Annotated in this window: 95 protein-coding genes and 1 pseudogene; 17 read left to right on the top strand and 79 right to left on the bottom strand. The window is 42.6% G+C overall.

Going from position 1 to position 95,578, the window contains the following annotated elements; all coding sequences use genetic code 11:
• The 9 genes from ABHC48_RS14975 to infC form a co-directional block, all read right to left on the bottom strand.
• Nucleotides 1-512 (bottom strand): IS110 family transposase (locus tag ABHC48_RS14975; RefSeq protein WP_272067062.1); only part of this gene is annotated, 512 nt, incomplete at its 3' end.
• Between the two features lie 323 nt (nucleotides 513-835).
• Entirely contained in the window at nucleotides 836-1,546 is a 711-nt protein-coding gene (locus ABHC48_RS14970; protein WP_118578210.1) for an ABC transporter ATP-binding protein, read from the bottom strand.
• 13 nt (nucleotides 1,547-1,559) lie between these two features.
• Nucleotides 1,560-2,318, bottom strand: coding sequence for an ABC transporter ATP-binding protein (locus tag ABHC48_RS14965; RefSeq protein ID WP_148461141.1), 759 nt, complete (start codon nucleotides 2,316-2,318; stop codon nucleotides 1,560-1,562).
• Between the two features lie 2 nt (nucleotides 2,319-2,320).
• Nucleotides 2,321-3,394 (bottom strand): branched-chain amino acid ABC transporter permease, encoded by a 1,074-nt coding sequence (locus tag ABHC48_RS14960; protein WP_195700073.1) that lies wholly within the window; start codon nucleotides 3,392-3,394, stop codon nucleotides 2,321-2,323.
• A 10-nt stretch (nucleotides 3,395-3,404) separates the two neighbouring features.
• Nucleotides 3,405-4,289: a branched-chain amino acid ABC transporter permease gene (locus tag ABHC48_RS14955; RefSeq protein WP_118578208.1), complete on the bottom strand. Its 885-nt coding sequence runs from the start codon at nucleotides 4,287-4,289 to the stop codon at nucleotides 3,405-3,407.
• Nucleotides 4,290-4,680: 391 nt separating this feature from the next.
• Nucleotides 4,681-5,841, bottom strand: coding sequence for an ABC transporter substrate-binding protein (locus tag ABHC48_RS14950; RefSeq protein WP_187565055.1), 1,161 nt, complete (start codon nucleotides 5,839-5,841; stop codon nucleotides 4,681-4,683).
• Between the two features lie 528 nt (nucleotides 5,842-6,369).
• Entirely contained in the window at nucleotides 6,370-6,726 is a 357-nt protein-coding gene (gene rplT / locus ABHC48_RS14945; RefSeq protein ID WP_117850812.1) for a 50S ribosomal protein L20, read from the bottom strand.
• Between the two features lie 40 nt (nucleotides 6,727-6,766).
• Entirely contained in the window at nucleotides 6,767-6,964 is a 198-nt protein-coding gene (rpmI, locus tag ABHC48_RS14940; protein ID WP_117850817.1) for a 50S ribosomal protein L35, read from the bottom strand.
• Nucleotides 6,965-7,052: 88 nt separating this feature from the next.
• Nucleotides 7,053-7,547, bottom strand: coding sequence for a translation initiation factor IF-3 (infC, locus tag ABHC48_RS14935; protein WP_118578206.1), 495 nt, complete (start codon nucleotides 7,545-7,547; stop codon nucleotides 7,053-7,055).
• 474 nt (nucleotides 7,548-8,021) lie between these two features.
• Here infC and ABHC48_RS14930 point away from each other — a divergent pair, with 474 nt between their 5' ends.
• Nucleotides 8,022-8,342 carry a DUF1540 domain-containing protein gene (locus ABHC48_RS14930; protein ID WP_148461140.1) on the top strand — a complete coding sequence of 107 codons (321 nt, stop codon included), beginning with the start codon at nucleotides 8,022-8,024 and terminating at the stop codon, nucleotides 8,340-8,342.
• 114 nt (nucleotides 8,343-8,456) lie between these two features.
• Here the strand turns inward: ABHC48_RS14930 and ftsZ are convergent, their stop codons facing one another.
• From ftsZ to ABHC48_RS14910, 4 genes are all read right to left on the bottom strand, one after another.
• Nucleotides 8,457-9,620 carry a cell division protein FtsZ gene (gene ftsZ, locus ABHC48_RS14925; RefSeq protein ID WP_330382736.1) on the bottom strand — a complete coding sequence of 388 codons (1,164 nt, stop codon included), beginning with the start codon at nucleotides 9,618-9,620 and terminating at the stop codon, nucleotides 8,457-8,459.
• A gap of 229 nt (nucleotides 9,621-9,849) precedes the next feature.
• Complete coding sequence (locus ABHC48_RS14920; RefSeq protein ID WP_226854683.1) at nucleotides 9,850-10,956, bottom strand: cell division protein FtsQ/DivIB; 1,107 nt, start codon at nucleotides 10,954-10,956, stop codon at nucleotides 9,850-9,852.
• 6 nt (nucleotides 10,957-10,962) lie between these two features.
• Complete coding sequence (gene murA, locus ABHC48_RS14915; RefSeq protein WP_118578203.1) at nucleotides 10,963-12,231, bottom strand: UDP-N-acetylglucosamine 1-carboxyvinyltransferase; 1,269 nt, start codon at nucleotides 12,229-12,231, stop codon at nucleotides 10,963-10,965.
• A gap of 58 nt (nucleotides 12,232-12,289) precedes the next feature.
• A complete protein-coding gene (locus ABHC48_RS14910) occupies nucleotides 12,290-13,372 on the bottom strand; it encodes a putative peptidoglycan glycosyltransferase FtsW (RefSeq protein WP_187565056.1) in 1,083 nt (360 codons plus the stop codon).
• Between the two features lie 38 nt (nucleotides 13,373-13,410).
• Between ABHC48_RS14910 and ABHC48_RS14905 the strand changes: the two genes are divergently transcribed.
• A complete protein-coding gene (locus tag ABHC48_RS14905) occupies nucleotides 13,411-13,701 on the top strand; it encodes a DUF6783 domain-containing protein (RefSeq protein ID WP_308768462.1) in 291 nt (96 codons plus the stop codon).
• On the opposite strand, the gene murD is transcribed toward ABHC48_RS14905, so the two are convergent.
• From murD to ABHC48_RS14890, 3 genes and pseudogenes are all read right to left on the bottom strand, one after another.
• Nucleotides 13,615-14,970, bottom strand: coding sequence for a UDP-N-acetylmuramoyl-L-alanine--D-glutamate ligase (gene murD, locus ABHC48_RS14900; protein WP_148461138.1), 1,356 nt, complete (start codon nucleotides 14,968-14,970; stop codon nucleotides 13,615-13,617). The two genes, ABHC48_RS14905 and murD, sit on opposite strands and share 87 nt — an antisense overlap.
• A gap of 63 nt (nucleotides 14,971-15,033) precedes the next feature.
• A complete protein-coding gene (mraY, locus tag ABHC48_RS14895) occupies nucleotides 15,034-15,990 on the bottom strand; it encodes a phospho-N-acetylmuramoyl-pentapeptide-transferase (protein ID WP_148461137.1) in 957 nt (318 codons plus the stop codon).
• Between the two features lie 208 nt (nucleotides 15,991-16,198).
• Nucleotides 16,199-16,378, bottom strand: a pseudogene (locus tag ABHC48_RS14890) (DUF6783 domain-containing protein); the annotation flags it as partial.
• On the opposite strand from ABHC48_RS14890, the gene ABHC48_RS14885 reads away from it, so the two are divergent.
• Nucleotides 16,316-16,501 carry a DUF6783 domain-containing protein gene (locus ABHC48_RS14885; RefSeq protein WP_313719214.1) on the top strand — a complete coding sequence of 62 codons (186 nt, stop codon included), beginning with the start codon at nucleotides 16,316-16,318 and terminating at the stop codon, nucleotides 16,499-16,501. The pseudogene ABHC48_RS14890 and the gene ABHC48_RS14885 sit on opposite strands and share 63 nt — an antisense overlap.
• Here the strand turns inward: ABHC48_RS14885 and ABHC48_RS14880 are convergent.
• The 20 genes from ABHC48_RS14880 to ABHC48_RS14785 form a co-directional block, all read right to left on the bottom strand.
• Nucleotides 16,435-18,147: a penicillin-binding transpeptidase domain-containing protein gene (locus ABHC48_RS14880; RefSeq protein WP_195700074.1), complete on the bottom strand. Its 1,713-nt coding sequence runs from the start codon at nucleotides 18,145-18,147 to the stop codon at nucleotides 16,435-16,437. The genes ABHC48_RS14885 and ABHC48_RS14880 overlap by 67 nt on opposite strands.
• Nucleotides 18,148-18,275: 128 nt before the next feature.
• Nucleotides 18,276-20,318, bottom strand: a complete 2,043-nt coding sequence (locus ABHC48_RS14875; RefSeq protein ID WP_334285724.1) for a penicillin-binding transpeptidase domain-containing protein — start codon at nucleotides 20,316-20,318, stop codon at nucleotides 18,276-18,278.
• A 230-nt stretch (nucleotides 20,319-20,548) separates the two neighbouring features.
• Nucleotides 20,549-21,109 (bottom strand): septum formation initiator family protein, encoded by a 561-nt coding sequence (locus tag ABHC48_RS14870; RefSeq protein WP_173718147.1) that lies wholly within the window; start codon nucleotides 21,107-21,109, stop codon nucleotides 20,549-20,551.
• Nucleotides 21,110-21,123: 14 nt separating this feature from the next.
• Nucleotides 21,124-22,059 (bottom strand): 16S rRNA (cytosine(1402)-N(4))-methyltransferase RsmH, encoded by a 936-nt coding sequence (gene rsmH / locus ABHC48_RS14865; RefSeq protein WP_148461134.1) that lies wholly within the window; start codon nucleotides 22,057-22,059, stop codon nucleotides 21,124-21,126.
• Nucleotides 22,060-22,095: 36 nt separating this feature from the next.
• The gene (gene mraZ / locus ABHC48_RS14860) at nucleotides 22,096-22,527 is read right to left on the bottom strand and encodes a division/cell wall cluster transcriptional repressor MraZ (RefSeq protein WP_118578197.1); all 432 of its coding nucleotides are present in this window, start codon (nucleotides 22,525-22,527) and stop codon (nucleotides 22,096-22,098) included.
• A gap of 392 nt (nucleotides 22,528-22,919) precedes the next feature.
• The gene (lgt, locus tag ABHC48_RS14855) at nucleotides 22,920-24,278 is read right to left on the bottom strand and encodes a prolipoprotein diacylglyceryl transferase (protein ID WP_195700076.1); all 1,359 of its coding nucleotides are present in this window, start codon (nucleotides 24,276-24,278) and stop codon (nucleotides 22,920-22,922) included.
• A gap of 29 nt (nucleotides 24,279-24,307) precedes the next feature.
• Nucleotides 24,308-25,405, bottom strand: coding sequence for a redox-regulated ATPase YchF (gene ychF / locus ABHC48_RS14850; protein ID WP_021926448.1), 1,098 nt, complete (start codon nucleotides 25,403-25,405; stop codon nucleotides 24,308-24,310).
• Nucleotides 25,406-25,652: 247 nt separating this feature from the next.
• Nucleotides 25,653-26,330, bottom strand: coding sequence for a thiamine diphosphokinase (locus ABHC48_RS14845; protein WP_148461132.1), 678 nt, complete (start codon nucleotides 26,328-26,330; stop codon nucleotides 25,653-25,655).
• Between the two features lie 8 nt (nucleotides 26,331-26,338).
• Nucleotides 26,339-27,010, bottom strand: coding sequence for a ribulose-phosphate 3-epimerase (gene rpe, locus ABHC48_RS14840; protein ID WP_118578194.1), 672 nt, complete (start codon nucleotides 27,008-27,010; stop codon nucleotides 26,339-26,341).
• Nucleotides 27,011-27,014: 4 nt separating this feature from the next.
• Entirely contained in the window at nucleotides 27,015-27,893 is an 879-nt protein-coding gene (rsgA, locus tag ABHC48_RS14835) for a ribosome small subunit-dependent GTPase A (protein ID WP_195700077.1), read from the bottom strand.
• 3 nt (nucleotides 27,894-27,896) lie between these two features.
• The gene (gene pknB, locus ABHC48_RS14830) at nucleotides 27,897-30,140 is read right to left on the bottom strand and encodes a Stk1 family PASTA domain-containing Ser/Thr kinase (RefSeq protein WP_173770972.1); all 2,244 of its coding nucleotides are present in this window, start codon (nucleotides 30,138-30,140) and stop codon (nucleotides 27,897-27,899) included.
• On the bottom strand, nucleotides 30,134-30,880 hold the full coding sequence (locus ABHC48_RS14825; RefSeq protein WP_118578191.1) for a Stp1/IreP family PP2C-type Ser/Thr phosphatase: 747 nt from the start codon (nucleotides 30,878-30,880) through the stop codon (nucleotides 30,134-30,136). The genes pknB and ABHC48_RS14825 overlap by 7 nt, the downstream gene beginning before the upstream one ends.
• Before the next feature lie 61 nt (nucleotides 30,881-30,941).
• Complete coding sequence (rlmN, locus tag ABHC48_RS14820) at nucleotides 30,942-31,982, bottom strand: 23S rRNA (adenine(2503)-C(2))-methyltransferase RlmN (protein ID WP_187565060.1); 1,041 nt, start codon at nucleotides 31,980-31,982, stop codon at nucleotides 30,942-30,944.
• Nucleotides 31,983-31,992: 10 nt separating this feature from the next.
• A complete protein-coding gene (gene rsmB / locus ABHC48_RS14815; protein ID WP_173770974.1) occupies nucleotides 31,993-33,342 on the bottom strand; it encodes a 16S rRNA (cytosine(967)-C(5))-methyltransferase RsmB in 1,350 nt (449 codons plus the stop codon).
• Nucleotides 33,335-34,048, bottom strand: a complete 714-nt coding sequence (locus ABHC48_RS14810) for a zinc metallopeptidase (RefSeq protein WP_195700078.1) — start codon at nucleotides 34,046-34,048, stop codon at nucleotides 33,335-33,337. Before ABHC48_RS14810 ends, rsmB begins: the two co-directional genes overlap by 8 nt.
• Nucleotides 34,049-34,052: 4 nt before the next feature.
• On the bottom strand, nucleotides 34,053-35,009 hold the full coding sequence (gene fmt, locus ABHC48_RS14805) for a methionyl-tRNA formyltransferase (protein WP_195700079.1): 957 nt from the start codon (nucleotides 35,007-35,009) through the stop codon (nucleotides 34,053-34,055).
• Nucleotides 35,010-35,492 (bottom strand): peptide deformylase, encoded by a 483-nt coding sequence (def, locus tag ABHC48_RS14800; RefSeq protein WP_118578240.1) that lies wholly within the window; start codon nucleotides 35,490-35,492, stop codon nucleotides 35,010-35,012.
• A 93-nt stretch (nucleotides 35,493-35,585) separates the two neighbouring features.
• Nucleotides 35,586-37,814: a primosomal protein N' gene (gene priA / locus ABHC48_RS14795; protein WP_195700080.1), complete on the bottom strand. Its 2,229-nt coding sequence runs from the start codon at nucleotides 37,812-37,814 to the stop codon at nucleotides 35,586-35,588.
• 3 nt (nucleotides 37,815-37,817) lie between these two features.
• A complete protein-coding gene (locus ABHC48_RS14790) occupies nucleotides 37,818-39,275 on the bottom strand; it encodes a UDP-N-acetylmuramoyl-L-alanyl-D-glutamate--2,6-diaminopimelate ligase (RefSeq protein WP_187565063.1) in 1,458 nt (485 codons plus the stop codon).
• 240 nt (nucleotides 39,276-39,515) lie between these two features.
• A complete protein-coding gene (locus ABHC48_RS14785; RefSeq protein ID WP_195700081.1) occupies nucleotides 39,516-41,183 on the bottom strand; it encodes a DUF11 domain-containing protein in 1,668 nt (555 codons plus the stop codon).
• A gap of 691 nt (nucleotides 41,184-41,874) precedes the next feature.
• Here ABHC48_RS14785 and arcC point away from each other — a divergent pair.
• Nucleotides 41,875-42,807, top strand: coding sequence for a carbamate kinase (gene arcC / locus ABHC48_RS14780; protein ID WP_148461122.1), 933 nt, complete (start codon nucleotides 41,875-41,877; stop codon nucleotides 42,805-42,807).
• A gap of 160 nt (nucleotides 42,808-42,967) precedes the next feature.
• On the opposite strand, the gene ABHC48_RS14775 is transcribed toward arcC, so the two are convergent.
• A complete protein-coding gene (locus tag ABHC48_RS14775; RefSeq protein ID WP_195700082.1) occupies nucleotides 42,968-43,864 on the bottom strand; it encodes a hypothetical protein in 897 nt (298 codons plus the stop codon).
• A 256-nt stretch (nucleotides 43,865-44,120) separates the two neighbouring features.
• Here ABHC48_RS14775 and asnA point away from each other — a divergent pair, with 256 nt between their 5' ends.
• Nucleotides 44,121-45,128 carry an aspartate--ammonia ligase gene (asnA, locus tag ABHC48_RS14770; protein ID WP_195700083.1) on the top strand — a complete coding sequence of 336 codons (1,008 nt, stop codon included), beginning with the start codon at nucleotides 44,121-44,123 and terminating at the stop codon, nucleotides 45,126-45,128.
• 20 nt (nucleotides 45,129-45,148) lie between these two features.
• On the top strand, nucleotides 45,149-45,559 hold the full coding sequence (locus ABHC48_RS14765; RefSeq protein ID WP_118578180.1) for a CBS domain-containing protein: 411 nt from the start codon (nucleotides 45,149-45,151) through the stop codon (nucleotides 45,557-45,559).
• An 86-nt stretch (nucleotides 45,560-45,645) separates the two neighbouring features.
• On the opposite strand, the gene ABHC48_RS14760 is transcribed toward ABHC48_RS14765, so the two are convergent.
• From ABHC48_RS14760 to ABHC48_RS14750, 3 genes are all read right to left on the bottom strand, one after another.
• The gene (locus tag ABHC48_RS14760; RefSeq protein WP_270413264.1) at nucleotides 45,646-46,392 is read right to left on the bottom strand and encodes an amino acid ABC transporter ATP-binding protein; all 747 of its coding nucleotides are present in this window, start codon (nucleotides 46,390-46,392) and stop codon (nucleotides 45,646-45,648) included.
• The gene (locus tag ABHC48_RS14755) at nucleotides 46,382-47,074 is read right to left on the bottom strand and encodes an amino acid ABC transporter permease (protein ID WP_118578179.1); all 693 of its coding nucleotides are present in this window, start codon (nucleotides 47,072-47,074) and stop codon (nucleotides 46,382-46,384) included. Before ABHC48_RS14755 ends, ABHC48_RS14760 begins: the two co-directional genes overlap by 11 nt.
• A 241-nt stretch (nucleotides 47,075-47,315) precedes the next feature.
• On the bottom strand, nucleotides 47,316-48,095 hold the full coding sequence (locus ABHC48_RS14750) for a transporter substrate-binding domain-containing protein (RefSeq protein WP_173718157.1): 780 nt from the start codon (nucleotides 48,093-48,095) through the stop codon (nucleotides 47,316-47,318).
• A 336-nt stretch (nucleotides 48,096-48,431) separates the two neighbouring features.
• On the opposite strand from ABHC48_RS14750, the gene dapF reads away from it, so the two are divergent.
• Nucleotides 48,432-49,286 carry a diaminopimelate epimerase gene (gene dapF, locus ABHC48_RS14745; protein ID WP_187565067.1) on the top strand — a complete coding sequence of 285 codons (855 nt, stop codon included), beginning with the start codon at nucleotides 48,432-48,434 and terminating at the stop codon, nucleotides 49,284-49,286.
• 43 nt (nucleotides 49,287-49,329) lie between these two features.
• Here dapF and ABHC48_RS14740 read toward each other — a convergent pair whose 3' ends face one another.
• The 8 genes from ABHC48_RS14740 to yedE form a co-directional block, all read right to left on the bottom strand.
• Complete coding sequence (locus ABHC48_RS14740; protein WP_118578176.1) at nucleotides 49,330-49,647, bottom strand: AzlD domain-containing protein; 318 nt, start codon at nucleotides 49,645-49,647, stop codon at nucleotides 49,330-49,332.
• Nucleotides 49,637-50,362, bottom strand: coding sequence for an AzlC family ABC transporter permease (locus tag ABHC48_RS14735; protein WP_118578175.1), 726 nt, complete (start codon nucleotides 50,360-50,362; stop codon nucleotides 49,637-49,639). Before ABHC48_RS14735 ends, ABHC48_RS14740 begins: the two co-directional genes overlap by 11 nt.
• Nucleotides 50,363-50,483: 121 nt before the next feature.
• Entirely contained in the window at nucleotides 50,484-52,505 is a 2,022-nt protein-coding gene (locus ABHC48_RS14730) for an ABC transporter permease (protein WP_195700084.1), read from the bottom strand.
• The gene (locus tag ABHC48_RS14725; protein WP_173716048.1) at nucleotides 52,498-53,265 is read right to left on the bottom strand and encodes an ABC transporter ATP-binding protein; all 768 of its coding nucleotides are present in this window, start codon (nucleotides 53,263-53,265) and stop codon (nucleotides 52,498-52,500) included. Before ABHC48_RS14725 ends, ABHC48_RS14730 begins: the two co-directional genes overlap by 8 nt.
• A 261-nt stretch (nucleotides 53,266-53,526) precedes the next feature.
• Nucleotides 53,527-54,165: a DUF3786 domain-containing protein gene (locus ABHC48_RS14720; protein ID WP_173718159.1), complete on the bottom strand. Its 639-nt coding sequence runs from the start codon at nucleotides 54,163-54,165 to the stop codon at nucleotides 53,527-53,529.
• Nucleotides 54,166-54,196: 31 nt separating this feature from the next.
• Nucleotides 54,197-54,439 carry a DUF3343 domain-containing protein gene (locus ABHC48_RS14715; protein ID WP_148461113.1) on the bottom strand — a complete coding sequence of 81 codons (243 nt, stop codon included), beginning with the start codon at nucleotides 54,437-54,439 and terminating at the stop codon, nucleotides 54,197-54,199.
• Nucleotides 54,439-54,645 carry a sulfurtransferase TusA family protein gene (locus ABHC48_RS14710; RefSeq protein ID WP_148461112.1) on the bottom strand — a complete coding sequence of 69 codons (207 nt, stop codon included), beginning with the start codon at nucleotides 54,643-54,645 and terminating at the stop codon, nucleotides 54,439-54,441. Before ABHC48_RS14710 ends, ABHC48_RS14715 begins: the two co-directional genes overlap by 1 nt.
• A 91-nt stretch (nucleotides 54,646-54,736) precedes the next feature.
• A complete protein-coding gene (yedE, locus tag ABHC48_RS14705; RefSeq protein WP_195700085.1) occupies nucleotides 54,737-55,816 on the bottom strand; it encodes a YedE family putative selenium transporter in 1,080 nt (359 codons plus the stop codon).
• Nucleotides 55,817-55,985: 169 nt separating this feature from the next.
• Here yedE and ABHC48_RS14700 point away from each other — a divergent pair, with 169 nt between their 5' ends.
• Together ABHC48_RS14700 and ABHC48_RS14695 are read left to right on the top strand one after the other, a co-directional pair.
• Nucleotides 55,986-57,149, top strand: coding sequence for an aminotransferase class V-fold PLP-dependent enzyme (locus ABHC48_RS14700; protein ID WP_195379197.1), 1,164 nt, complete (start codon nucleotides 55,986-55,988; stop codon nucleotides 57,147-57,149).
• 57 nt (nucleotides 57,150-57,206) lie between these two features.
• Complete coding sequence (locus ABHC48_RS14695) at nucleotides 57,207-58,109, top strand: selenium metabolism-associated LysR family transcriptional regulator (protein ID WP_347505751.1); 903 nt, start codon at nucleotides 57,207-57,209, stop codon at nucleotides 58,107-58,109.
• Nucleotides 58,110-58,280: 171 nt separating this feature from the next.
• Here the strand turns inward: ABHC48_RS14695 and ABHC48_RS14690 are convergent, their stop codons facing one another.
• From ABHC48_RS14690 to ABHC48_RS14640, 11 genes are all read right to left on the bottom strand, one after another.
• A complete protein-coding gene (locus ABHC48_RS14690; RefSeq protein ID WP_195700086.1) occupies nucleotides 58,281-58,874 on the bottom strand; it encodes a 50S ribosomal protein L25 in 594 nt (197 codons plus the stop codon).
• Nucleotides 58,855-59,046 (bottom strand): hypothetical protein, encoded by a 192-nt coding sequence (locus ABHC48_RS14685; RefSeq protein ID WP_195700087.1) that lies wholly within the window; start codon nucleotides 59,044-59,046, stop codon nucleotides 58,855-58,857. Before ABHC48_RS14685 ends, ABHC48_RS14690 begins: the two co-directional genes overlap by 20 nt.
• Nucleotides 59,043-59,942 carry an ABC transporter permease gene (locus tag ABHC48_RS14680; RefSeq protein ID WP_195700088.1) on the bottom strand — a complete coding sequence of 300 codons (900 nt, stop codon included), beginning with the start codon at nucleotides 59,940-59,942 and terminating at the stop codon, nucleotides 59,043-59,045. Before ABHC48_RS14680 ends, ABHC48_RS14685 begins: the two co-directional genes overlap by 4 nt.
• On the bottom strand, nucleotides 59,939-60,946 hold the full coding sequence (locus ABHC48_RS14675) for an ABC transporter permease (RefSeq protein ID WP_195700089.1): 1,008 nt from the start codon (nucleotides 60,944-60,946) through the stop codon (nucleotides 59,939-59,941). Before ABHC48_RS14675 ends, ABHC48_RS14680 begins: the two co-directional genes overlap by 4 nt.
• Before the next feature lie 2 nt (nucleotides 60,947-60,948).
• Nucleotides 60,949-61,839 (bottom strand): ABC transporter ATP-binding protein, encoded by an 891-nt coding sequence (locus ABHC48_RS14670; RefSeq protein ID WP_195700090.1) that lies wholly within the window; start codon nucleotides 61,837-61,839, stop codon nucleotides 60,949-60,951.
• Nucleotides 61,832-62,845 (bottom strand): ABC transporter ATP-binding protein, encoded by a 1,014-nt coding sequence (locus tag ABHC48_RS14665; RefSeq protein ID WP_195700091.1) that lies wholly within the window; start codon nucleotides 62,843-62,845, stop codon nucleotides 61,832-61,834. The genes ABHC48_RS14670 and ABHC48_RS14665 overlap by 8 nt, the downstream gene beginning before the upstream one ends.
• A 96-nt stretch (nucleotides 62,846-62,941) precedes the next feature.
• Nucleotides 62,942-64,480 (bottom strand): ABC transporter substrate-binding protein, encoded by a 1,539-nt coding sequence (locus ABHC48_RS14660; RefSeq protein ID WP_195700092.1) that lies wholly within the window; start codon nucleotides 64,478-64,480, stop codon nucleotides 62,942-62,944.
• A 454-nt stretch (nucleotides 64,481-64,934) separates the two neighbouring features.
• Nucleotides 64,935-65,693, bottom strand: coding sequence for an ABC transporter ATP-binding protein (locus tag ABHC48_RS14655; RefSeq protein ID WP_195700093.1), 759 nt, complete (start codon nucleotides 65,691-65,693; stop codon nucleotides 64,935-64,937).
• Nucleotides 65,690-66,487 carry an ABC transporter ATP-binding protein gene (locus ABHC48_RS14650; RefSeq protein WP_272067063.1) on the bottom strand — a complete coding sequence of 266 codons (798 nt, stop codon included), beginning with the start codon at nucleotides 66,485-66,487 and terminating at the stop codon, nucleotides 65,690-65,692. The genes ABHC48_RS14655 and ABHC48_RS14650 overlap by 4 nt, the downstream gene beginning before the upstream one ends.
• A 100-nt stretch (nucleotides 66,488-66,587) precedes the next feature.
• The gene (locus ABHC48_RS14645; protein ID WP_195700095.1) at nucleotides 66,588-68,126 is read right to left on the bottom strand and encodes an ABC transporter substrate-binding protein; all 1,539 of its coding nucleotides are present in this window, start codon (nucleotides 68,124-68,126) and stop codon (nucleotides 66,588-66,590) included.
• Nucleotides 68,127-68,155: 29 nt separating this feature from the next.
• Entirely contained in the window at nucleotides 68,156-68,287 is a 132-nt protein-coding gene (locus tag ABHC48_RS14640) for a DUF6783 domain-containing protein (protein ID WP_334285742.1), read from the bottom strand.
• On the opposite strand from ABHC48_RS14640, the gene ABHC48_RS14635 reads away from it, so the two are divergent.
• Nucleotides 68,240-68,341, top strand: a complete 102-nt coding sequence (locus tag ABHC48_RS14635) for a DUF6783 domain-containing protein (protein WP_334285741.1) — start codon at nucleotides 68,240-68,242, stop codon at nucleotides 68,339-68,341. The two genes, ABHC48_RS14640 and ABHC48_RS14635, sit on opposite strands and share 48 nt — an antisense overlap.
• On the opposite strand, the gene nikC is transcribed toward ABHC48_RS14635, so the two are convergent.
• The 5 genes from nikC to ABHC48_RS14610 form a co-directional block, all read right to left on the bottom strand.
• Nucleotides 68,338-69,288 (bottom strand): nickel transporter permease, encoded by a 951-nt coding sequence (nikC, locus tag ABHC48_RS14630; protein ID WP_243284611.1) that lies wholly within the window; start codon nucleotides 69,286-69,288, stop codon nucleotides 68,338-68,340. The genes ABHC48_RS14635 and nikC overlap by 4 nt on opposite strands.
• A gap of 5 nt (nucleotides 69,289-69,293) precedes the next feature.
• A complete protein-coding gene (gene nikB / locus ABHC48_RS14625; protein ID WP_334285740.1) occupies nucleotides 69,294-70,283 on the bottom strand; it encodes a nickel ABC transporter permease in 990 nt (329 codons plus the stop codon).
• Nucleotides 70,284-70,604: 321 nt separating this feature from the next.
• Nucleotides 70,605-71,549, bottom strand: coding sequence for a LysR family transcriptional regulator (locus tag ABHC48_RS14620; RefSeq protein ID WP_195700403.1), 945 nt, complete (start codon nucleotides 71,547-71,549; stop codon nucleotides 70,605-70,607).
• Nucleotides 71,550-71,815: 266 nt separating this feature from the next.
• Nucleotides 71,816-72,208 (bottom strand): HI0074 family nucleotidyltransferase substrate-binding subunit, encoded by a 393-nt coding sequence (locus ABHC48_RS14615; RefSeq protein WP_195700402.1) that lies wholly within the window; start codon nucleotides 72,206-72,208, stop codon nucleotides 71,816-71,818.
• Nucleotides 72,195-72,488: a nucleotidyltransferase domain-containing protein gene (locus ABHC48_RS14610; protein ID WP_195700401.1), complete on the bottom strand. Its 294-nt coding sequence runs from the start codon at nucleotides 72,486-72,488 to the stop codon at nucleotides 72,195-72,197. The genes ABHC48_RS14615 and ABHC48_RS14610 overlap by 14 nt, the downstream gene beginning before the upstream one ends.
• A 211-nt stretch (nucleotides 72,489-72,699) precedes the next feature.
• Here ABHC48_RS14610 and ABHC48_RS14605 point away from each other — a divergent pair, with 211 nt between their 5' ends.
• The 4 genes from ABHC48_RS14605 (at nucleotide 72,700) to ABHC48_RS14590 (ending at nucleotide 75,702) form a co-directional block, all read left to right on the top strand.
• On the top strand, nucleotides 72,700-73,560 hold the full coding sequence (locus tag ABHC48_RS14605; protein ID WP_195700400.1) for a transporter substrate-binding domain-containing protein: 861 nt from the start codon (nucleotides 72,700-72,702) through the stop codon (nucleotides 73,558-73,560).
• A gap of 70 nt (nucleotides 73,561-73,630) precedes the next feature.
• Nucleotides 73,631-74,314 (top strand): amino acid ABC transporter permease, encoded by a 684-nt coding sequence (locus tag ABHC48_RS14600; protein WP_148461103.1) that lies wholly within the window; start codon nucleotides 73,631-73,633, stop codon nucleotides 74,312-74,314.
• 2 nt (nucleotides 74,315-74,316) lie between these two features.
• On the top strand, nucleotides 74,317-74,814 hold the full coding sequence (locus ABHC48_RS14595) for a hypothetical protein (protein ID WP_118578155.1): 498 nt from the start codon (nucleotides 74,317-74,319) through the stop codon (nucleotides 74,812-74,814).
• A 141-nt stretch (nucleotides 74,815-74,955) separates the two neighbouring features.
• A complete protein-coding gene (locus ABHC48_RS14590) occupies nucleotides 74,956-75,702 on the top strand; it encodes an amino acid ABC transporter ATP-binding protein (RefSeq protein WP_118578154.1) in 747 nt (248 codons plus the stop codon).
• A 99-nt stretch (nucleotides 75,703-75,801) separates the two neighbouring features.
• Here ABHC48_RS14590 and ABHC48_RS14585 read toward each other — a convergent pair whose 3' ends face one another.
• From ABHC48_RS14585 to ABHC48_RS14520, 14 genes are all read right to left on the bottom strand, one after another.
• The gene (locus ABHC48_RS14585) at nucleotides 75,802-76,182 is read right to left on the bottom strand and encodes a hypothetical protein (RefSeq protein ID WP_195700399.1); all 381 of its coding nucleotides are present in this window, start codon (nucleotides 76,180-76,182) and stop codon (nucleotides 75,802-75,804) included.
• Nucleotides 76,163-76,870 (bottom strand): metallophosphoesterase, encoded by a 708-nt coding sequence (locus tag ABHC48_RS14580; protein ID WP_195700398.1) that lies wholly within the window; start codon nucleotides 76,868-76,870, stop codon nucleotides 76,163-76,165. The genes ABHC48_RS14585 and ABHC48_RS14580 overlap by 20 nt, the downstream gene beginning before the upstream one ends.
• Nucleotides 76,871-76,897: 27 nt before the next feature.
• On the bottom strand, nucleotides 76,898-77,824 hold the full coding sequence (locus tag ABHC48_RS14575; protein WP_195700397.1) for a hypothetical protein: 927 nt from the start codon (nucleotides 77,822-77,824) through the stop codon (nucleotides 76,898-76,900).
• A gap of 44 nt (nucleotides 77,825-77,868) precedes the next feature.
• Nucleotides 77,869-78,930: a hypothetical protein gene (locus tag ABHC48_RS14570; RefSeq protein ID WP_195700396.1), complete on the bottom strand. Its 1,062-nt coding sequence runs from the start codon at nucleotides 78,928-78,930 to the stop codon at nucleotides 77,869-77,871.
• Nucleotides 78,930-80,024 carry a WYL domain-containing protein gene (locus tag ABHC48_RS14565; protein WP_195700395.1) on the bottom strand — a complete coding sequence of 365 codons (1,095 nt, stop codon included), beginning with the start codon at nucleotides 80,022-80,024 and terminating at the stop codon, nucleotides 78,930-78,932. Before ABHC48_RS14565 ends, ABHC48_RS14570 begins: the two co-directional genes overlap by 1 nt.
• A 96-nt stretch (nucleotides 80,025-80,120) precedes the next feature.
• Nucleotides 80,121-82,133, bottom strand: a complete 2,013-nt coding sequence (locus ABHC48_RS14560; protein ID WP_195700394.1) for an AAA family ATPase — start codon at nucleotides 82,131-82,133, stop codon at nucleotides 80,121-80,123.
• Nucleotides 82,134-82,339: 206 nt separating this feature from the next.
• Nucleotides 82,340-84,124 (bottom strand): succinylglutamate desuccinylase/aspartoacylase family protein, encoded by a 1,785-nt coding sequence (locus ABHC48_RS14555; RefSeq protein WP_195700393.1) that lies wholly within the window; start codon nucleotides 84,122-84,124, stop codon nucleotides 82,340-82,342.
• A 167-nt stretch (nucleotides 84,125-84,291) separates the two neighbouring features.
• Nucleotides 84,292-85,152, bottom strand: a complete 861-nt coding sequence (locus ABHC48_RS14550) for a class I SAM-dependent methyltransferase (protein ID WP_272067075.1) — start codon at nucleotides 85,150-85,152, stop codon at nucleotides 84,292-84,294.
• A gap of 166 nt (nucleotides 85,153-85,318) precedes the next feature.
• Entirely contained in the window at nucleotides 85,319-85,567 is a 249-nt protein-coding gene (locus ABHC48_RS14545; RefSeq protein WP_243284609.1) for a GNAT family N-acetyltransferase, read from the bottom strand.
• Entirely contained in the window at nucleotides 85,546-85,839 is a 294-nt protein-coding gene (locus ABHC48_RS14540) for a hypothetical protein (RefSeq protein ID WP_243284608.1), read from the bottom strand. Before ABHC48_RS14540 ends, ABHC48_RS14545 begins: the two co-directional genes overlap by 22 nt.
• A gap of 89 nt (nucleotides 85,840-85,928) precedes the next feature.
• Entirely contained in the window at nucleotides 85,929-86,966 is a 1,038-nt protein-coding gene (locus ABHC48_RS14535; protein WP_207749373.1) for an aldo/keto reductase, read from the bottom strand.
• Between the two features lie 154 nt (nucleotides 86,967-87,120).
• Nucleotides 87,121-88,059: a hypothetical protein gene (locus ABHC48_RS14530; RefSeq protein ID WP_195700392.1), complete on the bottom strand. Its 939-nt coding sequence runs from the start codon at nucleotides 88,057-88,059 to the stop codon at nucleotides 87,121-87,123.
• A 3-nt stretch (nucleotides 88,060-88,062) separates the two neighbouring features.
• Nucleotides 88,063-88,866, bottom strand: coding sequence for an ImmA/IrrE family metallo-endopeptidase (locus tag ABHC48_RS14525; protein WP_195700391.1), 804 nt, complete (start codon nucleotides 88,864-88,866; stop codon nucleotides 88,063-88,065).
• A 3-nt stretch (nucleotides 88,867-88,869) separates the two neighbouring features.
• A complete protein-coding gene (locus ABHC48_RS14520; RefSeq protein ID WP_173718179.1) occupies nucleotides 88,870-89,235 on the bottom strand; it encodes a helix-turn-helix transcriptional regulator in 366 nt (121 codons plus the stop codon).
• A gap of 350 nt (nucleotides 89,236-89,585) precedes the next feature.
• Between ABHC48_RS14520 and ABHC48_RS14515 the strand changes: the two genes are divergently transcribed.
• Nucleotides 89,586-89,954: a metal-dependent transcriptional regulator gene (locus ABHC48_RS14515; protein ID WP_118578152.1), complete on the top strand. Its 369-nt coding sequence runs from the start codon at nucleotides 89,586-89,588 to the stop codon at nucleotides 89,952-89,954.
• 168 nt (nucleotides 89,955-90,122) lie between these two features.
• Here the strand turns inward: ABHC48_RS14515 and glgB are convergent, their stop codons facing one another.
• The gene (gene glgB / locus ABHC48_RS14510) at nucleotides 90,123-91,904 is read right to left on the bottom strand and encodes a 1,4-alpha-glucan branching protein GlgB (protein ID WP_195700390.1); all 1,782 of its coding nucleotides are present in this window, start codon (nucleotides 91,902-91,904) and stop codon (nucleotides 90,123-90,125) included.
• A gap of 956 nt (nucleotides 91,905-92,860) precedes the next feature.
• On the opposite strand from glgB, the gene ABHC48_RS14505 reads away from it, so the two are divergent.
• A complete protein-coding gene (locus ABHC48_RS14505) occupies nucleotides 92,861-93,409 on the top strand; it encodes a TetR/AcrR family transcriptional regulator (RefSeq protein ID WP_118578150.1) in 549 nt (182 codons plus the stop codon).
• 114 nt (nucleotides 93,410-93,523) lie between these two features.
• Nucleotides 93,524-95,461 carry a DNA helicase RecQ gene (gene recQ / locus ABHC48_RS14500; protein WP_207749372.1) on the top strand — a complete coding sequence of 646 codons (1,938 nt, stop codon included), beginning with the start codon at nucleotides 93,524-93,526 and terminating at the stop codon, nucleotides 95,459-95,461.
• Nucleotides 95,462-95,578: the final 117 nt, after the last annotated feature.

The raw sequence follows: 95,578 nt of genomic DNA, 5'->3' as shown, positions 1-95,578 counted from the left end.
CTGTTTTGAATTCTTGTAAGTTCCGCCTGTAACTGGAATCTTATGTTTGATGCTGTTCTAAGATCAGCGTAAACACCATCCGGCAGGTATGGGATCATGTAACGTCCCTCTCTAACTAATCCTGCTATAACTTTCGGATCCTTACGGTCATTTTTAGTCGGATTATTGTCGTCGAGTTCTTTTGATTTTTTCACATGGTGAGGATTTACAAGAACCGGTTTCATTTCATTATCATGTAGAAACTTTCCAAGATTGAACCAGTAGTGCCCGGTCGGTTCCATACCTGGAACCACCTTATCCTTCTCATGTCTTTCTTTGAGGTCCAGGATCCATTCCTTAAATGTCACAAATCCAGCCTCTGTGTTGCTAAACTTAAATGGCTTCTTCGAATACTCGATTCCTCTGTAATCAAAAGCTCTGGCATAGTGCGTTTCACTTCCGACATCAATTCCGAGTACCAAAGTTTTTTCTGTAATAGCTTCAATTTTTGCGTTCTGTGTGTTAGACTTCATTGTAAATACCTCTCTGTATAATAAGATTTTTACTAACCTGCCAGTCAGTAGTCTTATTGTACTCTGAGGTATTTTTAATTTTCAACATCCACGTTTTTTATTATACAGGAAGCTCCTTATTACACTGGCCAGCTTCCTGAAGCGTTGTTTTTTCCATTCTTTCCGACAACAATAAAAATCACCTGACCAGATTATTTTCCCAAAGACCTTACTGTTCACGACCTGTCCAGTAACCGCTTCGTGATGCACCAGATTCCCGAAAGTTCTGTGAACTTTGTTCACAAAACGGACATGTCGCCTATCAGCTGTCAGATCTACAAATTTTATTCACCCAGGTAAGCCTTCTGTACCGCTTCATCGTTCAGCAGGTCGCTTGCATTTCCACTCATTGTGATCTTACCAGTCTCAAGAACGTATGCACGATCTGCGATAGAGAGGGCTTTCTTCGCATTCTGCTCTACAAGAAGTACCGTGGTACCACTTTCACTTACCACACGGATAATATCGAAGATCTCATTTACAAAGATTGGGGAAAGTCCCATGGATGGCTCATCCATTACGATCAGTCTGGGTTTACTCATAAGGGCACGCCCCATGGCAAGCATCTGCTGCTCACCACCAGAAAGTGTGCCGGCACGCTGTCCTTTACGCTCTTCCAGTCGCGGAAACCTTTTATAGACTCCTGCAAGGCTTTCCTGGATCTCAGCTTTATCTTTTCTCGTATAAGCACCCATGATCAGGTTCTCATATACACTTAAATCTGAAAAAACACGACGTCCCTCCGGAACATGTGCAATTCCCATTTCAACAATCTTATGGGCCGGAACCCTGGTAATATCTTTTCCTTCAAAAACAACGGAACCTTCTTTTGCTGAAAGAAGACCTGTAAGTGTCTGCAGTGTAGTGGTTTTTCCTGCACCATTGGCACCGATCAAAGCAATGACCTCGCCCTGGTTTACCTCAAAGGAGATTCCTTTTAATGCCTGGATTACACCATAATATACGTGTAAATCTTTTACTTCCAACATTGCCATTTCTTTTTCCTCCTTATTCGCCCAGATATGCAGTAACAACAGCAGGATCTTTCAGAACCTTTGCTGTCTCACCCTGACAAAGAACCTGTCCGAAGTTTAATACAGTCAGTTCCTCACAGATACCGCCAACCAGCTTCATATCGTGCTCAATCAGAAGGATCGTCATATTAAAATGATCTCTTACAAACCGAATGGTATCCATCAGCTCCTGTGTCTCATTTGGGTTCATACCGGCGGCCGGCTCATCCAGAAGGAGAAGCTTGGGATCTGTGGCAAGCGCTCTGGCAATTTCCAGCTTACGCTGTTTACCATAAGGAAGGTTTCCCGCAAGAAGACCAGCCTCCTGATCCAGATTAAACACCTTCAGGATCTCCATAGCACGCTCGTTCATCTCTTTTTCTACTTTAAAATACTTGGGAAGTCTTAAGATTCCGGTTAAAGTAGAATATTTATAATGATTATGCAGACCAGCCTTTACATTGTCCAGTACGGTCATATCTTTAAAGAGTCGAATATTCTGGAATGTTCGTGCGATTCCTGCTTTATTAATATCGATAATACTTTTTCCGGTGATATCCTGACCATCCAGCTTGATAATTCCCTCTGTTGGCTTATAAACACCTGTAAGAAGATTAAATACGGTTGTTTTTCCGGCACCGTTTGGTCCGATCAGGCCGTAAAGCTCGCCTTTTTCGATTTTCAGTTGAAAATTATCTACAGCATGAAGGCCGCCAAACTGTATGGAAAGATTATTTACCTCTAACATTGCCATAATTAAGCTGCCTCCTTTTCTTTCACGTGACCTTTGATTTTTTCAATAATACGGCTTCTGAAATCTCTAGCTGCAGGAGCCCAGTTGAAAAGCATCATTGTGATCATTACGATTGCATAAATCAGCATACGGTAGGTGGAGAATCCACGAAGCAGCTCGGGAAGTGCATAAAGCACAATCGTTGCCAGAATACTTCCGCGAAGATTTCCCATACCACCAAGAATTACATATACCAGAATGGTGATGGACATGTTGTAGTCAAAAATAGAAACCTTCAGCATGGAAAGGTTGTGGGCATAAAGTACACCTGCTACACCGGCAATTGCAGCGGAAATAGTAAATGCAAGCAGCTTATTCTTTGTTACATTGATACCGATGGACTCAGCTGCAATACGGTTATCACGGGTAGATGTAATGGCACGTCCGCTTCTGGAGTTTACCAGATTCTGGATAATAAACAGAACGACCAGAACCAGAATCACACCGATCAGGAAGAAATAATCCTTAATATCTTTATATAAGGTTGCAGTACCGGAAACACCGAGAGCACCCTTGATGATCTGTTTTCCGCCTGGATCCAGCTTCAGGTTGGCTGCGCTTGTTGCAACGTGAAGCCCTTTATCATCCACACCAACATACAGAATATTGATCAGGTTCTTAATAATCTCACCAAATGCCAGGGTTACGATTGCCAGATAGTCTCCCCGAAGTCTCAGTACCGGGATACCGATCAGCACACCGAAAACAGCAGCCACAGCAGCACCTACCAGCAATGCAAGAATCAATCTTGGAACAGATGGAAGCACATCACTGGTAACATGGGAAAACAGAGCACTGGAATAAGCTCCAACGCACATAAATCCTGCGTGTCCAAGGCTCAGCTCTCCGGAATAACCGACTACCAGATTCAGGGAAAGAGATGCGATGGTGTACACACAGATGGGTACCAGAAGGCCGGTAAGCAGTCTGGACAGATTTCCTGTGGAGGAAAGGATCTGTACCACAACAAAGATTGCAATTACCATGCCATATGTAATAAAGTTGTTTTTTGTCGTTTTGTTCATATTTTTTTTCATATCGGCCACCTCATACTTTCTCCTGGATGTTCTTGCCGAACAGACCAGATGGTTTTACAAGCAGCACGATGATCAGAACTGCAAATACAATTGCATCTGCAACCTGAGAGGAAATATAGGCCTTACTGAAAATCTCAATAACACCAAGGAGAATTCCTCCAACCATTGCTCCTGGGATAGAACCGATTCCACCGAATACTGCCGCTACGAAAGCCTTGATACCAGGCATTGCGCCTGTATAAGGAGTCAGTGTAGGATATGCGGAGCAAAGGAGAAGTCCTGCAATTGCAGCAAGTCCGGAACCGATTGCGAAGGTAAGGGAAATGGTTGCATTTACGTTGACACCCATCAGCTGTGCGGCGTCACGGTCCTCGGAAACAGCCTGCATGGCACGCCCCGGTTTTGTTTTCTTTACAAAAAGCTGAAGACCGACCATGATCACAATACAGGCAAGGATTGTTACGATCGTAACACCTTTAATCGTAAGCTGTCCGCCAAACAGCTCCAGAGACGGAACATTGATAACCGGAACGAAGCTCTTTGCATCTGCACCAAAAATTAAAAGTGCCAGGTTCTGAAGCAGATAGCTGACACCGATTGCCGTGATCAGAACTGCCAGATTCGATGAAGCCTTACGAAGAGGTCTGTATGCAACTGCCTCAATAACAACACCGGCAACAGTACAGATCACAACAGAAAGAATGATTGCCAGGATTGGTGACATACTGGCTTTGGTAACTGCGGTAAGAATTACAAATGCTCCAACCATGATAACATCACCATGTGCAAAGTTCAGCATTTTTGCAATACCATATACCATTGTATAGCCGAGAGCGATGATCGCATAGATACTGCCCAGGCTGATACCATCTTTTAAATAGGATATAAAACTCATAATGCACCTCTTAACTGGATTTATTACTGTAGATAGTAACCGATTTTTCTTTTTCACGAGCGTGTTTGAAAATTCATTCCCGGCTTTTTCCACTGTTAAGCTTCCTGTCACTTTCTGACATAAAAAAGCGGAAGTAAATTTTCAGACACGCTCCAGCTATTTACTATGAATGTCCCGGACGGCAGCTGACTTTCCTATATCATGATGTCGCCGACAGGCCACCTGTCCGTTTGTTGTCTCAGACTGAAACAACAATCATTTCTGTAATTGCAAAGAAGGAGACGGACCCACAGGTAACCGTCTCCCCTTTGCTAACGGCCATCCCCTGCGCAATCAGGGAAATGGTTAAAGCCTCTGCCGTATGCCCGGCACAATGGCCCTATTCTTATAATTACTCCATAGAAGCGTAAACGCCATCTTTAATCACATAAGCCTTAGGTGCTTTATCACACTCACCGTCTTCTGTCCATTTAGCTTCTCCTGTAAGACCATCAAGAGTAATATTCAGCATGGAAGCAGACATTGCTGCACTGATGTCTTCATTTGACATATCTGGTGTGATGCCAGCATCATTTGCTGCTGCCTGCATAGCGTAAAGTACATCATATGCATCTGCTGCAAACTGGTTTGGTGTCTCACCATTGTTTGCATCGCCATATGCTTTAACAAATTTTACAGTTGCCTCATCCTCGCCTGTAGCAGAGAATGGTGTCAGAAGCATAACGCCTTCTGCAAGAGATTTATCAAAGTTCTCAACATTCAGGATTCCATCCATACCGTCAACACCAAAGATCTTCATGTCAAGACCAAGGTCATGAGCCTGCTGAAGGATCAGAGCGTTGTCAGAATAGTAGTTCGGAAGGAACAGAAGCTCAGCGCCACTGTCTTTGATCTTTCCAAGCTGTACGGAAAAGTCTGTGTTGTTATCTGTTGTGTATGCTTCATCAGCTACAACCTCAAGGCCGTAATCAGCGCAGGCTGCAACGAATGCATCATGTACACCTGAGTTGTAATCAGCCATGGAATCGTAGAGGGTAGCTACCTTCGTAGCAAGACCTTTCTCAGAAATATACTCAGCAGATTTCGTTCCCTGCATTGGGTCTGTAAAGCACATACGGAACTCATTGTCACCAGCGGTAATGCTGTCTACTGCTGTTGCAGACGGCGTGAAGAGGAATGTACTATCAGCTGCCTCTGCACCTACTGCGATACAAGCACCGGAGGTAACAGTACCGCAAAGCATCTGCATTCCTTTGTCAAGAAGGTCATTGTAAGCGTTAACTGCTTTCTCCGGATCTCCCTGATCGTCACCAGCGTCAAGGATTTCTACCTGATATCCATTGAATCCGCCGTTTGCATTGATCTCATCTGCTGCGATCTTAGCTGCATTATATACACCATTACCATACTGTGCATAATCTCCTGTCATAGGTCCGATGACACCAATCTTGAAGGTTTCCTCGCTCTCTGCAAATACAGATACAGGTGTTACTGTGGATACTGCCATTGCTGCGGCTGCAGTAATGCTGAGTACTTTTTTCAGATTTCTCATAATAAATCTCCTCCTTAATTTATGTAAGAGCGTCTGTCATCTCGCCTCTCATGGTGCCCAAGGCATATCCGAAAAACATGGCATGCAGATTGCAGGAATGATTTTGGGAACAGGTTCTGCAACACTGAGATAGTATAAAAGCCCACTGGTGGTTTCCCAGCCGGCTTTGGCTTCCATAACTTCTTCTCTTTACTACTTTAATGTTATGATTATAGCATTCTGTTTTTTTGATTGCAATAGAAAATTTTATAGTTTTTTTAGAATTGCAAAAGAAATTTCCGTTACAATGACCAATTTTTTCTGTTTATGTTGTTTCTGTGACGTACAAACGTACGTTGTAGGACATACTTTCATGCTGATTTCATATTTTGTATTATGCTCGTATTGGAATGTGTTTAAAAAATCAATTCGGACAAAATTAACCACAAGGTGAGACCTTCAGATTGCAGGAATGATTTTTTTGCAGACTCCGGGATAAAAAAAGGAGATGGTCACCCATCTCCCATTCAAATATCCTATTTATTTCAATTAAGCAATTGCTTTCTTAGCAATCTCAGCAAGTGCTGCGAATCCCTGAGCATCATTTACAGCCATCTCAGCAAGCATCTTTCTGTTAATGTCGATGTTTGCAACTTTAAGGCCGTGCATCATTTTGCTGTAGGATAATCCGTTCATTCTTGCAGCAGCGTTGATACGTGCGATCCAGAGCTGTCTGAACTGACGTTTCTTCTGCTTTCTTCCAGCGTAGGAGCTGGTAAGTGCACGCATAACAGACTGTTTTGCTACTCTATACTGTTTGGAACGAGCTCCTCTGTAGCCCTTTGCCAGTTTTAATACACGATTATGTTTCTTCTTTGCGTTTAATCCGCCTTTAATTCTTGCCATTTCTTATTTTCCTCCTGTTCGTCTTCTTCTATGCTATATCTTATAAATACGGTAATGCTTTCTTCATGCTCTTAACATTAGTAGAATCAACAACAGTAGCTTTTCTGAGATTTCTCTTTCTCTTCTGAGATTTCTTTGTTAAGATATGGCTCTTGTAAGCTTTATTTCTTACTAATTTTCCTGTTCCTGTTTTTTTGAAGCGCTTTGCTGCTGCTCTACAAGTTTTAATTTTTGGCATTGTAATTTCCTCCTTAATATCGTATCTATTTAATGTCCCTCATCCAGCCTGACACCCTCAGGGTGTCTCTCCAAATGAATGCAACATCCTAGTGTTTCTGTGCTAAAAACATTGTCATGCTTCTGCCTTCTACCTTAGGTGCCTTCTCAACTACAGCAATGTCCTTCAGCATATCGGCAAAATCATCCAGAACGTGCTTGCTGCTTGACATGTGTGCCATCTCTCTTCCACGGAAACGAAGAGTAACCTTCACTCTGTCGCCCTTGGTGAGGAATTTGCGTGCTGCCCCAGCCTTTGTGTTCAGGTCATTGGTATCAATATTTGGTGAAAGACGCACTTCTTTGACATCGATGGTCTTCTGCTTTTTCTTGGCTTCTTTCTCTTTTCTGGCAAGTTCGTAGCGATATTTACCATAATCAATGATCTTACATACCGGCGGCTTTGCCTGTGGGGCAATCTTTACTAAATCAAGCTCTGCCTCCTGAGCTTTGGCCATTGCTTCTCTTGCGGACATAATTCCAAGCTGCTCTCCGTCCGGTCCGATTAAGCGTACCTCTTTGTCTCTGATTTGTTCGTTAATCATTAAATTGCTAATTGTCGTGCACCTCCATACCTGATAGATGATCTGTTCTGATCCAGTTTTTAACTTCTGGACTCTCATTCCCCTTCGCAGGAAGAAATTCCTGCCTGATACCTGACGCCGCAAATATAAAAAAAGTGCGGACAGAATCCACACTTCTCCTATTACACTCGCGAACTAAGTCACGCGCTGCTGTGCAATATGAACCCGAGCCGCATCTAAGTATGCGCTGAGGTGAGAGTGAACTCTGCTTTCTTTTCATCACGTACTGTCTTATGATATCATGCCTTATTGTGAAAGTCAAGATGTTTTTTTATTTTTTCTAATAATTTTTTTCTTATAAATTTGTGCATATTTTTTGCAGGCACAGGAAAAACTAAGACTGCTGCAGCGGTTTAGTGCCCTCATGAAATACGGTCTGCTGAACAACTGCAAATGTTTGCAAAATCAAGCATACAAAATCAGGAGGTAAAAAACATGACAATTTTAAAATGTTCCGCAACAACCTGTGCTTACAATGAAGATATGCTTTGTTCCAGAGGGGAAATCAACGTCATGGGTGACAGTGCAAAAAGTTCTGAAGAAACATCCTGCGGAAGCTTCCGGGAAAAGAGCCAGGGTGCCATGAACAGTGCCAAAAACGGCTGTGGATGTGAGACCATCCAGATTGACTGCAAAGCCCACAACTGTACCTATAACGAAAACTGTAAATGTACTGCAGCTGCTATTGATGTAGCCGGAAGCGGTGCAAAAGTATGTTCCGAAACAAAATGCGATACCTTTGAATGCCAGTGCTAGAGCGTGTTTGAAAAAGGCTTTCTGCAAAAATTTTTCAAACAGGTTCCAGAAAATAGCCGCAAATTCAAAAACAGCCCCCGCACAAATGTGCGAGGGCCTTTTAATTTCCATTCATTATCTGTTTCTTAAGAAATCCGGGATCTGGATATCTTTCTTCTGAACCGTGCTGGATGGTGTCTTCGCTGTGAATGGTGTAGCATTCATAGTCGGCATGCTGAAAGACGGCATGTTCAGATTCACACCAGCAGACGCTGTAGTGGAAGCAGGTCTCTTATTGGCAAATACAGAGTTGCTTGCCTTATTTCCAAATGGATTGGATGCCTGTGCATTATCAGAAAGGCCTGTAGCAATAACAGTGATTCTCGCATAATCAGCAACAGAGTCATCATACATAGCACCAAAGATGATATTTGCATCTTCACCTGTAAGCTCCTGTACATAGCTTGCAGCATCATTTGCGTCCATAAGGGAAATATCACCGGAAATGTTGATGATAACGTGTGTAGCACCCTTGATGGTAGTCTCAAGAAGCGGAGAGGATACAGCCTGCTGTACAGCCTCCATAGCCTTGTCATCGCCTCTTGCCTCACCGATACCAATGTGTGCAATACCTTTATCTGTCATAACAGTCTGAACATCAGCAAAGTCAAGGTTGATAAGAGCCGGCAGATTGATCAGATCTGTGATACCCTGAACTGCCTGCTGCAGAACCTCATCTGCTTTACGAAGTGCTTCTGGCATAGTTGTACGGCGATCTACAATCTCCAGTAATTTGTCATTCGGAATTACAATTAATGTATCAACAGCCTTCTTCAGGTTCTCAATACCTGCAAGTGCGTTGTTCATACGTGTCTTAGCTTCAAAACGGAAAGGTTTGGTCACAACACCTACAGTGAGGATCCCCATTTCCTTAGCTGCTGCTGCGATAACTGGTGCAGCACCTGTACCAGTTCCACCGCCCATACCGCAGGTAACGAATACCATGTCAGCACCTTCGATGATCTGTTTTACTTCCTCAATGCTCTCTTCTGCTGCTTTCTGTCCAACCTCAGGCTGTGCTCCTGCACCAAGACCTTTGGTAATTTTCTCACCGATCTGAAGTACAGTTGGAGCTTTACACAGAGTCAGAGCCTGCTTATCTGTATTCACTCCTACAAACTCTACCCCGCCGATGGCTTCTTCAACCATTCTGTTAACTGCGTTATTTCCGGCGCCGCCTACTCCGATTACAATAATCTTAGCAGAGGATTCCGCCTCATTTGACATTATCTCTAACAATGTACTTCCTCCTTTATTTCTACCTTATATCCTTTATCTTTAATTTCAGCAAATATATATACCAAGCTGCATATAGCTATATCATATATTTTTTTTGTGAATTTATCAACCACTAATTTTGTTTTTTTATACTTTTTTCGCGAAATACGCGATATTTTCCTCAGAGTGTGTTTGAAAAAGGCTTTCTGCAAAATGTGCATCACATTTACAGGAGATTTTCAGACACTCTCTAATATTCCTCATCGTACCCGTCATAACCGCTGTTATTATAGTCTTCGCTGTAGTCCTCACTGTAATCTTCAAGCTCCTCTTCGCTTCCATCTTCACTGGTTTCATTGGGATTGGGACCTACATAATTTCCATCTTTATCCAGCTGCCCATAACCGGTATAGCTTCCATCTTCCATATATCCGCCAAGCCAGCTGCCATTTGCAGCAATACTCTCCTCAGTAGGTCTGGAGCCTACATAGTTTCCGTTCTGGTCATATTCCCCTTCACCGGTATAGTCACCCTCCAGGTCATACCCTCCATGCCAGTTAGCCACTGCATTCTCGTAAGCAGCCGCAGTATCCACATCCTCAATCACGCCATCCTCGCCCAGATCCTGCTCGAAGGTAATCGTCTTGGAATTGTCATTTACATTTTCCAGATGAAGGATTCCCTTTTTGCCAGAAAGCTTGGGCAAAATTGCGTTGACACGTGTCATCTTGTCCTCAAGATACTCGTCCTTTCCCAGCATCACCCGGATATCTCCATAAGTCAAGGTAATCTGATAACTGGTGTCAAATTCAATATGATCCGGTATGGCATCGTTCTTCTGGAAAATAGTTGACAGCGCCACCGCAGTGGTAAGCACCGAGTTTCCTTTAATTGGAAGCTTCTCCCCTTCGATCACATGGCTTACTTCAATGCCGTCAAAAAAAGGCACCAGTTCATCCCTTGTATGGGAACTTTCAATAAAAATACCGTTTCTGTCAAAATAAATATAGCTGTCCAGATAAGGAATGCAGCCTACCGCCTTCTTTTCCCGGACACTGATGCAGATACTGTTATGAGAAAGCCTGGTAATATAAAAGCCTTCCACAAAAGGCACACCCTCTACGTCCACCCTGGAATGGAGCAAAACTGCAAGAACGGAATTATCCGTAAAAACCCCCTGCAAAGCCATCTCCTTCACCTGTTCATCCGTGTAACGAGAGGTTCCCATTACCTCCACCTTTGTCACATGAAAATAGGAAAAGAAAAAGACAAGTCCTGCCAGCAGAACTGCCCCCAGGGTACCCAGAATCGCTTTCTTATGTTTTCTATAGATCAACTTCATTTTCAGTGATTTCATATATTGTTATTCCTGTATCCTTTTTACTGCTGCTCCCAGCGCATTAAGATCCTGGCAAATATGCTCATACCCCCGCTGTACAAAAGAATATCCTTCCAGTACGGTAACTCCCTTAGCCCCAAGTGCTGCCAGGATCAGGGACGCACCGCCTCTTAATTCCTGCGCCTGCACAGCTGCTCCATGTAAAGTCTTTACACCGCAGATTACAGCCTCATTTCCCTGTACGCGGATCCTGGCTCCCATTTTCCGCAACTGGTCAGCTGCTTTATAACGGTCTTCAAAAACCATTTCACGAATGCAACTTTCCCCCTCTATGGTGGAAAGAACTGCCATTACGGGAGACTGCAGATCTGTTGGAAATCCTGGATAAACACCCGTTTCCAGCAGTTTAACAGGGCTTTGAACATTTTTTCCATTGACTAATAGTTTACCACTGTTACCTTTATATTGTCCACCCATTTTCCTATATACTTCCAGAAAGGCCTTCAGTTCTCCTTCCGGAGGGTTTTCAAGAACGATCTGGCTTCTGGTTATAGCTGCCGCACAGATATAGGTTCCTGACACAATGCGGTCTGGCGGCACCTGAATGCACCCGGCACTCAGGCTTTTAACTCCCTGGATTCTTATTTCAGAAGTTCCATCCCCCTGTATTTTTGCTCCCATGGAACGCATATACCTGCAAAGCCACTGTATTTCCGGCTCACAGGCACAATTTTCCAATACAGTCTCTCCCTCTGCAAGCACGGCTCCTAAAATGCCCTGCTGGGTAGCTCCCACACTTCTTTTTGAAAAAGAAACCAATGCCCCTTGCAGATGAGGTGCTTCTGCCATCAAAACTCCCTGTTCCTCTGTGACCACTGCGCCAAGCTTCCGAAGCACAAAAAGATGCATATCAATAGGTCTTTTCCCGATCACGCACCCACCTGGATAGCCAAGGCTTCCTTTCCCATTTCTTGCGAGAAGCGCTCCAAGAAGAATCACGGAAGACCTCATCCTCCCTGTAAATTCAAAAGGAACTGACCATTTACCGGCATTTTCGCAGTCCATATACAGATCATGGTCTTCCCACCAGGTCACTGCCCCAAGCTTCTGAAGAATTTCCTCCATACAAAAAACATCCGCGATCCGCGGACAGCCTTTGAGCACACTGACTCCCCGATGTAAAAGAGACGCCGCCATCATAGGAAGCGCTGCATTTTTTGAGCCCTGTATCCGAATACTTCCCTTCAGCTGGTGTCCTCCCTCAATGTAAATCCGGTCATTCAAGCCATTCACTCCTAAAGGGCCTCTTACCTTTTATTGTATGCGAATATTTCTGACTGGTGATAAAATTTCATTTTCTGCTTACGCTCAAAGCCAGCCCCATCTCGCCCAGAAGAAACACCACTGAGGTTCCGCCATAGCTGATAAAGGGAAGCGTGATTCCTGTATTTGGAATGGTGTTTGTCACCACCGCAATATTCAGGATCACCTGAATGGCCATATGGCTCATAATGCCAACGCATAAAAGTGTTCCCTGCAGTTCCCGGCAGTGAAGGGCAATCACCATCAGTCTCCACATAAGAAGCCCAAATATGCCAATGAGAAAAAAAGCTCCGGTCAGTCCCAGTTCTTCGCAGATAATGGAAAAGATCATATCATTCTGGGCTTCCGGCACAAATCCCAGTTTCTGCAGGCTGCTGCCAAATCCTCTTCCGAAAAGCCCGCCGCTTCCAATAGCATAAAGTCCCTGAATGGTCTGAAAACCCTTTTCATACTTCTCCGGATTCCGCCATATGGCAAGCCTTTCCAGACGGTAGCTCTCTGCTGCCAGAAACACTGCGATCACTGCTGCACCAGTCACTCCCATTCCAATAAATCTGGCATATCCCGGATCTGATATAAAAATCAGGATTACACCGATTCCAAGGATTATGATTGCCGTACTTAGGTTATTGGAGCCTACCAGTCCTACAATTGGAAGAAGTGTCAGCATTGTCCTGCACATAAACCAGAAGCCAGCTGTAGTCTTTTTGCTTCCCTGGATCTGCCAGGTGAGAAAAAGGATCACTGCTGCTTTTGCAAATTCCGAAGGCTGAAAAGACAACGGTCCAAAATTCAGCCACCTTCTGGAGCCATTGATTTCCTGTCCTACAAATAAAACTGCTGTAGAAAGTCCCATAGATAAGAGATAAGCAGCCGGTGCCAGCCGAACAAAGAATCTGTAATCTGTCTCTGCTACTATGTACATGGTCATAAGGCCCAGAGCTGTTGCAAAAAGCTGCTTTTTAAAATAATAGGCAGAGTCGCCGAAACGTACTCTGCCATTATATTCACTGATGGAAAACAGCATGACCAGTCCGAATACTGCCAGAAGCAGCACAAGGATCAGTAAGACCGTGTCTGTTTTCGTTTCTTTCTTTCGCTCCCGGATCATAGAGATCTGCTCCTGACGTCCCATGCCTTGGTTAAAGCATATGCCAGATCCGGGTATTCTATGAAATAAATCATAAGTTTCTGTACCTGCCGCCAATCACATTCTGTGGCTACGACAACCGAGTTCGAGTGAAATATACTGCAAAACGGAACGTGCAGATTACAGGAATGATTTTTCAAACAAGCTCCAGAGCATGCCTCCAAAAGGCTTTCTTCAAGATGTACGCTGCAATTTGCGGTATATTACAGTGCTCTCACATACTCCTTAAACATCTGGCCTCTCTGCTCATAATTGTCAAACTGACCCCAGCTTGCGCATGCAGGAGATAAAAGGACCGCGTCCCCAGCGTTTGCCTTATCCGCACACACCTGCACAGCTTCTTTCAGATCCTCACAGAGAATAACATCATGAAAGCCATTCTTCTCAGCCGCAGCCTTAATTTTCTCTTTCGTCTGACCAATAAGTACCAGATACCTTACTTTGCCGTCAAATGCCTGGATCCACTCATCATAGCTGGATTCCTTATCATATCCGCCGCCGATCAGAAGAGTCGGACGGTTCATTGCCTGGATTCCCTTAATAGCCGCATCCGGGTTGGTTCCCTTTGAATCGTTATAATATGCTACACCGTTTTTCTCAGTTACATACTCAATTCTGTGCTCCACGGCTGTAAACTCACAGATACTCCTACGGATGCTATCCATATCAACACCTGCGTAGTAAGCCATGGCCACTGCTGCCATTACATTCTCAAAATTGTGTGTACCAAGAAGCTTCAGCTCTCCTGTTCTCACAACCGGAATCTCCTCTTTCTCTGTACGAAGAATAATCTGGTCTCCTCTCAGGAAAATACCCTGTTCAAGTTCTCTTGCACTGGAAAAATATACAGCCTTTGGCACAATGCTTTTGCCAAATTCACGAAGGATTTCATCCTCATAATTCAGCACACATACATCCTCCGGACCCTGGTTGCTTGTGATCAGCTCTTTCACGCGGATATACTCAGCCATTGTATGATGACGGTTCAGATGATCCTCTGTGATATTCAAAATGGCGCTTACCCTTGGAGCAAATTTCCAGATAGTCTCAAGCTGGAAGCTGCTGATCTCTGCAACTGTGACCGTCTCATCTGTCATCTCCAGTGACTTGGAAGTATACGGAGTTCCAATATTTCCAACAACAAATACAGATGGGCGTGCATCTGACATAATTTTCCCAAGAAGGGCTGTTGTTGTAGTTTTTCCGTTTGTTCCGGTAATTGCAAGAACTTCACCCTTTCCAGTCTGATAAGCCAGTTCAACCTCGCCCCACACAGGAAGTCCCTGATCATAAAAACCTTTTACTATTGGAAGATCTGTGGGAACTCCAGGACTTAATACCACAAGATCCAGGCTTTCCTGAACTTCCTTCGGCAGCTCTCCTGCATAGATGGGAAGTTCATAATTTCCACTGATTTTATGTAATACGCTTTCTTTATCCAGATCTGCTTTTCCATCGTAGAGAACCGGGCAGGCACCAACTGCATTCAGAAGATCAGCTGCGCCGATACCGCTTTTTCCGGCTCCGAAAACCAGAACTTTTTTTCCTTTTAATTCCATGATTTATTTCCTCCTTAATGCCTTGCAATGGATGCCCCGGAATTCTCCCTTTTCAGGCAGCTCTTACAGGGCTAAAAGTCCGATCAGGCACATAATTGCAGTCACAATGGTAAACACTGCAACTACTCTGGCTTCTGACCATCCGCAAAGCTCAAAATGATGATGGATAGGCGCCATTTTGAAAATACGTTTGCCATGTGTTGCTTTGAAATAGGTTACCTGGATCATAACGGACAATACCTCAACCAGATAGATCAGTCCCACGATCAGTATAAACAGAGGCATCTGCAGCATATAAGCCACACCTGCCACAAATCCACCAAGCGCCAGAGATCCTGTATCTCCCATGAACACACTTGCCGGGTATACATTGTAAAGTAAAAATCCCATCAGTCCGCCGATAACAGCACAGGTGACAGGCTCGATACCTGACTGGGTTCCAATGGATACAACCGTGAAAAATACGGCTACGATCAGGGTAACGCTGGTAGCAAGACCATCTACACCGTCAGTAAAGTTTACGCCATTTACCGTTCCGATCACTGCAAAGAACAGCACCGGTACAGCCAGCCAGCCAAGATTCAGATAATGTCCCCCCCAGAATGGAATACGCATGGTCAGAGACACATCTGTATACCGCAGCAGGTAGAAAGTAAAAATACCTGTTACCACTACCTGAAGCAGAAATTTCTGCCATGGAAGAAGTCCGTCAGATCTTCTAAGGACTACCTTCAGATAATCATCCAGAAAACCGATCAGTCCGAATCCCAGAGTCAGGAACAGAACCGGGATAATCTTGGGATAATCTTTTACATAAAACAATGAAGTAATAATCGTGGATATCAGAAAGATCACGCCGCCCATAGTCGGGGTTCCGGCCTTTTTCAGATGCGACTGTACGCCCTCTGTTCTCTCTGTCTGTCCCATTTTCAGCTTACGCAGAAAAGGAATAATAACAGGTCCTAATACTGCACTGATTGCGAAGGAAATCAGTACCGGGATCACAATATGAAATTCCATCCTCACACCTCTTTAATTCTTTCGTTTTTTTCGTTCCAGAGTCTGTTTAAAAAAGCATTCCGCAATCTTCCTCAAATTGTGACACACATCTTGCAGAAACCATTTTTAAACACGCTCTAAACTTTTTAAAGCATCTTATAGTATAAAGCTTTTCCCCTTATTTATCAACCCATAGCTTGGTTTTTGCAAGATAATATCCCCACATTGTTTACTGCTTACTTCGTGACCGGTAACATACTTCTCCTTGCTCACAGCCTGACCGATCACCGAAGCTTATCTTTCTTTTTTCTGATTTAGAGCGTGTTTGAAAAAGGCTTTCTGCAAGATGTGCGTCACAATTTGTGGGAGATTTTGCCCGGATGAGGGCGCCGTAGCGGGCTACGGCAACCGAATTCGGGTGAAATCTCCCACAAAGTGGGGCGTGCAGATTGCGGGAATGATTTTTCAAACACGCTCTAGCACCGCCTCAAAAATATTCTTTATCACAGGTGCCGCAATGGTTCCTCCGTAATACACGCCCTGCGGGTCATGTATAATGCAAAGCCCCAGGATCTGTGGATCTTCCGCAGGCATAAAACCAAGAAAGGAAGAAATATACCGGTTGGCACTTCTTGGCAAAGTCTGGGAAGTAGCCGTCTTGCCCCCTACTGTGCATCCCTCGATCCGGGCATTTCTTCCGGAACCTTCTGACACTACTTTCTCCAGAATTCCTTTTACTGTCTCTGATGTTTTTTCCGAAATAATCCCCGTTTCCACCGGATATTCCAGCTTTCTTCCGCTGGTGCCATCTGAGCTCAGAACGGATACCCCAAAATGAGGTGTGATCCGCCTCCCCCCATTGATCAGAGAACTGACTGTGGTCGCCAGCTGAATTGGCGTAATCTGAAAAGATTGGCCAAAAGCAACTGTTGCCAGCTCCACATTCCCCATGTTTTCCATTTTATGCATGATCGTTCCAGCCTCTCCCGGCAGATCTACACCTGTCTTCTTCAAAAGTCCAAACTCCTTGAAATAATGATAATAGTTTTCCACCCCAAGTCTCAGACCCACTTCAATAAAAACCGGATTGCAGGAATTCTGGGCACCTTCCACAAAGCTCTGAGAACCGTGTCCTGTTCTCCTTGCACAGTGAATCCGCCTGTCATCCACCAGCTTATACCCGGGACAGAAAAATCTGTCATTTACGGAAACCACGCCAGCCTCCAGACCAGCAGACATGGTAATGATCTTAAAGGTAGAACCGGGCTCATATGTATCGTTCAGGCAGGGATTTCTCCACATCTGGTTCAGAAGATCCTGTTTTTCCTGTTCATTCATTCCTGAAGTATCCACGTCCGCATTCAATGTAAAAGGATCGTTTAGGTCAAATTCCGGCACATTAACACATACATAAATTTCTCCGTTCTGCGGATTCATAAGAAGTATGGAAACACGCGCAGCCTGTTTTTCTTCCATTACTTTCAGGGCCGCCTGCTGAGCATACTGCTGCAGATCCACATCCAGACTGATTTTCAGGTTTTCCCCTGCCACCGGATCTTCCCTGCTTTCTCCGATCTGGTCGATTTCCACGCCTCTGGCATCTGTTGTGGTCAGGATTTTTCCCGCCTGTCCCTTTAAAATTTCCTCATATTTCACTTCCAGGCCAATTATCCCCTGATTGTCACCGCCTGTAAATCCCAGAACCTTGGAAGCCAGAGATCCGTAAGGATAATACCGCTTATAATCCTCATCCACTTTCACACCATCCAGTTCATACCCACGTATCACATCTCCCACAGATTTTTCCACATTTGTCTTAATTCGTTCAATTGAAGATATTTTTTCAACTTTTTTACGCACTGTGTCAGTATCTATTTCCAACTCTTTTGACAAGACCTCAATAACCTTCTGTGGGTCCTTAATCTGACTGTGAATAACGGAAATAGTACATACAGTTTTATTATCTGCCAGAATCCTCCCTTTTGCATCCAGTATCTGTCCTCTTGCAGCCTTAATGACTCGTTCTCTTTCATGAAGTTCTTCCGCTTTCTGGTAATAGTAATCCGACCGAACCCCCATCAGGTAAACAAGCCTTCCCACAAGTCCCAGAAGCATAAGTGCACATACAAGAAAAACCATCCATATTTTTTTCCTGTGAAAGGTCATGGTTTTTTTCATAAAAAAATCCCCATCTGAAATCATCATAACTAATATATGATAATTTCAGATGGAGGTATGTGTTGTATTATGGTGAACAGTCCGTTTTTTATTTCCTGCCAATACTATGCCACCTATGGACAGTATTTCTAATCCAGTCCGGCTTCCTCGTTAGTCAGGCCTTCACTCTCCATATTGTTATCCTCAATGGGATCCGTGTTATCTTCCGGAGGTCCCGGAACATTGGTATCAGAAACAGCCTCCGGCAGAGTTTCCCCGGCTAAACCAGTGTAGGAATCGCTGATTCCATCAAGGTTAGCAGATTTTATATACTCTCCGTTTGCATTGATCTGATAACTTCCGTCACTATTCAGCAGGTAACCATTTTCGTCAATCCGATTGCCATCCCAGTCAATGAGGTTGCCCTCTTCATCCACCAGATTTCCATTTTCATCAATCTGACTGTCAGATATGGTATTTACATGACCATTGAAGTTCTCCCAAAGCTCTGTCTCCGGAACAGTTCCGTCTGTAGACTGATCGGGCTGAATATTCATGTATGGCAGAAGCTCGGAAAGAATTGCCTGTGCCACATACTGTGGATAAATACTGCTGGCCTGATCCTCTACATTTGGCTCGTCAATTACCACGTAGATCAGAACCTGCGGGTCATCAACCGGGGCAAATCCGATAAAGGAAACCACGTATTTACCGTTTCCACGGGGGAATTTCTCCGCAGTTCCTGTTTTACCGCCTGAGCTGTAACCCTGTACCTTTGACGTCATACTGGTACCCTGCTCTACACTGGCCTGCATATAGCTTCTGATATCAGCGGAAATGCTGGAAGAAATGGTCTGCTTCTGAAGAAGCGGGCTGATTGTCTTCACAGTTGCACCGCTGGCATCTTTGACTTTTGTCACAAGATGTGGCTGATAATAGTAGCCGCCATTGATAACCGAACACATTGCATTGATTTCCTGGATCATAGTACAGCTGAATCCCTGACCAAATGCAGAACACGCAAGCTCTGTCTCATGCATGGTATCAACCGTATGCATAATACCATATCCCTCATTTGGAAGATCGATTCCTGTCCGGCTTCCGAAATTGAAAGTACTCTGTGCTTTCAGAAAATTTTCAACTCCCATCTTTGCACCAATCTGCATCATGGCATCGTTACAGGAGTTTGCGATTACTTCCGCAAGGGTTTCCATTCCGTGTCCGTAAATATTTGCACATTTGATGGTGGTCATATTTCCTGGCACACCAAAATTCTGGTAACCATCACAATAGAAGGTATCACTGGTGGATATTTTTCCCTGTTCCAGAGCAGCTGCCATAACAATGGGCTTCACAACGGAACCAGGTTCGTAAATGTCGGTTACACAAAAGTTATTCCACATGGCGCTTAGAGCATCCATGGTCTCACTGTCGTTCATAGCAGCAATCTCATCTGCTGAATATAAGGAAGACAGATTACGTGGATCATTAAGATCATATCGGTCGCCCCCATCCATGGCAAGGATTTCACCACTTGAAGGGTCTTCCACGATCACTCCTATATTTTTGGCGCCAGTAGATTCCTTAAAGGCATTTACCCATTTTTCCACAATCTGCTGTGTTCCAAGATCGAGGCTAAGCTCCAGACTGTTTCCGTCAGAAGCTTCGATAATGGTTTGCTCCACGTTAGAATCATCACTGAAATATCCGTACTGTCGGCCATCAATTCCTGTCAGGCTGCTATTGTAGTAGCCCTCAATTCCATAGTCCGCAGTATCTCGGGAAAAAGTAAATCCCAGCGTATCACAGGCCAGCTCATTATATGGATAGACTCTCAGGTAATCTTCTTCAAACCATACACCCTGGATATTGTTTTTCTCCTGAATTTCTTCCCTGGTCATTTCCGTATCATCTGGTATGCTGCAGTAATCCTCGAATGCTTTCTTATCATCCATGGATACCTGCTTTTTCACGATCTGATACTGACTCTCCCTGGTCTTATCAGAAGTAAGCCTGGTACGGAGTTCTCCTTCATCAAGGCCAAATATGGTAACCAGAGCATTCACCGTAGGATCCAGATAATCCTCATCTGAATTTACAGCTTTACAGTCCAGTACAACATTATACACCTTGTTGCTCGTTGCCAGAATGTTGCCATTTCGATCATAGATTGCCCCTCGTTTCGCTGGCATTGTGCGATTCTGGTATTTTTGCTGAGCCTGACTCAGCACCTGTTTCTTATACTTGTCACCACTTTGAAAATTAATATAAGTGATAACTCCCAATAAAACGATTAAAGCTCCCAATACGCAAAAGAGCAGTATTGACAGCTTTTTTTTCATACTGTGATTTATTTTTTTTATAGGTTTTCTTTTTGGTTTTCTTCTCAGAGTAGTCAATCAAACACCTGCCTTCATTCCCATTACTTCCCGGTCACGTCCTGATACTGTCTTACGTAGCTGCCGCCTTCAGTCGCATAGGTTTCTGTCTGCTGGTTGCTTGGATATTTCATGCCCAGACGTCCGATGGCGATTTTCCGGATTCTTTCAAGGTCAACACTTGAAGTCACCTGGCTCTCATATGCATCGTTATCTTCTTTCAGCTCGGCCAGTTGGGATTCGAGCGTGGCCAGCTGGCTTCTTTTACTGGTGCATTCTGTTTTCAGTTTCAGATAATTAATACTGCAAAACACAATAAGGATACCAAGTGCTGCCAGAAATATGGCAAAATTACGGTTCATATTATTGGCTTTCGCACGGTTTCTCCTGGCTGCCTTACTAAGCGGCTTGTTCCCCCGGACCTGCTGCTCTGGTGTGGTCTGCTCTGGTTTTGCCTTATTTTTACGAACAGAATGCTCTGGCTGACGGTACTCTCTCCGCTCAGGAACTTCCTGGACTTTTCGGACAGTGTTGCCATCAACATACACATTTTGTGGACGTCTTTTACCTGACACAGTATTTGTATGTCTGCCTGTCTCCGCCATTTTTTACCCTTCTTTTAAACTTTTTTTTCAAAAATTCTAAGCTTAGCACTCTTAGAACGCGGGTTTTCTTCCATTTCTTCATCACTTGGAAGAATTGGCTTCCTTGTGATAACTCTCCCCTTGGATTTCTTTCCGCACACACATACCGGAAAATCCGGTGGACAGGTACACGGGTTCTCATTTTTTCGAAAAATTGTTTTTACAATTCTGTCTTCCAGTGAATGGAACGTAATAATGCAAAGCCTTCCGCCATCATCCAGAAGATCGATCATCCCATCAAGTGAATCACGAAGAACATCCAGTTCCTTATTCAGCTCAATTCTGATTGCCTGGAACGTACGCTTAGCCGGATGACCTCCTGCTGCCTGTATCTTCATAGGTATGGATTCCCGGATGATCTGTGTAAGCTGGCCCGTTGTCATAATGGGGCTCTGCTGTCTTGCTGCTACTATATGTTTCGCGATATTTTTCGCAAATTTATCTTCACCGTAATCGCGGATAATGCGATACAGTTCTCTTTCTTCATAACCGTTAACAATGTCACTGGCAGTCTGTGTCTGTCTCTGGTCCATGCGCATGTCAAGAGGTGCATCTACCCGATAGGTAAATCCACGTTCCTCATTGTCCAGCTGATAGGAGGATACTCCCAAATCCAGAACAATACCATCAACCTTGTGAATTCCCCTTGCGGCAAGCTCCTGTACCATGTAACAATAATTGCTGCGAATGATTGTCACCTGGTCAAAGGCGGCAAGCCGTTCACTCGCAGCAATTATCGCATCCTGGTCTTGATCTATACCAATAAATCTCCCCTTGGCAGAAAGTTTCCTGCATACCTCAATGGCATGTCCTGCGCCGCCCAAAGTGCCATCCACATAGATTCCATCCGGCTTAATATTCAGCCCGCCAACGGTCTCGTCCAGTAATACAGATTTGTGTTTAAATTCCATTTCCGTCTCCTGTTGGATTTCTCGCTTATTTTATGCTCAGATGACGATTCCCATGTTCTCCATGTCGGCAGCAATGCTGTCCATATCGTCATAATTGCAATTCTCGCTCCATTTCTCCTTGCTCCAGACTTCTACTCTGCTTAAGTTTCCAGCCAGAATAACATCTTTCTCCAGACCAGCGAACTCACGTAACGTCTGTGGTACGAGAATTCTCCCCTGCTTGTCCAGTTCACATGTTGTTGCACCTGCAACAAAGAAGCGCGAAAAGGCTCTAGCGTCTTTATTTGTAAGTGGTAATGCACGGAGTTTCTCTTCAAAGGCTTCCCATTCATCCATAGGATAAATATAAAGACAACCATCAAGTCCTCTGGTAAGAACAAATTCCTCACCTAAAGGTTCCCGAAATTTCGCCGGGATGATCAAACGCCCCTTCGCGTCGATTGTGTGATTGTACTCGCCCATGAACATAAAAACTCACCTACTCTCGTGAAATACGAGTCTCCCCCTCGTATCTCATGACGGGAAACAAATGGAAGTTCTGCCACTTCGTCCCCATTTGTCACCACTTTTCTCCACTTCCTACCACTTATGAACCCATTCTAACCCATTTGCCCCTAAATTACAAGTGGGAAATTATGAAATCTATTACATAATTCTGTTACAAAGTCCTTACAAACAGTGAAAATGCAGTCAAAAAATTTTTTTATACAAATAAATCCTGCTCTGCAGGACTTTTTATATTGCCGGAAATTCCAGCGAAATTACCTATTACACACAAAAAAACGCCACTTCAGTGGGATTCGCTCCCACCAAAATGACGTTTTGTTCAGACCAGATTCAGATATCTGACAATCATATGATCAATCTTCCTGCTCATGGGCAGGTTTTTTCGCAAATCTGCGCGGCTGGCTATACAACCATTCATCTTCTTCTGAAGCTGTCGGATCCTTCGCAGCAACAGTTTCTTCTTCAGAAATCCCGGCATTTTCTTCCACATAATTTTCTGTACCGGAAGCTTCTGGCAAAGCTTCCTCCTCAGAAATTTCTTCTGTATCTTTCTCTGAGTCCTCCTCATAGAAATCCTCAGCAGCTGAATTTTCCTCTTCCACGATTTTCTCTGTGTTCTTTTCATCCTGAGGATCTTCTTCCGGATGCTCTTCTTCCACAGACGAAGTTTCTTCTGATTCTTCGGAATCATGTTCATAAGCAGATGCTGTTCCGTTATAGACTTCCGGAACACCTGCGGCATCTCCATCTGCAAAAGCTCTCTCCAGTCTGAGCCGGTCTCTGTATTCTTCTGCTTCAGCTTCTCTGGCTGCTCTTTCCTGCGCTTCATAGTCCTGTTCTCTCCTGCGTCTGCGCCTTGCCGCCCTCTTTTTCGCCATGGTTTCTTCCACAACTGCGATCATAGCACAGATTACAAACAGTGCTGCTGAGATCAGCTGGGAAATTCCAACAGAAGTTCCCGGAATCATAAGCTTGTCTGTTCGAAGAAGTTCTATGCAAAATCGTCCGAGACCATATCCTGCCAGATATTTCAGAAATACTTCTCCGTGGAAATGTTTTTTGCGCTTCCACACAAGCATCAGGAGAAACAAAAGCAGACACCAAAGACTCTCGTATAAGAAAACCGGATGTACTTGAATATAAGAAGTTCCACCTATTGTCTCCAGGTTTTCCCTCATTGCAGATGTCACTTCGCTGGAACGCACAGCAGATAAAGGGAGCTGCATTGCAAATATGCTGTTGGTATACTCACCGAAAGATTCCCTGTTAAAGAAATCTCCCCACCTTCCTATTATCTGCGCAATAACGATTCCCATGCTGGCAGTATCTGCCATCTGCATAAAAGATTTTCTGCGCACGCCGCAGTAAATGGCTGCTCCCAGCATTCCTCCAAACAGACCGCCGTAGAATGTAAGTCCGCCATTTCTCACATTAAAGATCTCAATAATATTGCCCTTATAAAGATTCCAGGAACATAAAACATAAAGCATTCTGGATCCGACCACACCCAGAAGCAGGGATATGATCATCATTTCCAGATAATCGTCTTTATTCTCGCCGCAGCGCTTCGCTTCCAGAATCACAAATCCCATTCCCAGAAGCATTCCCAGAGCTATTACAAGGCCAAAAAATGTAATCTCAAATCCAAATATTTGAATGGATTTCCCCACATAATCCAGGTTTATTCCCAGATTCGGAAACTGAATTGACATTTATGCTATCCCTCTGTTTCTATTACTTATCAGACATTGAAACGGAATAAGATCACATCGCCATCCTGTACTACGTAATCCTTACCTTCCATTCTTACAAGACCTTTTTCTCTTGCGCCTGCATAGGAGCCACAGTCAAGAAGATCCTGATAGTTTACCACCTCAGCTTTAATGAATCCACGCTCAAAATCAGAATGAATCTTACCTGCAGCCTGCGGAGCCTTGGTTCCAATCTTGATGGTCCATGCTCTGGTCTCATCTTCTCCGGAGGTCAGGAAGCTCATAAGTCCAAGAAGATGATAACTTGCCTTAACCAGCTTCTCAAGTCCTGATTCCTTGAGTCCAAGATCCTCCAGGAACATTTTTCTCTCATCCTCATCCAGTTCGGAAATCTCTTCCTCGATCTGAGCACAGATTACGAAAATCTCACTGTTCTGCTCTGCAGCATATTTTCTTACAGCCTGTACATGCGCATTGTCAGCACCATCATTTGCAAGATCGTCTTCTGCAACATTTGCAGCGTAAATAACCGGTTTCTGAGTGAGCAGATTGTATGTTCCCATCCATGCTTCCTCATCCTCATTCTCCAGTTCCATAGTGATGGCCATTTTGCCGTCTTCCAGCCATTTCTTGATCTTCTGAAGGAAATCAAGCTCTTTAGCAGCTTCTTTGTCCATACGGGCAGTCTTGGTAACCTTTGCAATTCTTCTCTCCAGGATCTCAAGATCAGAGAAAATAAGCTCCAGGTTGATAGTCTCAATATCACGGATCGGGTCAATGCTTCCATCTACGTGAATTACATTGGTATCCTCAAAACAGCGTACTACATGAACGATTGCATCAACTTCACGGATGTTTGCAAGGAACTGGTTTCCAAGACCTTCTCCCTTAGAAGCGCCCTTTACAAGTCCTGCAATGTCAACAAATTCTATAACGGCCGGTGTCACTTTCTTGGAATGATAAAAATCACCAAGCAGTGCAAGTCTTTCATCCGGCACAGTAACAACTCCCACATTCGGGTCAATGGTACAGAAGGGATAGTTCGCAGATTCTGCACCAGCCTTTGTCAGGGAATTAAAAAGTGTACTTTTTCCTACATTTGGAAGTCCAACGATACCTAATTTCATTTTATCCTATTTCTCCTTATTTTTAGAGGCGTTTGACATTTCTTTACGCCATTCTTTTGCTATTATACCACAAACAATAAAAATATGATATATTTCCGGCCCCATATTGTCTTCTCTATACATCTTTTTATTTTAGCATACCTAACTCTTTCCATCAAGACAAAAGCTCTGGACAATCTGATAAATTTGAAAAAACACCTCATATTTCCAATTGAATATGAAGTGTTTCTCTTTTGTAATACATCATTTATTTCAAATCTCTGGACATGATCATAAGAAGACTGCCTTTTTCGTAGAGTACCTTGGCCTTTTCTTCCTGGATCTCGTTGCTAACGGTGCGGCCGCAGTTATCTGTAGTAAGGCGGTAATGATCCAATGGGTATTTAAACCCCTTCAAAGTAAGACCTTCAACCGTTTCACCGGCTGCGAAAAAAGAAATATATTTTCCGAACTGACTGTCTTTTCGAATAATATAGCCATTTTCCACAAGACAGATGTAATTCTGAGCATCTGCCAGGATCACATTGACACCCTTTTGTCTGCCATATCCCAAAAGTCCCATGTTTCCAATAAAATGATCCAGTCTTCCACCAGTTGCGCCAAGAATAAGAATATTCTTTGCCCCTCTTCTTATTGCCAGATTTAAAGTAGACTGGGTATCTGTATCATCCTTTTCAGGATTCAGTCTGACAATTTCTGTATGGTCAAGACTCTCCAGATATGCCTTTCCAGCACCTGATAAACTGTCAAAATCACCGTCCACAATATCCGGGACAAGACCTGTTTCCAGAAAGAAATCCAGTCCTCTGTCAGCCGCCAGCAAAAGCAGCTTCTTTCCTTTTCGCTCTTCTTCTATTTTTCTTATAAAATCGAGGGCAAAATCTTTCTGGATCATGCCCCCGCTTACGATTACTGTATCTATCATTCTATCTCTCACTCAATCCTGTCACCAATCTCTTCGATCTGTTTCTGAATATGGCGGACATTCTGGGCAATATCACCGCCGAATACCCAGGATCCGGCAACAAAGATATTGGCACCAGCTTTCATAACAGTCTCTATGGTACCTTCATTGATTCCACCGTCAACCTCAATATCCACATTCAGATTCTCTTTGTCGATCAGTTCTCTCAGTTCCTGAATCTTCTCTGTACACTCGTCCATATATTTCTGTCCGCCAAAGCCAGGCTGAACAGTCATTACCAAAACCATATCCACATCCTCAAGCATATGGCTGATATCATTTACCGGAGTTGCAGGCTTGATGGAAACACCAACTTTCACTCCTGCATCCTTGATACGCTCTATAGTACGTTCCAGATCCTCACATGCCTCAGCATGAACGGTGATGGAATCCGCACCACAATTTACAAAATCCTGAATGTATCTTTCCGGCTCTGTCACCATAAGATGAACATCAAAAAACATCTTGGATTCTTTACGGATGGATTTGATCACCGGCATACCAAAGGAAATGCTCGGTACAAAATCTCCATCCATAACATCAATATGGAGCCATTCAACTCCTTCGTTTTCAAGAATTTTAATCTGTTCGCCCAGACGGTTAAAATCCGCTGATAAAATGGAAGGGCATAGCTGATACATAGTTTTAGTATCTCCTTTTCTCTTTTAATTCCTCATATAAAGCCAGATAGTTGTCATACCGCTGCTGACTAATTTTACCTTCAGACAGAGCTTCCTTCACTGCACAGCCCGGTTCATGAATGTGCATACACCCCTGAAACCGGCATTGCGGCTCATACATTGCAAATTCCGGGAAGTAATCCCGAAGCTCCTCTTCCTTCATATCGGTAAGATACAAAGAAGAAAATCCTGGAGTATCCACCAGGAAAGTATTCTTCTCCACCGGGATTACCTGGGAATGTCTGGTGGTATGCTTGCCGCGCTTCAGTTTTTTGCTGATCTCACCAGTCTCCATCTGCACTTCACCCTGCATACAGTTGGTAATAGAAGATTTCCCCACACCGGAAGGTCCTGCAACTACTGTTGTTTTTCCCTTCAGTATCTCATGGATCTCGTCCATTCCCTCTCCCTCATAGGTACTGGAAAGCACTACACGATATCCACATCCAGTGTAGATTTCGTAAAGCTTTTCCATTTCTTCCTTCTCTCCCACATCTTTCTTATTGAAGCAGATAACTGCAGGAATTTCCTGCTGCTTCATCATAATCAGAAAGCGGTCCAGAAGAAGAAAGTTAGGCTTTGGATTCTCCATGGCAAAAATCAAAAATGCCTGATCTACGTTGGCAACAGCAGGACGGATAAGTGAATTGCGGCGGGGAAGAATGGAAGTTACACTGCCTTCCTTCTCCTCCTCATTCAAAACGGTAATCTCCACATTATCACCTACCAGAGGCTTGAAATTATCCTTTCGAAAAATTCCTTTTGCCTTACATTCGTAAATATTGCCGTCTTCCGCATAGATATAATAGAAACCTGCAATTCCTTTAATGATCTTTCCCTGCATGGATTACTCAACCTTCTCAAAAGTAAGAGGATAATGGCCAAGTTCCTGATAGCTTCCATCAGATTGCTGCTCAGACAGATATAAAGTACCCTCAGCAACTCCTGGTGCACCTGTAATATCCAGCTGATATGGGAAAGTAAGCTGCTGTCCTTCTACCACAGAGCTTGCTTTTGGAGCGCCGCCTACATTCTGAACAAGCTCCAGTCTGATCAGACCTCCATTATATCCGATAGGCGTCTTCAGTTTCTGTGTACATTTCCATACTTCGCCATTTGCTACTGCTGCAGTAGTATCAGAGGAACTCTGATCCTCAGTATTCTGTGAAGAAGTATCCTGACTTCCACTGCTTACAATAAGAGTGATCGTATCGTTATCCGGATCTGCATATACCGGGTTGTCATCTGTATATCCTATAGGATCCTGAGAGATAACAGTTCCCTCTGCAACGTCTGTGCTCATCTGCATTTCCACATTAATATTAATGAATTTGCCAAGCTTGGCAATTGCATCATTCTTCTCCATTCCGGTTACATCTGGCACCTGTACACTGTCACCATAATTAATACCACGGCTGATGGTAAGAGTAACTGTATCGCCTGCCTTGACAGTAGTTCCTGCTGCAGGCTCAGTATCAAGGACACATCCAATGTCTACCATAGAAGACTGACTTTCATCCGGGTAAATCTTATTGATCTGAACCGTTAAGCCCTGGCTTTCCAGAGTTTCCTGCGCCAAAGCGCCATTCTGACCGAACATATCTGTAAGGGTAACGGACTCAGAACCTTTACTTAAATAATAGTTAACAGTTGAATTTTTAGCTACCTTTGTTCCCTGTACAGGATCCTGTGAAGAAATCTTGCCTTTTTCCTGTGTGGAAGCCTCTTCACCTTTGTAGGTCATTCCGATATTTACAGAAGCGCAAAGTTCCTGTGCCTCAGCCTCTGTCTTACCGATAAGATCAGGTACTGGTACCATACCATCATCTTCGTCAGCAGCCTGGGTAACCTGTGCCTGCTGATTCTGCTGATCCAAAGAAGAATCCTTGCTGTCTCCGATCAGACCTGCTGCCTTTCCCACAACAAGAATTACCGCGATCAGAACTGCGGCACCTATGATCAAAGCAATAATACTTCCAGCTACACTGACGCCTCTTTTCTGCTTTTTGATACGTCTTTCTCTCTCTTCCCGCTCTCTGCTTCGTTCACGATCCCGGTTCTTTCTGGAGCCTTTCGAGCTCTCTTCCTTATCGTCATACCCGAAATCGTCATCATCATCGTAGTTTGTCTCATTCAGTTCTTTTTCCAGAGTTTCTATATCCGGTTTAAGAGTCTGCTTCGGAGTGTGCTTGATCTCTCCAAGCTCTTCATCAGAAATTACAACCGTCTTAGCGTCTGTGTCTACAGATGTAAGCTTCACAAAATCTCCCTGCGGGTCAATAAGAGAATGCTTCAGATCTTCGATCACGTCCTCCATCTTATTATATCTGCGATCCACACTCTTCTGGGTACATTTCATAATGATCTGTTCCAGACTGTACGGCAGATCCGGGGAATAAACACTTGGCGGTACCATCTCTTCCTGAAGATGTTTGATTGCAATGGCAACTGTAGTATCTCCGTCAAAAGGAACACGTCCTGTTACCATCTCATATAAAGTGATACCAAGTGAGTAGATATCACTCTTCTCATCGCTGTAGCCGCCTCGTACCTGCTCTGGTGAGCTGTAATGTACAGACCCCATAACATTAGAGCTGATGGTATTGGAAGAAGCAGCTCTTGCAATTCCAAAGTCTGTTACCTTTACTTTGCCGTCTGTGGAAATAATAATATTCTGAGGCTTCACATCACGATGTACAATGCCGTGGCTGTGTGCTGCCTCAAGTCCCATAGATACCTGAATGGCAATACTGGTAGCTTCCTTTACCGAAAGCTTGCCTTTCTTGGAAATATACTCCTTAAGAGTGATTCCCTCGATCAGCTCCATTACGATATAATAAACACCCTCATCATCGCCTACATCAAATACATTTACTATGTTTGGATGGGTAAGACCTGCTGCTGCCTGCGCTTCACTTCTGAATTTCTTTACAAAAGTTGCATCTTCCCTGAATTCCGGCTTCAGAACCTTAACTGCCACAAAACGGTTCAGTTTATGGTCCATTGCCTTATATACGTCCGCCATTCCGCCGGTACCGATTTTACTTACAATTTCATAGCGTTCTGCTATAATCATACCTGTCTTTAACATGTTTCCACCTCATTCGTGAATGGTTCTATCAATATGATTGCAATGTTATCCTTGCCGCCGTTGTTGTTGGCTTCCTGGATAAGAGTATTTCCCTTCCAGGTGATATCCTCATCAGAATTCAATATGATTTCTTCCATTTTTTTGTCTTCCACCATATTGCTGAGACCATCGGAACACATCAGGATCGTACTTCCCGGTTCCAGACGCATATCAAAGAAATCCACGTCTACAGTTTTTTCTGCTCCCAGAGCTCTGGTGATAATGTTTTTATCCGGATGATTTCTTGCCTCCTCAGCAGTGATTTCACCCATTCTTACCATTTCCTGAACCAGTGAATGATCCCTGGTAATCTGCCTCAGCTGTTTATCCACCACATATAGTCTGCTGTCTCCCACATTGGCAACATAAGCATACTGACCTACAATGGTGGCTACTACCATAGTAGTTCCCATTCCACGAAGCTTCTCATCCTTCTGCGCCTGTTCTATAATTTCTGTGTTCGCAGTCTCAATGGCATGACGGATTACCTTTACAGGATTATAATCCGTATCCTCCCTGATTTCATCTACCAGTATCCTGACCGCGTGAGAGGAAGCATAATCACCTGCATTGTGCCCTCCCATTCCATCAGCAACAGCAAAGAGGTTCGGGAGATTTCCAACTGTGTCCTGGGAAGCGAACACATAATCCTGGTTCATCTTCCGCTTCATTCCTATATTCGTAGCTGAATATACCCTCATGTCACTTCTCGCTTTCTGTCCTTTTCGTACTGTTGTTCAACATAGAAACACCAGTTTTTCGTTACTGCGGATCGTAACTTTTTTCCATATAACTTTTTCGTAATTGTCCACAGGCACCGTCTATGTCACTGCCCATTTCCCTTCTAATAGTAACATTAATTCCGCATTTTTCAAGTTTTATTTTAAAATTCTCTACAGCCTGATGCGTAGAACGCCTGTAAGAACGCTCCTTAATAGGGTTTACCGGGATTAGATTTACATGACAGTTAATATCATGGATTCTGCTGCTCAACTCTCTTGCATCTTCGTCACTGTCATTAACACCAGCCACAAGACTGTATTCAAAAGTAATTCTCCTTCCAGTCTCCTGAAAATAATTGCGGCATGCATCCAGGACTTCGTCCATACTGTACCGCTGTGCAATAGGCATAAGCTCCTGTCTTTTTTCATCATTTGGTGCATGCAGAGACAAGGCAAGGGTAATCTGCAGTTTTTCCTTTGCAAGCTCATAAATTTTTGGAACAATTCCGCAGGTCGATACGGTGATATTCCTCTGGCTGATGTTAAGACCATTTTCATCGGAAAGCAGATGTACAAAGCGTACAATATTATCATAATTATCCATAGGTTCGCCAGTTCCCATTACTACTACATTAGATACCCGCTCTCCCGTTATGCTCTGGATCCTGTAAATCTGATCCAGCATTTCCGAAGGAAGAAGGTTTCTTGTCCAGCCTCCAATAGTGGAAGCACAAAAACGGCACCCCATTTTACAGCCTACCTGTGACGAAATACATACGGAATTTCCATGCTTATAACGCATAAGAACACTCTCGATCACATTTCCATCAGAAAGGCGGAACAGATATTTTCTTGTGCCGTCAATGGCAGAAACCTGTTCATCCACCATTTCCAATGCCGCTATGGGATAGTCTTTCAGTTTTTCTTTTAGTTTTCCTGGTATGTTTCCCATCTCATCATAAGAGGTTACCAGATGTTCATGTAACCAGCTGTAGATCTGCTTTGCCCGAAAGGGTTTCTCTCCCAGTTCGGTCATCAGATTTTTCAGTTCGTCTTTCGTCATCGACTTAATGTCTGTCATATTTATATTCCTATTTTCTTCTGAATTTCGCAATAAAGAAACCGTCTGTCTTATGTACTCCCGGGAGCAGCTGCAGATATCCAAGTGCAGTTGTCTCTGAGTGCAGCTCCTCTGGAAGATAAGGATCCAGGCTCTCCAGCTTAAACGGATAATTATTCAAAAACCACATCATGTTCTCTTCGTTTTCTTCTTTTGCAATGGTACAGGTACTGAAGATCAGCTCTCCTCTTGGCTTCACATAGTTTGCTGCGCGATCCAGAATGGTTCTCTGCAGAATCACTATTTCATCCTGTTTCTGTGGCGTAACACGGTATTTGATCTCCGGCTTCTTGCCGATCACTCCATACCCGGAACAAGGTACATCTGCAATTACGACATCTGCAAGCAGTTCTGAATCCTGATCAAAAATAGTAGCATCCTGCACTCTTGCCTGTACATTAATAGAATTGGTACGCTGGATGTTTTCTTCGATCAGATTGACTTTATACTGGCTTACATCTCTTGCATCTACCGTTCCATATCCCTCCATCTTGTCTCCCATATGAAGACTCTTTCCACCTGGCGCAGCACACACGTCAATAACATAATCACCCTTCTTCGGATCTGCAACCTCCGCAACCAGCATGGAACTAACATCCTGCACGACAATTTTACCCTTGATAAAAGCATCCAGTGCAAGAATATGATTAAATTCAGAAATGCTGTATGCATAAGGCAGATATGGAGCAGGCGCTACATGAACGCCCTGACTTTCCAGGCTTTTTATAACCTCTTCCTTGGAATTCAGATAAGTCCGGCATCTGATGGTAAGAGGATGTTCCGTAAGAAAATCCGCCAGTATCTTCTCTGTTGTTTCTTCTCCATAGGCTTCCAGCCACCTGGTTACCAGCACCTCTGGCATGGAATACTTTACAGAAAGATATTTCAACAGATCATCTTCTTTTTGAGGGAACCGGACCTGATCCATTTCCCGGGCTATGGTACGAAGAACACCATTTACAAAAGGCTTCAGATTATAAAAACCTTTTCTCTGCGCCAGCTTCACAGCCTCATTGCACACTGCGCTGTCTGGCACACTATCCATGTATTTCAGCTGATATACTGCACTTCTTAAAATTTCCCGGATTGCAGGCTTCATCTTATCAACTGTCACCTTGGAAAAAGAATTGATAATGTAATCAATCTGGATCCGGTATTCCAGCGTTCCTTCACAGACACGGGTGATAAATGCCCGGTCCTGTTTGGGAAGGAACTGATATTTGGAAAGGGCATTCCGAATTGCCACGTGACTGTGCTCGCCCTCTTCGATTTCAAGTAAAATTTCCAGGATCATCTCCCTGGAATTGATTCCGTTAATCATCCCGTCTTCTACCTCCGGAAAGTATGATCAGTCTCAGAAGCTGTAAAATGGAAGAAGCAAGAGCTGCTACATAAGTAAGGGCTGCCGCTGTAAGAACCTTCTTCGCACCTTTGTTTTCCTCGTGGCTTAAAATTCCTGTGCTTTCCAGCATTTTTAAAGCTCTTGAGGAAGCATTGAATTCTACCGGAAGTGTTACAAGCTGAAACAGTACCGCCAGTGAAAACAGCACAATTCCTACAGTTGTAAGTGCCGGTATGGAAAGGATCAGTCCCAGAAGAAAAATCGGCCAGGAAAGGGAAGATCCGATATTTGCCACCGGAACAATAGCTGAACGGATATTCAGCGGTGCATAATTTATATTGTGCTGAATGGCATGACCACACTCATGGGCAGCGACACATACAGCTGCCACAGAAGTTCTTCCATATACGTCCTGTGAAAGTGCCAGCCTCTTTGTTCTCGGATCATAATGATCTGTAAGGCTTCCGGAAATTGGAACAATCGTTACGTCGTAAATTCCGGCTGCATTTAAAATCCTCTGGGCAGTCTGAGCTCCTGTAAGACCTGAATGGCTGCGCACCTGCTGATAACGTGCAAAAGTGCTTTTCATCTTTCCAGATGCAGCCAGTGCCAGCACCATTCCAATGATCAGCAATACATAAGTAGGATCAACATAAAATCCATAAGGATACCCATATCCGTACATAAGATCACTCCTTTTTATCTGTGAATCTGCTTCCGGTTTCTATATGACATCCTCGAAGGAATGCATCCGCATCCATTCTCTTTTTTCCTTCTAGCTGTACCTGTGAAAGTACCAGAACATCCTCACCGCAAGCCACGTAAATTCCTTTTTTGTCTGTTTTTACTACCGTTCCAGGTTCTGACTTTTCTGCGCCAGCTTCTTCACTTTTTACTACAAAGCTTTCCCATACCTTCAAAGTTTTTCCATTCCAGAAAGTAAATGCACTTGGCCACGGATTTAAACCTCGCACCAGTCTTTCCAGTTCCTCGGCTGATTTCCCGAAATTGATCAATCCCATCTGTTTGGTGATCATACCGGCATAGGGAGTAGGGCTTTCCTCCGGCTGTTTCTCGTAAACAGCTGTGCCATCAAAAATGTGAGGCAATGTCTCAACAAGAAGCTTCGCTCCTGCTTCTGCAAGCTTATCAAACAGAGTTCCGCCCGTCTCATCTTTTGCAATCGGCACTACGATTTTTGAAATCATATCTCCTGTATCAAGACCTGTGCCCATTCTCATGATCGTAACACCTGACTCCTTTTCCCCATCAATAACTGCCTGCTGAATAGGAGCTGCACCGCGGTATTTTGGAAGCAGGGATGCATGGATGTTAATACATCCGTATTTCGGAAGCTCCAGAATGCTTTTGGGAATGATCTGTCCAAAGGCAGCTACCACAATAATATCGGGTTCCATTTTCTCCAGAACCTGTAAAAATTCCGGATCGCGTACCTTCACAGGCTGGTAAACCGGGAACCCATGTTTCAATGCCTCTTCCTTTACAGGAGTGGGAAGCATGCTCTTTCCCCTTCCCTTCGGCTTATCCGGCTGGGTCACAACACCTGTCACCTCATAGCCAGCTTCAGCCAGTGCATGAAGGGGATTGACTGCAAAATCCGGCGTTCCCATATAAACAATTTTCATTTATTCCTCTTCCTCCTCATTGTCATAACTTACATGATGTAATTCACCTTCAACCAGACGTGTGTACATTTTTCCGTCAAGATGATCCAGCTCATGACAAAATGCACGAGCAAGGAGTCCTTCTCCTTCATATATCTGCTCATTCATATCCATATCAAGAGCTTTTACCTTCACATAATTTGGGCGGGTAACCTGACCGGACATTCCCGGAACACTTAAACATCCCTCCTCGCCAGTCTGCTCACCAGATGTCATAAGAATTTCCGGATTGATAAGAATAATTGGACCATCTCCAATATCAATCACTACAATTCTCTTTAATATACCCACCTGGGGAGCTGCAAGGCCAACACCGCATGCGTCATACATGGTTTCCAGCATGTCTCCTACCAGATCCTTTGTACGTTTGTCGATTTTCTCTACTGGTCTGCAGATTTTTTCTAAAACGGAATCTCCCTCTGTTCTGATTGTTCTAAGTGCCATCTCTGTGTTATCTCCTTTATCTTTGAATTTGGAAATACCCATCGTTCCAAAGCCCTGCACCTTAACGCAGCCCTTTATTTCCGGTATTTCGCCTTATGAAAAATCAAATTGTATGTTAACTTTTCTGAAGCCGGAATTGATTTCTATATATTCCTCCAGCCTGTCCTTTATCCGGACAAGCAGATCATAATTCTCATGTTTCAGATAAAGTACTCTTCTGTATACATCCTTTACTTTCCCTACAGACGCAGGGGCGGGACCGATCACATGAAGATCTTTTCCCGCATATATTTTTCCTGTAAACAGACCAAGATAGTGCATGGCTGTCTCAAGAAGCTTCTCATCCTCTGAAGAACCAAGCACTGCCATCATATGGGCAGCCGGAGGATAATCCATAAGAAGACGGTATCCCATCTCTTCCTGGTAAAATTCTTCGTAATCCTGCTTTGCAGCTGTCTGGATGCTGTAATGATCCGGACTATAAGTCTGGATCAGGGCATGGCCTTCTTTCCTTCCTCTTCCTGCTCGTCCCACCGCCTGGGTAAGAAGCTGAAAAGTGCGCTCACCACTGCGATAATCATCAGCATTTAGGGATAAGTCTGCAGCAAGGATCCCCACAAGCGTAACATCCGGGAAATCATGTCCCTTGACGATCATCTGGGTTCCAATCAAAATATCGGCCTCATGCCTGGAAAAAGCAGACAGAATTTTTTCATAGCTTCCCTTAGCTCTTGTAGTGTCGTAATCCATTCGAAGAACTCTTGCCTCTGGAAATTCTTTTTCTACCACCTGCTGGATCTGCTGGGTTCCCGCTTTAAAACCGCCTATATATGGGGAAGAACAGACTGGACATTTGTCCGGTTTCACAGTTTCATAACCACAATAATGACAGATCAGCTTTCTGCCATTATGCTCACTTAAGGAAACGTCACAGTGAGGACATTTCATTACATGACCGCAGGAACGGCATGAAACAAACCCTGCGTAGCCACGGCGGTTGAGAAACAACATGGCCTGCTCCCCTTTTTTCAGGCACTGGCTCAGGTCTTCTCTCAGTTCCAGACTGAGGGCAAGGCGGTTTCCTTTTTTTAGTTGTTCCCTCATGTCAATAATTGATACCCTGGGAAGAGGTCTTTCTTCAAATCTGGCTTCCAGCTTTACAAGGACATATTCTCCTTCTTTCGCCCTGTAATACGCTTCCATAGATGGAGTTGCAGAACCAAGAATTACTCTTGCGCCTTCCATCTTTGCTCTGTGTATAGCCGTTTCCCGGGCGTGATACCTTGGACTGTTTTCACTTTTATAAGAAGATTCATGCTCCTCATCAATAATGATCAGCCTCAGCCTTCCAAAAGGAGTAAAAAGTGCTGAACGGGGTCCCACCATAACCTGCAGTTCTCCCTGTTTGGCTCTTCTAAACTGATCATAACGCTCTCCCTGGGAAAGTCTGGAGTTAATTACCGACACCTTATCACCAAAACGACCATAAAATCGCCGTACAGTCTGATAAGTCAGCGCAATTTCCGGAATCAGCACGATTGCCTGACCGCCTTCCTTTATCACCTTATCGATCAGCTCCATATATACTTCCGTTTTTCCGCTGCCGGTAACTCCGTGAAGAAGAACCGGCCTCGGATCCGGGCGTTCCCATTCTGATAAGATATGATTCACAGCCATTTGCTGGGATATACTTAATACTGCTGGTGCCACATGCGGAATATTTTCTGCATCTGCAATTGCATTTCTGTACACTTCATCTGACTCCACAGAAGCAATCCCCTGTTCTTCAAAATATTTCAGGACAGAAGCCGTAGTGCCAAGTTCCTTTGAAGCCCAGGCAGTCTCAATTTTCCCATTTTTATTCTGTAAGAGTGCTTCCAAAAGGCGAATACGTGCTTTAAATCTGGTCATGCTAAGCTCTTCCAGAAGCTTTTCCCCATCTTCTCTGGAAATCAGAAGGGTTATCCACCTTTTTTCCTGGGCTTTCATCTTTTTCTGAATAGGAAGAACTGTTTTCAGAGCCTGGATCATGGTAGAGCCGTAATTTTCTTTCATCCACCCTGCCAACGCGATCAGCCTGGATTCTGTGGTTTCCTGATCATTTTCAATACCGGCAACAGACTTGAGCTGGATTCCCTTTACCTTAGGCTCACCAGAAATCCCCACTACATATCCCTTGCGCACATGATTTCCTCTTCCAAATGGAATGGAAACCACCATTCCCACCTGTATCTCGTCCTTCAGTTTCTCCGGAACCAGATATTGAAAGCTTTTATCCAGCTTCTCATGGGAAATGTCTACAATAATATCTGCATATGTCATGTTTTACTTTCCAGCAAGAATATCAGCGATCAACACACGCTCATCCATAGGATATTTTTTGCCTTTGATTTCCTGGTAATCTTCATGACCTTTACCAGCCAGCACCACAATATCCCCTGGTTCTCCGTGATGGATGGCATAAGCGATTGCTTCCTTGCGGTCTGGAATCTCCACATATTTACCTTCTGTCTTCGCCATGCCAACCTTGATGTCATCAATAATAGCCTGAGGCTCCTCATCTCGCGGATTATCAGAAGTAATGATGGTCAGATCTGCCAGACGACCGGAAACTTCTCCCATCTCATAACGGCGAAGCCTGGAGCGGTTTCCGCCACAACCAAACAGGCAGACCAGTCTGTGTGGATGATACTCACGCAATGTAGTAAGAAGACTTTCCAAAGCCATTGCATTATGTGCATAATCAATCATCAGAGTAAATTCATCAGATACTTTCACCATCTCAATACGGCCTTTTACTTTTGCTACCTTCAGAGCCTTCAGGATATTTTCCTGGGAAACCTTAAAATGACGGCAGATTGCAATAGCGGTAAGAGAGTTGTAAATACTGAATTTACCCGGGATGTCGATTTCAACAGGGAAATCCATAAGCCCCTTCAGCTGATAGGAAATTCCAAGATAACCTTTTCCGCCAATCAGTCTGGCATCCTCAGCGCGAAGGTCTGCTTCTTTTGAAAAGCCATAGGTTTCCAGAGTACAGGTATGTCCCTCTACAATTCTGTCAAAATGCTCATCATCACGGTTTACAATTCCTACGCGGCACTGCTTGAGAAGCATAGCTTTACAAGACAGATAATGGTCAAAGTCCTTGTGCTCGTTTGGACCAATATGATCTGGTTCAATATTTGTAAAAATTCCAAAATCAAACACAAATCCCTGAGTACGATGCAGCATCAGCCCCTGTGAGGAAACTTCCATAACCACACAATCACAGCCAGCTTCCACCATTTCGTGAAAATACTCCTGAACTACATAGGATTCTGGTGTGGTATTAGAAGCAGGTATTATCTTATTTCCGATAATTGCCTCAATAGTACCGATCAGACCAACCTTGTATCCAGCATTTTCCAGAATGGATTTTACCATATAGGTAGTAGTGGTTTTTCCCTTGGTTCCGGTAATTCCGATTGTTTTCAGCTTCTCTGCCGGATGTCCAAACCAGGCCGCTGAAATAAATGCCATAGCATATCTGGTGTCTGTCACCTGGATAACCGTAACATCTGACGGTGCAGAAACCTCCTCTTCTACTATCAGAACTTTAGCACCTTTTGCTGTCACATCCGGGATAAATTTATGTCCATCTACAACAGCACCTCTGATACAGATAAACAGAGAGCCGTCTGTTACCTTTCTGGAATCATAAACAACACCAGTGACTTCCTGCTCTGTGCTCCCCTGCACGCAGGTGTATTCTAACTTCTCTAATAAGGATGATAATTTCATAATATATGCCTCCCTATATTGACGTTGCTTTAAAATCACGCCAGAGCTTATTTGAAAAAGACTTTCAGCAAGATGTGCGTCACAATTTGCGGGAATGATTTTTCAAACACGCTCTAATCTGGTGACATCATACAGCAACGCATACTCTTTTATAGAATATCACACACAGAATTTGTTTTCAATCTTTCCTGTTAAAAAAGCAGTAACCGTTCACCTCACATTATAGTTTCCATTCACGGGTCATCTGTGAGCATTGCCTCCAAACATTCTTCTGGCGGCTACAGCGGAAAAAAGAAACGAAAGCAGAATCAGTACCTGAAACAGCTCTTTGTGGGAAGTATCCCCTGTTTTTGGAGAGGTGGACGCAGCCATTGTGCTACCATCATTATTCCCACTGCCTATGCCAGTTCCATCTCCATTTCCACCCCCATTTCCGTTTCCGCTTCCATTTCCATTTCCATCCTTCTCCTTATCTTCCACACGGATGGTTGCCTGATCCCGCACTGCGCTTTCCTCACCAGTCTCGTCAGTAACTACAATAATCTGATTCATCAGATTCTGGTCTTTCAGATCTTTTGGAAGTACAACTTTTGCCTTTAAATTCACACAGCCACCAGGTGCGATTTCCTGGATTTTCGCCTGAGTCCTGCTTTTATTCAGGGTTATACCTCTCTGTTCCTGAAAAGTAGCTGTTACTCCGGCAAGCCCGAAACGTTCTGTAGTAACTACGGAATGCAGAGTCACCTCCCCGGTATTGTGAATACTGATCTGATAAGTCACAGTCTCCCCAGGGCTGGCGTTGTCGCAGTCAGCTGTTTTCTTTACCGTAAAAGAGGCTTTTCCCTGCTGTAATGTTAACTGTTTTTCTGCTGCTTTCTCCAACGAAACCGGATTTTCTGTTTTTGCAAAAAGCTCCAGCTCCAGATTACTTTTCTGATCCATGTCCGGATCTATATAAAAAGACAGGATTCGTGTTTCCCCTGCGGAAAGGCTTTCCAGCACTGCACCACTTTCCGAAACTTCAAGGCCAGGCTCCTTTTCCCACACAGGTACCAGTTCCTGTTCTTTTACTTTGGCCTGAAGGGAAATTTTATAAAAAGGTACCTGACCATTATTTGTCAGATTCACTGCCATATGAATGCGTTTTCCAGTATAAAGCGCCTTTTCCTTGGCTTCCATCTCCACTGAAAAATCCATGTGTGCAGCTGGTATCTCCAGATTCTTAGATAAAGCTTTACACAAAATGGTTTTTTCATTTTCCACTTTTTTTACAATGTAAACTCCGCCTCCATTTTCTTCTCCGCTTATAGCACCATTTGCATGCAAAATATCCTGACAGGTAGGAACTGTATGTTTTTCTGCTGGAAAACGATATTCATCCCGCAAGGTAACCGGAATTTTCAGCTGTTTGCCCTGTTCTCCCGGATTTATTTTCCAGCGGAATCCGGTTATACTGCTGGATCTTCCGTCAGCAGTCTCGATAGGAAGCTCCTCTTTCAGGCAGCCTTCAGGTGCCATAAACGAAGCATCTGGCTGAAAATATTCAGAAAGCCAGACTACCAGTTCGTAAGATGTTGGATGAGGTATTGTTTCATCCGAAAAATCATATTGATCATTTTCCAGGCTCCCGTCCTGATTTCCACTGCTGAATAAATTTTCATCGCCACTTTCATATTCCTGGTTTTCATTTTCCCACGTAAGTGACGCCAGCCCATCTGCCTTTACAGAAATCACCGCCTGAAATTTCTGTAAATCTGTCCACGCCGCATCTTGGGCAACAGATAACCCGCCTTCCATTTCTGCACCATATGCCACTGCCGGCTGCGCCGTGCATCCAACCAGCATCCCGGCTTCTGCAAGCAGACTTACTCCCACTGTCAGTATCTTTTTCCATATTCTGTTTTTCATTATAACTTCTCCTTTTCTACCCCTATTTTTCACTAATCTCTGTTATTAAACTACTATTTTACAAAACGGACTTGCCGCCTACTGGCGACATCACCATATAAATGAGTCACTGACAGCACATGGGAATCACACCTTTCTCACTTAAACAGATCCTATTCACAGCATTCTGAAGCAAATTTGCCTTGCCATTGTATGCATCCATTTTCAAAAAAGCGTATAAAACGCCCAGGTTAACAGGTTTCCTTCAAAAAACGGGTTATCTTGCGCCGAACCGGCGCGGTAGAAATTCTTTTCTGCAGAATGCAGAAACAAGATAGGTTTACTTTACCACACTTGGTCTTTAAATGCAATAAAGGGTCGGATTTTATTTTCATTTCATATTTTTTCGATTTCTTTTAGATTTGAGACACATTTTCCTCACAAATTGCCGATATAATGAATTTCGGATAGATGAAAAACCACTCTCTATCTCCCCCCTCAAAAATATAGGAAATGAGCCATCTGCTTGATGCGGATGGCTTTTCCTGTTTCAAGGACTTTTCTATTGCAATTCCCACCCTTAGCTTTTATAATGGAAGATATTACACAAGGATGTCCGGAGAAATCATTCATGTTGCTGTGAATACTTTCACAGTAATCCACTTAACTCTGATATCCGCATTATATTCTTGACAGAAACGAGGTATCTCCTATGAGTGAAAAAATCGTAGTAGTTGCATTAGGTCACAGAGCTCTCGGCACCACACTTCCAGAGCAGAAAGTAGCCACCAAAGCCGCAGCAAAAGCAATCGCAGATCTTGTTGAAGAGGGGGCCAAGGTGGTAATCTCCCACAGCAATGGCCCACAGATCGGCATGATCCACACTGCAATGAATGAATTTGGAAAGACACACCCGGATTATACATTCGCTCCTATGTCAGTCTGCTCCGCAATGAGCCAGGGCTACATTGGATATGACCTTCAGAATGCGATCCGCTCTGAATTTATCAGCCGCGGAATTTACAAACCTGTTGCTACCATTCTTACCCAGACTGTTATTGATCCATATGACGACGCTTTTGCAGATCCGGAGAAAATTATCGGACGTGTTCTCACTGAGGAAGAAGCTGAAGCAGAAGAAGAAAAAGGAAACTTTGTCACCAGACTTGCTGATGGCGGATACAGACGAATCGTAGCAGCTCCGAAGCCACAGAGAATTGTAGAGCTTGAGACCATACGAGCACTTCTCAATGCAGACCAGGTTGTTATCGCAGCCGGCGGCGGTGGAATTCCAGTGCTTGAGCAGGGCATCAACCTTCACGGTGCCAGTGCCATCATTGAGAAAGATCTTGCTGCAGGACTTCTTGCGGAAGAATTAAATGCCGATACTCTTCTGATTCTCACAAGTGTAGAGAACGTAAGTCTGAACCACGGTCAGGTAAATGAGCAGAAGCTTGGCAGCATCACTGTAGCAGACGCTAAGAAATACATCGAAGAGAACCAGTTTGCTTCCGGTTCCATGCTTCCCAAAATCGAAGCAGGTATTTCCTTTATTGAGAAAGGGGAAGGCCGGAGCACTGTGATTACCGATATGGCTCATGCCAAAGAGGGCTATGAAGGAAAAACAGGAACTACCATCCGCTAGAGAGTGTTTGAAAAAGGCTTTCTGCAAGATGTGCGTCACAATTTGCGGGAATGATTTTTCAAATACGCTCTAAACATACAAAAAGGAACCTCCGACGAAATAAGTACTCATCTGACGAGGTTCCTTTTTTTACTATTATTTTACTATTATTTCCCCAATCTCAACGAGCAGTAAGCATCAATGAGGAATCCTCTGACTCTGTATTTATGATTCCGATCAGATCTCCCTCTTTCAGGGTAATCTTACGCTCCACGCCATCTGTCACTGTCATGCTTCCGTTTTCACCATCTTCTCCCATGATCATAAAACTCACAAAACCATTTGAACAGGAAGCAATGTAATATCCTGGGACAATGCCTCCATCCACATTTTCCCCAACCTCCAGCACATCTCCCGCCATCAGTTTATAAGAGGCTGAATCAGCCCCAGAGCCGAACATATCTCCAAATTCTTCTTCAAGTATCGGAGCAAGGCTGTCCTTTAGGGAATCCCGGATTTCCGGTAAGCTTGCACAAATGATCACCAGGACCATGAGCCATCCAAAAAGGGAGCCTTTTTTCTTTTTTACCGGTTTCTGGGTGTAAACACTGCTTTTTTTAGCTGTAGTGCTGTAAGTTCCAGCTGTACCTTGTCTGCTCTTGGAATTATAATTCCCAGCAGGGACAGAGACCTTATTTCCATTCTTAGCAGCGCCAGTGCTGCCTCCATATGTACTTCCTGCTTTCACACTTCCCTTATTATAAAAATTCCCTGTGCCTGCACCAGCCAGTGACTTAGAACTTCCAGTTCCCGTTTTCTGATCATATTTATTTCCGGCTCCTGCCACGCCTGTTCCGGTCCCGGTCTTATATGCAGCACTTCCAGCCTTCTTATCTCCCAGCGGGATTTCCTCCTGGCGCATGATTGCCCGCGCCCGGCTGGTAGCATGACGGTAATGGTCACTTCTGTTCTCATTCAGATGATACAAAGTCTCATCATTTCTATAAGGCATTCCACACAGCTTACATCTGCCATTTACAACAGGCCCATCGCAGACCTGGCACCTTTTTTTCTCCATAGACATCCTCCCGGTTCTCTGGTTATTCTGTTTCACCACAACCTGTAATTCCTGTTTTTGCTCCAACAGGGAAAAATCATCACATTCTTTGTCTTTTATTGTATCTTTTTTGCATATTTCTTGCAAGGTCTAAATTGCCAAGCGGGAAAATACCTGTTATAATAAACCGAGATTGTTCCTGTTTACGTTTTAGTAACCACAGAACATTATCGTGAACAGAAAACAGAGATTAACACAATCAACAAGGAGGATTCCCATGGAACAATTAAAAATTCCTATGGGCTATCATGCAGACCTTAATCTTCATGATACTCAGGTAGCAATTAAAACTGTGAAAGATTTTTTCCAGCAGACACTTGCACAGAAGCTGAACCTTCTGCGTGTCTCCGCACCTATATTTGTAGATCCAAGTTCCGGCCTCAATGATAACCTGAACGGCGTGGAGCGTCCGGTAAGCTTTGACATCAAAGGCATGGACTGCAACGCTGAAATCGTACATTCTCTTGCAAAATGGAAGCGTTATGCACTGAAGAAATATGGTTTCTCTGTAGGTGAGGGCTTATACACCGATATGGTTGCCATCCGCCGTGATGAGGATGTTGACAACATCCATTCCATCTATGTAGACCAGTGGGACTGGGAGAAGATCATCACCAAAGAAGAGAGAAATGTAGAAACTCTCATTAACACTGTCCGTGCTATCTACAGCGTACTCCGCAAGACAGAGAAATACATGGCAGTACAGTATGACTACATAGAAGAAATTCTTCCAAGAGAGATCGCATTTGTCTCCACAGAAGAGCTTGTAGACATGTATCCGGATCTTACCCCTAAGGAAAGAGAATACAAGATCGTCAAAGAAAAAGGCGCTGTTTTCCTTATGCAGGTAGGTAAAAAACTGACAAACGGCGAACGCCACGACGGACGTGCTCCAGACTATGATGACTGGGAATTAAACGGCGATATTCTGGTATACTATCCTGTACTGGACATTGCCCTTGAACTATCTTCCATGGGTATCCGTGTAGACGAGACAGCACTTGACAAACAGCTTACAGAAGCCGGCTGTGACGACCGCAGAGAGCTCCCATTCCAGAAGGCCATTCTGAATAAAGAACTTCCATACACCATCGGCGGCGGTATCGGTCAGTCCCGTATCTGTATGTTCTTCCTGCGCAAGGCTCATATTGGAGAAGTACATGTTTCCCTGTGGCCTAAGGAAATGCAGGAAGAAGCTGCTAAAGGCGGTATTCCACTTCTGTAAAATAGAATCGAGGGATCAAATTGAATATACTTTTTTTCTTAACACCGAAAAGTGATATTGCCTACATTTTCGAGAATGAAACTTTGAGGCAGACTCTTGAGAAAATGGAACACCGGAAGTTTTCCTGTATTCCTATTCTGAATCCAGAGGGAAAATACGTAGGTACTATTTCTGAGGGTGACCTTCTCTGGGGAATGAAAAATCTGAACATCACGGATATGAAAACAGCCGAGGAAGTACCGGTTATGGCTATCTCCAGAAGAGCCACCTACAAACCGGTACACGTTGACTGCGACATGGAGGATCTCCTGGACCGCGCAATCAACCAGAACTTTGTTCCGGTTATAGATGATCAGGATCACTTTATCGGAATTGTCACAAGGAAAGAAATCATCAAATATTGTTATAAAGAAATGAAGAAAAACGCATAGGATTTTAAATCACCGCGTTTTTTCACACAAAAAAAAGACAACCTCAGTCCCATTTAAACCAATGGAAAAGGTTGTCTTTTTTCTTTTTACAGAACCTTAGACAAAAACTCCTTCAATCGCGGATTCTGCGGATTTTCAAAAAACTCCTTCGGCGCATTCTGTTCCTGAATTTTGCCGTCATCAATAAATAAAACTCTTGTTGCAACCTCTCTTGCAAATCCCATCTCGTGAGTAACTACAACCATAGTCATGCCGCTCTTTGCAAGCTCTTTCATCAGCTCCAGAACCTCTCCAACCATCTCCGGATCAAGTGCAGAAGTAGGCTCGTCAAAAAGCATAACATCCGGATTCATGGCAAGGGATCTTGCAATGGCAATACGCTGCTTCTGACCACCGGAAAGCATATCCGGATAAGCATTTGCCTTATCTGGAAGTCCCACACGGGCAAGAAGCTCGTCCGCACGTCTGGAAGCCTCTTCCTTTGTCATCAGTTTCAGGGCAACCGGTGCCATCATAATATTCTGCTTTACCGTCTTGTGTGGAAACAGATTAAACTGCTGGAAAACCATTCCGATCTTCTGACGATGTCGATTTATGTCAACCTTGGGATCTGTGATATCTGTTCCTTCAAACAGGATTTTACCTCCTGTAGGCTCCTCCAGAAGGTTGAGAGAACGAAGGAAAGTAGATTTACCAGAGCCAGATGGTCCGATAATGGCAACAACCTCGCCCTGACAAATATCTGTGGAAATTCCATCCAGAACCTGATTGGATCCAAACGCTTTTTTCAGATCCTGTACCTGGATCAAAACTTTACTCTTATCAACGCTCACTGGTTCTCAGTCTCCTCTCCAGTTTATTCATAAAGAAGGTCAGTACCATGACCACGATCAGATAAATTGCAGCTGCTGCCAGAAGAGGCATAAAAGCATTGTAGGTACGGCTCTGGATCAGCATTGCACCCTTGGTCAGGTCCATCATTCCGATGTAACCGATAATAGAAGTTTCCTTGATCAGCACGATAAACTCATTTACCAGTGCAGGAAGCACATTCTTAAACGCCTGTGGAATGATAATAAGACGCATGGTCTGGGTAAAATTAAGTCCCAGGCTACGTCCTGCCTCTGTCTGTCCCTGGTCAATTGACATGATTCCGGAACGGACGATCTCCGCAACGTAGGCACCTGAGTTGATACCAAATGCCAGACTTCCTACCAGAATCTCATTGACGCTTACAGAACCAAAAACTACAAAGTTCATGATCAGAAGCTGGATCACAGTAGGTGTTCCACGGATCACAGTCAGATAAACTCTGCAGATGGAGTTGGCAATTTTAAAATTCCCGGATTTATCGTGGGAAGAACGGATAATTGCCACCAGAAAACCGATACAGATACCGATCAACAGGGCGAAAACTGTGATGATCATGGTATTTTTCAAACCATCCAGCAGCCAGGTGTATCTGTCATCTTTTATAAAATTGATATAAAAATCGTGTCCAAATTTTTCAAACATATTATTTCCCTTTTTATTTGCTTATCTAATGGTGCAGTGCCTGCTTCTCTTTCGGCACCATTCCATATAGGAAAAGCTGCCAGAACTGTATGCTGGCTGTTTTCATTCTTTCAGTCAGTAACATTAGTATGAGTCACCTTGATCTGCCTGTATCCAAAGCTTATACATTCCAAGCTTTTCCCAAACAGCATTCATCTAGGTGACTCACACTTCTCTGACAGCTTATGCTGTATTATTTCTATCAGTCAGCTTTTACAATGATAACCTGGCTTGCATTTGCATAGGTGTCTGTGAAATCAACACTCTCCAGACGATCCTCTGTAACGGTCATTCCGGCAGCACCGAAATCAGCTTTTCCAGACTGTACTGCGGCAAGGATTGCATCAAACTCCATATCGTCGATCTCAAGCTCATATCCAAGCTTATCACAGATTGCCTGTGCAATATCAGCGTCGATACCAACAACCTCATCACCTTCACGATACTCATATGGCTCGAACTCAGCGTTTGTTGCCATTACAAGAGTTCCGTTGGAACGGTCTACATCTTCCGGAGACTCATATGGTGTCTCGCCAATGTTATCACCGATGTAGTTGTTCATAATATCATCAACAGTTCCGTCCTCTTTCAGTTCTTTTAATGCGCCGTTAATCTTGTCAAGAAGCTCATCATTGCCTTTCTTCAGGCAGATTGCATACTCTTCTTCAACAAATGGCTCGTCCAGGATCTTCAGTCCGTCTGCATTCTCAACGAATTTCTGAGCTGGCTGTGAGTCGATGATCACACAGTCAATCTGACCGGCCATAAGTGCCTGGATTGCTTCGCTTCCTTTGCTGTAACGCTTAACAGTTGCTCCGTCAGCCTCATATTCACTAGCTTCAATATCACCGGTTGTACCAAGCTGTACACCGATTGTTGCATTCTTAAGATCATCCTTTGACTCAACAGTTGCAGCAGATACGCCAGCAGTCATGGAAACTGCCATTACTGTGCCAAGTGCAAGAGCTACTAATTTTTTCATATTCTTTTCCTCCTCTTAATCTCATATACAGAACCAGTTCCTTATATCTTCATCCACATAGTAAGCTGTTGCTGTTTATTTCTTCCACAACAACCGACTTCACAAGATGGGGACATAATTATTCATGCTTTCTGCATATTCATTCATCTATCTTTTCCTCATTTTATCAGCTTTTGGGAAAAATGCAAGAGTTTCCATAAATTTCCCCAACTTCTTTGTCATTATTTGGAAAAATTCACTTTTTGATAACAGATCTGTGTTATGATATGATTTGTGTGGAGTAATTAAATAATTGAATGACCAAGGCGTTAACCGCCCAAACAGGAGGTATTTGTTATGAAATTTACAAAAATGCATGGTATCGGCAACGATTATGTATATGTGAACTGTTTTAAAGAAACTGTGAAAGATCCATCAGCAGTTGCCAAATTTGTGAGTGACAGACATTTTGGAATTGGCTCAGACGGACTGATTCTGATTAAGCCGTCTGACATTGCAGACTGTGAGATGGATATGTACAACCTGGATGGTTCCCAGGGTGCTATGTGCGGCAATGGCATCCGCTGTGTAGCCAAGTATGCTTACGATTACGGCATTGTAAACAAGACCAGTATCAGCGTAGCGACCAAAAGCGGCGTGAAATATCTGGATCTTTCTATCCGTGACGGAAAAGTCAGTATGGTAAAGGTCAATATGGGCGCCCCTATTCTTCAGGCTTCTCTGATTCCAGTTGTATCTGAGTCTGAGCAGGTCGTAAATGCCCCTATTGAAGTAGACGGACAGATTTATCACTTTACAGCTGTTTCCATGGGAAATCCTCACGCCATCGTATACATGGATGACGTAGACGGGCTGGAAATCGAAAAGATCGGTCCATCTTTTGAAAACCATATAAATTTCCCTGACCGCGTCAATACCGAATTCGTAAAAGTCATCGACCGACACACTGTCCAGATGAGAGTCTGGGAGCGCGGTTCCGGTGAGACTCTGGCTTGTGGAACAGGTGCCTGCGCAGTTGCAGTTGCTTCTATTTTGAACGGGCTGGTTGACCGTGATCAGCCGGTTACCGTGAAGCTTCTTGGTGGCGATCTTAATATTTTCTGGGACGAAAATGACGATCAGGTTTATATGACTGGTCCGGCGACTACTGTATTTGATGGGGAAATTGATCTGGGATTTCTTGGAGAATGACTCAATAAAAAGGCCCTTGCGGACCGTAGGCATTTTGTAATGCTTACACTGCAAAGGCCATTATTCTTTCTACAATAAATACTGCACCACAGGCAAGAAGCGCCACAGTCAGCAGACTCTTCTCTTTGTACGCTGCAATCAGCGCCACTACAAATCCCACTACAGCTGAAATTACACTTGCCGTTGCCGACAAAATCGCCGGAAACGTCATAGCTGCCAGACAGGCATAGGGCACATAAAACAGAAATGATTTTATAAAAGGATTGGTAATCTCCTTTTTCGCCAATGCCAATGGCAGCATACGGATCAAATATGTAACGCCAGCCATAACCAGGATATAAATATAAACATTAGGCTTCATGAGCTTCCTCCTTGGCATTTTCTTCATCAACCGGGCAAAGCCATGCTGCCAGTCCGGCTACCAGAATTGTAGTAATAATAATCACAAATCCGGATGAGACTTTCGATAATACAGGAACCCAGGCAAATAATGCGCTCACTGCCATTGCTCCAAGAACAACCAGAAGCACTGCTTTGTTTTTCTTGGATGGCGGAATAATGACAGCCAAAAACATTCCATAAATGGCAACTCCAAGTGCACTCATAATAAAATCAGGAAGAATACTTCCTGAAATAGCTCCAAGCAGGGTTCCAATGGTCCATCCCGGGATTGCTACACTCATTACACCATAATTATAAAACGCACTGACTTTCCCCGGTTTACTGGCACTGACTCCGAATATCTCATCTGTTACGCCAAATGCAACTCCGTAACGATGCCCCCAAGTTTCATCACGTCTTAGCTTCTGTGAAAGGGAAAACGACATCAGACAGTATCTCAGATTGATAATCAGCTGAGTAAGTGCCATTTCCCATAAGGAACCTCCTGCTATGATAATATCAAGACCTGCAAATTGTCCCGCTGACGTAAGATTCGTCAAAGAAATCAAGACCGCCTGCCAGATAGACAGTCCGCCCTGCACCGCCATCATACCAAACGTAAAGGAAACAGCCAGATACCCCAGGGCAATGGGGATTCCATCTGTAATTCCTTGTTTAAAGCTCTCTTTTTTCATGAGAGATTTCCTCCGGTTTCTTCTGTAGTCACGCAAAGAGCCTGGGAAACAGTTTTGGCCTCCCAGGCTCTCTCATTGTAGCACTTTACACTAATAAATTCAACTATTATCCCTTGTATTCTCACTTTCTCTCTACAATCTTGTAATAAACCTTCGCTGTCAGCCCATAAATCACGCCATAAACCAAAGCAAACACCAATAATGTCACCACCGTGCATCTGGCAAACAAACCGCTGTTTGTCATGCTAAACAGCGCCAGCAGTCTCTTTACCATAGGAAATGCCATAGCAATATGCAGTGCTGCCATTCCAAGAGGAAGGAAAAATACCATAAGGATCTGTCTGTGAATGGAAGATTTCACCTCTTTATGAGTCATGCCCACCTTCTGCATGATCTCGAACCGTTCCTTATCCTCATAGCCCTCTGAAACCTGCTTGTAGTAAATGATCATGGCCGCCCCCATCAGGAACAGCAGTCCAAGGAAAATTCCAAGGAACAAAATTCCACCGAACATACTGTAAAAACTGTTATACAGATCCTGTTTTATAGTATTGTAGTTCATTCCCACTTCTATAGTTCCAGCTGCTTTTTCGGAATCCAGAAGCTCCGCTGCAAGATCGCTTACTTTGGTGGCAGATGCATATTTTTCTTCTTCACTTCCAGACAGATACACATCCGTTTCCAGTTCCATCAGAGACATTGCACTTTGATAAACTTTCTCCTGCTGCAAAAACAAAGCAAAAAAGTCTTCGTCATTTACAACCAGCTTCAAAGAATCCATAGAAGAAAAATTATCTCCCACATACTGGTAATTTTTCAGCCATTCTTTCACCTGGTAAACCTTGTTATGAATCTCCAGAGTCTCACCGTCTGTTTTTCCATTGTGGTAAGCAAGAACTTCACCTGGCGCAAGGGAAATCTCTTCTCCCGTAACCCTGGCATACTCTTCCTGTGGAACCACGGTAAGGGTTTCCAATGAGGCTGGCATTGCCATAAGGGAACTCCCATCAACATTTGCAAATTTCCAGCTCCCATCTTCGCTTCCCACAAGCGTAGATGAAAAAGCAATTTCGGTGTTAATTTTCTCATAAGAAACCTGGTTTTCAATTTTTCCCAGTAATTTCTCTCTCATTTTTTCCAGATCTTCATAAGAATTTCCCCGGTACAGCACATTCACATCCGCCGGACAGCGTTTGTTCATAATATCATCCAGTCCGGAATTCAGGCACACCGTAGAAGAGATCATCAGAAGTACGCCTGTGCTCAGAATGCAGATACTTGCAAGTCCAACTGCATTTTGTTTCATGCGGTACAGCATACCGGAAACAGCAGTAAAATTCTTGGTTTTATAATAAAATTTCTTATTCCAGCGCAGAACTTTGAGCACCACAATACTTCCTGCTGTAAAAAGAAGATACGTTCCTGCCATTACCAGAACCACTGCCACAAAGAACAGCGCCAGCGCCGAAAGAGGTGACTCTGTGGTAATGGCAATATAATATCCGATAAACAGACAGATAAAACCAGCAACCGCCATCAGCCATTTTGCTTTTGGTTCCTTTTCCCCTGCATTTTGTGCCTGAAGAAGCTGAATCGGGTTTGTTTTGTAAACCTTCCTGATATTTACCAGAAGGATCAAAACAAAAATAGCTCCAAACACTTCCAGGCATATTCTGATTGCCGGAACGCTGACTTCGAACCCAAAGGACGCCGGAACCTTGATCAGTTTCAAGAGCAGCAGAAGCGCCAGCTTGCTTCCCAGAATTCCCACAAGGATTCCGCCAACAAAACTGATCAAGGCACTAAACAGATTCTCCAGCATCATAACCCTGCTGATATGCTTCTTTTCCAAACCGAGAATGTTGTAAAGTCCCAGTTCCTTTTGTCTTCTTTTCATGAGGAAACTGTTGCTGTACAACAGGAAAATAAAGGAGAAAATAACAATAACGCCAACTCCCATAGTCGTGATCATCAACACGTCACCACTGTGACGGATCGTTTTCATTCCTGCATTATGATTGATAAAAAGCATCATATACAGCATTGCCACATTGAACAGACACGCCAGAATATAGGGCACATAGATCTGTTTGTTTTTTCGGATGTTTACAACTGCCAGCCTGGCAAAAAATCCCTTACGCATGATACTCACCGCCCGTCATCAAAATGGTTAAGGTATCGGAAATCATCTGGTACATCTCCTCTTTTGTTTTCTCGCCGCGATAGATCTGGTGGAAAACTTCACCATCTTTTATGAACAGAACCCTGGATGCCCGGCTGGCTGCCTGGGCGCTGTGAGTAACCATGAGAATGGTCTGGCCCTGTCTGTTTATCTCTCCGAAAACGTCCAGAAGAGCATTTGCAGCCTTGGAATCGAGAGCCCCTGTGGGTTCATCCGCAAGGACCAGGCGCGGCTGTGTGATCAGAGCCCTGGCAACTGCACATCTTTGTTTCTGTCCTCCAGAGACCTCATAAGGATATTTTTCCAGCAGCTCATAAATATGAAGAGCCTGTGCAATAGGACGGATTTTCTGCCCCATTTCCCGGTAATCTTCACCTGCCAGCACCAGCGGCAGATAAATATTATCCCTCAGGCTGAAGGTATCAAGAAGATTAAAATCCTGGAACACAAAGCCCAGATTTTTTCTTCGAAATGTAGAAATCTCCTTATCAGAAAGGTGTCCCAGGCTTTTTCCATCCAGAAGTACGTCTCCGGAAGTAGGTTTATCCAGTGTTGCAAGAATATTCAGAAGTGTAGTTTTTCCGGAACCGCTTTCTCCCATAATTGCAACAAATTCACCTTTTTCCACAGAAAAATTCACATTGGTCAATGCCTGCACCTTATTTCCGCCAAAACGGGTGGTATATATTTTTTTCAGATTTGTAACTTCAAGTAATGACATTTTTTACTCCTCTCCTTTATCAATGAGCTTTTTCATACGCTTCCTTGCAAAAAACAGTATACTTAAAAAAGTCACTTGCTGCCATCGAATCAGATTACAAAATGCAGGCAGAATCTTACAATGTTGTAAGGTTGTCACATAAAGTTTGCAAGAAAAAAATTTCATCTGGCAAAACTCTTTATGATATAGAAGATTTGGTCAGTATTTTTTGCAATATAAAAAGGCCGCTGACATATACGACCTTTTTTATATTATAATCCCCTATTGGGCATATATCTTCTCTGGCGTCATTCCGGCAGCCAATGTAAGATAATACACCGCGTCCGCCGCCACACACACTACGTTTTCCTCATGCATGAACTCTGTGATTTCCGAATCAAAAAGCATGTTTGCCTGTGCTTCAAATTCCTCATCCTTATCCCAGAACAAAACTGCAATATTCAAAAAAGGAAATACCGGAAGCACATACCCCACATCTCCCTGAGGAAGCAAAGTTCCCCCAAGAGCCTCACAGGCTTTTCTTAATTCTTCTGTTTTCCCGGCGAAAAGCTCCTGCAGCCTAAAAATAATCGTCCTTCTGTAAGCAGCCTCAAAAGGATACACTCTCTTCACCTGGCGAAAAGCCACCAGATTGCCCGATGCCACAGGATGAGCTGCTGAATAGTAAAACGTATTATAAATATTCATCACCGTATCAAATCCAGGGCTTTTCCCATCTTCTGTAATGAATCCGTTTTTTCGGTCAATTCGAAATCTTTTTGAAAAGTAGATGATATAAAGAAACTCCTCATCAGCTTCCAGCTGAAATTTGCGAATCAGTTCCTCCTGATCCATTTCCAGGAATTTCAATCTCCAGTTCTCGATTACCTGGTCATAATTAGACTGCCTGTTTTCTGGCATAACACATTCTCCTCTTATTCTCTATTTACCTTTAGCTATGCCATATAACTTGAAAGCTTCCTGTTTCAAGTATTTTTACCAGCTGCTCCACTTCATCGGAGTTCCAGTTTTGCGCAGTCTGTGCTTCCCCTGTGAATTTCACGCAGGTTCCGCAGGAAGAGCTTAAATTCCTTGGCACCGGCATGATCGTAGCCGGATATCCCTCTTTCTCACATTTTTTCTTGAAAGACATAGCTCCAAAATGGGAAAAAAATGTGGCTATGTAATCTCCCATTATTTCTCAAGAGTGAGGACAAAGTCTTCCCCATCCTCTTTTACAGACACCTTATATCCCTGATGCAGGGCGAAACGGGATACGTTTTCTTTGGCTGTTACGTTATCTACCATTACCGTATATGCCTTCTCACCGGATGCCAGCGCATTCTTAGTACGGATCACAGGTTCCGGGCAGGAAAGCCCTCTTGCATCTATTGTTTTCATACACTTAATCTCCTTAGATTTTTCATTATTTCAACTAAACGGAATTGTCTGTTTACACAGATATACTATAAATGAGCGTCCTTAATCAACTTCACGCTTCATTCTTACGCATGGAATTTACTGTCGCAATCACGATCAGAACCACAAAACCGATCACAACAGCGATCTTGCCATTTGCAGTCGGGCCTTCTCCAGAAGATGCCAGTCCGAAATTATGTGCTACAGCTGCACCAGCCATCAGACCAAATACTGTGATGGCGGAGTCTGTGTTTCCTTCACCAGCCAGAACCAGCTGACGAAGCGGGCAGCCTCCAAGAAGGACACAGCCAAATCCTGCAAGCGCCATTCCAAGTGCATTCCAAAGACCATCTGTATGTGCGACAGGTTGTCCTGCAAATCCTGGATTAAAATATCCCAGGATCATGTTTCCGACCAACGCACTTACCAGAATTGCAATAAATCCAAGAAGCAGCTTCCACTCTCCAAACAGTACCACGTCACGGATTCCTCCAACCATACACAGGCGGGTTCTCTGTGCAAGTGCACCTACCAGAAGCCCTGCGATCAGGGAGATTGCAATTGCAGCATGCTTTGCTCCAGGACCACCGTCAGCTTCTGTGAAGTGGATGAATGCAGGTGCTGCAATAAGAAGCAGAAGAATTCCGATTTCCACTACTGGGAAAATGCCGCCTTCAACCGGCTGCATTTTATAGGAACGTTTCAGAGTATAGCCTTTTTTCAGGAAAAATACTCCGGCAAGGATTCCAGCAATAAATCCGATCAAACCAAAGATGGCGTTGAAATCGCCGCCAGCCAGACGAAGGATCATGCGGAATGGGCAGCCAAGGAACATCAGACAGCCGATCATAACGAACATTCCGATCACAAAACGGGTAACAGGTGCGGAGCCGCCTCTTGGCTTAAATTCTTTGGTTGCAAGAGCAAGAATGCAGGAGCCAAGTACCAGTCCTACAATTTCCGGGCGGATGTACTGAACCGCAGCTGCACTGTGGAATCCCAGTGCTCCTGAAGTATCACGCAGGAAGCAGGCAATGCAGAAGCCCATATTTGCAGGGTTTCCGAAATATACCAGAGCCACTGCAATGATTCCGATGATGACACCGGCTCCGATGATTATGGGTGTTTCTTTCTTTGACAATGTTTCTTTCATACTCTTTCCTCCTTAGATAACTGTCAAATCTTTCCTCTATTTTAGCATTTTTTGTCAGAAAACTCTAATTGATTATGTGGGATTATTTTAAGTATTTATAGATATTGTCGATAAATCGTGGTATTATAGATATATTAAATAACCATTTTCCAAGCGAAAGGATATAATCATGAACCGAATTTACCTCGACCAGGCCAGCACCTCTTTTCCAAAGGCTCCAGGTGTGGCACAAGCTATGATGGATTACCTGACTATGAACGGAGTTAACGTGAACCGCGGCTGCTACTCCAGTGCTTACTCAGCAGAAGAAGTTATTTATGAGACACGCCAGCTGCTGGCAGAACTTTTCCACTTTTCCAAATGCAAAAATGTAATTTTTACACCGAATGTCACCACCAGTCTCAATTTTATTTTAAAAGGATTCTTAAAACCAGGAGACCATATTCTGGTATCCGCCATGGAGCACAATGCAGTTATGAGACCTGTAGTACAGCTGGCTTCCTTAGGGATTTCCTTTGACCGGATTCCTTGCAGAACGGACGGCTCTATGATTCTGGAAAAAGTAGAAGAACTGATCCGCCCTGAGACGAAAGCTATTGTCACTTTACATGCTTCCAATGTATGCGGAACCAGGATGCCCCTTGATGCCCTTGGGGAAATCTGTCAGAGGCACCAGCTTTATTTTGTTGTGGATTCTGCACAGACGGCTGGGATCGTACCAATTAATATGGACAAAATGCATATTGACGCGTTAGCTTTTACCGGACATAAAGGACTTCGGGGACCACAAGGGACAGGTGGTTTCCTGGTTTCCCAGGAATTGGCAGAACAAATGGAACCACTGATTTCCGGCGGTACCGGAAGTGTATCTCATACGGAAGAAATTCCGGATTTTATGCCGGATCGCTTTGAATCCGGGACACCTAATCTGCCTGGAATTTATGGACTGCATGAAGCACTTTTGTTCTTGAAAACGCATTCTTTGCAGGCGATAAATGAAAAAGAATTGTCTCTCACTGGTTATTTTCTGGAACAGCTGCAGGCACTGGACGATACTGGCAGACATATCCGTATTATTGGAAAAAAAGATCTCACTGACCGAAATGCAGTTGTTTCGATCCAGACACCAGAAATCGACATGTCACAGGTGGCGTGGCAGCTGGACAATGAGTATGGTGTTATGACCAGAGTCGGACTCCACTGCGCTCCAAACGCCCACAAGACGCTTGGTACTTATCCTGCCGGAACTATCCGGTTCTCCTTTGGACCGGAAAATACAAAGAATGAGCTGGATTTTGCCATCCAGGGATTAAAGAAAATTTTAGACTTATAAATTCAGCATTAGTAACCCTTAATTAGTCTTTGAGAAAGGAACCAGTATTTTTACCTTATGGAATTTAAACAATTAGAGGCCTTCGTAGCCGTAGTCGAAAATAAAAGCTTCTCCGAAGCCGCCCACCAGCTGAATCTGACCCAGCCCACCATCAGTGCCCACATCAATTCCCTGGAACAGGAATTGAACTCGCGTTTACTGATCCGTACCACCAAGAAGCTGACTATCACGCAACGAGGACTGCAGCTTTACGACTGCGCTTCCAATATGCTGAACATGCGCAGCAATATTATAGAAGAATTTACCGGACAAAATAAAAAAATCATTGACCTGGCCGTTTCCACCATTCCCTCTTCCTATCTTTTACCGGAAATCCTCAGTGCCTTTACCAGCCAGATTGCGGACGTATACTTCCACTCCTGGCAATCTGACAGTCTTGGCGCTGTGGCAAGGGTTCTGGACGGCAGCGTGGATATGGCCCTCATTGGAAATACCTTCGACGAGCCAGACTGCTGTTTCATTCCATTTTGTCAGGATAAGCTTGTGATCGCAACACCTGTGAATGAGCACTATCTCCAATATGAACAAAAAGCAGCCTCCGGTACTCTTAACTTTGCTGATTTTCTTCAGGAGCCTTTCATCATGCGGGAAACCGGCTCTGGTACAAAGAAGGAAATTGACCGGTATCTGGAAATGCATAATATTCCGGACACCGCTCTGCATATTGTGGCCAGAATGAATGATCTGGAAGCCATCCGCAAATCTGTAGCTGGCGGACTTGGCATTTCTATCCTTTCTGCCTGCTCCGCAAAGGATCTTGCTGACACACACCAGATTCTCATGTTTCCGCTGAATCATGAGACAGCCATGCGAACTTTCTACATTGCCTATAGTAAAAACCGCATTCTAAAGCCACATGTAAAGCAGTTTCTAAAATTTGTAAAGGGTTTTTACCAGTAATATAACTGCTGTGTGCCTTTTTTGAAAAAATCTAAAGGCCTTTTTTTAAAAATTATTTTTTTAAGTTATTTTCAAAATCAAAAGAAGGAAGCTGCCCACCAATTTCCCAGTGAACAGCTTCCCATTTCATTCACACATATTCAAAATTCACTTTCACCAACTGCTGCCAGCTTATTTCTCCTCAGCAGTCTCTTCAGCCTCTGTCTCAGTCTCCGGAACTACGTTGTGAACTGGTGTTACAGTTGCGACAACTGCTTCCGGATCAGTTGTGATGTGGATATTCTTATTCTTGGCGATTTCAAGGTCTTTCACACGAAGCGTATCACCAATCTTCATACCAGCGACATCAACCTTGATCTTGTCAACCAGATCTGCCGGAAGTGCTTTGTATGCAACCTCTTTCAACTCATCCTGCAGAACACCGGACAGAACTTTCTCTTCATTTTCCAGAATGATCTCAGCAGTGGAATGAACCATCTCATTGCTTACCAGTGCCTGGAAATCAACTTCCTCTACTGTATGTGCAAGTGGATTATAATCAACTTCCTTGATCAGCGCATCATAGGTTTTACCATCCAGTTCCAGCATTACCTGGCTTCCTTTATTGTTGTTTTTCAACAGAACTTCAATTTCTTTCTTAGTAAACTTAAGGGGAATGGAACCTTCAATTTCTCTGCCGAACAGGTTACCTGTTACAAATCCTTCTCTTCTTAATTTCTTTGCTTTGACATCCATGCTTCTTTTTTCAGCTTTTAAAGTATTCATTTATCTTTTCCTCCAAAATTCTGAAACGCTTAGCAGCCTTCAACAAAGAGGTTTTGTTAAGTACTTCTTTTTTCTTTTTACGTCCCTTATTATAGTCACCTGTTCCGATTATGATTAACCAAATAAAAATTTTTTTGACGGATTTTTTTGTGAAATTTTCCTCCAAAATCACAGATTACTTTCCTTCCGGTTCACATTCTTCCGCATATAATTTCCAATATTTGTCAGGCACAATAAGGTCACAATTAAGAAGGCTCCCGGAATCACAATGATCCACCAGGAATTTGTCATCAACGCCTTTTCGGAAAGTGACAGCATACTTCCCCAGGAAATCACCTCAACCGGAAGACCAATTCCCATAAAGCTCAAAGTAGACTCTGAAATGATTGCACTTCGCACATTCATAATTACCATGAACATAATGGTCGATATGAAATTTGGTGCCAGATGTTTCCACAAAATATGAAAAAAGCCGCCTCCCATACATCTGGATGCAATTACATATTCACTGTTTCGAATCTGCCGCACCTCTGTACGCACCACCTTGGCAATACTGGTCCAGCTAGTCAGTCCGATTACCAGCGAAAGACTTAGAACATTGGCTTTTCCCAGAATTGCCTGTAACAGAACAACCAGCAGCAAAGAAGGAATACTGAGAAAAATTTCTGTAAAGCGCATAAGCAGATTATCCAGCCACTGTGGGGATAAGCCGCTAAATGCCCCTAACAGAATTGCTATAAAAACAGAAATAACCGTTGACAGCACACCAATGATCAGCGAAATTCTGCCGCCGTACCAGATCATGGAAAAAATATCTCTTCCCATAGTATCTGTTCCAAACAGGAATTCCCCATCAGGTGCCTTATTATAATTCAGAAGGTCCATATAAGTCGGATCCTTTGTCATGATCCATTTTGCACACAAACAGCCCAGAAGAATCCCGCCCAAAATAATTACAGATAAAACTGGTTTTCCCTCAAACATTTTTTTGAAAGCAGACTTTTTAGGCAGAGCATTCTGTTCTTCATTCTTACACGCCCCTACAATTTCAAAAGAACGATCTGTCATGATTCTGTCACCTCCGACATTTCTGTTACCTCATTTGCCTTCATCCGCGGATCAATATGCTCATTTATGATCTGGCTGAGCATATTGCAGAAAATCACCAGAATACCGGACATAATACATAACAGCATCAGCAGGTTATAATCATGATATCTTGCACTCTCATAGGACAAAGCGCCAATTCCAGGATAAGAGAATACACTTTCCACTACAAAAGTACCTCCCAGGACATGAGGAACTGCAATTGCCATAATACTCAGATAGGCAGGCATCACATTCCGCAGACAATGCTTAAAAAGTATATTTTTCTTCTTTACTCCTTTTGATTTCGCCAGAAGCACATACTCTGCCCTTACTTCTTCCAGGAGCTTGTTGCGTATCATGTAGGCATAGTACCAGAGATGTTCCAGTATAACAATGGTAAGCGGCAGAATCAGATGACGGATTCTATCCCAGATGTCTCCCGCTTTTCCTGTGGAGTAGGCTCCGCTGCTTGGCAGAATCCGCAAGGTTACTGCAAAAATCAGAATCAATACAATTGAAAACCAGAATTCCGGGATGCAGCTGGATATGGTTCCAAGCTTACACAAAATACGGTCAATCCACCGCTCTTCATTCCATGCACAAAAAATTCCAACCAGAAGAGAACCGACAAAAATAAATAGAAATCCGATTCCCCCAAGCAGCAAAGTATTTACGATTCGTCCACTGATCACCTCCAGGACATCCTGCTTATACTTGAAAGAAATCCCGAAATTTCCATGAAAAGCATTTCCCAGCCACTTTACATATTGCACATGAATCGGCTCGTTCAGTCCCAGCTTTTCCATGGCCCACTCCCGTTCCTTTGGACTCATCTTTTCCGTCCGGTCTCCATAATAGGAAATCAGCGGATCCCCAGGTGCAAGGCGCGCCACATAAAACACTACAATGGACAAAATCAGGACGCTCAGCAAAAAAACAGCTGTTTTTTTTCCGAAATACAGAAACGGATTACGTTTTCTCATCTTCACAGCTCCTTCCATACAAAATGTCCAGGAGAGATTTCCTGTAAACTTCCGTTCTTAACATCGTTCTCCTGATAGATCTGTATTTTCCTCTTTCTTTCCCGGACAGGATCCGGGATAGGAATTGCAGACAGAAGAGCTTTGGTATATCCATGCTGGGGATTTGCAAAAACCTCCTTAACTGGTCCAAGCTCTACAATTTTTCCATGATACATCACTCCAACCCTGTCACACAGAAATTCCACCATAGCCAGATCATGTGCGATAAATAAAAAGGTAAAACCATGTTCCTTCTGTAAATGCCGGAAAAGATTAATCACCTGGGCCTGAATAGAAACATCAAGAGAAGCTACCGGCTCATCTGCCACCAGAAATTCCGGTTCCATGCTAAGAGCTCTTGCAATGGCAACCCTTTGCCTTTGTCCTCCTGATAATTCAGAAGGATAACGGTCCAGGAAGCTCTTATCCAGACCTACATACCGCATCTGAAATTCAGCCTCCTGCCTCCCAGTCCCCCTGGGGGGCACAATATGATTGATTTTCATAGGTTCCTGAATAATATCCACGACCTTCATTCTCTGATTCAGACTGGAAGCAGAATCCTGGAAAATCATCTGCCGTTTTGTCTGAAGCAGCTTCCGGTTCGCCTTAAATTCTTTTTTATCACAGATATTTATTCCCCGATACCTTATTTCTCCTTCAGAAGGCTGATAAATATTCATAAGACATCTTGCCGCCGTTGATTTCCCTGATCCGGATTCTCCCACCAGTCCGAACACTTCCCCTTTATAAATCTGGAAAGAAATATCATCTACTGCACGGATAACCGCTTTTTTTGTCAGATGAAAGCGATGTGTCAGATGCTTTACCTCAACTAAAACTTCCTCATTCAACTTTTTTTCCTCCTACAGGCGGGATAATCTGTGGTGCCCTTTTATCTAACAGCCAGGTAGCTGCATAATGGGTATCCGTAATCTGAAACATAGGCGGCATTTCCTCATAATCAATTCCAAGGGCATATTCATTTCTGCAGGCATAGGCATCGCCCTTAGGTGGGGTTAACAAAGATGGCGGCATTCCGGGAATAGTATAAAGATTTTCTTTCCCCCTGGAAAAATAGGGCAGAGACTGCATAAGTCCCCAGGTATAAGGATGCCTCGGATCATAATAAATTTCTTCTGCTGTTCCAATTTCTACGATTTTCCCCGCATACATAACCGCCACCCGGTCTGCAGTCCTTGCAACTACTCCAAGATCATGGGATACCAAAATGGTAGACGTCCCCATTTTCTTCTGTATTTCTCCAAGAAGATCCAGGATCTGGGCCTGAATCGTCACATCCAGCGCCGTTGTAGGCTCATCTGCAAATAAAATATCCGGATCAGAAGCCAGTGCAATGGCCATAACACTTCTCTGTCTCATTCCTCCGGAAAAATTGTAGGGATAAGAATGATAGCGCTCCTGTGCATGTTCAATTCCAACCAGCTCCATCAGTTCCAATACTTTTTTATAAACCTGTTCTTTTGTTTTTCTTTTATCGTGAATCAGAATTGCCTCTGCAATCTGCTGGCCTATTTTCATAGTGGGATTTAATGATGTCATAGGATCCTGGAAAATCATGGAAAACTTTTTTCCACGGATTTTCTGCATCTCTTTCTCTTTATATCCGGTAATGTCTGTTCCCATAACCCGGATACTGCCCTCTTTTATTCTGGCAGTTTTGGGGAGCAGCTTCATAATGCTCTTGCACAGAACACTTTTTCCACAGCCGGATTCTCCTACAATTGCCAGAACTTCTCCTTTGTGTAAAGAAAAAGAAACATCCCTTACTGCCTGTACTTCTCCTTTTGGACTGTCAAAACTAACTGACAGATTTCGGACTTCTAATACGTTTTCCATTTTGTTCCTCTTTACGCTGAAAGAAAGGGGCAGCAAATTTTCTTTCGCTACTGCCCCTTTCCTCATAAATTCTTTCGCTTTTCAACCAATTGCAGATTAGTCTGTGATTGTCCAGTCCGCCACATTCCAGAAGATTCCAACACCATGATGTCCCATGATGGTATCTGGATCAATTCCCTGAATATCTGCCTCCGCTACATAGTTCGCATCAATATAGCAGATAAACGCAAATGCAGGATCCTTTGCCAGCTCTTCCTGGAACTTGTCATAAGCTTCTGCTCGTACTTCCGGATCATCAGACTGACGTGCTTCTGTCAGGTACTTATCCACAAGCTCATTGGAATATCCGGAATAGTTTGCACCTTTATCTGTGCCAAAAACCTTGTAAGTGTGGTCATCTGCATCAAACGGGCTTCCCCATCCGATCAGATATGCCATCTGTCCGCCCCAGTCAACCTGTGCCGGAATTTCAACAGTCACATCCATACCGATCTGCTGAAGCTGCTGTGCTGCGATCTGTGCAATATCTACACGAACCTGGTCTCCTGCACCAACACTGATCACAAATCCAACTTTTTCCCCATCACGATAATAGAATCCGTCATCTCCCATTTCACAGCCAGCCTCTTCCAGAACGGATTTTGCTTTTTCCGGATCATAATCGTAATGTTCTACATTTTCATCATTGTAAATATTACGCTGAAGTGGTCCATATGCAGTCATTCCCTGTCCAAGAAGAACCGCATCTACAATCGCCTGTCTGTCAATTCCATAGCACACAGCCGGAATCAGGTCTTTGTTTTTCTGCCAGTACTCGTTCCAGAAATTAAACAGAATTCCTCTGTAATCGGATGTTTTCATATCATAGCAGGTATATGCCTCATCATCTGCAAAAGTAGCAGCATCCTTTGGTGTCAGCAAGGCCAGATCCAACTCGCCGGATTTCAGCTGCAATGCTTTTGCATTGTCATCTGTCACGATTTTGAACACTACTGTATCAATGTTAGGCTCACCTTTAAAATAATCTTCATTCTTTACCAAAGTGATCGCCTGTCCTTCTTCCCAGCTTTCCAGCTTATATGGACCGGTACCTACCGGATTACGGAAGAAATCAGAAGTCTGCATGTCTTCCCCTTCCAGAAGATGCTTTGGAAGCACAGCCATGGTCATGTAGTCAAGAAATGCAACATTCGGCGCATCCAGTTTAAAAGATACTGTATGATCGTCAACAACTGTAATTTCTTCTACATCTTCGTAGTTTGGCGCATTTTCAGAACCATTCTCCGGATCCATGATCGCTTCAATGGTAAATTTTACATCATCAGCAGTAAATGGTTCCCCATCATGCCATTTTACACCTTCTTCAAGATGGAAAGTATAAGTACAGGTTTCTTCGTCATAGTCCCAGCTCTTAGCCAGTCCCGGAACCACCTGATTGTCTCCGTCATGCGCTGTCAATCCGTTAAAAATCATAATATTGATCTCGCCATGTTCATCCATGGCCGGATTGATTCTGGTATAATCTCCGCTTCCGTATACCAGTGTTTCATTGTTCTCTTCTGCAAATGCAGCGGTGGTTGGAGTAATGAGCATTGTTCCGATCAACAACAGCCCAATGATTCCTTTTCTTTTCATAGTCGTCTACCTCTCCTTTTTTGGTTGTTGCAGAATATACTTACAGCCCCAAACGCTTTTCCCTACCTTCTCAGTAACCTCTGTCTTACTGTCCACTTTTTGTTCCGTAACAAATCCTTTCCACCTAGATGCCTCATTTTTACCTAAAAGAAAAGCAGTCATAAGTGACAAGACTTACAACTGTTTTCCAAAGAAAATCTTACATGTAATAATTAGTGGAGGTCTTACATGTAACTATGTATAAGAATTCGCATTTCTGGCTTTCTTTGCCTTTCTGCTAAACTTATTTTAACAGATATAAGATTTGCCACAAGCTCCCAGGGGGGATATTTACCCATTCTCATTTTGCATGTAAAATCACTATATTGGAATACCTTTTTTTCCACTTTCGAATTCGTCCACACTTGTTAAAAGATTTTCAAACGCACTCTGTATCATGGAAAATAAATAAATTTTAAAATACAGCTTCTACCAGCATCCTGGTATAGGGATCCTTCGGATGGTTAATAATGTCATCCGGCGTTCCGCTTTCCACTACTTTTCCTTCACTTAAAACCAGCACCTTATCACAGAACATCTGAACCAGTGCCAGATTATGACAGATGAAAATAAAAGACAAGCCATGCTTTTCTTTCAATTCTCCCAGCAGCTCCATAATCTGCTTCTGTATGGTAACATCCAGAGCACTTGTGGCTTCGTCACAGATCAGAATCTGAGGCTGCACAGCCAGAGCCCGGGCAATCGCTGCACGCTGACACTGTCCACCACTTACCTCATGTGGATACCGCTTTGCAAATGCTCTGTCCAGGCCGCACTGTTCCAACAGCTCTCCTACTCTTTTTTCTATCTCAGCTTTTTTCATTCCACGGTTTCTCAGACTCTCTCCAATTCCGTCCTCCAGAGTTTTTCTTGGATCAAAAGAACCTGTGGGATTCTGAAATACCATCTGGATTTTCCCATATATAGGTTTTAACTCTTTTGGTTTCAGCTTCGTGATATTTTTGCCCTCAAATTTTAAGGTTCCACTGTTGATATCCGACAAACGTGTAAGCATTTTTGCCAACGTACTTTTCCCAGAACCAGACTCTCCTACGATTCCCAGTGTTTCTCCACTTGCAAGAGTGAAGCTCACATCAGAAACCGCCTGAAATGGTTCTTTGCCTTTTTGCAAAAATATTTTTGTCAAATGCTCCGCTTCTAAAAGAACACTCATATCCGTTCTCCTCTTTGCAGTTTTGGTACTGCTGCAAGCAGCTTCTTTGTATATGGTTTCTGCGGATTTTCAAGAATTTCACGGGCAGCTCCATATTCCTGTACTTCACCATTTTTCAAAACCAGCACGGTATCTGCCATCGCACTGACCACTCCGATATCATGGGTTACGATCACGATTGCAGTTCCGAAAAGGTCTCTTAAATGGAGCATTTCATTTACTACCTGCCTTTGCACTGCTACATCCAGGGCACTGGTAGGTTCATCCGCAAACAATATGGGAGGATTCATCAGCATGGCAATGGCAATTCCTGCCCTCTGATTCATTCCCCCGGACAATTCAAAGGGATAACTGTCCCAGACTCTCTCACTGTCTTTGAAATTTAATTTTTCAAATAACTCCATTGCCTGTTCTTTGGCTTCTGCCCGGGTAACCTTTTTGTGGGCACGTATGCTTTCATAAATCTGTTCTCCAATTGTACGGATCGGACAAAGGGAAGCCCCGGCATCCTGAAAGATCATTCCAATTTCAGCTCCCCGGATATTTCTTTTTTCCTTTTCCGGAATATCCAGGATATTCTGTCCTTTATAGCAGATATCACCTCTTGTCACAAGTCCGTCTGCTCCAAGAAGTCCCATGGCAGCCTTGATCAATGTACTTTTTCCACTGCCAGACTTTCCTACAAGCCCCAGAATCTCACCTGGTTTCAAGGAGAAACTCACATCATGAACCACTGCTTTTCCACCAAATGATATTTCCACAGAATCGTAGGTCAGTATTTCGTTTTCATTCACTTTAAGGTCTTCTCCTTTTTCTGTCATGCTATTAATTCTTGTCTACTCTGAAAATCCGCTCCGTTTATTTTTTTTAATAGCTGCTTACTGATTTATCCTTTTAGTTAATATCAAGATCTGCTGTCAGCTCATAGTAATCACATGGATGTGCAACCAATCCGGTTACATTAGACTGAGAAATCATACTCATTCTCAGGTGAGAGCAGAATACATATGCGTTGTCATCCAGAACGGTCTGCTGCATCTGGATTCCAAGCTCTGCACGTTTGTCCACATCAAATTCTGTCTCTATTTCAGCTGCCAGTTCTTCCAGCTTATCGCTATGATAATGTCCGTTATTGGAAACAGACTCGTCCAGCGCACAGGAAGTAAAGAAGTACTGTGGATCTCCTGTAGGTGCTGTTACCATGGCACTTGCATATACATCCCATAAAGTAGGATCTTTACGGATGGTATTGTTATCAGAAGTACAATTTACCTGTACATCCATACCAATGTCTTTCAGTGTTGCCTGTGCAGCTTCCGCAAGAAGAGGAAGCTCCTGACGGCTTGGATAGGTAAGCCAGCGGATCACAAGCTTCTGACCATCTTTTTCACGGATTCCGTCACCATCGGAATCTACCCAGCCTGCATCCTCTAATACCTTTTTCGCCCCATCCGGATCATAGCTTTCCGTAGTCAGATTCTGGCCACCGAAAGAGAAGGTATCCGGGAAGGCTCCTACAGCCGGATATCCATAGCCATTTAAAAGTACAGATACGAAACTGTCTTTGTCGATTCCCATTGCAATTGCCTTACGAACAGCCGGATCAGAGGTTACCGGGCTTTCAAAGTTCATCCATGCATAAAATGCACGGCTGGTTGCAGTACTGGAAAATGTATAATCATCATTTTCAAACAGGGGATAGCTTGCATATGCCATACCATAAGCAGCATTGATCTCACCTGCCTGAAGGGCAAATGCCAGTGTATCTCCATCAGAAATGGTACGAACTGTAATCTCATCAATATTTACATCACCATTCCAGTAATTCTCATTCTTTACAAGGGTAAGATGATCATCCGTCACCAGATCCGTTGCTACATAAGGGCCGGTACCAATTACAATTCCATTGTCTGTGATTCCTGCCTGCACATCAATGATACATCCGTAAGGATCACTTAAATAATTGATCAGCGCCGGTTTCGGTTCTGTAGTCTTAATGGTAATGGTATTTCCATCTGCTTCAATGGTGTCAATGCAAAGGTCACCAGCTGCACGCTCATGGTTTGCAATCAGGGATTCCAGACATTCCTTTACGGCCTCTCCATCACAGGCACGTCCATTGGAAAATACAACGCCGTCATTTAAGGTGATTTTCCAGGTCAGGTCATCAATATTTTCATATTCCTTGGCAATCCATGGCTCGATTTCCATAGTATCAGAATAACGGAATAATGTCTCTCCAATACCATAACGGATACATGCCCATCCAGCATAGGTATTCTGTGGATTGATATCTGCTTCCTCATTTTCCGCATTAAATGTGGTATCTCCAAATACAAATGTTTTCTTGTCCTCTGCCAGTGTAGGCATTGCTGTCAGGCTTACACTTAAGCCAAGAGTCAATAATGCTGCAAAAATTTTCTTCGTTTTCATGTTTGTCCTCCTCATTTTGTATTAATTTATTAGAAAATATTTTTTCTCTTAGAGCGTGTTTGAAAAAGGCTTTCTGCAAGATGTGCGTCACAATTTGTGGGAGATTTTGTCCGATTGAGGGCGGCGTAGTGGGCTACGCCAACCGAAAGAGGGCAGAATATACCGCAAAGTGGGGCGTGCAGATTGCAGGAATGATTTTTCAAACAGGCTCTTAGTGACTATTCTTCGGATCCAGATAATCCCGGACGGTATCTCCTAACAGGTTAAAAATAACAACTGAAATAAAAATGGCAATTCCCGGTGACAATACAACCCACGGATAGGTCTGGATCATACTTCTGCCGCTGCTCATCATACTTCCCCACTCAGCTGTAGGAATCTGGGCTCCCAGTCCCAGAAAGGAAAGTCCTGCCAGCTCCATCATCATGGTTCCGATATCCAGCATGGCAGTTACCAGAACAGGCCCCATCATATTGGGAAGAATATGTCTTAGCATAATCTGCCAGGAACTATCGCCGGCAAGGATTGCCGCATGAATATAGGGTTCATTCTTCAGCGCCAGTGTCTGGCTTCTTGCAATACGGGAATATTTCGGCCAGCTGATCACCGCCAGCGCAATAATCGCATTCTGAATTCCCCCGCCAAGGATAGCAGCGATTGCCATGGCAAATACCAGACCAGGAAATGCAAGACAGACGTCTGAAATCCGCATCATTACGGAATCAATAATTCCACCATAAAATCCACAGCATACACCTACTGCCGTTCCAAATATGGAAATCACAGCTACCAGTATAAATGTGGAAAAAATACTTGCCCTCGCTCCACTGATCACACGCGAAAGCATATCCCTTCCATATGTATCTGTTCCCATTGGATGGGCCATACTTGGAGGCTGAAGGGCACTGGACAAATCCTGGGCGTATGGATCATATGGACAGAGACGTTCTGAAAAAAGCGCCACGATTACAAGTCCGATTGCCAATATAAAGAAAAAAATCAGCTTCTGTTTTATATGGTTTTTCTTTATCTTCTGAACACGTACAGTTACTGACTTTTCCCCATTTTTATTCTGCGCATTCTTCCCTTCAGCATTCTTGCTCTGTTCATTTTTTGTGGAAGCTTCTCCACTACATACTTTAATCTGCATTTTATCCTTCATCTCACTCACTGCTTCACACCTCCCAGACGAATTCTCGGATCCAGGAACCGGTAAGACAGATCTGTAAGCAGGTTTACAACTACATAAATAATTGCCATCCACATTACATAGGCCTGTATAATTGGATAATCTCTCATGGAAATAGCATCTACAGCCATCTTTCCAACACCGTCCCACATGAAAATAGATTCCACGATTGCGGTTCCTCCCAGGAGATTTCCAACAGACAGCATTAACAGTGTGATTATTGTAACCAGGGAAGCTTTCATAATGCTTTTCCACAATGTAACAGAAAATTTCACACCTCTTGCCTTTGCTCCTGCCACGTAATCTTTGCTCAATTCATCCAACACAGTTGCCCGCACCTGTCTGAGATATTTTGCAGACATGGCAATCGCCAATGTGATTGCAGGCATTGCCACACTTTTCAGACTGACATCTTTGGCTATAACCGGAAAAATCCTTACCTTTATAGCGAGAAAATACATCAGCAAAAGGGATACAAAAAAGTTGGGAAGGCTGTTTCCAATGAAACTGCATACCCGGATCAGATAATCCACAATCGTATTTTGTTTTACAGCTGCCAGTATTCCAAGCGGAATGGAAATAACGATGGTAAGTACTATGGAAGTTAATGTCAAAAGCAATGTAGCCGGCAGTTTCGATATAAAGGTATCAAAAACAGGGAATCCGGATACATAACTGTTTCCCATGTTTCCCCGGAGCAGTTTACCAAGCCAAACAAAATACTGGGTCAAAAAGGGCTTATCCAGTCCCAGCTGCTCCCTGGCGGCATCCAATGTGGCTTCTGATACCACAGCTCCTGTATTTTCCATTTTTTGCGTAACCACATCACTACCCGCAATTCGCATCATTCCATAGGATAAAAAGGTAATGGCAAACAGAATCGGGATCAGCTGAAGCAGACGCCTGATTGCATATTTCTTCATATCATCTACGCTTTGCTCCTTTTCAAAAATGATTGTACCCTTCATGCAGCAGGGAATTCCGACGAAATTTCCTATTGCGTTAAAAACACCTGCCTGCGCAGGTGTCTATCGTTAATCTTTACATGGTTTTGCAAGAAAGAGTCCTGCCTTACAAATACTACCATTCATTTGTAAATAGCAACATACAACCCTCTTTGCCTGGGAATTTTCTTTAGTTTAGCAAAAAAAAGAACAGCCCACAACCCACCCGGGGGGTTATGGGCTATTCCGATTTTGCATGGTTTTCATTGATTTTGGAATATCAGTATTAATTAACGTATTCCCTTTTCCTTTATTTTGCTTATTAATATCAATTTCATCCATCTTTTACTTAAAGCTTTCATTTTCATTATCCATCTTCAGCTTTTCATTTAGAAATTCCAGGAATTCGTCTATCATTTCATTCGGTTCATCATTTTTCCTTCTTACATATCCAAAATAGATTTTATTCTTTTTAAATTCCAACGGGATTCCTTTATTTACTGCTTTCTTATCCTCTGAAAGATAACTTCCGCTGATATTGGAAAGGTCTGTTTCTCTTAACATTTTTTCCATAATATAGTCACTGTTTGTAATAACGGATACATCCAGGTCTTCCCAACTAAACACACCCTTTTTTTCCCTGTCTCCCAGTTCCAGGAATTCATCACGGTAATTCTGGATAAAGCGCTGGGATTTCAGTTCTTTCAGACTCACGTTGTCCTTTGTTTTCGGATTTCCCTGATATAACTGATTCAATCTTCCAGGATAAAAAGTTGCCACACTCTCCTGCATATTACTAAACACCAGACGGTTTTTCGATAATTCATATTGAAATTCTTTCATCTGCTGTTCCATTACATATACAAAGCCAATATCAGACAGATAATCCCTCACACGTTCCATTACATTCCGTACTCCGGCTGTATAAATTTCAAAATGATAATCTTTTTCGTAATTCTTTTTATAAAATTCAACAAACTGATTCGTAAACCAGGAACTGGGATTCAATGAAATCCGCAGATATTTTGCCATATTCCCATGGCTCATCTCTTCCAGTATCCGGGAATCATTTATGATCCTGCACGCATATCGGTATGCCTCCCGGCCTTTCACCGTAAGCGCAATTCCCCTTGGCATACGCTCAAACAATACAATCCCCATTTCTTCCTCCAGCGCTTTGATTGCCTTGCTCACACTGGGCTGGGTTGTATAAAGAAGCTTGGCAGCTTCGCTGATAGAGCCTGTTTCAGCACACACTATAAAATATTTCAATTGTTTCAGATCAAACATATCTTTTCCCTCTCTGGCGAAAACTTCATTACGAAAGATACGGCAGCTATTTTTGCGGAGTAATAGCTGCCGTCCTTTGTCTCACAGACAGTCCGGAACTGTCTGCAGACCTTCTGTGTAACTTTAAACGCGGAGATAAGTCACACAATTGCTTAACAGAATTAACACTTTTTCTGTGTCCCGTTTAGAATACCATATTTATAAATTCCCGCAAGCCTCCCAGGGGGATAAAATTTCCTGTCTTTCCCCACCTACTTTCATTCATTTTATTCAAGCCAGTTTTCTTCAATTTCTCTTTTCAGCTCTATAAACATATCATAAAATTTTTCTTTTGCATTTTTTACAATTCCTAATGCTATATTTTGATTATAAGAATGTGTCACATTGTTTCTTGCCTGAAGTCCCTGAAGCCACAATTCCTCATCCTTGATCATTCCAGCCTTATATGCTGTTTTTAATATTATTTTCGGAGATCCGGTTGCCCCTTCTTCATATCCATGTAATTCCAATATCTCTTTCATCATTTTCCAGGACTGCTCAAAACATATTTCATATAAACCTACCAATCCAGTCAAAACTACATTATCATATGGCTCCATATAATTATAAATTTCCTTCATATTCCTTAATGAAGCACAAAAATTCTCATATTTTTTCATATAATATCCTTCCCTCTTTACGAATCGACTCTAAAAGTTCTTCTTGTACATTTCCATCTAAATCCACTATGTCAAACTCTAACAAAGTCTGCGTTTCCTCATCTACATCCAGTGCAAATCTGCAAAAATCCCCTCCACTGACTGCAAGATCAATATCACTCGTCCTTTTGAAATCTCCACGAGCCCTTGACCCAAAGAGAATTACTTTCTTGATATTATATTTTTCAGCTAGTGTATAAATTTCCTGTATTACTTCATCTCTGATTCCGGTATTTTCCATCAAGCCTCACTCCCACCAGATTTCTTTCTTTCACTTTACCATATCTTCCTATTAAGTCAAGCTGTGTCCTCTCAATTTAAACAGATTATAGGCATTACCTATAACCAGCTATCTTTATTCCATATTAGACAACGCCAGATTTCTATGCTATTATTCAATCCATATTAATCCTAGTTACTAAATAAGAAACACATCGGAGGAGGATAAAATTATGAAAAAAAGCATCTTGACTTTAGGAATTGCAGCAATATTAACAGGAGTTCTGGCAACATGCAGTATGACTTATGCAGCTGATGACGAGCTTGCACAGATTCAGGAATCAGGAAAACTGAAAGTCGGTGTGGAAGGAACCTATCCTCCATACACCTATCATGACGACAACGGAGAGCTTACCGGATTTGATGTGGAAGTAGCAAAGGCAATCGCAGACAAGCTTGGAGTGGAAGCGGATTTCACAGAATCTGACTGGGATTCCCTTCTTGCAGGAATCGACAGTGGACGTCTGGACACAGTAATTAACGCAGTAAGTATTACCCCGGAGCGTGAAGAGAAATACGATTTCGCAGGACCATATTTCTACATCACACAGCAGATTGTAGTAGCCAAGGACAATGATGATATCGTAGATATGGCTTCCCTGGATGGCAAAAAAGTAGCAAACACTGCTACAACCGCTTACCTTGATATTCTGGAAGACGCCGGTGCATCTCTTGTACAGATCAGCACAGCTGACGAAGCGGTTTCCCTGATTGAATCCGGACGTGCCGACTTCACAACCTTTAACTCTGTTGTATTCAATGAATACCTTCAGCAGCACCCGGATGCAAATCTGAAAGTTGCTTTCGTAATCCCGGACGTTGTGGATACCTACGCTGTCCCGATCAAAAAAGGGGAAACAGCTTTATATGATGCAATTCAGAACGCTATTGACGAACTGAAAGAAGACGGAACTTTAAGCAAGCTTTCTGAGGATTACTTCGGCACAGATTTCACACAGCCACAGGATGAAAATGCAGCAACTACAGACACTGCTTCTGAGGATGCAACAACAGAAAGCACTGATGAAAACTAATTACTTTTCCACAGCTGTTGTCTGGAACAACAGGCAATCATCCAACAATTGAAAGTAAAAGGAAACAATTATGAGTGAACGTTTAGCAGGGATTCTGGTATCTTCTTTCACCAGAATCCTCATACCCGGAATAAAAGTTACAATCCCCCTTACCTTATTATCCTTTGTTTTTGGCTGCATCATCGCCCTTTTTCTGGCCCTGGTACAGATTGCCAATGTAAAAGGACTGAAGCAGTTCGCAAGATTCTACATATGGGTCTTCCGCGGAACCCCACTTATTGTACAGCTGTTCATCATCTTCTTTGGCCTGCCGTCTGTAGGAATTATCCTGGACGCTTTTCCATCCGCTGTGATCGCCTTTGCCCTGAACCTTGGCGCTTACAACGCTGAGATTTTCCGATCTGCGATTCAAGCGGTACCAGAAGGACAGACAGAAGCTGCTTATATGGTGGGTCTGAGTTACCGCCAGACCATGACCAGGATTGTAATGCCCCAGGCATTCCGAATCGCTTTTCCACCACTGTTTAACTCACTGATCGGACTTACCAAGGACACTTCCCTTGCCTCCAGTATCACAGTTGTGGAGCTGTTCACCACCGCACAGCAGATTGCCGCCAGAACCTACGAGCCCTTCGCCCTGTACTGCGAGGCTGCTGTTATTTACCTTATGATCTGTACCGTCCTTACATGGGTACAAAACTATTTTGAGAAAAAGCTGGTATGGAATGCTCCAGCACCAGTGAAAGGAGAATAATCATGTCTTATATTTCAAAAATCGACCCGGAAACAGCAGGGGAAAAAGAGAAAGAAGTAATCAGAAACCATCTTGCACAGGGCTATAGGCTCACTAATGAAAAGCTTACTCTTCTCCATAATGCAGAAGCCTTCAAAGCCATCGAAGACAGCTCCTACACCCTTGACCGGGAGCTGCAGAGACTGATTGGAAAAAGAGCCGGTGACTTCTTTGAATATGCAATTTCCGAAGAAAATGACTGCCTGGTATGCAGTACTTATTTCAGAAAGCTTCTGAAAGATAATGGTATTGATTTCGACAATTTTCAATTTACAAAGAAGGAAGAATTACTTATTTCTTTTGGCCGCGCTCTTGCAAAAGATCCGAAAAACATTCCGGATGAAATCTATACTGAATTAAAAGAAGAATTCACAGAAGAAGAAATCGTAGTTATCACAGCTATGGGTGTGCTGATGGTTGCCAATAACTACTTTAATGATATTTTAAAGATCGAAGTATAATCAATGTCGCCTTCGGCAGCATCACCATATGTGAACAACTCGTATTTTATATCATTTGCTACAGAAGAAAGACTTTTAAGTTTCTTCATAATACCCTGTTATCAATTACCAAATTTCTATATAAGAATGTGAGAAAAAAATATGCTGGAAGTAAAGAATATCCATAAAAAATTCGGGACAAACGAAGTATTAAAAGGTGTTGATTTCAAAGTTGAAAAAGGTTCTGTGATCGCAGTTCTGGGAAACAGCGGTTCTGGAAAGACAACACTTCTCCGCTGTATCAGCTTTCTGGAACAGGCAGATAAAGGAGAAATCACCTTTGATGATTTCCATAAAGATATCACTGCTGTGACCAGGAAAGAAATCCGGCAGTTACGAATGAAAATGGGCTTTGTCTTCCAGGGATACAATCTTTTCCGCAACAAAACAGCACTTGACAATGTACTGGAGGGTCTTACCATTGCCCGTAAGAATTCTCCGGAAGAAGCGAAGAAAAAAGCTATGGAAATGCTGGAAAAAGTAGGCATGGCAGACCGCGCCAACTTCTATCCGGACCAGCTTTCCGGTGGGCAGCAACAGCGTGTAGCTATCGCAAGAGCCATCGCCTACAATCCGGAAGTAGTTCTCTTCGACGAACCAACCTCCGCCCTTGACCCAAGACTTACCGGCGAGGTTCTGGATGTTATGAGAAAGCTTGCCGACGAAGGAACCACCATGGTCGTAGTCACCCACGAAATGGATTTTGCCAGAAAAGTTGCCAACTGGGTAGTCTACATGGAGGACGGTGTTATCGTAGAAGAGGGACCATCCAAAGAGTTCTTCTCACAGCCCAAGAGTGAGAAAACGATGGCATTCCTCCATATGACAAGTTCGGATTATGTGATTTGAATTTCCTGTAATTCTTTTATAAGTTTTCATCAAAGAAATCTCTTGCTATTTATAAATAGTATGAGATTTCTTTTGTTTATCACAAAAATACATTTGTATTCACTCTGCTCGCCAACCATCATCCAGATAACATTTATAATGCAAGCTATTATCATATATTATTTTAGGATACTCATATAGTCCAAAATCATCCATAATTTGCTTCACATACTCCTCTGCAATATTGGGATTCATATAAACAATTGAACTTCCACATTTCTTAATTTCAACTCTGCCTCTTGGATAAAAGTTGTATGAAACTTTTGAATTAGAAATCTCTTTCCACAAATATTTGTGAACATATGTATCGCCCGATTTTGAAACTGAGGATTGATATCTGTTTTTCTCGAAAGGAAAAGTAAGCAATTTATCCTCAATAAGCCAAAATACTCCCTTATGCGCCTGTACTTTATTACCAGTTTCAGACAAAAAACGGTTCATAAAACGTTTCTCCTGTATCAATACAATACGCACATAATGCATGTCCGGTAACACATCCGCAGTCAATATCAATCAAATTATTTCTTCTATATATTTTTCCAGATTCTGCTCCTGGAATTTTGAAAGTAGGAGTATGTCCAATAATATAGATATCCTCCTGATTCCACGATGCTGTAAAATCAGGTCTTCCAAATATAATTTCTTCAATCTGATAATTTAAATCATTTCCATTCTGTAAATTATCTGGCAAAGAATGAACAAGTATATAGTTTTGGTTATTTACTGTTATCCTTTCATAAACAGACAAGTCATTCAAATAATCTAATAAAAATTCCTGTTCTTCTTTTGGGAGCTTTTTAAATCCATTTATAGTAGTGGCACCACCATCTTCTATCCATAAATTATATTTATGCAAAAATTCTTCTGTAAGAGTAGATTCAATATTATCCTCGCTAATTTCCTGCATTAACTTTTGAAGAATACTCATCATAATAAATTCATGATTTCCTGCAAGTGGATAGATGTTCGGATAAGAAGCCATCAATCTCAGTACTCCGATTGGATCTGGTCCGCGATCTACCATATCTCCTAGAACAAATAATGTATCTGCTGAAGAAAACCCTATGTTCTTTAAAAGTGTCTTAAACTCCTTGTAACATCCATGGATATCTGATATCACATAATTCATGTAGTTTTATCCTTTTCAAATAAAAATTTAATAGTAAACAAATTTATCCACACAAACGGGATTTCCTTTTTTTAATCTTGCACCAAATACTTCCTCCATGTTCATTTCTTCAAACAATTTATCAGCCCCTATTCTTGCCGAAGGGTGTGTAATACTAATGAAACAATACTTCGCATGCTGTATGTCTTTGGCATTGAACCCAAGCCCAAGATTTTTAATTAGATTTTCGAAATAATATCTGCTACCACACACAAAAACTTTAATATGTTTCTGCTCACCTCCAAGCAATTCAATTTCTTTCAAGATATAATTTCTATAATAATATGCATAATTCAATAAAGTCCGTTCATCTGTACGACTTTCCCCACCTCGTTTATTTATATTCATATAAGCAGCATATTTCAAAAAATTATTATGTATCTCATCCTGAGTTGTTCCAGTCAAATATTTAGAAAGCGCTTTAGGTAATTTACGCGGAATTCCGCTTTTAAAAGTTTTATCTTTCCATTCATAAATCCATGGATTTACATTTCCCTTTTCCAACTCACTTGCAAAACATGGATAGCTATCTTTACTATTTGAACTTATTTTATCTGAATCATTTGCTTCCTTAAAAAGGAAAATATTTTGATAATCTCCGGGTTCAGGTTCAAAATTTTTCTTTCCACCATCTAGATTAAAAGCATTTTTCAAAACATATTCCCAATTCTCTGCTTTAGGAACATTCCCCATATCAACATCTTTTATAAACCATTCAGAAAAACATCCAGGAATCCCAAACTCCTTTAAAAGCTTAGTAAGTTTTCTTGGTGAAGGACAACTATATTCTCTTTCTTTTAATTTATTTACTTCTATACGTAATTCATTAACATCTTCTTCGTGTCTTTCATGCCACTCAATAAATAAATCTTTCAAATTCTTACACTTATCTTCATCCAACTTTTTTATTTCCATATTCTATTTTCCCCTTCCTATGTATCGCAGATATAAAAATGCTCTTATTTAAATATTCCTATATCTGCCACCTGATCTTTCCCAAAGTTCGTTTGAAGCTCCATCAATTTCTTTTCGAAGCTATTTTTAAATATAAGCATACTGTATGCATTAAGCAAGAATTCTATATTATATTCTCCTCTTAGAGTCCCACTTATCAATGCCAATACATCGTTTGTTCCGCTTAGAGACAAACTATAATACTCCAAGTCTAAATAACTACGCATTGGCAGAATTTCTTTCCATACAGATATCCCCACGCATTCATCCATTGAAATACCATAACCACGGCACTCCATATCACTTGTATCTCCATCTTTATAAATTCTTTTCTGAATTTCCCCACGCATTGAAAGATATCTTTCCGTATACTCTGTCTTGGGCAACTCTTGTTTTATTCTGCTCGCATTCCATGTACAAATTCCAGTCAGTACATATGGTTCTGCCTGTTTATAATGAGAGCACACTATATCTCCAGCATGAAACGGTGTTGGAAAATCAAACCACATTCCATCAAATGCAGCATTTATCTTTCTCTCCTGATCATTTTTAACCATACAATCCATACTCAACACAGCTCCAGAAGAGTTAATATAGCATTTTTCGTCTTGCCGTTCCCCTTCTTTGCACCCCCATTTGTGTTTGGTAATAACAGCTCTATCACACAATTCAGAATCAAATTCTTTTATACCATAAGCAACGCATTCATCATACTGATTAAATACTTTATGCTCATAATGAATACCAGTATATTTTCTTTGATACATTTCGCAAGAATATATACTTTTTTCTGCTGTCTTAAACTTATTCAACAACTTTTTTTGCAACTTTATATAATCTATTAGAAATTTATGGAAATCTGGGATAGCCTCCATGTCAATTCGTTCCTGCATAGAGCAATTCGGCATAGTATTAATAATTTCTTCCCATGCCCCAAATTTTTCTTCTAAAGTTGCTGTTTCACAATACCAAACCAAAAATGCTGCTTCCTGCGTACTGAACTTATAATTTATTCTTTTCAAATAATTTCGAATAGAATTTGAAACTACAAATTTATAAATATCCATCAAGCTTCCCCGCTTTCCTGCATATCCCTATACGCTTCCCACAATCTTTTCATATCGTTCTTCATCTTCTCCCTCAATCGTTCTGGTTGAAGAATAATCACATCCGGGCCGTAGCTTTTGGCGAATTGCTCAGCAGCGCGTTCATTTACTTTTACACTTACTGACACATGAGTGTCTGTTTCGTCAGAAAAGACAACTTCTTTTCCAAACATATCGATTACATCAGAAAGCATTACCCTCGCAATTCGGAATTTTACAAACGAATTCTCGCCTGAATACATATAGATATGTTCTTTCATATAGTCTGCAAGATTCAAACGCTGATGTCCTGACTGTGTCAGGGATTCGAAGGGCTTACATTTCTCATCCAAAAGCTGAATATTTCGGATTCTGTCAATGCGATAATTGGAAATATCGTCATACTTATCATAGTTGCAGATCAAATAATATTTGCCTTGCTGTGCTGCCATCTGATATGGATTTACAATATATATTCTAATCGTTCCATCCTCTCTCTTTCTGGAATAAAGTTTCTTATCTGTGTGATATTCCACATATTCAAAAGAAACTTTCTGATTCTTACGAATAGCCTCATCCAATACACCAATATTATAGAACAGCTGCTTATTATCTGTGCGGTTCTCAGAAGGAGGATAAATGTACTGGGACTGGGATTTGAAATATACATTTGATAAAGATTCCAGCTTCTCAACCAGATCCTTTACCTGACGGTACGGTATGTGCCTGGAAAATAGCACACTATCAATCAGCAATCTCAGTTCTTCATCTGTAAATTTATGTTTCAGATAGAAATCTGTCCAAATCGCTTCTTCCTCTTCACATTCTCCTAAATAAGAAGAATCACTTCTATCAGTTTTTTTCCTGAGCACTTCCCTGCACTCAATCTCACAGTCATACTCCATCAGATTCAGAAGATTTCTTCGCACAGTTTTCCGATCAACTATCATTTCATATTCTTTGCGCAGAATTTCCAGTATCTCCTTTTGGCTTAGCCTGTGTTCTTCATCTGTATACTTCTGCAAAATATCCAGAATATAAAGAACTAATAATTTCTTGGAATATGCTGTACCCATTTTTCTCCTCCAATCAGCTCCAGAGCATGCCTTCAGTAAGCTCTATTATTAGTTAAATTATAATTATCGCCCAGAGCGAAAGCAAGCCTTATCTCATTAACACGCAAAGCCAATCACTCTTCTTTCTTCCCTTTCCATAAGGGGGATTTCAATATCTTCTGCCGTTATTGTAAAGAGTTCCGTATCCGTAATAGTAGAAATATCTTTTTTTAATAACCTTTCCGCCTGATTCATCTGCGCCTGCTCCAGCATGCTTCGTACATATCGCCCATTTCCGAAGTCATCTTTCTTTCCCATATATCTAAATACAGTCCGTAGTTTTCCCATAGCTTCCTGAGTAAACTCGATTCCCTTTTCTTTTCCCATAAGCTGTGCAATCTGACAAAGCTCCAATTCATTATAATCAGGAAACGAAACATGAAATGCTATTCTTGATCTGAGTCCTGGATTTTTCTGAATAAATTCTTCCATTTTTTCAGGATATCCAGCAAATATAACCACCAGTTCCTCTCGATGATTCTCCATCTCCTGTACAATTGTATTGATTGCTTCATCTCCATAGGAACCTGCCCGATTATCCAGAAGCGAATAAGCTTCATCAATAAATAATACACCACCTTTCGCTTCTTTAAATTTTTCTTTTACACATTTTGCTGTCCATCCTACATATTTTCCCACCAGATCAGATCTTCCAACTTCCACCAGATGTCCTCTGGAAAGTAAACCGTTATCCTGCATAATCTGAGCCAGCAGCCTTGCCACTGTAGTTTTCGCAGTTCCTGGATTTCCGGTAAATACCATATGCATAACAGGACGTCCTGTTTTTATTCCTTTTTCTCTATATATCTTCTGAAGTTTATTATAATTAAGAGCTTTCTCTATTACCGCTTTAATTTGGGTAATTCCCACCATTTTCTGCAATCTTTCATAGGCAGTGCCTTTCGGTATCGCCTTTATTTCCTCTGCCTTTATAGTTAAAACATCTTGGTACTGAGGATAAATCTCTGTTTTCAGCTTCTGGTCATACCAGGAATCAAAAATTCCTCTAAGCTCTGGTACCAAGTATCCTTTTCCTTCCTGTATCTTATTGGCAAGCTTTGCATCAGCAGATATTTGCTTTTCTTCTGCCAGATTCTCAAGAAACCGTTCAGCCTCTTTTTCTTTCACAAATTTCTCCTTTAATTCCACAATAGATACATTTGACAATTCTTCATAGAACAGTTCCTTCAACCGCTGGCATTCTCTTGGCAGGCAGATAATCGTCAGTACCTGATTACGATATTTTTTAAGTATTTTACAAATAAGCTGTATCTGCTCATTTAACTCTGTAGCATAGTCTGTTTCCTCACTATCCTCCATAAGAACCTTCACCACAACACTTCCACCGAAAGAAGCTTTATACAACAATTCATATGTCCCATCATTTAAAGTTCGGCTTGTTTCAACTTCAATACAACTAAATCTCCCACTTCTAATTCTCATTTGAGTATACAGGCTTCGCAGCAGATAAATCTGCATAATTCGCCTAGTACTCTCATCATCAGTTTCAATGATATAGTGAACAGGATGTCCCAATTCCGATTCATGGCCGCTTCCTGCAAATATTCTCTGTAATTCCAAATGGAAGGTATCACTCATCCAATATTTAGCCTCATTGCATCGCAGCAGATTGGCAGTGCCCTTCTTTACAATATATTCTTTATATTCCAAATACCGGACATAATCCCCCACAATCTCATCAAGCCCAAATTCCTCCAGAATTTCATTTGTATCCTGGATAAAATTCTGACTTTCAGCCTTACTTAGAAGTCCGTATAATTTCTTTAATGTTACTTCTGATATGACAATATCTGTCATTTGTATTCCCATATGCTGAGCATAGGAATCTACAATAGCCGATATTTTCTGCAAATCCGTCACAAACGCTCCCAACGTAATACTTCCTTCTGAAGTATCTGCAATAAATATATACGCATTTTTACCAAATCTGTTGTTAAATACCTCACTTCTATTTGCATACTTATGTTTCATCTCCGCAACAGCATTTCTATCATTCTCATCTTTGCACAGACTCTCCCCAATAATTCCCTCAATTCTATACGCTAACATAAGTATTCCTCCTATAGCTCCTTCACTTTTGCTTCTGTCCCATAGTATAACTCATGGCATGGGGCAAAAAAGGGACATGCCATTAAAATTTTTCCCAATCCCCTTATTTCTGAAATTTAATATGTTTCCGTTCTTCCATAAAGAGCATAAAAAATGTGCCTGAATAATATTTTTCAAGCACATTTTCGTTTATATTATTTAAAATTTTATGAATTGCTCTGTTTTCTCGCCGCAATAGCAAACATCGGCGTCGGATTATAAAATTCATCTCTTTCTTTATATACCCTTTTGCTAAGTCCAAGGTCAATGGAAATCTGTTCCATATCATTTTTCCCAAGCTCTTCCACATCCCAGGCGGGGCGGAGGTAGGAGCTGATTGGAAGCTGGCGTTTGATGTCTTCGCATTCCTGCATCAGGGAATTTCCAAGCTGGTTGTGGGCATGGTTTTCCGGGAGATCGGAGGTTTCGGCGAAGTTTGTGGCGCCGTAGTTGGCATCAAAATTCAGGAGAAGTCCGCCTGGTTTTAATACTCTGGACCACTCTTTGTAAGCCTGGGCTGCTTCTGGTAAGGTCCAGGTCAGGTTTCGGGAAATGACTACGTCGAAGCTCTCGTCCTGGAAAGTTAAATGCTCCGCATCCATCACCTGGAAGTCGCATGTTACCTGCTCTTCTTTGGCAAGGATCCGGGAGTTTGTGATCATATCCGGAGTAAGGTCGGTGCCTGTTACCTGGTGTCCCTGTTTTGCAAGAAGGATTGTAAAGAAACCGGTTCCACAGCCCACATCCAGGATTTTAAGTTTACCATTACCAGTCTCTTTTTCCTTAATTTTTGCAACTGCATCTTTTCTTTCCTTGCTTTCATCCTCAATTTTTTTTTCAGGACTTAATGCCTTTTTAGGTAGGTATTTCTCAATTTCTTCCAGCCATCTCTTTGCCAGCGGACTATGTAACTCTGCCCTTCTCTGCTCCAGAAAGCTGTCGCTTCGCTTGGTCCAGTAGGCCGCAATCTTCTCTTTTCGGTCGTCTTCCTCATAACTGATCCGGCCATAAGCTACCATCGGACCATCCTTAATCACCTGCAGGGAACCAGTCTGATACAGGATCACTCCGTCACCATAGGAGGTACAGGTTTCCAGAATATTGTCCTCATAATCCTTTACATATCCAAGGATTTCCCCTTCTGTAAACAGGTCTCCTGCCTTCTTCTGGGGATACCAGAGTCCCGTATAAGAGGCGGATTGATACTGCACATCCGTTACATTTAACGGATAATATTTCCGCATACTTCTATGTCCGTCATAAATACCAAGGAACCGTAAAATACTGCGTACATCACGTTTCATAGAACGCACTTCCTCAGTCTCCCAGGCTCCCATTCCGCCCCGCTCCAGAAGCACGGAAGGGATGCCGCAGGATGCTGCATAATTATAGCTTCCTCCCGATGATACCTCAGATTTTACCATGTAAGGAACATCCACCTGCTCTGCCATCTGACGGGAAATTTTCATCACTTCCGGGGCTGCTTTGCCTGCATAATATACATAGGGAGTCAGCTTCTCATAGTCATCACCACTGTGAAGATCAATATAAAAATCTGCCACCTTCTGCAGCTCTTCAACTACTGCATAAGCCAGTTTTTCGTATTCAGTACCTTCTTTTTTTCCTGGAAAAAGGCGGTTCAGATTCTCACCTGTCGCCCTGCAAAGAGAACCGTGGCGGTTTTCAAATTCTTCCTTTGCCACTACCTTTACAATAATCACTGTTCCTGTCATTTTCTCAATTTTCAGGTCTCTTCCAAGCTCTACTGCACTCTGTATTCCCACATATTCGCCAGCGTGGATACCAGCTGTAATGAGAGCTGTTTTACCTGGTTTTTCGCCTCTGACAATTGTTGTAGGAAGAGAAAATTCTCCATTACCAATGGAAACAAAACCATGGATACGCTGCCCTGGTGCGGCACTTAAGCCGCCTATATTTATTATTTCACTCATTATTTTCTACCTTTTCCAATAATATCTTTACAAATAATTTTCCTTACGATCCAATAAAAACTTATCCTATTCTTCAAATACTCTAATACTTCATTCTTACAACCAACACCGCTTTACTTATCTTTAAATTCGTACAAATTTCTGTATATCACTGATAATATCTTTTTCTATTTTACAGCCTCCACCATAAACATGGGTGTAGATCCATAATTCAGCTTCTCTTCCTCGCTCCATACCTGCTGCCAGATGTCCTCATTCACCTGAATCTGCGCTGCTCCAAGCGCTTCCAGTACCTTCACATCCCATCCCGGACGCTTGGTCTCCGACAACGGAACCTGCAGCGCAATTTTCTCCATTCGGTCAATATCTGTGCACAGATAATGGTCATCCAGGCTTCCTTTTTCCACATTTTTACGGTCGTTCTCGTAAGCCTCACGCTTCTTATCATCATAGAGATATCCATACCAGTTGGCATCGAAATTCAAAAGCTTTCCACCTTTTTTCAGCACCCGAAGCCACTCTTTATAAGCCATTTCCGGATGAGGCAGATTCCAGGTCAGGTTTCTGGAAATGATCACGTCAAAGCTCTCATCTTCAAACTCCAATGCCTGGGCATCCATTCTTTTAAATTCAATATTCCGGCTCTTTTCTCCGATAAATTTCGCTGCATTTTCTGCAGCCTTTTCCAGCATTCCCGGAGTGTAATCTATGGCTGTTACATGATATCCTGCTTCCGCAAGAATCATAGGGAAAAAGCCTGGACCTGTGCCGATATCCAGAATTCTCAGGTGGTCCTTATATTTGTCTGTATGTTGTTTTTCGGAAAATTCTTCTTCGAAAACTTCTTTTTCCACAGAATTGTTTTCTGAATCCTCATTTTTCCCAGACCTTTTTCCCAAAAATCCGCGTTCCAGAGTCTCCAGCCATGCCTTTTTCTGCATCCCATTCAACTCTTTTTCATTCACCTCAGAATACCCCTCCGTCCGGGTACTCCAGTAACTCTCTATTTCATCCAGTAATTTATCCACTTGTAATTCCTCCGCATTAAACTCTAATGTTAAAATTTTATCAAAACCAGTTTTCTTCCGCAAGCCCCCCGGGGGGATGGAACTCTATATAAAAAAGCAGACAAATCTGTATCTCTACAAACTCGCCTGCTCTCTTTTCTTTTTTCATAAAAGGGAATTTCAACTATTACAAGTGCTTCTCCAACAATACCAGCTGCACATCCGGTATCCCGTTAAATTCTGTAGGCACAATCCCGATTTCCTTATATCCAAGCTTCTTATACAGCCCTCTTGTAACGACATTTCTTGCATTAGTATCCATCCGAAGTTCCGGACAGCCGTGGCTTAAAACGTAATCCTCATAGAACTTTACCAACTTCTTTCCATAGCCTTTTCCAGAAGCGGAGGGGGAAACTACCAGAGTGTGAAGACGCAAACCTCCTCATCCCTGGCTGCGAATTCCCAATCGCCTTCTGCATAAGAATCCACCTGCGCTTTATTGATTCTGGCCGCTCCCAGGAGCTTACCTGCATCCTCCAGAACAAACAAGTCCTTGGCATCTAATGCAGCCTGTGCCGTAGCTCTTGTAGGATACACGCCACGGATCCAACCAATGGTCTGCTGACCTGTTTCTTCTGCCGTATGAATGTCATTGTAAAGCTGTTCCACTGACGCAAGGTCAGCCTGCGTTCCCTTTCGAATTATCATTTTCTGTCACTCTCCTTATGCAAAATATAATGTTTTTCTTCGTCTCGTAAAAAGCCCTATTTGCTTCTTTTTAATACTGTTCATAGCTGTCAGGCTCCTGGATAAATCTGGGATTTCATGATCATACTAGCTGTATTTTCAGCCGCAATTTCATCAATTCTCACAAGCTCTTCCTCCGTAAATGGTGCACAGTGGATTGCTTTTATGTTATCAAGAATCTGCTGTGGTCGTGATGCTCCAATGAGTACACTGGTCACCTCCTGCTGTGCAAGCAACCAGCCAAGAGCCATCTCCGAAAGCTTCTCGCCACGCTCTGCAGCCATATCATTCAGCTCCCGGATCTGCTGCAAACGCTCTGGCGTCAGATTGCTTTCCTTCAAAAATCTGCCATCTGTACGGATACGACTGTCTTCCGGAATACCATTAAGGTAGCGATCTGTAAGCTGTCCCTGCGCAAGAGGACTGAAGGTGATCAGACCTTTTTTCAGAATTCCAGTGGTCTTTTTTAGTCCATTTTTCTCCACAGTTCTGTCAAAAATAGAATAACGGTTCTGATTAATCACAAAAGGACAATACATTTCCTGCAAAATCGACGCCGCCTGTGAAAGTGTTTTTCCATCGTAATTAGAAAGTCCCACATACAGGGCTTTTCCGCTCTGCACTGCACTGGCCAGCGCTCCCATGGTCTCTTCCAGAGGGGTCTCCGGATCCATTCTATGATGGTAAAAAATATCCACATATTCCAGTCCCATACGCTTCAGGCTCTGGTCAAGACTTGCCAGAAGATACTTGCGGCTGCCCCAGTTTCCATAAGGACCATCCCACATTTCATATCCTGCCTTGGTAGTAATGATCAGCTCGTCCCTGTATTTTCCCAGATCTTCTTTCAGAATCCTGCCGAAATTAATCTCTGCACTCCCCGGCTCCGGTCCATAATTATTTGCCAGATCGAACTGTGTGATTCCGTTGTCAAACGCAGTAAAACACAGCTGTCTCATATTCTCAAATTTAGACGTATCTCCAAAATTATGCCACAGTCCAAGCGACACCTTCGGCAGCATAAGTCCGCTGTCACCGCAACGGTTGTATTCCATTGTGGTGTAACGTTCCTTTGAAGCAATGTACATAATAAAAACCTCCCTGAAAACGATCATTAGTTTTAATATACTACCCGGAAAATGATTTGTCATTGGAAAATATGACTGTTTATGCCTTTTTTTCAAACGGGCATTATCCTATTCTGGATCCACAGCCTACCAATTACATTTCCCAGAGCTTTTCTCAAAAAATAATATTAATCCCATTTGGCTCCATTATTTTCCCTACTAACGCTTCACTTGGCATGGATATGCTCACATTAATATCAAAATCATACGCCGTTGTTCCCATAACAACTATATTTCCAGAGGTTCCTTGAGATATAATATTTACCATCTCATTTTCAGATATTTCTATTTGCTCCTGAAACATATGCTGAACCACTTTAGGAGTACTAAACAATATAATCTTTGCCCCTCTGTTCTGTACGTTTGTTCTTTTTACTGCGGAATCAATTTTTGATGCTGCACCTTTATCATCTGTCAGTACACATATTTTCCCATCTACGATTCCAGGAAGATGTGACAGTATATGTACGCATATCGCAATAAGTTCTTCCCCTAAATTATCCGCATGTTCTTTGTTTTCTCTCACTGTGGCAAAAAATCTACGATATATATCAGACTGTCTTAAATTTTTCCCTTCAAGCACTTCTGCTGTAAGTTTCTCATCATTTTTCAACGTTTCTGTTATTGTACTAACCGGAGATTTTACCATTCTCACAGCCCAGGATAAATACTCATTTATTCTTTCATTTGTAGAAAAGCATTCTGAAAGAATGTCATATGTATATTCTTCATTAAATATCACAACCTTAATTTCTGCCTCAGCCATTTTTTTTATGAATGCAATATATTCTTCTGCTAAACTATGCCTGTCTGATGCAAGCTCCATCAAAATACATTTCGTGATAAATACCACTGTTCCATGTATTTTATAATAATTCATCAATACTTTTATCTCTTTATCCGGCAAATGAGAATGCTTTTGAAACGAGCATGCATCATAAAAAATAACTCTTTGAGCCAGATAGAAAATTTTCTTTATGCCATTAATCTCTTTTTCAACAAAAGTACCTATCTCATTAAAATTATCGGGAGTTTCCGTATATGTAGTTGGCATATCTTACTCCCTCCTTATTTTCTGGTATAGTTCACGCATATTATGAAGAACTTTATCTAATGTACGCTCATTTATATATCCATCCTCGACATATTTTTTTCCAAACTTCTTAACTATAGCTTCTACGTGCAGATAATCATCTTTTTTTGATGGTTCCATTATGGCCTCGTCCAACCAAAGATCAGCTAATTTTTGTTTAATCTGGGTACGATCATGATTAAGTAATCCTTCTGTAACTGCATTTCCAGCTATCAATCTCAATTCAAGGCATCTAATCAAAACTGCCATAAATGGAACTTCATAATATGCCATTAATCGGATAATTGTATCTACTTCATTACTGTCAGATTCTTCTTTAAATTTCAAATACATTCTTCTAAAACTTATCTCTGGCATTAACAACATCCCAGCAAAAAGATTTGCAGCATATTCTTCCTCATGTTCATAATAATGATCGTCTGAAAATTCTACCTTTGAAACAAATTCATTTTCGCCCCAGAAAACATGATAAATTTCATGTGATATAGCAAAATTCGTATTCACCTTAGGTAAAGAAGTGTTAATTACAACATACCCTAATCCATCACCTTTATAACACAAAGCGCCTATTTCATCATCGGCAAAAGGTATTTCCAAAACCAGAAATCCTTTTTTCTGAAAAGAGGACCGCACAATTTGCAGAACATTAAGAAGATCACTATCATATTCAATCCCGGCAAATGAACAGAATCTTTTTATCATAGAGTAGATTTCGTCATGATTTTTATCACTATATGCAATGATTTTTCGTAAACGCTCTATATTCATCACTTAACTCCTCGCTATATTTTCAAAACGACTGTTTGCACTGATTACTTCATCAATATTTTCCATTAATTCCACTAACTGCTTGGCGATCTGCTCTTGTTTCTTGGAAGGTTCTCCAGCATAAAATGCAATTTTATTCATTGAAGAACTTCCGACCTGTGAAATGCTCATAGATTCTTTCAAAAAAAATCCAATACTTTTCCCAAGTCCACGTGCAATCTTCTCCATATCTGTACCGCTTTCTTCTTGTGAACCAGTCAATAAACGCGACATTTTATTCTTATCTATACCTGTAACCATGCTTAGATAAGATTGCTTAATCTTCATTTCTGATAAATATTTATTCACGTTGCTTATAAACTTCGTCATTGCTCTCAACTCCTTGGCTCTCTTTTTACCTTTTAATATTTTATTCTATGTACCTAATATTATACTTCTCTCTTTATATAATGCAACCATTTCATCTCAAATTTTAAGATTTTTATTTGTTGCATTTTAGATATAGCATTTATTTCTTCCATAATTTCATTCTTATTTTCTCAAATTTTGATATTTGCTATATATTGTAAAAATCATATCTGTTCTCTTCATAAACAATAAACAGATCTGAACTACGCTTTTTCTTCTGCAAAAAATAATTGCCCTAATCGGTAAACTATGGTATTCTATAGGTATTATACGTGTACTGCTACACACGCAAAAAATTGAGGTGATCTATCGTGAAATCTAATGAATCCGCTGAGAACTATCTGGAAACCATTCTTATTCTCAGCAAAAAGAAACCTGTTGTGCGTTCCGTTGATATTGCTGATGAGCTTGGATTTAAGAAATCAAGTGTCAGTGTTGCTATGAAGAACCTTCGTGAAAAGAACCATATCACTGTCACTCCAGAAGGATATATTTATCTTACCGAATCCGGACAGAAGATTGCAGATATGATTTATGAGCGACATGAATTTTTATCCTCCTGGCTGATCAGTCTGGGTGTTGATCCGGAAACTGCAACCTCCGATGCATGCCGTATCGAGCATGTCATCAGTCCAGAGAGTTTTACCGCTATCAAGGAGCATCTCTCTCCTGGTAAATAAATTATACGCATTGCGTTTTTGCATTGCATTTTCCTACAATTACAGAAGCTCATTGACTGCTGTACGCAGCAATCATAAAGACCTGTACTCCAGATAAAACCAATGACAAGGTTCCATCATTGTAGAATTTTATCCGGATACAGGTCTTTTTTATTTATATACTTTTCCTTATTTCACCAGATAATATCTGGCAGAAAATGGTCCCATTTTAAATACTGCTTTTCCGCCTGTAATTACCTTTTCTTTTTTCGTGTAGCGCTTTTTACCGCCATATTTCACCATATCACTTGCAAGGAGAAGCTCATATCCGGCATAATCTTTTTCCAAAGTGTATTCCTGGATTTCGTCGGAGAAATTAAACACAGCCAAAATTTTCTGATCCCCACTGATTCTTTCAAACAGATACATGCACTTCTGCTCCTGATGGCAATCCACCCATGAGAAACCGTCCTGGCTGAAATCTCTCTGGGAAAAAGCACTGTTCTTCAGATAGCATTGGTTCAGATCTGCCATGAATTTATGAAATGCTTCATGAACAGGGAATTTCAGCAGAATCCAGTCCAACTCATCCTTTTCGCACCATTCCTTCAGCTGTGCCAGCTCATTTCCCATGAAATTCAGCTTTGCACCCGGGTGCGCATACATATACATATAGAAAGCTCTTGCCTGTGGAAATTTCCCGTCATAACCACCGTTCATCTTCTGGGCGATGGTTGCCTTTCCGTGAACAACCTCGTCATGGGACAATGGCAGGATATAGCGCTCATTGTAAAAATACATCATAGAGAATGTCAGCTTGTGATATTTTTCCTGTCTTTCTTTTGCATCTGCCTGAAAATAAGACAGGGTATCATGCATCCATCCAAGATCCCATTTATAATCAAATCCAAGTCCGCCCTCCCATACCGGCTTTGTCACACCCTGATATGGAGTGGAATCCTCGGCAAAAAGGAGGCAGTCAGGGATTCTTTCCTTTAAGCCCTGATTCATGGTACGGATAAATTTCAGAGCTGCCAGGTTTTCTCCACGGCTTGCGTCCCCCTGCCAGTAAATCAGATTTCCTACTGCGTCCATGCGAAGGCCATCGAAATGGAATTCATTCATCCAGTAATAGGCTGAGGACTGCAGAAAACTGCAAACTTCTCCTCTGGAATGCATAAAATTGCAGCTTCCCCATTCGTTGCGGCCAACTGCCATGTTTGGATATTCATAAAGGGCTGTTCCGTCATATTCTGCCAACGCATAATCATTCACTGCAAAATGCACTGGAACAAAGTCCAGAATGACCCCAATTCCAGCCTGGTGGCACTGGTCTACAAATGCTTTCAGTTCTTCCGGCTTACCATAGCGGGAGGTTGGACTGAAATATCCTGTATCCTGATATCCCCAGGATTCGTCGCATGGGTACTCACAGAGAGGCATGATCTCCACATAATTATAGCCGTGTTCCTTCAAATAGGTGATAAGGATCGGTGCCAGTTCCTCATAGGTGTACCAGTCTTCCTGTCCTTCGCCTCGTTTTTTCCAGGAGCCAAAATGCATTTCATAAATGTTTACTGGTTTGTCGTAGCTTGCTTTGCGGTTTTTCAGCCATTTGCTGTCGCCAAATTCATAACCGCCAAGAGCATAGGTCTTTGAAGCAGTGCCTGGACGCATCTCGCTATAAAAAGCATAGGGGTCTGCGTGGTCCACGAAGGAGCCGTCCTGACGGTAAATTCTGTATTTATACATCAGGTCAGAGCCTACATTATTCATGGTGCATTCCCAGAAATTGCCATCATGAACGCGGTTCATAGGAGTCTCTGTCCAGCCGTTGAACTCACCAATTACAGATACTCGCTGCGCTGCCGAGGCAAATGTACGGAAGGTGGTTCCGCCATCCCATACGTGAGCACCAAGGTACTGATATGCTTCAAATTCTTTTCCTGTATAAAAGTTGTAAAAATCCATGTTTTTGCTCTCCCATTCATTATAAAAAGATATTAGACAGTAGTTGTTTTTCTCTGTATAATAAGTATAATTGTGTAAATGAAAAATTGCTACCGACGAAAAACGACATTAGTTGGATTTCCAACGTTTTTTGAAATGTGTCGGATTTTTTTATAACCTATTTAGTGTGTTGAAAGTTGTTCAAGGCGGACGCACTCGGACAATGGTGATTGCTCACTCGCCGGCGCAACGCTCCAGCGAACTAACTGCTAACTGCGACTAAATCGTTCAGGAAAGCCTTCACGATTAAGTCTCCGTAAGCAGTGGATTTCGCCTACGCTAAAACCGCGCCTGAAATGGCTCGCTGGAGCAATCACCATTGCCCGAATGCTGTGTACTGGCTGGACTTATTTGTACATAGGAACTTTCAACAGGTGGGGTGGGTGAGTGATTGGTTTCCCTATACTGTATCGGAAACGAAAGTTTATGGGAATCTTGCCGAAAATTAGCGGCTTTTATAATTTCTATGAAGTATTTGCACATTCTTAGGGCTGTTTTGCAAACAAAGAACTTGACATATTATTTTATGTGTCTTCGATACCCCATTTAGATGGTTGATACTTCGCAGCTTTATTGGTTTTACCTAATCTATCATTGGCAAGAAAGTTTCGGGAAAACAATCACTCCCCCTCCCCTCGTTAAAAGTTCCTAAATAACCTCAGTTCCAGCCGACACACAGCATTTGGGCAATGTGTATTACTTCAGCGAGCCATTTCAGGCGCGTTCTTAGCGTAAGCGAAATCCAGCGCTTACGTAGACTTATGCGTGAGGGCTCTCCCGAACGCATTAGTCGCAGTTAGCGATTAGTTCGCTGGAGCGTTGCGCCGGCGAGTGAGTAATACACATTGTCCAAATGCGTCCGCATTGAAGAACTTTTAATCAACTAAATAGCAAATTAAAATAAAGGATAACGCTATATGGATATTAGAATTGAAAAAACCAGACAGAGTATTATAAATGCTTTTATAGAGTTGCGTTCTCATAAGGAGCTGGAGAGGATTACGATTAAGGAGTTGTGTGAGAAAGCGCAGATTAATAAGTCTACATTTTATGCACATTATCAGGATATTTATCATCTCTCGGATACATTGGAAACGGAAGTTGTGGTATCAATTATGGAGAATCTCACTCATCCGGAGAGAGTACTGGACGATACTGCTTTTTTTTCCAGAGAACTGTTTATGGGGTTTCTGGCAAAGGATTCGCTGATTGGAATTTTGTTTTCAGGAAGCAGGAGTAAGTGCCTGGTGCAGAAAATTGAAGCAGCTTTAAAGGAGCTGGTGTTTGGAGCTTACCCTCAATATCGGGATGACAAGGACATTAATATTATGCTCACTTACATTCTATATGGATGTTATTATGCGTTTTATGAAAACCGAAAATATGGAGATGTGCCAGTGCTTTCCAGTATTACAGAACTTACAGGCAAGACGGCGCAGGCAGCATTAAAAATGATAAAAAAATAAAAGCACCTCAATGCACGCAGCATTAAATATGATAAAAAACTAAAAGCACCCTCGAAGTGTGCAACTTTGCAACTACTAAACAGTTACCTATTTTCATCGCAGGAGGTCAATAAATTGACAACAAACAATTCGAATATACAAGAAATAAATTCTGGTACTCCACCAGTATCTCCCTTACAAATTTTAAAAACTTACTTCGGATATGATTCCTTCCGGGAAGGACAAGGAGAAATTATAGATACCATTTTAAGTGGAAGAGATGCTCTGGCAATTATGCCGACAGGGGCCGGAAAATCCCTTTGTTATCAAGTTCCAGCGCTGCTTTTGCCAGGAATTACATTGGTGGTTTCACCGCTGATCTCACTTATGCAGGATCAGGTGAAATCTCTGAATGAAGCAGGAATTCACGCGGCTTATATTAATTCCTCACTGACTGAGGGACAGATTAATAAGGCTCTTTCTTTCGCTGCGCGAGGTGTCTATAAGATTATTTACGTAGCACCAGAACGACTGGAAACAGCTTCATTTCTAAGCTTCGCGCTACATACTCCTATCTCCATGGTAACTGTAGACGAGGCCCACTGTATCTCCCAATGGGGACAGGATTTCCGTCCAAGTTACTTAAAAATCATAGATTTTGTGGAACAGCTGCCTGGCAATCCGATCATCAGTGCCTTCACTGCCACCGCAACAGAAGTGGTAAAAAATGACATTGCAAGGATCCTGAAACTGAAGAATCCCAACGTTGTTGTCACTGGTTTTGACAGAGAAAATCTCTATTATCAAGTGGAACATCTCACTGGAAAGCAGAAGGACATCTTTATCCAAAATTACATAGAAACCCACCCAAACGAAAGCGGAATCATCTACTGTGCCACCAGAAAAAACGTGGATACTTTGTATGAGAAATTATTGAAACAAGGCGTCTCTGTAACCCGTTACCACGCTGGAATGAGCAACGATATCCGCAAAAAAAGTCAGGATGATTTCATCTATGACCGCGCTCAGGTTGTGATTGCCACCAATGCTTTTGGCATGGGAATCGACAAATCCAATGTGCGTTTCGTCATCCACTACAACATGCCTCAGAGCATGGAAAACTATTACCAGGAAGCTGGCCGCGCAGGACGTGATGGTGAACCTGCAAAATGTATCCTTCTCTTTTCCACTCAGGATGTGATGATCAGCAAACTCCTTCTTGGAAGCAAAGACTTCGAAGGTATGGATTTTCAGGAAATTGAACAGGTAAAACATCAGGATTCCCGCCGTCTCCAGCTTATGGAAGGCTACTGTATGACCAACTCCTGCCTGCGCAATTACATCCTGAAATACTTCGGAGAAACCACACATCAGCCTTGTGATAATTGCGGCAACTGCCACCAGGAATTTGAAGAACTGGATATGACCCTGGATGCCAAATGGGTAGTCGGCTGCATCACCGAAATGCGCGGCCGCTATGGCCAGGCTCTTGTAATCGGCATCCTCCTGGGCTCCAAAAAAGCCCGTCTGAAGGACATTGGCGCCACCTCCTACAACTGCTATGGTCAGTTAGAAAACCGCACTGAAGCCGACCTCCGGCTCCTTATAAGCCAGATGATCCGTATGGGATATATCATCCAGACAGAAGGAGAATACAGTGTTTTAAAAGCAGGAAATATTGAAGATTTACAAAATAAAAATACAAAGATCATAATAAAGAAATTTAAAGAAAAAGAGAAAATATCAACCACAAAGAAACACAAAACTTCATTCAAAAAGGACAGTTTTTCCGCTTCCGCAGAAAGCTCATCCGCTGATTCCACTGCCACAAACTCCAGCCACAATTCTGCCCTTTTTGAAGCCTTACGTCAGCTCCGTCTCCAGATTGCCAAGGAAGAATCTGTCCCTCCCTACATCGTCTTTACCGACAGAACCCTTATCGATATGTGTAGTAAACTTCCTCAGAATGAGGATGAAATGCTCAATGTATCCGGTGTAGGACAGAACAAACTTAAGAAATACGGCCAACGATTTTTACAGGAAATATCCGCATTTCAGTCTGCTAATCACTAGACATCATTGCTATTTAATGTGTTGAAAGTTGTTCAAGGCAGACGCATTCGGACAATGGTGATTGCTCACTCGCCGGCGCAACGCTCCAGCGAACTAACTGCTAACTGCGACTAAATC

Origin of the sequence: Ruminococcus sp. 1001136sp1 (assembly GCF_039841815.1) — a bacterium.
Lineage (GTDB): Bacteria > Bacillota > Clostridia > Lachnospirales > Lachnospiraceae > Blautia_A > Blautia_A faecis.
The sequence above is the reverse complement of the archived record's forward strand: the minus strand, read 5'-3'. Positions and strand labels throughout refer to the sequence as shown.

What these genes read in the sequence shown, in the direction of transcription:
- ABHC48_RS14775 (WP_195700082.1), bottom strand. Translation starts at nt 43,864, where the DNA reads ATGGAGAAAAAAAGGTGCCAGGTCTGCGATGGGCCTGTTGTAAATGGC.
- ABHC48_RS14560 (WP_195700394.1), bottom strand. Translation starts at nt 82,133, where the DNA reads ATGTTAGCGTATAGAATTGAGGGAATTATTGGGGAGAGTCTGTGCAAA.
- rpmI (WP_117850817.1), bottom strand. Translation starts at nt 6,964, where the DNA reads ATGCCAAAAATTAAAACTTGTAGAGCAGCAGCAAAGCGCTTCAAAAAA.
- ABHC48_RS14575 (WP_195700397.1), bottom strand. Translation starts at nt 77,824, where the DNA reads ATGGAAATAAAAAAGTTGGATGAAGATAAGTGTAAGAATTTGAAAGAT.
- ABHC48_RS14845 (WP_148461132.1), bottom strand. Translation starts at nt 26,330, where the DNA reads ATGATAGATACAGTAATCGTAAGCGGGGGCATGATCCAGAAAGATTTT.
- ABHC48_RS14695 (WP_347505751.1), top strand. Translation starts at nt 57,207, where the DNA reads ATGGAATTTAAACAATTAGAGGCCTTCGTAGCCGTAGTCGAAAATAAA.
- ABHC48_RS14615 (WP_195700402.1), bottom strand. Translation starts at nt 72,208, where the DNA reads ATGAAAAAATATGAGAATTTTTGTGCTTCATTAAGGAATATGAAGGAA.
- ABHC48_RS14675 (WP_195700089.1), bottom strand. Translation starts at nt 60,946, where the DNA reads ATGAGAAAACGTAATCCGTTTCTGTATTTCGGAAAAAAAACAGCTGTT.
- nikC (WP_243284611.1), bottom strand. Translation starts at nt 69,288, where the DNA reads ATGAAGGATAAAATGCAGATTAAAGTATGTAGTGGAGAAGCTTCCACA.
- ABHC48_RS14750 (WP_173718157.1), bottom strand. Translation starts at nt 48,095, where the DNA reads ATGAAAAAATTAGTAGCTCTTGCACTTGGCACAGTAATGGCAGTTTCC.
- rsmB (WP_173770974.1), bottom strand. Translation starts at nt 33,342, where the DNA reads ATGATTAACGGAATCAATTCCAGGGAGATGATCCTGGAAATTTTACTT.
- ABHC48_RS14680 (WP_195700088.1), bottom strand. Translation starts at nt 59,942, where the DNA reads ATGACAGATCGTTCTTTTGAAATTGTAGGGGCGTGTAAGAATGAAGAA.
- ABHC48_RS14700 (WP_195379197.1), top strand. Translation starts at nt 55,986, where the DNA reads ATGAACCGAATTTACCTCGACCAGGCCAGCACCTCTTTTCCAAAGGCT.
- ABHC48_RS14645 (WP_195700095.1), bottom strand. Translation starts at nt 68,126, where the DNA reads ATGAAAACGAAGAAAATTTTTGCAGCATTATTGACTCTTGGCTTAAGT.
- ABHC48_RS14655 (WP_195700093.1), bottom strand. Translation starts at nt 65,693, where the DNA reads ATGAGTGTTCTTTTAGAAGCGGAGCATTTGACAAAAATATTTTTGCAA.
- ABHC48_RS14880 (WP_195700074.1), bottom strand. Translation starts at nt 18,147, where the DNA reads ATGAAAAAAACCATGACCTTTCACAGGAAAAAAATATGGATGGTTTTT.
- ABHC48_RS14620 (WP_195700403.1), bottom strand. Translation starts at nt 71,549, where the DNA reads ATGTTTGATCTGAAACAATTGAAATATTTTATAGTGTGTGCTGAAACA.
- ABHC48_RS14600 (WP_148461103.1), top strand. Translation starts at nt 73,631, where the DNA reads ATGAGTGAACGTTTAGCAGGGATTCTGGTATCTTCTTTCACCAGAATC.
- ABHC48_RS14730 (WP_195700084.1), bottom strand. Translation starts at nt 52,505, where the DNA reads ATGCGTAAGGGATTTTTTGCCAGGCTGGCAGTTGTAAACATCCGAAAA.
- ABHC48_RS14790 (WP_187565063.1), bottom strand. Translation starts at nt 39,275, where the DNA reads ATGAAATTATCATCCTTATTAGAGAAGTTAGAATACACCTGCGTGCAG.
- mraY (WP_148461137.1), bottom strand. Translation starts at nt 15,990, where the DNA reads ATGGAATTTCATATTGTGATCCCGGTACTGATTTCCTTCGCAATCAGT.
- ABHC48_RS14955 (WP_118578208.1), bottom strand. Translation starts at nt 4,289, where the DNA reads ATGAGTTTTATATCCTATTTAAAAGATGGTATCAGCCTGGGCAGTATC.
- rpe (WP_118578194.1), bottom strand. Translation starts at nt 27,010, where the DNA reads ATGTATCAGCTATGCCCTTCCATTTTATCAGCGGATTTTAACCGTCTG.
- ABHC48_RS14505 (WP_118578150.1), top strand. Translation starts at nt 92,861, where the DNA reads ATGGATATTAGAATTGAAAAAACCAGACAGAGTATTATAAATGCTTTT.
- ABHC48_RS14785 (WP_195700081.1), bottom strand. Translation starts at nt 41,183, where the DNA reads ATGAAAAACAGAATATGGAAAAAGATACTGACAGTGGGAGTAAGTCTG.
- ABHC48_RS14690 (WP_195700086.1), bottom strand. Translation starts at nt 58,874, where the DNA reads ATGAATACTTTAAAAGCTGAAAAAAGAAGCATGGATGTCAAAGCAAAG.
- ABHC48_RS14605 (WP_195700400.1), top strand. Translation starts at nt 72,700, where the DNA reads ATGAAAAAAAGCATCTTGACTTTAGGAATTGCAGCAATATTAACAGGA.
- ABHC48_RS14665 (WP_195700091.1), bottom strand. Translation starts at nt 62,845, where the DNA reads ATGGAAAACGTATTAGAAGTCCGAAATCTGTCAGTTAGTTTTGACAGT.
- ABHC48_RS14720 (WP_173718159.1), bottom strand. Translation starts at nt 54,165, where the DNA reads ATGCCAGAAAACAGGCAGTCTAATTATGACCAGGTAATCGAGAACTGG.
- ABHC48_RS14610 (WP_195700401.1), bottom strand. Translation starts at nt 72,488, where the DNA reads ATGGAAAATACCGGAATCAGAGATGAAGTAATACAGGAAATTTATACA.
- ABHC48_RS14885 (WP_313719214.1), top strand. Translation starts at nt 16,316, where the DNA reads ATGTGCGTCACAATTTGTGGGAGATTTTGCCCGGATGAGGGCGCCGTA.
- ABHC48_RS14520 (WP_173718179.1), bottom strand. Translation starts at nt 89,235, where the DNA reads ATGACGAAGTTTATAAGCAACGTGAATAAATATTTATCAGAAATGAAG.
- ychF (WP_021926448.1), bottom strand. Translation starts at nt 25,405, where the DNA reads ATGAAATTAGGTATCGTTGGACTTCCAAATGTAGGAAAAAGTACACTT.
- dapF (WP_187565067.1), top strand. Translation starts at nt 48,432, where the DNA reads ATGAAATTTACAAAAATGCATGGTATCGGCAACGATTATGTATATGTG.
- ABHC48_RS14950 (WP_187565055.1), bottom strand. Translation starts at nt 5,841, where the DNA reads ATGAGAAATCTGAAAAAAGTACTCAGCATTACTGCAGCCGCAGCAATG.
- ABHC48_RS14970 (WP_118578210.1), bottom strand. Translation starts at nt 1,546, where the DNA reads ATGGCAATGTTGGAAGTAAAAGATTTACACGTATATTATGGTGTAATC.
- nikB (WP_334285740.1), bottom strand. Translation starts at nt 70,283, where the DNA reads ATGAAGGGTACAATCATTTTTGAAAAGGAGCAAAGCGTAGATGATATG.
- ABHC48_RS14910 (WP_187565056.1), bottom strand. Translation starts at nt 13,372, where the DNA reads ATGATCCGGGAGCGAAAGAAAGAAACGAAAACAGACACGGTCTTACTG.
- ABHC48_RS14710 (WP_148461112.1), bottom strand. Translation starts at nt 54,645, where the DNA reads ATGAAAACAATAGATGCAAGAGGGCTTTCCTGCCCGGAACCTGTGATC.
- rsmH (WP_148461134.1), bottom strand. Translation starts at nt 22,059, where the DNA reads ATGGAATTTAAACACAAATCTGTATTACTGGACGAGACCGTTGGCGGG.
- ABHC48_RS14735 (WP_118578175.1), bottom strand. Translation starts at nt 50,362, where the DNA reads ATGAAAAAAGAGAGCTTTAAACAAGGAATTACAGATGGAATCCCCATT.
- arcC (WP_148461122.1), top strand. Translation starts at nt 41,875, where the DNA reads ATGAGTGAAAAAATCGTAGTAGTTGCATTAGGTCACAGAGCTCTCGGC.
- ABHC48_RS14660 (WP_195700092.1), bottom strand. Translation starts at nt 64,480, where the DNA reads ATGAAAAGAAAAGGAATCATTGGGCTGTTGTTGATCGGAACAATGCTC.
- ABHC48_RS14540 (WP_243284608.1), bottom strand. Translation starts at nt 85,839, where the DNA reads ATGATAATTCGAAAGGGAACGCAGGCTGACCTTGCGTCAGTGGAACAG.
- def (WP_118578240.1), bottom strand. Translation starts at nt 35,492, where the DNA reads ATGGCACTTAGAACAATCAGAACAGAGGGAGATTCCGTTTTAGAAAAA.
- ABHC48_RS14585 (WP_195700399.1), bottom strand. Translation starts at nt 76,182, where the DNA reads ATGAACCGTTTTTTGTCTGAAACTGGTAATAAAGTACAGGCGCATAAG.
- ABHC48_RS14525 (WP_195700391.1), bottom strand. Translation starts at nt 88,866, where the DNA reads ATGAATATAGAGCGTTTACGAAAAATCATTGCATATAGTGATAAAAAT.
- rplT (WP_117850812.1), bottom strand. Translation starts at nt 6,726, where the DNA reads ATGGCAAGAATTAAAGGCGGATTAAACGCAAAGAAGAAACATAATCGT.
- ABHC48_RS14965 (WP_148461141.1), bottom strand. Translation starts at nt 2,318, where the DNA reads ATGGCAATGTTAGAGGTAAATAATCTTTCCATACAGTTTGGCGGCCTT.
- infC (WP_118578206.1), bottom strand. Translation starts at nt 7,547, where the DNA reads ATGATTAACGAACAAATCAGAGACAAAGAGGTACGCTTAATCGGACCG.
- mraZ (WP_118578197.1), bottom strand. Translation starts at nt 22,527, where the DNA reads ATGTTCATGGGCGAGTACAATCACACAATCGACGCGAAGGGGCGTTTG.
- ABHC48_RS14590 (WP_118578154.1), top strand. Translation starts at nt 74,956, where the DNA reads ATGCTGGAAGTAAAGAATATCCATAAAAAATTCGGGACAAACGAAGTA.
- ABHC48_RS14555 (WP_195700393.1), bottom strand. Translation starts at nt 84,124, where the DNA reads ATGAGTGAAATAATAAATATAGGCGGCTTAAGTGCCGCACCAGGGCAG.
- rsgA (WP_195700077.1), bottom strand. Translation starts at nt 27,893, where the DNA reads ATGCAGGGAAAGATCATTAAAGGAATTGCAGGTTTCTATTATATCTAT.
- fmt (WP_195700079.1), bottom strand. Translation starts at nt 35,009, where the DNA reads ATGAAAATTGTTTATATGGGAACGCCGGATTTTGCAGTCAATCCCCTT.
- glgB (WP_195700390.1), bottom strand. Translation starts at nt 91,904, where the DNA reads ATGGATTTTTACAACTTTTATACAGGAAAAGAATTTGAAGCATATCAG.
- ABHC48_RS14875 (WP_334285724.1), bottom strand. Translation starts at nt 20,318, where the DNA reads ATGCCAGCGAAACGAGGGGCAATCTATGATCGAAATGGCAACATTCTG.
- ABHC48_RS14580 (WP_195700398.1), bottom strand. Translation starts at nt 76,870, where the DNA reads ATGAATTATGTGATATCAGATATCCATGGATGTTACAAGGAGTTTAAG.
- ABHC48_RS14565 (WP_195700395.1), bottom strand. Translation starts at nt 80,024, where the DNA reads ATGGGTACAGCATATTCCAAGAAATTATTAGTTCTTTATATTCTGGAT.
- ABHC48_RS14595 (WP_118578155.1), top strand. Translation starts at nt 74,317, where the DNA reads ATGTCTTATATTTCAAAAATCGACCCGGAAACAGCAGGGGAAAAAGAG.
- ABHC48_RS14960 (WP_195700073.1), bottom strand. Translation starts at nt 3,394, where the DNA reads ATGAAAAAAAATATGAACAAAACGACAAAAAACAACTTTATTACATAT.
- priA (WP_195700080.1), bottom strand. Translation starts at nt 37,814, where the DNA reads ATGACATATGCAGATATTATTGTAGACATTTCCCATGAGAAGCTGGAT.
- ABHC48_RS14530 (WP_195700392.1), bottom strand. Translation starts at nt 88,059, where the DNA reads ATGCCAACTACATATACGGAAACTCCCGATAATTTTAATGAGATAGGT.
- pknB (WP_173770972.1), bottom strand. Translation starts at nt 30,140, where the DNA reads ATGTTAAAGACAGGTATGATTATAGCAGAACGCTATGAAATTGTAAGT.
- ABHC48_RS14715 (WP_148461113.1), bottom strand. Translation starts at nt 54,439, where the DNA reads ATGGGAGATTACATAGCCACATTTTTTTCCCATTTTGGAGCTATGTCT.
- ABHC48_RS14810 (WP_195700078.1), bottom strand. Translation starts at nt 34,048, where the DNA reads ATGTACGGATATGGGTATCCTTATGGATTTTATGTTGATCCTACTTAT.
- ABHC48_RS14825 (WP_118578191.1), bottom strand. Translation starts at nt 30,880, where the DNA reads ATGAGGGTATATTCAGCTACGAATATAGGAATGAAGCGGAAGATGAAC.
- asnA (WP_195700083.1), top strand. Translation starts at nt 44,121, where the DNA reads ATGGAACAATTAAAAATTCCTATGGGCTATCATGCAGACCTTAATCTT.
- ABHC48_RS14920 (WP_226854683.1), bottom strand. Translation starts at nt 10,956, where the DNA reads ATGAAATCACTGAAAATGAAGTTGATCTATAGAAAACATAAGAAAGCG.
- ABHC48_RS14535 (WP_207749373.1), bottom strand. Translation starts at nt 86,966, where the DNA reads ATGTACATTGCTTCAAAGGAACGTTACACCACAATGGAATACAACCGT.
- ABHC48_RS14570 (WP_195700396.1), bottom strand. Translation starts at nt 78,930, where the DNA reads ATGGATATTTATAAATTTGTAGTTTCAAATTCTATTCGAAATTATTTG.
- yedE (WP_195700085.1), bottom strand. Translation starts at nt 55,816, where the DNA reads ATGAAAGAAACATTGTCAAAGAAAGAAACACCCATAATCATCGGAGCC.
- ABHC48_RS14755 (WP_118578179.1), bottom strand. Translation starts at nt 47,074, where the DNA reads ATGTTTGAAAAATTTGGACACGATTTTTATATCAATTTTATAAAAGAT.
- ABHC48_RS14740 (WP_118578176.1), bottom strand. Translation starts at nt 49,647, where the DNA reads ATGAAGCCTAATGTTTATATTTATATCCTGGTTATGGCTGGCGTTACA.
- murD (WP_148461138.1), bottom strand. Translation starts at nt 14,970, where the DNA reads ATGGAATTAAAAGGAAAAAAAGTTCTGGTTTTCGGAGCCGGAAAAAGC.
- ABHC48_RS14870 (WP_173718147.1), bottom strand. Translation starts at nt 21,109, where the DNA reads ATGGCGGAGACAGGCAGACATACAAATACTGTGTCAGGTAAAAGACGT.
- ABHC48_RS14930 (WP_148461140.1), top strand. Translation starts at nt 8,022, where the DNA reads ATGACAATTTTAAAATGTTCCGCAACAACCTGTGCTTACAATGAAGAT.
- ABHC48_RS14725 (WP_173716048.1), bottom strand. Translation starts at nt 53,265, where the DNA reads ATGTCATTACTTGAAGTTACAAATCTGAAAAAAATATATACCACCCGT.
- lgt (WP_195700076.1), bottom strand. Translation starts at nt 24,278, where the DNA reads ATGTCAATTCAGTTTCCGAATCTGGGAATAAACCTGGATTATGTGGGG.
- rlmN (WP_187565060.1), bottom strand. Translation starts at nt 31,982, where the DNA reads ATGACAGACATTAAGTCGATGACGAAAGACGAACTGAAAAATCTGATG.